This is a genomic window from Pseudomonas sp. TE3644, assembly GCF_056278815.1.
Genome location: NZ_JBWBQF010000001.1, coordinates 3,653,125 through 3,764,569, shown reverse-complemented (window position 1 = coordinate 3,764,569; position 111,445 = coordinate 3,653,125). Strand labels below are relative to the sequence as shown.

Here is a 111,445-nt window from a genome sequence, read left to right as displayed (position 1 = left end):
GAATCTCACACAGTGCGTACTTTGCAGGATGCTGGCTGACGCTAATTTCATCCTGCGTCAACTTGACGCAGGCCTGTCAAAATTGCGCTAATCACTTTTTTGACGTGAAAACAAAGCCTGCGGTGTCATGGCCATGCAGCCTTGCGGTGACACCCTGTGCGCAGCGCTTTAGCCTGATGACGGAAAAAACACCCATGAAAAATGCTCCGAACCAGACTCGCCCCCTCTACATCGCCTACGCCGGCCCTTCGCTGCTGGAGATGCCACTGCTCAACAAGGGCAGCGCCTTCACCCCGCAAGAGCGTATCGACTTCAACCTGATCGGCCTGTTGCCGCAGAACGTCGAAACCATCGAAGAACAGGTTGACCGCGTTTACCGCCAGTACGAGCAGTGCGCCAGCGATCTGGACAAGCATATCTACCTGCGCTCCATCCAGGACAACAACGAAACCCTGTTCTTCCGCCTGTTGGAGTCGCATCTGGACAAGATGCTGCCCATTATCTACACCCCTACCGTGGGCCAGGCCTGCCAGGAATTCTCCAAGATCTACCGCACCCATCGCGGCCTGTTCATCGCCTGGCCCGACCGCGACCGCATCGACGACATCCTGCGCAGCGCCACCAAGGACTCGGTGAAGATCATCGTGGTCACCGACAGCGAACGCATCCTCGGCCTGGGCGACCAGGGCATCGGCGGCATGGGCATCCCGATCGGCAAACTGTCGCTGTACACCGCCTGCGGCGGCATCAGCCCGGCCTACACCCTGCCGATCGTGCTGGACGTGGGCACCAACAACCAGGAGCTGCTGGACGACCCGATGTACATGGGCTGGCGCCACCCGCGCGTCACCGGCCAGGAATACGCCGAGTTCGTCGACCTGTTCATCCAGGCCGTCAAGCGCCGCTGGCCCAACGTGCTGCTGCAGTTCGAGGATTTCGCCCAGACCAACGCCATGCCGCTGCTGGAGAAGTACCGCGACGAACTGTGCTGCTTCAACGATGACATTCAGGGCACCGCCTCGGTGGCCGTGGGCACTTTGCTGGCGGCTTGCAAGGTCAAGAACCAGAAACTGGGCGAGCAAGTGGTGGCCTTCGTCGGCGCAGGTTCCGCCGGTTGTGGCATTGCCGAGCACATCGTCGCGGCCATGCAGCTCGAAGGGCTGTCGGAGAAAGAAGCACGTCAGCGCATCTTCATGGTCGACCGCTTCGGTCTGCTGACCGACGACATGAGCGGCCTGCACGACTTCCAGATGCGCCTGGCCCACGGTGCGGGTGCCGTAGAAGGCTGGCAGCGTGACGAGAACGGCATTGCCCTGCTGGAAGTGGTCAAGCAGGCCAAGCCGACCATTCTGATCGGCGTGTCGGGCCAGCGCGGGCTGTTCACCGAGGCGGTGGTGCGCGAGGTCTACGCCCACTGCAAACAGCCGCTGATCATGCCGTTGTCCAACCCCACGTCACGCGTCGAGGCCACCCCGGCCGAGGTGCTGGAATGGACTGACGGCAACGCGCTGGTCGCCACCGGCAGCCCGTTCGCGCCGGTGGAAATCAATGGCCGCAGCCTGCCGATCGCCCAGTGCAACAACGCCTACATCTTCCCGGGCATCGGCCTGGGCGCACTCGCCGCCAAGGCCACGCGCATCACCGACGCCATGCTGATGGCAGCCTCCAACGCCCTGGCCGAATGCTCGCCGGTGGTCACCGGCACGGGCGATGCAGTGCTGCCGCCGCTCAAGGACATCCAGGCCGTGAGCAAGAAAATCGCCCTGGCCGTAGCCAAGCAGGCCCAGGCCGACGGCGTGGCCCTGGAAACCCCGGAAGACACGCTGCTGCAGGCCATCGAGCGCAACTTCTGGTTCCCGCGCTACCGTTTCTACCGCCGCTCGGCGGTGTAAGCCACAGCAACGGGCCTGCCGCCAACGCGCCCGTAGCCGCTGCCGCCAGGCTGCGCTGGCCTGTGCGAACGCTGAAATCCTTCAGCGAGGCATAGGGCCAGCGCAGCCTGACGGCAGCGGCTACGGGGCGTATGTGGTGCTAGCTGCTACATTTGTTGCAGCGTGCCATGAGGTCAACCTGCGTGAACGAACGCCCCCGTACCCGCCTGTCGCTGTTCTGGCTGCTGCCCCTGGCTGCGGCCATTACGGCGTTGCTGGTAATGACCGGGCATTTCATCGGTCAGGGCCCGCGCATCACCGTCAGCTTCCGCACCGCCGAGGGGCTTGAGGCCAACCACACCCTGGTGATGTACAAGCACGTGCCGATCGGCAAAGTGGTGGGCATTGACATCGACAAGAACCGTGACCGGGTCGACGTGCGCATCGAACTGGAAGCCTCGGCCAAGGCCTTTGCCGACAAGGGCACGCGTTTCTGGGTGGTGCGCCCGCGCATCGGCTTCAACGAAATCTCCGGCATCAAGACCTTGCTCAGCGGCAGCTTCGTAGGCGCCGATGCGGGCGACAAAGGTGAGCAGGCCGAGCGCTTTCGTGGCCTTGAGCATCCGCCGGCCACCCACTTCGGCGAGGCGGGCACGCGCTTTGTGCTGCACGCCGATGACCTGGGTTCGCTGAACGTCGGCTCGCCGGTGTATTACCGCCGCGTGCAGGTGGGCCGGGTGATCGGTCGCGGCTTGAGCGGGGAGGGCGGCGGCGTGGACGTGACGGTATTCATCGGGGCGCCCAACGACCGTTTCGTTACCGAGAATACGCGCTTCTGGAACGCCAGTGGCGTGGACATCAGCGTAGGGGTGGATGGCCGCCAGGTGAACGTCGAGTCATTGGCGGCAGTGCTGAACGGCGCCGTAGCCTTCCAGGCGCCACCTTACCCGAACAACCCGCCAGTGGCCGCCGCCAATACGCGCTTTACCCTGTTCAACGAGCGTGGCGATGCCCTGGCCAGGCCGTTGGGCTATGCGCGCTACCTGGTGATGCACTTTGACGAGTCGGTGCGTGGCCTGGAGGCGGGCGCACCGGTGGAATTCTTCGGCGTCAACGTGGGCCGGGTGACGTCCGTGCGGCTCGATTACGATGCGGGGCGCGAGGTGCTGGTGACCCGCGTGCGGGCGGTGATCTACCCCAATCGCCTGGGGGCGGTGCACGAGAAATTGCACAAGGATTTGGGTCGTGACGACGAGGGCACCACCGCGATGCTGATGGGGCGCTTTATCGAGCACGGCATGCGTGCCCAGGTACGCACCGGCAACCTGCTCACCGACCAGAAGTACGTGTCGCTGGCCTTTGTGCCGGGGGCGCCGCCGGTGACGTTCGACTACGCGGCCCGGCCCATCGAGGTGCCCACCATGGCGGGCAGCCTGTCGGTGATGGAAGACCGCATCAAACAGATCACGGCCATGGTCGGGCGGCTGCCCACCCAGGCCCTGTCGCGCAACCTGGATCGCAGCCTGCAGCAGGTGCCGTTGATGATGCAGCAGGTCAACCAGCAACTGGTGCCACAATTGCGCGATACCTTGCTTGAGGCGAACCAAACCCTCAAGGGCGCGGTCGATAGTGTCGCCCAAGGGTCGGCGCAGCATGAGCAATTCGATGAAACTGCTGCGCAACTCAAGCAAGCCTCGCGCTCGGTGCAGGCCCTGGTGGACTTGTGGAATCGCCACCCGGAACTGTTCCTGCGCGGACGCGCGCCCGATGACCCTGCGGCGGCCACGGCGCTGCCGCGAAACTGACTGAACCTTTACCCAATGCAGACGTTACTTGTGTTTATTTGGCAGATACTCAAAGGCGTGTGATCGAGCCGGGCTCGACAGCCCATGGAGATTCAAATGAAGAAGATGATCGCGGCAGGATGCGCCTGCCTCATGTTGCTGACCCCGCTGGCCAGCTTCGCCCAGCCGGGGCCGGACAATGACAACCGTGGCCATGGCGGCCAGCAGCAAGGGCGGCCGGGCGGCCCTCAGGGTGGTCCGCAGCATGGTGGCGGTCAGAACCGCCCGCCACAGCATGGCGGCGGTGGCCCGCAGCAGCACGGCCCAGGCCCAGGTCGCGATCACGGCTTCCGTCCGCAGGCCGGCATGCCGCGACCGCACAGCGAATGGCACCGTGGCGGTTTTGCACCGCCGCAATACCGTAATGACCGCTACTGGGTCACCGACTGGCGCGCCCGCCACCTGCGCCAACCGCCACGTGACCACCGCTGGTTGTACGTGAACGGCGACTATGTGCTGGTGGGCATCGCCACGGGCGCGATCGTGCAGATTCTCAGCGGGTATTGATCTCACCCGCTTGTAGCCGCTGCCGCCAGGCTGCGCTGGCCTTTGCGTACACTGGAGATTTCCAGCGAGGCATAGGGCCAGCGCAGCCTGGCGGCAGCGGCTACTGGAGGTGAATCTCAGTGACCAGCCACCGCGCGGTCGAAGTCGCCTTCGCGGTCACGCTTGTTCAACGGCGGCAGCAGCGACCCAATCACCATCCCCAACGCACTGATCAGCAAGCCCGCCAATTGCGGCGGCCACAGATCACTGTCCTGATGGGTCAGTTCCAGCAACCCCCACGAGCCTAGGCCGAAGATGATCGCCGTGATCGCCCCCTGGTTGGTCGCGCGCTTCCAGAACAACCCCGCAAACAACGGCACCACCGCCGCTACCAGGGTCACCTTGTAGGCGTTGCCCACCATCTCGTAAATGCTCGAATCCGAATACAGCGCGAACACGCAGGTGAACCCGGCGAACACTGCAATGGTAATGCGCATGGCCAGCAGGAATTGGCGGTCGGTCATGTCGGGGCGCATGCGCTTGAGCACGTTCTCGGTGAAGGTCACCGACGGTGCCAGCAGGGTGCCGGAAGCGGTGGACATGATCGCCGACAGCAGCGCACCGAAGAACATGATCTGCGCAAACAGCGGCGTGCGCTCCATGATCAGGCGCGGCAGGATCATCTGCGCGTCACCGTCCAGCAGTTCGCTGACCATCTGCGGGTCGATCATCGACGCGGCGTAGGTCAGGAAAATCGGCAGCATGCAGAAGGTCAGGTAGCAGCAGGCACCGGCGATGGAGGCTCGCGCGGCGATTTTCTCGGTCTTGGCCGACATCACTCGGGCGTACACGTCCTGCTGGGGGATGGAACCGAACATCATGGTCACTGCAGCGCCGAGGAAGGCGAGGATGTCCTTGGCCGAGGTGCTGTGCACCATGGTGAACTTGCCGGCCGCGGCCGCGTGTTCGATCACGTGGGTGGGGCCGCCGGCCATGTTGCCCAGCAGCCAGGTGAGGTAGGCCAGGCCGCAGACGATGATCAGCATCTGCATGGAGTCGTTCATGGCCACCGACCACATGCCGCCGAACAGGGTGTACACCAGCACGATGCCGGTGCCGATCAGCATGCCTTCGGTGGTGGTGATGGCGCCGCCCGACAGCACGTTGAACACCACGCCCAGTGCGGTCAGTTGGGCGGCGATCCAGCCAAGGTACGAGCCGATGATCACCAGGCTGACAAACAGCTCCACCTTGGGGCCATAGCGTTTACGGAAGAAGTCGCCGATGGTCAGCATGTTCAGGCGATACAGCGGGCGGCAGAACACCAGGCCCACCAGCATCAGGCAACCGAACGAGCCGAACGGGTCTTCGATGATGCCGGAGAAACCGTTCTTCATGAACGCGGCGGGGATCCCCAGCACGGCCTCCGAGCCGAACCAGGTCGCGAACACCATCGCCGTGACCACGGGGAATGACATGCTGCGCCCGGCAGCGGCGAAGTCCTTGGAGTTTTTGACACGAGTGGAGGCGTAGAAACCGACACCTACGGTGATCAGCAGGTAAACCGCGACAAACCAGATCAGCATGTGTTCTTCCCGTTCGCACGCGCAGCTCGGCCAGGGGGAGGCACCTGGACGCGCACTGGCGCAACGCTAGACAAATTGTTTTTTTTGGATGCGTACGAGGTCTCAGGGGGAGGGTGGCTGGCCAGGGCTGGCCGTCATCGCTCACTGATGTCCGGTACAACGGGTCGGCAGTGTGCCAAACGCGTCAAATATGTCAAACGTTTACAGCGCTGGCGTGGTAAATAAGCGTCGTCGTTTTCAGGTGTTTATCTGTAAGTGACTGTTTATTAACGATTTATCGTGCTCAATTTTCTGCGCTCGTTGTCAATAATTATGGACCTGTGCAGCCCTTGACCCATCCGGGCGGCAGGCCAACAATGGCGCATTCACTACGCAAGGATTTCCCATGATCTACCGCATGGCCGCCGACGGATTGGTGCTGTTCCACGGGCTGTTCATTATTTTCGTGCTGTTGGGCGGGCTGTTGCTGCTCAAGTGGCGGGGGCTGGTGTGGCTGCACCTGCCAGCAGCGACCTGGGGCGTACTGGTGGAGGTGTTGCACCTGACGTGTCCACTGACGTACTGGGAGAACCTGCTGCGCCTCAAGGCGGGGCTGCAAGGTTATGAAGGCGGGTATGTGGAGCATTACCTGTTGCCAGTGATCTACCCGGCCGGTCTGACGGCGGGTATCCAGCTGGTGCTGGGCAGCGTGGTGCTGCTGATCAATGGCGCGGTGTACTGGCGGTTGTGCCGCCGGTGGGGCAAGTCGACGCGGGTTATTCCTTCACGTCCATGAACTCGCGGGCCCAGGCTACGTAGCTTTCGGGCAGGGTGTAGGTGTGGGTCAGTTCCGTGGCACTCAGGTTCTGGGTGCTGCGGGTCAGCTTGCGCTGCTCGCGCAGGGAGTCGTAAGTGGCCTTGATCGCGGCGAAGTAGGCGCCGTGGCCGTCCACGCTGATGCGCACGCCCAGCTTGGCCAGACGGTCGTCGTCCTGCAGGGCGGGGTTGCCGTAGGTCACCAGCATCAGTGGTACGCTGAGGTGCTGGGCAATCTCTTCCAGGTGATCGAAATCGCGTACACCGACCATGCAGATACCGTCGGCACCGGCTTCCTGATAGGCCTTGGTGCGGGCGATCACGTCTTCGGTGCTGAGCACGCCGGCGTGGGTGCGGGCGATGATGGTCAGCTCAGGGTCGATACGCGCTTCCAGGGCGGCCTTGATCTTGCCGATGCCTTCGGCCACCGAAATCAGGTCGGTGGATTTGCGGCCGAACTGGGCGGGCAGCAGGGTGTCTTCGATGGTCAGTGCGGCGACGCCGGCACGTTCCAGCTCGGCCACGGTGCGCATCACGTTCAGGGCGTTGCCATAGCCGTGGTCGGCGTCGGCAATGAACGGCAGCTGGGCGACGCGGCCGATGCGGGTGGCCTGCTCGACGAACTCGCTCAGGGTGATCAGGGCAAAGTCCGGGGCGCCCAATACTTGCAGCGAGGCCACCGAGCCGCCAAGGATGCCGACTTCAAAGCCCAGGTCAGCGGCGATGCGCGCCGACATGGGGTCGAAGACGGAGGCGGTGTGGAAACAGGCATTGGAGGCGAGCAGTTGCCGAAACGCGCGACGCAAACCTTGATGGGAAATTCTGGGCATGAGCGCTCCTCAATGTGGCATAAATCGGTAGTACCGTCCGGGCCGAGATGAAATGGTGGGAGACTAACACACGCGATGGGGCCATTGATGTCGTTTTCGCATCATTCGATGCATGGACGTTATCAGCAGCTTAAACGTTTCAGTGATGAATTATCCCCAACCATTGGTTGGCGATTATACAGCGTTGAATCAAGGACTTGTAGCCGCTGCCGCAGGCTGCGCTGGGTGGTGTGAACCCTTGAAATTTCCAGTGGGGCTCAGGGCCAGCGCAGCCTGGCGGCAGCGGCTACGGTCGGTTATTTGGGTTGCTTGGCCAGCCAGGCCTTCATCTGCGCGATCTCGGCGTCCTGGGCCTTGATGATGCCCTCGGCGAGTTTGCGGATTTCCGGGTCCTTGCCATATTTGAGTTCGGTCTTGGCCATGTCCACTGCGCCCTGGTGATGGGGCAGCATGCCCTGCACGAACAGCACGTCCGGGTTGTCGCTGGTGGCATTCATGTTCATATCGGCCGACATGCCGTGGGCGGCGTGCTGGTACTCGGCTTTCATCGCCTCGGTGCTGGTATCGGCAAAGGCCGCGCCGCACAGGCTGGCGGCAAGGATGAAGCTGGCGAGTCTGATCACGGTGTGCTCCTGCTGAAGGTGAAAAAGTGCAGGGTAGACCTTGCCACAGGGGGAAGGTCAAGGCCAGCGCAGCCTGCGGCAGCGGCTACGGTGTAGGCAATGGCTTACACGATGTGCCATCAATGTCCTCTGTTACGCACTTGGCCAAAGGCGCAATCTAGCCTCACAGGTGAAGCGCAAGGAGTGCTTCAGTCACGGAAGACAGGCCAGCACGGACGCGCTCTGACAGGATGTTGGAAGGCCACAAAAGAACCCGCTTCGGCGGGTTTTTTATTGCCCGTTCCCACAGGCTGAAGGCTGCACCCCTTCTTTGCCGTTATCTGTTGACGAACTTCAGGCACGCGAAGCCGGTCTTGATGCGCAGCGGCTGGATAGCGACCACGCTTTGCTCCGTGCCTACTTTGCGGACTACGCCAACCCCACAGTAGTCTTGTGTAGTGTTGAACATCGGCAGGATGCCAGCCTTGGCTTCGCTACGGAAACCGGGCACCAGGGCATAACTGGCACCTGCTTCGGGAATGAAGGAGAACGGCACCTGGCAGAAACTGCTGCCGACCGAGCGTCGATACGTCAACACCAGCGGTTTGCCCACCGCGACCGGCGCCTGCATGACGCCCCCGCTGCTGGGCACCGGCGTGAAACCTGCGTAACAGCCGTTGTCGCTGAACGTCATGATGTGCAGCTCGGTGTAGGGATCATCCTGCAACTGGACAGTGGCCGACGGCTCGTTCTGCTGGGGGAAGGCGTATTGTTTGCCGCGCATCAGCGAGGTGCAGCCCGGAAGCAGCGTGGCGCTGGCCAGCAGCGTGGCGAGCATCAGGCAGTAGTGTTTTCGCGGCATGTATCCATTCCTTGGCAGAGGGGGCTCGTGGCTGAGCATGATCGGTGTATCAGCCTATCACCACCAGTTTAAATGTTTTATCCAGTATGTTGACTAAAATATCTTTAATAATGGATATTGAAGGTGTTCCGGCCTACTGATTACCCTATGGACATCAATCTCCGCATCGCTACCAACGTCAGCAACCTGCGTAAATCACGGCGGCTTTCGCTCGAAGCCCTGGCAGAACACTGCGGCGTCAGCCGCTCGATGATTTCGCTGATTGAGCGTGGCCAAAGCAGCCCCACCGCGGTCGTTCTCGAAAAGCTGGCGACGGGTTTGGGCGTACCCCTGTCAACCTTGTTCGATGGCCCTGCCGACGAGGGCGGGTACCTGCTGCGCGCAGCCGATCAATTGCAGTGGCGTGACCCGCAGTCGGGTTACGTGCGGCGCAATGTATCGCCGGCCGCCGAGTCAGCGGCCGCCCAGGTCGTCGAGGTGCAGTTTCCCGCCGGTGCGTCGGTGGCCTTTGAAACGTCGACGCGGGACGTGCGGGTCGATCAGCAGGTGTGGATCTTGGCAGGCCGCATGGAGATCCAGGTGGGTAGCCAGCTTTACCAGCTGGAGGCGGGTGACTGCCTGGCTTTTGAGCTGGATAAGCCCACGCGTTTTCACAACCCGGGTGACGAGCCTGCTCGTTACGCCGTGATCATCGTCACTGACAACCACCGCTAAGGAAGGCCCCCATGCACATCAAACGCCTCGCCCACCTGGACGACGCCACCTGCGCCCAACTCGCCGAGATCCTGGTGGACTGCGTCGAAGGCGGCGCGTCGGTGAGCTTCATGCTGCCGCTGTCCCATGCCCGCGCCCAAGCCTTCTGGCGCGGTCTGCAGGGCAGCATCGCTGCCGGCGAGCGGGCTTTGCTGGTGGCGCAGAATGAGGAAGGGGTGTTGCTGGGCACGGTGCAGATCGTGCTGGCACAGCCTGAAAACCAGCCCCACCGCGCCGACATCGCCAAATTGCTGGTGCACCGTCGCGGCCGCCGCCAGGGCGTGGCCCAGGCCTTGATGCAGGCGGTGGAAGGTGTGGCGGTCGAGGAGGGCAAGAGCGTGCTGGTGCTGGACACCGCTACGGGCGGCGATGCCGAGCGGTTGTACCAGCGGCTAGGCTGGCAGGTGACCGGGCAGGTGCCGGGGTATGCGTTGTGGCCGGAGGGCGGGCTGTGCGCTACGACGATTTTCTACAAGCTGCTGGGTAGCCATGCGCGGGTCGCTCTGTAGCCGCTGCCGCCAGGCTGCGCTGGCCGGTGTGAACCCTGAAAATCCTCAGTGAGGCACCGGGCCAGCGCAGCCTGCGGCAGCGGCTACGGATGGTTGTTACAGGCGTGGGTTCAGCCGGCGAACGCGTACTCGCCACCCTGTTCCACCGCCTTGCGGTACGCCGGCCGCGCCTGGAAGCGCTGCACCCACGCCGCCAGGTTCGGGTAGGCCGGCAACTTGCCCTGGGCCTTGGCCACCTCGCCAATAAAGCTCATCTGGATATCGGCGCCACTGAGCTCATCACCCAGCAAGTACGGGGTAAGCCCCAACGCGTTGTCCAGGTACCCCAGGTAATTGGCTAGCTCCGACTCGATGCGTGGGTGCAGCGGCGCACCGGCCTCGCCCAGCCGGCCCACGTAGAGGTTGAGCATCAGCGGCAGCATGGCCGAGCCTTCGGCAAAATGCAGCCATTGCACGTATTCGTCATAGGTGGCGCTGGCCGGGTCGGGTTGCAGGCGGCCATCGCCGTGACGGCGGATCAGGTAGTCGACGATGGCGCCGGATTCGATCAACACGTGCGGGCCGTCCTGAATGACCGGTGACTTGCCCAGCGGGTTGATCGCTTTCAGCTCGGGCGGTGCCAGGTTGGTCTTCGGGTCGCGCTGGTAGCGCTTGATGTCATAGGGCAGGCCCAGCTCTTCGAGCAGCCAGAGGATGCGCTGGGAACGGGAGTTGTTGAGGTGGTGGACGGTGATCATGGGACGCTCCGCAGTGTGCCGATGGGGTGTTGAAGATGGACTGTGCCACGGCCGGTGAGTGCCCTGAATATTTGTAGCGCTGCCGCCAGGCTGCGCTGGCCATCGCGTACACCCGCAGGATAATGGTTGCAAAACGGGCCAGCGCAGCCTGGCGGCAGCGGCTACGGTTGTCACGCCACGGCGGCTTGCGCCTGGCGGCAGTTGATCAATGCCCGCAGCAGCGTCAGGAACAGATCATGGCTCATGACCCCGGTCGCCACTGTCGCCAGCACGGTCTTGCCGGCCTCATCGCGGATCACCACGTTCTCGCTCCAGCTGTTCAGGTCCAGGCTGCGCAGGCTGTCGATCGACACCCGGCGGCCTCGAACCTGTAGCGTATCCCGGCAGACGACGATGGTCTGGGTGCTGACCTTGAGGAAGTTGCCGCTGATGCGCTTGCGCCACACCTGCCCCGTGCCGACGTAGTTGAAGGTCAGTGCACCGCCGGCCTCCAGGGTGTCGAGGGCGACCGGCATGCGCGCCTCCAGGTAGCGTTCGCGCACCAATTGCTGGAAGGCCTCGAAGCCTGCGAGGTGCGCATTGACCCGAATAAAGGGTTCGCTGGCATCGCGGCGGTAGGCGAGGTTGGTGGCAAGGCCGGTCAGCACGGTCTGACCCGAGCTGAACAGGTAAAGGTCCTGGATCTCGGTGTAAGGCACGTACTCACGCTGTTGCCCGACGATCTGGGTAATACCCTTCTCGTACACCTCATAGCGGGCCGTGCGCAGGGTTTTCTGCCAGCGGCCCAGGCCGAACATGCCAACCCCCAGTAACACCAGCAGCGCGCAGGTGGCCTGGAACATCGCCGCCTGGCTTGAGAACGTCAGGTCCAGGCCGCGGCTGGTGTGTACGGTGACCGGGCCGGGGGTGTTGTTCGGGACAATGGTCTGCAGATAGGCCACAAAGGCAGCCAGCGCGAGCAAAAACACGCCAAACACGTTGAGACCAACCGGAAGGGCCCGGCCGTAGTGGAAGGTTTGCAGCAGCTGGCCTGATGGCGCAGTGGCGGTAGAGGGCATGGGCGGTGGCTTCCTTGTCGTCGTCGATGACTACGCCGCTTCCTGGCGGAGTATGCGCGGGCGCGCAGTGTTTTCCTGGCGCGTCAGTATAAGGCAACTATTACTGATTGACCCGCGACACTTTGTAGCGCAGGCCACCGCACCCCCGCAAATATTCCGGTATTTGAAGCAGGCTGTACAATCGGCGCCCGATCAGACCTCAAGGACCGACCCCCCCCATGATCACCTGCCACGTCAAATACATCATCGACCCCTACCAACTGCCTGCCTTCGAGCGCTATTCACGGCAATGGATCGCCTTGGTCACCCGCCTGGGCGGCCAGCATCACGGCTACTTCCTGCCGTGCGAAGGCGCCAACAACATCGCCTATTGCCTGTTCAGCTTCCCAAGCCTTGCCGACTACGAGCGCTATCGCCAGGACGCCGCGCAAGACCCAGAGTGCGTGCGGCTGGTGGAGGAGGCGACGCAGCTCAAGTTCATTCTGAGCTACGAGCGCAGTTTTGTTCGGCCGGTGCTGGGATAGAAATCGGATTCAGCCGAGCCTCCTGTAGCAGCTGCCGAAGGCGGCGTCCCAGGCGGCGCGGTGGGTCAGCCAGTGCGCAGCGCTTGTGACGCAGCCTTCGGCAGCTGCTACGGACGGCGTCGTCCGCATCGCGGCCAAAGCCGGCTCCTACCCCGGTCGGCGTAGGAGCCGACTTTAGTCGCGATGCAGGCGACGCGGTTTCAAGGCAGTTGCTGCTATAGGGGGCGAGGCCTACCCTGTGGGAGCACGCGATTCGCATGCTAACCTTGGCGCATCTTGCCTCCAGGCCTGCTGCCATGCCCTTCGCTGACAATCTCATCGCCTTCACCTTCGCCGCCATGCTGTTGACGCTGACCCCGGGCCTGGACACCGCTATGGTCTTGAGAACATCCACGGTCGAGGGGCGCCAGCAAGGTGTGCGTGCTGCCTTGGGCATCAACGCCGGTTGCCTGCTGTGGGGCGCAGCCGTCGCCTTTGGCCTGGGCGCGTTGATCGCGATGTCCGAGTTGGCGTACGACGCACTGAAATATTGCGGCGCTGCCTACCTGGCTTGGCTGGGCATTAACATGCTGATCCAACCGCGCCAGTCCCTCTCGCCTGCCGCCAAGGCCGGCCAATCGAACGCCAACTGGTTTTTGAAGGGCATGATGGGCAACCTGCTGAACCCGAAAATCGGCATCTTCTACGTATCGTTCCTGCCCCAGTTCATCCCCCAGGGGCAGCCGCTGGTGGCCTGGACCTTTGGCCTGGTGGGCATCCACGTGGTGATAGGCTTGTTGTGGTCGATGGTGCTGATTGGCGCGACGCAATCGCTGGCGGGCGTGCTGCGGCGTAAACAGGTCATCCAGTGGATGGATCGCGCAACGGGCATGGTCTTCGTCCTGTTTGCCGCGCGCCTGGCCTTGAGCCGGCGGTGAGGTGGCTACTCCCCAAGCACTCGATCAGGAATATTGATCAGAAACCGGACATTGTGCTGCTCGAATTCAGGCACCTTGCCCAGCAGGGCGCCGAGAAAGGACCTGATGGCCTCCTTGCCCTGAACGCGACTGATGATGCCCCGTGACTCGTCGTAGGAGATTTCCAGTATGCCCTCCTCAGTGCGTGGCGACACGTGGGCAGGGGCGGGGGATAGATTGAGTCGATACCCTCTGCGCGGCATCGTCTCCAGCATTTTCCTGTCCAGTTTCAGGTGCCGGCGCAGGGCATGAATCTGCACGGCCAGGTTGTTCTCCTCAACAAAGAGGTCTGGCCATACGGCGTCCAGCAGCTCCTGTTTCGTCACCAGGCGGTTGGGGCTGGCGATAAGTTTCTCGAGCACGTCAAAGGCCCGGGTGCCCAAGGGCACGGGCATCCCGCCTACAAATGCTTCGCGCCGCTCGATAGAGACGTTTGCTTCCCCTACACGGATCATGGCCTTCACCTTGAGGTTGGCAGACAAAGGCCTATTGTGCCCGCCCTCACGGGCATGCCATCGCCCGATTGGGCCGTGCATGCGCCCATTTGGGCCAACGGCTCAGCGGCTTCTGCGCAGCTCGCCGGGCGTCAGGCCCAGGTAGCGCTTGAACAGGCGCGCCAGGTAGGAGGGCGACTCCAGGCCCACCGCCAGGCTGACATCGAGCATCGACAGGCCTGTGCCGCCAATGAGCCGCGCGGCGGCTTCCACCCGGGCGTGGTTGATGAAATCCAGCAGCGTCCGCCCGGTCACGGCCTTGAACACGCGTGTGAGGTGGCGCCGCGACAAGTGGAACTCATGGCCGATGCCCTCCACCGTCAACTCGGTGCTCAGGTTTTCCCGGATGTAGCGCTCGATCTCGCGTACCAGCAGGGCGTGTTGCTGGTCTTTGCCCAGCTGCGGTTGTGCCTGTTGGTAGGCGATCAGGCGGGCGCATTCCTCGAACAGCAGATGATTGAGGTGAGGCAACTGGCGCTGGAACGCGTGAGGGGAGGTGCTGCGGTACAACTGGTCATGCAAGCGCAGAATGCTGTCCAGTGCCTGGCTGGCTTGCCAGATGCCGGCCCGGTCAACCCGCTGGGCAAAACCGTGATAGCCGTCAGCTTGCCCCTGATGCCTGACGTACGCCGGATCGACGTACAAGGTCATGTGGCTCTCCCGGCCGGGAGCGGCTTGGGTGGCGTGGGCGTGCTCGGCGGGCACGAATGAGAACGACTGGCTGGACACGTGCGCGGTCCTGCTGCTTTCAGTCGACAGCAGCAGCCCGCCTGTGCGCGGCAACAGCAACATGGCACCGTCATGGGCATGCCAGTCCACCGTGTAGCCGGTGGTGTCGCTGGTCTCCAGGTGGAACACCCCGGGCGACTGGCCGGTGAGCTTGGGGGAGAAGTACGCCATCACGCGTTTCCTGGTGGTTGCGCAATGGGGCGCAAGGGCAAGAGACATGGGCTCAAGACTTAGTAAAAATCATAGTAAATAGCCCATTCGCCAGTGGTGTTGTGCTTCCAGAACATCAAGCTTCCGCTGTCCACCACATTCAGGTTTATCTTCGAGTCCGAAGAAATCTGAAACACGAACTCGAAGCCTTCCCCTGGATCAACACCTGATTGGCAAAACGAGGGGTACCCGCCAATCTTGTGTTCATAGCGGTGCGTCACCAGATCGTAATAGCTTTCTATCGTGCCTGCCTGCTCTAGCTTGAGAATTTCGTCCTCAAGCGTAGACGGCACACCGCCCCCGTCCCACAACGGGAAGTCCTCTGGCACAGCACAAGCCTTCAAGGGAAAGGCCTTGAGGAATGAATCGGCCACCTTGAGATCCTTGCGAACCAGTACGTCCTCGGGGCCATATTCGCGAATCAACCAATTGTTGCCCATGGGCTCAAACGGTTCCGGAAAGCCTGCGCAAATGAACACCGTCACTACGCGAACTCCGGTCAGGGCAGGGCAATCGTGCGGCAGGCCAGGCAGGTAGAATTGCGCGTACGGGAACATCTCATCGCCTGCAGCGTTTTTGGGGATGCCTTCGTCGGGGCGATACAGAAAGACTTTTCCCAGCCAGCTCTCGTCGTCGAGGTGCGTCGGCCGGAAGCCGCCTGCGGTGAAAATCGTGGCGGGTCGGGCCAGGCGTCGTTGGATTTCTTGGGGGTCCATGCGGGGGAGGTTCCAGGTCCATGTTGGAGAATGCAGGTCATGTTGCCTTGGGGGGTGCCCGGCTGTCACGCTTGCATGCGCTCAAACATAGGGAGCGACAATCCAATGGAGATTTAATTTCATGGCGCCAACTCACGAATTTCCGCCACCATCAACAACGACTGCGGCCCGGCACTCTGCGGATGCTGCGGCTCCTGCAACCCCGCCAACCGAAACCCCGCCATGTCCAACGCATTGATCCAACTGCTCAGCGTACGCATGTACCACGGCATGGGCTGCCACTGACCTGGGACGCCTGCAAATGTCTCCTCGCGCCAGCCGTCCTGATAATCGCCTGCGGCCGCCACCCAGGGGTGCAGCGTCTGAATCACCAGGGCGCCGCCCGGGGCGAGCAGGGTGCCCATCGCGGCTAGCAGCGGGATGATGTCCTGGTGCAGCAGGGCGAAGTTGGCGCAGATCACGTTGTAGTGGCGGCCAATCTCCACCTGCGTCGCTACCAGTGCCTCGTAGCTCGCAACATGCACCGGCGCCGACCCTGCGGCCCGCGCCGCTGCTGCCAGCGTTGCATCGCCATCCACGCCCACCGCGTCGATGCCACGGTCGGTCAGTGCACGCAACAGCCAGCCTTCGCCGCAGCCCAGGTCGAGCACGCGCTGGGGCTGGCGGCTCATGATGGCCAGCAGGATGGCCTGGTCGGTGACCTGCACGCGGCTGGCCAGGGCGCCGCTGCGGATAGCTTCGATCCAGACGTCGGCGTTGTGGTGCCAGCTTTGCAGCAGGGTGGATTCGGGGGTGCTCATGGGGATATTCGCAGTGAGGCAGTGCATGCAAGGATAGGCCATCTGCGTGCCCGTAGCCGCTGCCGCCAGGCTGCGCTGGTCGGTGTGCGCCCTGAAGATTTTCAGCGAGGCTCAGGGCCAGCGCAGCCTGCCGGCAGCGGCTACTTGGCGTTTGTAGCAGTCACTGGCTTGGGACCGCGTCGTTTGCATCGCGGCCAAGGCCAGCTCCTACGCGATCCGTGGTAGGAGCCGGCCTTGGCCGCGATGCAGACGACGCAATCGACGGCCCGTAGCCACTGCCGCCAGGCTGCGCTGGTCGGTGTGAACCCTGGAGATTTCCAGCGAGGCTCAAGGCCAGCGCAGCCTGGCGGCAGCGGCTACATGGCGTTTGTAGCAGTCACTGGTTTGGGACCGCGTCGTTTACATCGCGGCCAAGGCCGGCTCCTACGCGATCCGTGGTAGGAGCCGGCCTTGGCCGCGATGCAGACGACGCAATCGACGGCCCGTAGCCACTGCCGCCAGGCTGCGCTGGTCGGTGTGAACCCTGAAGATTTCCAGCGAGGCTCAGGGCCAGCGCAGCCTGCCGGCAGCGGCTACATGGTGTTTGTAGAAGTCACTGGCTTGGGACCGCGTCGTTTGCATCGCGGCCAAGGCCAGCTCCTACGCGAGCCGTGGTAGGAGCCGGCCTTGGCCGCGATGCATACGACGCAATCGACGGCCCGTAGCCGCTGCCGCGAGGCTGCGCTGGTCGGTGTGAGCCCTGAAGATTTTCAGCGAGGCTCAGGGCCAGCGCAGCCTGCCGGCAGCGGCTACATGGTGTTTGTAGAAGTCACTGGCTTGGGACCGCGTCGTTTGCATCGCGGCCAAGGCCGGCTCCTACGCGATCCGTGGTAGGAGCCGGCCTTGGCCGCGATGCAGACGACGCAATCGACGGCCCGTAGCCGCTGCCGCCAGGCTGCGCTGGTCGGTGCTGGTGTAGGAATGTAGCGGCGATCTAGCGCGTCAGAATCAGCTTCAACCCCAACCCGATGAACACCGTGCCGGCCGCGCGATCCAGGATCAGGCCGGCATTGCGGCGGCGGCTGAGCCACTGGCCGATGGCGCCGGAAAAATACCCCAGCAGGCCGAACAGCAGCGCTGCCTGAAGCGTAAACGTCACGCCCAGGGCGGCGATCTGCGCGCCGACCTGGCCGTGGTCGGCAATCACGAACTGCGGCAGGAAGGACAGAAAAAACAACACCACCTTGGGGTTGATCGCGTTGGCCAGGCACCCTTTGAAGAACAGCCGGGTCAGCGAGCTTTCAACCGGCACATCGGCCTGGATGTTCACCACGCCGCTGCTGCGCCAGGCATTGAAGCCCATCCAGATCAGGTACAGCCCACCGACGATCTTCAGCGCCAGGAAGGCTGTAGCTGAGGCGGCGATCAGTGCGCTGATCCCCAGTACCGCCAGCAAGGTATGGCTCAGGCACCCCAGGGCGCAGCCCAGCCCGAAGACGATGCCTTGCCTGCGGCCTTTGGAAATGCCCATGCCCAGCACCATCAGGTTGTCCGGGCCGGGGCTGGCGGTGATCAGCAGGGCGGCGATGAGAAAACTCGAGAATTGTTCCAGCGTCAGCATGGTGGGCTCTTGGCAGATGGAAGGGTGCGCCAAGGGTAGCAACGAAGCCCGTTCTGCGTACACCGTAGCCGCTGCCGCCAGGCTGCGCTAGCCCTGCTGCTCACTGCAGATATCCAGGGTTCACCCCGGCCAGCGCAGCCTGGCGGCAGCGGCTACGCGAAACCCCAAGGCATCGTTGTCGTACAACCAAATGAGCTATGATGGCCCCTCTTTCGACAGCCGGGATGTTTGTTCCTGATGGATTACCCAGACGCCTCATCCAGTGTACGCGGCCGGCACCGAAGCCTGGCCGAAGACCTGGTCGCCGAGCTTTCCCGGCGTATTCACAGTGGCGAGATCAAGGCGGCCGCCAAGCTGCCCACCGAGTCGCAGGTGATGCAGGAGCACGGCGTCAGCCGCACGGTCGTGCGCGAGGCCATCTCGCGGTTGCAGGCGGCGGGCCTGGTGGAGACCCGTCACGGCATCGGCACCTTCGTGCTGGAAATCCCCAGCCCCAGCGGCTTCCTGATCGACCCGGCCACCATCGTCACCCTGCAGGACGTGCTGGCGGTCCTCGAGCTGCGCATCAGCCTGGAAGTGGAAGCCGCCGGCCTTGCCTGCGCCCGGCGCACCGAGCAGCAATTGCAGCTGATGCGCGACTCGCTCGACGCCCTCAACTCGCGGGTGATCAGCGTCGAGTACGCGGTAGCGGCGGACTTCCAGTTCCATCAGCAGATCGCCCTGGCCACCGGCAATCGCTACTTCACCGACATCATGCTGCACCTGGGTGTCAGCATCCTGCCGCGTGCGCGCCGGCACTCGACGCGAGTGGTCAACGACAAGACCGAGCCCTACCTCGAGCGTCTGAGCCGCGAGCATGAGGACATCTACCAGGCCATCGCCCGCCGTGACGGCGACGCTGCCCGCGCGGCGATGCGCCTGCACCTGTCCAACAGCCGCGAGCGCATGCGCCGCGCCTACGAGGCGGCCGACGCCGAGGCGCTGGGCAACTGAGGTTCAGTCAAACGGCCCGGCGGCCGTGAACGGTCCGCCTTGCAACTGGCTGCCGGGCTCGTCGGCAGCCGGCGCGGGCTGGCGTTCGATCTTGGCGCGGAACACCTCCGAACTGTCCTGGGGCGCATAGCCCAGGTGGGCGGCGTGGCGGTTGCTCCACCACAGATCACGGTTGGCGGACACCCCATACACCACGGTGTGCCCCACCTTGTCGGCCAGCAGCGCCCGCGCCACCAGGTGTTCCAGATCGCCATAGCTGAGCCAGGTGGAGAGCATGCGCCGGTTGCGCGGCTCCGGGAATGAAGAGCCAATACGCAGGCTCACGGTCTCGATGCCGTAGCGATGAAAGTAGAAGGTGGCCATGTCTTCGCCGTAGGCCTTGGACAGCCCGTAGTAGCCGTCCGGCCGGCGCAGGGCGTGCACATCCAGCTCCACGTCCTGGGGGTAGAAGCCGGTGACGTGGTTGGAGCTGGCAAACACGACGCGCTTGATGCCGTGCTGCCGCGCCGCTTCGTACACATGGAACGTGCCGCAGATATTGGCCTGCAGAATCTCCTCGAAAGGCCGCTCTACCGACACCCCGCCCAGGTGAACGATGGCATCCACGTCCTTGCACAGCGCCGCCACGCCGGCCTTGTCGGCCAGGTTGCACGGCATCACTTCGTCGTGTTCGCCACGGCTGGGTGTCATCGCGCCGATGTCCGAAGACCGCACAATGTGGGCGTGGGCCTGCAGCGCCTCGCGAAGGATCTGGCCCAGGCCGCCGGCGGCGCCGGTCAGCAGGATGCGATTAAAGGGTTTGCTCATGCTCAGGTCATTCCTTGATCGGTGAAAGGGGGCATTACATGAAGTTGTAAACCACGCCCAGGCGCCAGCGCACCTGGCGGTCGTCGGAGGTGGTGTCGACCTTGATGTCGCCGATCTCCATGAACGGCACCCATTGCTTGGTGAGCGCGTACTTGATGATCAGGTTCTGCTCGTAGTCGTTTTTCTTGTTGGCGAAGCGGATGTAGTCGGTCTTGAAGTAGATGAACTGGTACTCGTACGCCCACTGGCTGGCGGGCGTGTAGCCCAGCCAGCCCTCGAAGCGGTGGACGCGCTGATCATTCTTGGCGTTGTCAGGCATGTCTTCGTCAATCGAGTCGCGATTGAGCTTTTTGGTGTCCAGGCGGTAGCGCGTGGCCACGTAATAGCGGTCGTTGATCTTGTACTTGTACTTGAGCCCGAACTTGTAGGTGGTGGCGTCGCTGGAGCTGTCCATCTGGAACGCGGGGGTCAGCGTGGACTGCGGGCTGAGGGCGTAGTTGTAGCTGACGGTGAACTCCTCGCCGTTGTTGACCATGTTGTCGTAGGCCACGTCTTTGCGATCACCGCCGGTGCGGTATTTCATCTCGGCCTCAAAGCCCAGGCCGCTGCTGAGGCGGTAGTTGAGCTTGATGCGGTCGGCGTGGGCGCGGTCGCCGTCGGTGTACTGGTGGCGGTAGTCGATGCTGGCGGTATCGGCCAGGGCATGGACGGGCAGGCTGAGGGTGGCGAGTGCGGCGAGCGTACGTAGGGTGATGTTCATACGGTCTTCTTTTTTGTTTTTGTTAGGGTCGTTTGACGAGCACTACGGGGCAGCAGGGTATTGCGTGTTGATCTCATTTGAGTCTTAGAAATACGTTATCGTACGACAAGATGACTCGTCTACGTCGTCACGCTCATTTTTAACTATTTTTTTATCGATACACTTCTAAAACAGGGCTTTCAGAGGTATCTAAATCGGCGTAAGTCATTGCGGTTATTGGGATAACACCGCAGAATAGGGGCTGCTGATCACGGAAGAAGCGGTTTTTGGAGGGGTTTTCAACTGTTGTACGATGACCTATGATCGTCGCCAACAGACGAAGCTTTTCCACAAATCCAATAAGAAAAGGCTGAAGACGCCCATGAGAATCACAGCAGTCAACGTCCAGGTATTTGCCTATCCCACCCGCCGCGCCGTCGACAGCGCCGGCCACGCCCACCCCGGTGACGTCGCCCAGGCGCAGATGGCTTTACTGCGTATCCGTACCGAAGACGGCCATGAAGGCTATGCGTTGGGTGCGCCCGAACTGATCCGCCCCTATGTGCTGGATGGATTTGTGCGCAAGGTGCTGATCGGTCAGAACGCCTTCGACCGCGAAAAGATCTGGCACGACCTGGCCCACTGGCAGCGCGGCAGCGCCAGCCAGTTGACCGACCGCGCCCTGGCCCTGGTGGAACAGGCCCTGTGGGACTGGGCCGGGCGCACGTTGGGGGTGCCGGTGCACAAGCTGATCGGCGGTTTCCGCGACAAGGTACCGGCCTACGGCTCCACCATGTGCGGCGACGAATTGCCCGGCGGCCTGGCCACCCCCGAGGACTACGGGCGCTTTGCCGAAACCCTGGTCAAGCGCGGCTACAAGGCGATCAAGCTGCACACCTGGATGCCGCCGGTGTCGTTTGCACCCAGCCCGCGCATCGACGTCAAGGCCTGCGCCGCCGTGCGTGAAGCCGTCGGCCCGGACATCGCGCTGATGCTTGACGGTTACCACTGGTACAACCGCACCGACGCCCTGTACATCGGTCGCGAGCTGCAGAAACTCGACTTCGCCTGGTTCGAAGAACCGATGATGGAAGAGTCGGCCGAGTCCTATGCCTGGCTGTCGAGCCAGCTGGATATCCCGGTGCTGGGCCCCGAAACCCTGTCCGGCAAACACCTGAGCCGCGCCAGTTGGGTCAAGCATGAGGTGTGCGACATCCTGCGCGCCGGCGTGGCCGGGGTAGGGGGCATTGCACCGTGCCTGAAAGTGGCGCACCTGGCCGAGTCCTTCGGCATGGACTGCGAGATCCATGGCAATGGCGCGGCCAACCTGACCGTGGTCGGCGCCATCAAGAACTGCACCTGGTACGAGCGCGGCCTGCTGCACCCCTACCTGGACTACGACGAGGTGCCGGCCTATCTCAAACGCCTGGTCGACCCGATGGACAGCGACGGCTTTGTGCACTTGTCGTCGTTGCCGGGCCTGGGCGAGGACATCGATTTCGATTTCATCGAAACCAATACCCTCAACAGCTTCTGACGTGTACGCGGCAGCCCGGCACCGGCCGGGCTGACCGAGCGCCCTATAACTATAAAAAAGGCACACTCGCTATGAGCATTCTTCCTTCGCTGTGGGCGCGGCTGCTGGCGGCCGCGCTGATGGTGACTGCGGTACCGGCGGCCCACGCGAAAACGCCTGCCGACCAATTGATTGTCGGCATGAGCATGGCCAACCTTCTGTCCCTGGACCCAGCCGGGGCCACCGGCCTTGACGTGTCCGAGGTCAACGCCAACCTCTACGACATGCTACTGGTGCAGGACGTCGCCCAGCCCGATCGCCTGGTGCCGGCCCTGGCGCAGCACTGGCAGGTCAGCGACGACCGCAAGACCCTGACGTTCACCCTGCGCCCCGACGTGCACTTCCAGTCCGGCAACCGGCTGACCGCGCAAGACGTGGCCTGGTCGCTGCAACGGGTGCTCAAACTCAACCTGGCCCTGGCCTCCACCTGGAAGGCCTACGGCTTCACGGCCCAGAACGCAGAGCAGTACCTGCGCGCCCCGGACGCCAGCACCTTTGTGCTGGAACTGCCGCGCCCCACCGACCCGCAACTGCTGCTCAACACCCTGGCCACGTCGCCCAGCGCTTTCATTCTCGACCGCCAGACCGTCCTCGCGCATCAGAAAAACAAAGACCTGGGCGCGGCCTGGCTGGTGACCCACGCGGCCGGCAGCGGCGCCTTCGTGCTCAACGACTGGCGCGCCAACGACGTGATCCTGATGAGCCGTTTCGACGGCTACTGGGGCGGCCCGGCGAAACTCAAACGCGTGGTGATGCGCAACATGAGCGAATCGCAGACCCTGCGCCTGATGATCGAGCGCGGCGACCTGGACATCGCCAAGGGCGTGTCGGCGCCGGACATCGCCGCGTTGCAGCGCAACACGCAGGTGCGTACCGAGACCTTGCAGCGCGCCACCCTGTACTACGTGGCGCTGAGCATGAAGCAACCGATGTTCGCCGACGTGCGCGTGCGCCAGGCGGTGCGATCCCTGATCGACTACCAGGGCATCAACCAAACGGTGATGCCGTATTACGGCGTGCTCAATCAACGTCCGCTGCCATTGGGCATGGCCGCGCGCCTGCCGGATCCCGGTTACCGCCTGAACGTCGAGCAGGCCAAGGCCTTGCTGGCGCAGGCCGGCTACCCCAACGGTTTCACCACCACCATACGGGTACTGGCCGAACCGCCCTTCATCAACATTGCCTCCAGCCTGCAGGCCACCCTGGCCCTGGCCGGGATCCGGGCCAGCATCCTTACCGGCACCGGCAACCAGGTGTACGGCGCCATGCGCGAGCGCAACTTCGACATCATCGTCGGCCGCGGCGGCGGTGGGGCAGAGCGGCACCCGCATTCGAGCCTGCGCACCCTGGTGTACAACCCTGACAACCGCGACGAAGCGCGCCTGAGCAACTTCCAGGGTTGGCGCACCGCCTTCTACAGCCCCGACTTGAACCAGCAGATCGAGCAGGCCGAAGTCGAGCCCGATGCCGCCCGGCAACAGGCTGACTACCAGCACATCCAGGCCCGCCTGGACGAACAGGTGGGCGCCATCCTGCCGATCTCGCAGATGACCGACACGGTACTGGTGTACGCCGACGTCGCCGGCTACCAAGGGCATTCGGCCGCGACCACGCGCTACAAAGACGTCTACAAAATGCGCTGAGCACGGATATCAGGAGCTTATATGTTTGCCATGACTGCCTCTGCCCTGGGCGCGCGCGCGTCCTCCACCGCCCGGCGCGCCAGTACCGTGCTGGTGACCCTGCTGGGCCTGCTGGTGTTGACGTTCGTCATCGGCCGGGTGATGCCCCTGGACCCGGTGCTGGCCGTGGTCGGCCCCGACGCCGACAGCTCCACCTATGCCCAGGTGTACCAGGCCATGGGCCTGGATAAACCGATCTGGATGCAGTTCGGCCTTTACCTCAACGACCTGCTGCACGGCAATTTCGGCAACGCGCTGCTCACCGGCCACCCGGTGCTGGACGACATCCGCCGGGTATTCCCGGCCACGCTGGAACTGGCCACCCTGGCCATTGTGTTCGGCGTGTTGATCGGCCTGCCGCTGGGCGTGTGCGCGGCCAGCAACCAGGGGCGCCTGGGCGACCATGTGGCGCGGGTGATCACGCTGTTCGGGCATTCCACGCCGATTTTCTGGCTGGGCATGATGGGCCTGCTGGTGTTCTACGCCTGGCTGGACTGGGCCGGTGGGGCAGGGCGCATCGACCTGGCCTACGACGGCCTGGTGCCCGAGGTGACCGGCCTGCTGCTGATCGACACCAGCCTGGCCGGTGACTGGCAGGCGTTCGCCAGTGCCCTCAGCCACATCGTGCTGCCGGCGTTGATCCTGGGCCTCAACTCGGTGGCCTACATCAGCCGCATGACCCGCAGTTTCATGCTGGAGCAGCTGTCTCAGGAATACATCATCACCGCCCGGGTCAAGGGCCTGTCGCGCCGCCAGGTGGTGTGGGGCCACGCCTTCCGCAACATCCTCGTGCAGTTGCTCACGGTGGTGGCCCTGGCCTATGGCGCGCTGCTGGAAGGCGCGGTGCTGATCGAAACCGTGTTTGCCTGGCCGGGTTTTGGCCAGTACCTGACCAGCAGCCTGATGCTGGGTGACATGAACGCAGTGATGGGCTGCGTGCTGGTGATCGGCCTGATTTTCGTGGTGCTGAACCTGATCAGTGACGCCCTGTACAAGGTGTTCGACCCGCGCACGCGCTGAACGGAATAACCATAACAACAAGGAATCCGCACATGAAGATTGCACGCTTGCCTGTAGGCCTGCTGGCGGCCGCGCTGGCCCTGGCGCCGCTTGCCGCCACGGCCAAGACTCCGGTGGACCAGCTGATCGTTGGCATGAGCCTGGTCAGCCTGTTCTCCATCGACCCGGCCAACGCGCCGGGCCTGGACGCCTCGGGCGTCAACGCCAACCTGTACGACACGCTGATCAAGCGCGACCAGGGCAACCCGGAAAAACACCTGCCGCAACTGGCCGAACGCTGGGACATCAGCGAGGACGGCAAGCAGGTCACCTTCCACCTGCGCCAGGGCGTGAAGTTTCATTCCGGCAACCTGCTGACGGCCCAGGATGTAGCCTGGTCGCTGTACCGGGTGATGAAACTCAACTACGGCCTGTCCACCACCTGGAAGGCTTACGGCTACACCCTCGACAATATCCAGACGCTGATCCGCGCCACCGATACCCAGACCCTGGTGGTCGAACTGCCCCGCGCCATGGACCCCTTGCTGCTGATCGACTCGCTGGCCACCTCACCCAGCGCGGTGGTGATCGACCGCCAGACAGCCCTGGCCCATGAGAAAAACGGCGACCTGGGCGCCAGTTGGCTGGTGACCAACGAAGCCGGCAGCGGGCCGTTCGTGCTCAGCAAGTGGAACGCCAACGACGTGTTGCTGCTGACCCGTTTCGATGGTTACTGGGGTGGTGCGGCGCAGCTCAAGCGCGTGGTGGTGCGCAACATGACCGAATCCCAGTCCCTGCGCCTGATGCTGGAACGCGGCGACCTGGACCTGGCCTACGGCATGGCGGCCCCGGACATTCATGCGCTGGACGGTGAGCCCAAGGTAAAGGTGCAGTCGCTGCCGCGCGGCACCATGTACTACGTGGCCATGAGCATGAAACAACCGCAGTTCGCCAAGCCCCAGGTGCGTGAAGCGGTGCGTGACCTGATCGATTACCAGGGCCTGGACCAGCGCGTGATGCCCTATTACGGCACGCTCAACCAGCAACCCATGCAACTGGGCCTGGCCGCGCGCCTGCCCGACCCGGGCTATCGCCTGGACGTACCCAAGGCGAAAAAACTGTTGGCCGACGCCGGTTACCCCGACGGCTTCACCACCACCATCCGCACGCTGTCCGAGCCGCCTTACATCGACATTGCCGCGCGCCTGCAAGCTACCCTGGCCGAGGGCGGCATCAAGGCCGACATCGTCACCGGCACCGGCAACCAGGTGTACGGCGCCATGCGCGCGCGCAACTTCGACATCATCGTCGCCCGCGGCGCCGAGCGTTACCCGCATCCGTATTTCAGCCTGCGCACCTTCGCCTACAACCCCGACAACAGCGACAGCGCCGGCCTGGCCAACTTCCAGGGTTGGCGGGCGTCGTTCTTCAGCCCACCGCTCAACAGCCTGATCGACCAGGCCGGGGCCGAGCGTGACGCGGCCAAGCGGCTCGAGCTTTATCACCAGGCACAGGCGCTGTACGACCAGCAGGTGGGGCCGATCCTGATGATCTCGCAAATGACCGACACCGTGGTCAGCGCCGCCGACGTCAAGGGCTTCGCTGGCGACGACGCCGAGGCGACGCGTTACCTGGGCGTCTACAAGCAACGCTGAAGGCCGCCTAGTGCGCCGGATGATTCCGAACTCATGCCGAGAACCTGTCCATGATGAGTAACCTGTCTTCCACCGATGCCGCCACCGCGCCCCGGGCCCAGGCGCCCGGTTCCAGCTTTGACGCTGGCTGCAAGCGCGTGCTGAAACTACTGCGCCAACTGGTGCGCGACCCCATGACCCTGGCCGGCCTGGTGGTGGCCGCGATACTGGTGGTGGTCGCCGCCTTTGCGCCCTGGATCGCCACCCACGATCCTGCCGCCCAGAACCTGGCCGCCGCCTTGCAGGCGCCCGGTGCCGGGCATTGGTTCGGCACCGATGAATACGGCCGCGATGTGTTCAGCCGGCTGGTGTATGGCTCGCGCATCACCTTGTACATCATCACCCTGGTGACGGTGATCGTCGGGCCCATCGGCCTGTTGGTGGGCACGGTGTCCGGCTACTTCGGCGGGGTGGTGGACACGGTGTTCATGCGCCTGACCGATATCTTCATCTCGTTCCCCAGCCTGGTGCTGGCGCTGGCGTTCATCGCCGCTTTGGGCCCGGGCCTGGAGCATGCGGTGGTGGCGATTGCCCTGACCTCCTGGCCGCCGATTGCACGCCTGGCGCGGGCTGAAACCCTGGCGCTGCGCAAGGCCGATTTTGTCGTGGCGGTGCAGCTGCAAGGCGCCTCGGCGACGCGCATCATCGCCCGGCATATCGTGCCCATGTGCCTGTCCTCGGTGATCATCCGCCTGACCATGAACATGGCCAGCATCATCCTCACTGCCGCCGCGCTGGGCTTTCTCGGCCTGGGCGCCCAGGCACCGTCGCCGGAGTGGGGCGCGATGATCTCCACCGGGCGCCGCTACATGCTCGAGTGCTGGTGGCTGGTGGCCGTGCCGGGGGCTGCGATCATGCTGGTCAGCCTGGCGTTCAACCTGCTGGGCGATGGCCTGCGGGACATTCTCGATCCGCGCAGCGAGTAACCGGAGGTTTTTATGAGTGCAGTCAAATTGAAGGTCGAAGGGCTGGATGTGCGCTTCGTCAATGGCCAGAAAGAAACCCACGCGGTGCGCGATGTGTCCTTCACCCTGGGCCGCGAAAAGCTGGCCATCGTCGGTGAGTCGGGCTCGGGCAAGTCGACGGTGGGCCGCAGCCTGCTCAAGCTGCATCCGCCCAGCGCGCGTATCACCGCGCGGGCCATGCAGTTCGGTGAGGTCGACTTGCTGTCGGCCAGCGAGAAGGTCATGCAGGGCATCCGTGGTCAGCGCATCTCCATGGTCATGCAAGACCCCAAGTACTCGTTGAACCCGGTGGTGAAGGTGGGCGAGCAGATCGCCGAGGCCTACCTGGCCCATCACAAGTCCAGCCGTGCGGAGGCGCGCGAGCGGGTGATGGAGATGCTCGCCAAGGTGCATATCCGCGACCCGCAGCGGGTGTACCACCTCTATCCACACGAAGTGTCAGGTGGCATGGGCCAGCGCATCATGATTGCGATGATGGTCATCACCAACCCGCAGGTGATCATCGCCGACGAGCCGACTTCGGCCCTGGATGTGTCGGTGCGCCAGCAGGTGCTCAGCGTGTTGCAGGAGTTGGTGGAACAGCAGGAAATGGGCCTGATCTTCGTCAGCCACGACCTGCACCTGGTGCGCAACTACTGTGACCGCGTGCTAGTGATGTACGCCGGACGCGTGGTGGAGTCGCTGGCCGCCAGCGAGCTGCACCATGCCCAACACCCCTATACCCGTGGTTTGCTGGCGGCACTGCCGAGCATGGACCACCGCCGCGAGCGGCTGCCGGTGCTGCAGCGCGACCCCCAATGGCTGACCTGCTGAGGAAATCACCATGAGCATGATCCAGGCACACGCCTTGAACCTGAGCTTCGGCTCAGGCCCCGCCCTTAATCAGGTGCTGCACGATGTCAGCCTCAGCGTCGCCGATGGCCAGTCCTTTGGGCTGGTGGGGGAGTCCGGGTCGGGCAAGACCACCGTGCTGCGCTGCCTCGCCGGGCAGTATCGGCACTGGACCGGGGCGCTGAGCATTGCTGGCGCGCCGTTGCAGCACAAGCTGGCCAAGGCGCACTTTCGCCATGTGCAGATGGTGTTCCAGGACCCGTACGGCTCGCTGCATCCGCGCCATACCATCGACACGGCCTTGCGTGAGCCGCTGATCATTCACGGCATCAGCGACAAGGACGACCGCATCAATCAGATCCTGCTCAAGGTCGGGCTCAACGACGGTTTTCGCTACCGCTACCCCCATCAGTTGTCCGGCGGCCAGCGTCAGCGCGTGGCCATTGCCCGGGCGCTAATCCTCGAGCCGCGGGTGCTGTTGCTCGATGAGCCGACGTCGGCGCTGGACGTGTCGGTACAGGCCGAGATCCTCAACCTGTTGGCGGATCTGCGCCAGCGCGAGAAACTCACCTACCTGATGGTCACCCACGACCTGGGCGTGGTCACACACCTGTGTGACCGGGTGGCGGTGATGCAGCAGGGCCGGATCGTCGAGCAGTTGGACAGCCAGGCGTTGAGCCAGGACCTGGCTGTTCACGACTACACCCGGATGCTGGTGCAGGCCAGCCGTGATTTCAGTCAGCACGCAGAGCGCCTCGCTGGTTGACCCTTTAGTGCGATACCCAAGGAACATGACATGCGTTTACTTCCTCCCTGCCTGCTGGCGACCCTGGCCCTGACGTGCAGCCTGTCCTCGTGGGCCCTTGAGGCGCCGGCGAAATTGCAGGTGCCAACCCTGGCGTTCGATGACCAGAGCGTCATGCTGGTGTGGCAGAAACCCGCCGCGCACACCGACGTCGTCGATTATCGGGTCTATGCCAATGGCGTCCTGCTGGGCAGCGTCAATGCCAATCACGATGAGGTCTCCCCGGCCAAGCCTTACTTCGACCGCTTCTACGCCCAGGACAGCGCGCGTTTCCATCACCGCATCGGCCTGCACAGCTACACCGCATTGGGTCTCAAGCCCGACACCCAATATCGCTTCACCGTCCGCGCCGTGGGGGCCGACGGCAAGGAATCGGCCGACAGCCCCGTGCTGGTCCAGCGCACCACCCCGGTGGCCGCGTTGTTCGACGTGAAGCGCTTCGGTGCCAAGGGGGATGGCATTGCCCTGGACACCCAGGCGATCCAGCGCGCCATCGATGCCTGCACCCCAGGCTGCAAGGTGCTGCTGCCCAAGGGCACCTACAAAAGCGGTGCGCTGTACCTCAAGAGCAACATGACTCTGGAAATCGCCGAAGGCGCCACGCTGCTGGGCTCCGAGCGTGCCGAGGACTACCCGTTGGCCGGTTATCGTCAGTACCCGTACTCGACCACGATTCGGCCTGCGTCGCTGATCAACGCGCTGCCGCGCGACCCCAGCCAGCATCAGGCGTTCGAGAACATCCGTATCGTCGGCAAGGGCACCATCGACGGCAATGGCTGGAAGCAGCGCAGCGACGGCGTGGACGAGCGGGGCCAGCCGGTGTCGTTCTACGTGGCCAGCGACAACACCCGCTATGCGCAGGACGGCATCCTCGCCAAGGCCCAGGTGGAGCAGGCCGTGGCGCGGGGCATGAACGTCAAGGACGCGTACGGGCAGATGCGTTCGTCGCTGATTACCCTGCGCGATGTGAAGAACGTCTTCTACGGTGGCTTCACGGCGGTGAACCCGGCGTATCACGGCATCATGAACCTTGAGACCGAGAACGTGGTGCTGGCCAACACCACACAGAAAACCTACGACGCCAACAATGGCGACGGCATCGAGTTTGCCAACAGCAAGGGGGCGATGGTCTTCAACAACGTCTTCGACACCGGCGACGACTGCGTCAACTTCGCCGCAGGCACCGGCGCCGACGCCGCGCACCAGCCGCCGCAGCAAGACAGCTGGATCTTCAACAACTACTTCCGCCACGGCCACGGCATGGTGGTGATCGGCAGCCACACCGGTGCCTGGATCGAGCACATTTTGGCAGAGGACAACGTGGCCGACGGCACCGATGCCGGGCTGCGCATGAAAAGCACCACGTTCATGGGCGGCGGTGGGCGTGATGTGGTGTTCCGTGATTCGGCGCTGCGCAACATCGTCAAGCAGGCGTTCATCGTCACCCTCGACTACAACGACCCCAACGCCATCCTCGATTACCAGCGCTCAGCTACGTCGGGGCAGTTCAGGGATGTGCACGTCAGTGACGTCAGTGTCGAACACACGCGGGGTAGCGCCATTGAAGTGAAAGGTAATAGCGCGGGTGGCATCTTTCACCAAGGCCTGAGTTTTGATCGTGTTCGCTTCAGTGGCGCCGCTGGGGTTTCCATCGACGGGTTGAAGGACGCACGCTTCGACCGCGTCGAATTCACCGGCCAAGGCCCCGTCAACCCCTGGCACGTCACCAACAGCCAAGGGCTGCAATTCAACCAAGTCCACCCAGCCCCCTTGTAGCGGGGACACAGCCCCCGCACTGAACTGTGGGAGATGCGTAGCCGCGGCCGCCAGGCTGCGCTGGCCCCTGTTTACACTGGAGATCTCCAGTGGGGCTTGGGGCCAGCGCAGCCTGCGGCAGCGGCTACAGATGTCGTCTGCAATGGCCCGGTCCCACAGTGGGGGATGCGCTGCGTTGGCACCGTAGCCGCTGCCGCCAGGCTGCGCTGGCCTCTGTTTACACTGGAGATCTCCAGCGGAGCTTAGGGCCAGCGCAGCCTGCGGCAGCGGCTACAGATGTCGCCTGCAATGGCCCGGTCCCACAGTGGGGGGATGTATTGCGTTGGCGTTGTAGCCGCTGCCGCCAGGCTGCGCTGGCCTCTGTTTACACCGGAGATCTCCAGCGGGGCACAGGCCCAGCGCAGCCTCCGGCAGCGGCTACAGATGTTGCCTGCAATGGCCTGTGGGACCGGGCGAAGCTCGGGAAGGGAACGACGCAGGACTATTGGTGAACCCTTCCCGAGCTACGCCCGGTCCCACAGTGGGGGGATGTATTGCGTTGGCACCGTAGCCGCTGCCGCCAGGCTGCGCTGGCCTCTGTTTACGCTGGAGATCCTCAGCGGGGCACAGGCTCAGCGCAGCCTGCGGCAGCGGCTACAACATGGGCTACATTGGCTATTTGAATCAAGGAGCCGCCATGTTCAGTCACATCACCCTCGGCACCAACGACGTGCCCCGGGCATTGTCTTTTTATGAGCAGGTATTGAAGCCGCTGGGCATCACGCTGATAGCGCATCGGTTCAACCCCGAGCGCGTTCTGTTCGGCAAGGGCACCGCCCCCTCCGACACCGTGTTCTGCCTGTACAGCCCGCTCAACGGCGAGCCCGCCACAGTGGGCAACGGCACCACGGTGGCGTTCCAGGCGACCACCCGCGAGCAGGTCGATCTGTTCTATGCCGCGGCCATGGCGCTAGGGGCGGCCGATGAGGGCGCGCCGGATATCCGAGCTCATTATTCACCCGATTATTACGGCACCTACATCAGGGACCTGGACGGCAACAAGCTTTGTTGTGTGTGCCATCGACCTGAATGAAACAGCATTGGCTAGGCTCTGTACGAAATGCATCCCAGCTCGCCCATGCTGCGTTGAAAACAGGCTCGGAATGCTCATTTACAACCCGTAAACTCCGCTTCCTCGCCTGTTTTCGCCTTGCCTGGCCTTCGCTGGAATACATTTCATACAGACCCTAGAGAATATTTCTGGGCTCATCCCCCAAGCAGATGCTCAACTGATTCCCTTCCTTATCAAAGCTGCAGTAGGGGATCGGTTTGCTCAGCCACGCACGCATCGGCACGGCCGCGTAGACGAGGACCAGCGCCAGGGCCATCAGCGATTTGGGGCCGATCGCGGCACGATTGATCGCCTTGCGAGGCACGCGGGACCGCCATGCTGCCAACGCGATCATGCCCATGCCGAGCATCACCGCGTGCGTGATGTCGTCCTGCGTCGGCACGAAAATCCGGTTGTCAGCGGCCGGGTTGTCCGATGCCGGATAGGCTATCAGCCACCCAAGGCCGATACCCGTCTGCAGCACGCCCGCCGCGCCCCAGCCCACCCAGTGGCCGGGCAGGCGAATCAGGCTGCACACCAGCAGGCCACCCAGCAGGGCCGCCCAGGCCATCAAGTACATCATCTGGTTGTAACTGCCGCCAAACAGGGTGCCGCTGACGTCGGTCGGTCTCAGCCCCCAGAACAGAATGACGGCCAGGTCGGCGAGTATCACGCACAGGGTCAGGGCGCTGAGGGCCTGGTAGTAGCGTAGAGGGGTGGCAAGGCGTGGCATGACAAGCGTCCGTGTTATCAATGAGGCCGGGCATGATGCCTCAGCGCGCAGCGTCGTCCAGCACTTTTTGCCTGCGCCGCTGTTCTGCCTGCTCATGCGCCTGCCGAACGAGCCCCACCGCTTTCTCGGGCGATAATTGCGCAGTGTCCAGGGTCAGCGGGGGCGAGTCCCACGGTTCATATTCATGCACCAGCACCGACGCCCAGGTCGGAGCAACCAAACCTGGAATGTCGCTGCTCCGGGCCTCGACGCGCTGCCGATGCACCTGCGCGTCCGAACAGATCACCTCGACGTTCAGCAGATCGACCCCGCTGCGTGCAGCAACCTGCGCCCAGGCGTGGCGGCTTTCGGCCACGGGGTTGACGCAGTCGACCACCACCGTGCGCCCGCAGTCCAGGTTGTCTGCAGCCAGCTGGTTGGCGACGAAATAGCCGCTGGGGCCTATATCGGCACTGCCGCCGGTGGCGGTGCGCAAGGCCTGCTCGATGCTGTCGATGCGCAGGTAGGTGGCGGCCAGCTGGCTAGCCAGGGCTTTGGCCACGGTGGTTTTGCCGGTGCCGGGCAGGCCGCTGAAAACGATGAGCATCCGAGCTCCTTGATCCCGTCAGGGGAGGCAGTGGGGGGGAGGGTGCCGCAACTCAATCATGACAGATGTTACCGTAGCCGCTGCCGCAGGCTGCGCTGGCCCTGCGTCTCACTGGAGATCTGCAGGGTTGACACCGGCCAGCGCAGCCTGGCGGCAGCGGCTACACCCAATCGGGTCTAGACTTAATGTCCCCACGCCATCCCGACGTTGGCCTTCTCACAGGAGGGTGCGTAATGGACGAGGCAAAACTCAACGACTTCATGGGCAAGCTGGTGTCTGACATGGGCGCCGCCGCCATGCTCGCCAATGTGATACTGGGCGACGAGCTGGGCCTGTACAAGGCCATGGCCGACAGCCGTCCGGTCACCCCACAGACACTCGCCGCCCAGACCGGCTGCCACCCGCGGCTTATCCGCGAGTGGCTCAATGCCCACGTGGCGTCCGGCTACATGGAGCATCACAACGGCCACTTCGTGCTGCCCGAGGAGCAGGCGCTGGCGCTGGCCATCGAGGATTCACCGGTGTACGTGGCCGGCGGCATGATGGTGGTGGCGTCGATGTTCCACGACAAGGACAAGCTGGTGGCCGCCATGCGCGGCGACGGCGGCCTTGCGTGGGGCGATCACCACCCCTGCATGTTCAGCGGTACCGAGCGATTTTTCCGGCCCGGCTACAAAAGCTTTCTGGTGGCCCAATGGCTGCCGGCGCTTGAAGGGGTGGTGGACAAGCTAACCGCAGGTGCCCATGTTGCCGACATCGGCTGCGGCCACGGCGCCTCAACCGTGGTGATGGCCCAAGCCTTCCCGGCGTCGCGCTTCACGGGCTTCGACTATCACGCGCCATCCATCGCCACGGCAACGCAGCGTGCCCAGGAAGGTGGCGTCGATGATCGCGCTCATTTCGCCCAGGCGACGGCCAAGGATTTTCCCGGCACTGATTACGACCTGATCTGTTATTTCGATTGCCTGCACGACATGGGCGATCCGGTGGGCGCTGCGCAGCATGCCTATCAGGCGCTCAAGCCAGACGGCACCGTATTGTTGGTAGAGCCCTTTGCCAACGACACCCTCGACGAGAACATCAACCCGGTGGGACGGCTGTTCTATGCGGCTTCCACGTTCATCTGCACACCCAATTCGCTGTCCCAGGAAGTGGGGCTGGGGTTAGGAGCGCAGGCGGGGGAAGCGCGGTTGCGCGAGGTGTTCGAGGCGGCCGGGTTCCGCAGCTTCCGGCGCGCAACGCAAACGCCGTTCAACCTGATTCTGGAGGCGCGCAGATAATGTAGCCGCTGCCGCCAGGCTGCGCTGGCCCCGCGCGCCACTGAAGATCCTGAGGGTTTACACGGGCCAGCGCAGCCTGGCGGCAGCGGCTACAGTGTTCACCACCCACATTACGAGGAAACGGCAATGAACATCCTGATGGTTCTGACCTCACACGATCAATTGGGTAACACCGGCCGCAAGACCGGCTTCTGGCTGGAAGAGTTTGCCGCGCCGTATTACGCCTTCAAGGACGCCGGCGCCCGGATCGTGCTGGCCTCGCCAGCCGGTGGGCAGCCGCCATTGGACCCCAAAAGCGACGAGCCGGACTCTCAGACTTCGCTCACCCAGCGCTTCAAGGCCGACCCGGCTGCCCAGCAGGCGCTGGCCAATACGGTAAAACTGGACAGCGTCCACGCCGCAGACTTTGACGGTGTGTTTTACCCCGGCGGCCATGGCCCGCTGTGGGATCTGGCGGAATCGCCCGTGTCCATCGCCTTGATCGAAGCGTTCGAGCGCGCCGGCAAGCCGATCTCCTTTGTGTGCCATGCCCCCGGCGTGCTGCGTCACGTCAAGGCCGCCAATGGCCAGCCGCTGGTCAAGGGCCGTCGGGTCAGCGGCTTTACCAACTCGGAAGAGGAGGGCGTTGGCCTGACCGACGTGGTGCCGTTCCTGGTCGAGGATGAGTTCAAGGCCCTGGGGGCGTTGTATGAAAAAGGGCCGGACTGGCAGTCGTTCGTCATCGAGGATGGGCTGCTGATTACCGGCCAGAACCCGGGCAGTTCCGAAGGGGTGGCCCGGGCGCTGCTCAAGCGCTTGGGTTGATCGAAACTGCGGTGTCTGCATCGCGACCAAAGTCGGCTCTTACACGGTTGGGGTAGGAGCCGGCCTTGGCCGCGATGCAGGCGACGCGATCGACGGGTTGCGCAGCTGATCACGGCTGCGCATCATTGCCCTCTCAATCGTTGCGAGGAAGCTGACATGAGTGAAGCACAACGCCCACCGCTGCCCCCCTTCACCCTGGAAACCGCCATCCAGAAAGTCCGCGGCGCCGAGGACGGTTGGAACTCGCGCGACGCGGCCAAGGTGGCCCTGGCCTATACCGAGGACACCTATTGGCGCAATCGCAGCGAATTCATCGAGGGCCGCGCCCAGGCCCAGGCGTTTCTTGAGCGCAAATGGCGCAAGGAATTGGACTACCGCCTGATCAAGGAGCTATGGGCCTTCACCGACAACCGCATCGCCGTGCGCTATGCCTATGAATGGCATGACGACTCGGGCAACTGGTTTCGCTCCTACGGCAACGAAAACTGGGAGTTCGCTGCCAACGGGCTGATGCAACGGCGCTTCGCCTGCATCAACGACCTGCCGATCGCCGAGGCAGAGCGCAAATACCACTGGCCGCTGGGCCGCCGCCCGGACGATCACCCCGGCCTCAGCGACCTGGGCCTCTAACCCCCGCCCGTAGCCGCTGCCGCCAGGCTGCGCTGGCCAGTGTGAACCCTGGAAATCTTGGGCCAGACACAGGGCCAGCGCAGCCTGGCGGCAGTGGCTACATCATTTCAGCGTCGGCTGGGGTTCGCAGGTCGGCAACCGGCGCCGGCCTGTCGGGCGTATCACCGTCCAGCAACGAATAACGCGGCAGCAGCGCACGGATCTCGTCGACCGTGTTGAACATCATCACGTCGATAATGGAAAGGTTACCCACGAACGGCGTCCGGTACTGGCGATAGCCAACCTCATCCATCTTGAAGAATTTCAACCCCAGGCCATGCCGGGCAAAATATCCATGTTCATACAGCGCCGCGCCGCCAATGGGGTTGATGTAAAGCGATGCACCCAACTCCCGGGCGGTCTGTACCACGCGGTCTTGTTTGTCGAGGGCGATGATCTTCAGGTCCGAGGCACGGTATATCGGCGTCGTGATGTGCAGGTAGGCGCAGAGCTGGCGAATCGAATGTTCGATATACACGGCCAGGTTTCGTTCCGGGCAGCGAATCAAGGACTCGATCACCGGCATGGCCTGGCGAAAGCAGGGCGCCTTGGTGTAGCTCGACGCGATCAGATTGATCAGCCGCTGCGCCTCATCGGCGAAGTTGTCGCTCAACTGGCGCTGATTGATTGCCAGCTCGAACCGATCCTTTTTCATCGGGAAGGTCAGCAGTTTGGCTTCGTTGTTGAAGAGGATATTGTTGCGGTTAACCCAGCCCGACTTGATGTATTGCAAATCGTCGCCCAGCACGAAAATATCGGTGGCGGCAATCAACTGGAAATAGCCGAGGTAGGGGAACAAGTAAGGTTGCATCATCGCAATGGTTGACATTATCGCTCCTCCGTTTTTTATGGGTTGGTCTACTTCCAGGTCATGAGCAATCGTCATGACGACCATTGGGGTTCAGGTGGCAGTGGGTATCAAGCGTTTGAACAGGTTGACGCTGACATTGCGGGCCACCAGCATCAGCGCCTGCAACTTTTGCAACGGTGAAATGGCCGCCAGCGACAAGGCAAATACCTGCACCAGAAAATACTCGTACAGCGCCTGGTTACCCAGCCGGTGGTAATAGTTGGCCAGCGCCGAGCAGGTGTGCAGGCTCATGTGCAATTTGCGTTTTTTCGAGCGCATGGAAAAAATACCGCCGGGGTGCACGCGGTATTTTGCCGGTTTGATCTGCCCCAGGAATTTGCCCTTGCCATGGGCGCCCAGCAGCGACCACCAGCACATGTCGCCCAAGGGGGCGCCCACCAATTCCGGTGGCAGTTCGTGGAAGACATTGCGGAAGCACACGGTCAGGGTCGACAACTGCCGGCCTTTTTGCAGCTCCAGCGCGCTGGCATCGCGGCGTAGTTTGCCCTGCAACTGGATGCCTCGTTCGCCATGGATGTCGAAGGCCATGGCGTCGTGGTAGGTCATGACGTAATCGGGATGGCTTTCGAGGAAATCTACCTGAATCTGCAGTTTGTGCGGATCGGTCCAATAATCATCGCCCTCGCAGTAAGCGACATAGCGCCCACGCGCCTCCTTGAACAGGCCGGGCGTACATTCCTTGCCTTGCTGGTATTGATTCACCGAGTGGTAGAACGGCCGGATAATGCCGGGATAACGTTGTGCATACCGGGCCAGGATCTGCGCAGTGCCGTCGGTAGAGGCGTCATCATTGACCAGTACTTCGAACGGGAAGGTGGTGCGCTGCGCGATAAAACCGTCCAGCGCCTGGGCCAGAAAATCTTCGTGGTTGAAGGTGGGGCAAACGATGCTTAACAGCGGGGTATTGGGGCAAATGACAGGTGCGGCAGTGGTCGAGGTCATGGTTCAGCTACTCGGCATTCTGAAAAACAATAAGTGAAGTTGCACATGAGTCGACCTATCAATTTCCAAGGCCCTTTTGAATGAAGGGCATACGTACTGCAAAGACAGAGTCCTGGGTACTCTACTGACCGAGTGCGGATCAATTAAGTATTACTGTTTGAACTTAATCAATGAGCCACAGTCGTGCGGTGCCGTACATAGGTATCGTCTATACGATTCCCACTGTCAACTGCTTTGGTCAAGGGTTTGTCAGTTTTTCGATACGCGGTTGTAGGTTGTCTGTAGGTTATTGATTTTATTGGCAGTCAAAAAAACCACATCCCCGCCAACTGCGCGGTTGACGGGGGTGTGGGTTGCCGATAGTCAATATATATAAGAGGCACTTAATCCTTTCTGCAACTTGCAGTGGACTGCGTCAGGGCTGAGGGGTCAACTGTTGTGCCAGCACTTCGCGATCCAGTTCCTTTTCCCAGGCCGATACCACCAGGGTTGCAACGGCATTGCCGATCAGGTTGGTAATGGCAAGGCCGGTGCCCATGAAGCGGTGGATACCCAGAATCAGCACCATGCCCGCCACAGGTACCAGTGGCACCACCATCAGTGTGCTGGTCAGCATGACGAAGGCGGCACCCGACACACCGCTGGCGCCCTTGGAGGTCATCATGGCGACGACGATCAAGGTCAATTGCTGTGATAGGCTCAAATCGATGTTCAGCGCCTGGGCGATAAACAGCACCGCCATGGTCAGGTAGATGTTGGTGCCGTCCAGGTTGAACGAATAGCCGGTCGGAATCACCAGGCCCACCACCGGTTTGGAACAGCCCAGGCGCTGCAGTTTTTCCATCATTTGCGGCAGTACCACTTCCGATGAACTGGTGCCCAGCACCACCAGCAATTCCTCCTTGATGTAGGCCATCAGGCGCAGAATGCTGAAACCGCACACCCGAGCGACCGCCCCCAGCACCACAATGACAAACAGGGCGCACAGCAGGTAGAAACTGGCCACCAGCTTCATCAACGGCAGCAGCGAGCCCACGCCGTAGGTGCCCACGGTGAAGGCAATTGCCCCGAACGCGCCGAGTGCCGACAGCTTGGCAATGATGTGCACGATGCGAAAAAACACCCCCGACAGTCCCTCGATCAGGTCGAACACCGGCTTGCCCTTGTCGCCCATCGAAGACAGCGCGCAGCCGAACAGCACCGACACCAGCAGGATGCACAGCACATTGCCCTCGGCGAACGCCTGCACGAAGGTGCTGGGAATGATGCCCATCAAGAACTCGACCATGTGCAGGTGCTGGGCCTTTTCCGCGTAGCCGGTCACCGCCGAGGCGTCCAGGGTGTTGACGTCGATATTGAAGCCGCCGCCGGCGTTGAGCAGGTGGCCGCCCACCAGCCCGATCAGCAGGGACAGGCTGGAGATTACCTCGAAATACAGCAGCGCCTTGCCGCCCACCCGGCCCACCTTCTTCAAGTCGCGCATGCCGGCAATGCCGGTCACCACCGTGCAGAACACCACCGGGCCGATGATCATCTTGATCAATTTGATGAACGCGTCGCCCAACGGCTTCAGGTCGGCAGCAAAAGTGGGCCACAGGTGGCCGACGATGACGCCGGCCAGGATGCCGATCAGCACCTGCACATACATGGCTTTGTAGAACGGCTGCCTGACCTGGGTGGCGGGAGGCGTCGCATCGGCGTGGCGGGAGGCTTGCAGGGGATTCATGGCTGGACTCTTCGATTGTCTTATTGTTGGAGGCAGTGCGCGCGGCTGGCGGGTCAACGCCCGTAGAGTGTGAGCGGGTTGTCCACCAGCAGTTTTTGCCGCAAGTGGGGATCGGAACAGAACGCGCACATCAAGTCCACGAGCCCGCCGTCGTTGGGCATGTCCTGGCTGATGTTGGGGTGCGGCCAGTCAGTGCCCCACAGCACCCGATCCGGCGCGGCCTGAATCAGGCGTTCGGCGAAGGGGATGGCATCCTCGAAGGGTTTGCGCCCGGCCGATACGCGCTCCGGGCCACACACCTTGACCCAGGCCAGTGGGTTTTCCATCAGGCCCAGCAGGGCCTGGAACGCTGGTTGTGCCAGTCCGTCGCCGGCTTTCACACGGCCCATGTGGTCGATCACGAAAGGCACCGGGATACGCGCCAGGCGATCGGCGTACGTGACGATGTCCTGGGCGTCCAGGTGCAGCACCACATGCCAGCCCAGGTCGGCCAGGCGGTCGATGGTCTGGTCGAACACCTCAAGGTCCGGGGCGCCGCCCAAGTGGGCGACGAAGTTGAAACGCACCCCGCGCACGCCGCCGTCATCCAGGGCCTGCAACTGCTGGTCGGACTCGCTGCCGTCGACGATCGCCACGCCGCGGTAGCGCCCCTCGCCGCGCACAATGGCATCCAGCATGGCGCGGTTGTCGCTGCCGTGGCAGCTGGCCTGGACGATGACGCCACGGCTCAGGCCCAGGTAGTCATGCAGCGTGCGTAGCTGTTCGTACGGGGCATCGGGCGGGGTGTAGCTGCGATCAGCCGCATAAGGGAATTGTGCACCAGGCCCGAAGACGTGGCAGTGGGCATCCCAGGCGCCCTGGGGCAGCGACTGGCGGGGGCGGGTGGGTTGGGCGTCGGGGGGCAGACAGCTTTTCATCGCGTATCCTTTGCAGGTGTTGTTGTGAGGTGATGGTCGCGCCGTCACCTGCGGGCAACAACAGGGCTGCCTTTCTAGCTGCTATGCGGTTTTTGCATGGTTACCCGGTTGGGATGCAGATTTCGTTGACCAATAGCAGCGCCTGCTCGGCCAGCCGCGACAGCGGGCGCTGTTCGGCGGTGGCCACGTACAGGTGGGTCTGGATGGTTGGGTCGACTATTTGGGCGGCCTTCAGGCCCTCCAGTGAATCGTCACCCTGGGTCAGGGCGGACCTGAACAGCACACCATGGCCCATGCCCAGCCGCACCAGTTCCAGCAGGGACGGGATACTGTCGATCTCCAGGCACACATCCAGGGTCAAGCCATGGCGGCTGGCCTCGGATTCGATCAGGCGGCGGATGGAGTGCGGCTCGCTGGGCGTGATCAGGGAGTAGGTGGCCAGGTCCTGCATGCGCACCTGTTCGGGCAGCGCTGCTTGCGCGCTGCCGATCAGCATCAAGGGCTCTGCGTGCACATGCTTGTAGTGCAGTTGGCCGCTTTGCCCCGGGTTGAACAGCAGGGCGAAATCCATGCGCCCCAGCAACAGCCATTCACGCATGGAGTGGCTCAGGCCTTCCTTGATGCCCAGGGTGCAACCGGGAAACCGCTCGCGGAACGCCGACACCAAGGCCACGGTATGGCGGCGCGAGATACTGGGCGGCAGGCCGATCACCACTTTGCCGGCCAGGTTGCCACGCTGCTCGCGCAGCTCTTCGCGAGCCACCTGCACCTGGCGCAGAATGCCTTGCCCGTGATTCAGCAGGCGTTGGCCTGATGCGGTCAGTTGCACGCTGCGGCCATTACGCAGCAGCAGATGCTCTTCGAGCTCGACCTCCAGTTGCCGCACCTGGCGGCTCACGGCCGATTGCGAGAGGTTGAGCACCGCTGCCGCCCGGGTAAAACTGCCGAACTCGGCGACGCGCACAAAGCATTCCAGTTGTTTGAGATCCATAGCCCGCGCCAGATCAAAAAAGCCCATGGTAGCGCATCCTCCTGCGCAGGCACGTAGCCGCTGCCGCGAGGCTGCGCTGGCCCTGTGCTTCACTGAAAATCTTCGGGGCTCACACCGGCCAGCGCAGCCTGTGGGCAGCGGCTACACGCTTGGGGTTGAGTTTGCGTCCCTTGCCCGCCAGAATCGCGCCCCGATTCGTGTCATGCAGAGCCTGCCGTTGAACCAGCACACTTTATCCCGACGCCTGGCGCATGTCGCCGCGCAGGTACCCGCCGGGGCCCGCCTGGCCGACATTGGCTCGGACCACGCCTACCTGCCTGTGGCCTTGATGCGCCGCGGCGCCATTGCCGCCGCCGTGGCAGGGGAGGTGGCATTGACGCCGTTCCGCGCCGCCGAGCGCACGGTGCGCGACAATGAGCTGCAGCCCTGGATTACCGTGCGCCTGGCTGACGGCCTGGCCGCCATCGAGCCCAGTGACGACATTACTGCCGTTAGCCTGTGCGGCATGGGCGGCGAGACCATCCGCGACATCCTCGACAGCGGCCAGGCGCACCTGGCTGGCCATGAGCGGCTGATCCTGCAGCCCAATGGCGGCGAGCAACCCTTGCGCCAGTGGCTTGTGGATCACGGCTATCAGATCCTGTTTGAAGACGTGCTGCACGAAAATCGTTTCGACTACGAAATCATCGTCGCCGAGCGCAGCGGGGCGGTCGCCTACAGCGAGCAGGAACTGTATTTCGGCCCGCTGCTGATGCAGGCCCGCAGCCCCGCATTCATTGCCAAATGGCAGCGCATGCTGCGGCTCAGGCAACGGACGCTGGCCCAGGCCATCCCCGAACAGAAGCGCCGGCAGGTCAGCCAGCAGGTTGAGTGGATCACCCAACTGCTGGGTTAGGCCGTGCGGCGGCGAATCCCGTAGCCGCTGCCGCAGGCTGCGCTGGCCCTGTGCCCCGCTGAGAATCTAAAGGGTTCACGCCGGCCAGCGCAGCCTTCGGCAGCGGCTACAGGTCACGGCAGGATGGCGAACACCCGCGCCGGGAAGCCGGTGCCTTTTTCTATCTTGGGAAAGCTGATGACGGCCAGCGCGCCCGCTTCCGGCACCTGGTTGAGGTTGTTCAGCAGCTCGATCTGGTAATGGTTGGTGCCCAGCACGTAAGACTCCAGCGAGTAGTCATCCTTGCTGGTCGCCAACCCCGGGTCGGTGTCGGTGGTTTCGTGGCCCGAGGCGGTTATCTTGCGGGTTTCGTAGAGGTAGACCAGCACCTCCTTGCTCCAGCCGGGGTAGTGGGCCACGCCCTTGGCGTCCAGGTTCTGGATCTTGTCCTGGCTGGGCCAGCGTTTGGACCAGTCGGTCCTAAGTGCCACGAAGGCGCCGGCGGGTATGGCGCCGTGGCGTTTTTCCCAGGCTTTCACGTCGGCGAGGGTGATGGTGTAGTCCGGGTTTTTCAGCACTTGCTGGTGAATGTCCAGCACCACCAGAGGCAGCAGCAGCTCCTTCACGTCGATCTGGGCGATGGTGCGCAGCCCTTCATGGAAATGCACCGGCGGGTCGACGTGGGTGCCCCACTGGCCCACGTGGGTGTAGAGATCGACCTGGAAACCGTCCTTGGCGATGGTGTACAGGGTTTTGCGTTCGGCGGGCTGAAAGCCTTTCCAGTGGGGAATCTGCTCGTCGTAGCCGTGGGTGAGGTCGACCCAGGTGTGCTGCTTGAGCCCGTCGTAGACTTTCCACAGCGGCGGCTGATCGGCCTGCGCGGTGGTGGTCAGCAGGGGCAGCAGGGCGATCGCGGCGAACGCCAGCGTGCGTGGTGACATCGTGTCTTCTCCTTGGTAGCGTTGAATGCCGGCCTGGCAGGCGCACCTTAAAAGGTAGAAGAACATGACGTCCAAGCACTTCATCGAATATGAACATGCCAATCCGCGCGTGCGCGCCGTGTACGACGACATCATGCGCACGCGCCAGGTCGATCAGGTCAACAACTTCTGGAAATGCCTGGCGGCGCACCCCGACACTCTGGAGCGTACGTGGCAGAGCCTCAAGCAGGTGATGGCGCCGGGCGCGCTGGATGCGTTGACCAAAGAGCTGATCTACGTGGCGGTCAGCGTCACCAACAACTGCCCGTATTGCATCGCCTCGCACACGGCGGCGGCGCGCAAGGCGGGCATGACGGATGAGATGTTCGGCGAGTTGCAGGCGGTGGTGGGCATGGCCAGCGAGACCAACCGCCTGGCCACCGGCTACCGGGTGCCGCTGGATGATGCCCTGTAGCCGCTGCCGCAGGCTGCGCTGGCCCTGTGCCCTACTGGAAATCTTCAGGGTTCACACCGGCCAGCGCAGCCTGGCGGCAGCGGCTACGCAGGTCAGTTGATACGCGGATGCTGCTGCACCAGCAGCTCGCGCTTGGCCTGCAACTCGGCAATCTGCGTATCAATGTCCTCGATCTTCTGCTCGATGTTGTCGTGATGCTCCTGCAGCAGCTCCTTGGCCTCTTGAAGGTCGGAGGCCGCAGGCGCTGCGCCGCGTAGCGGTTTGTTGGCGGTTTCTTTCATCGACAGGCCCGTGGCCAGGCCAATGGCAGCCACCACCATCAAGTAATACGCCGGCATGTACAGGTTATCGGTGGTTTCCACCAGCCAGGCGGCCAGTGTCGGGGTCAGGCCGGCGACCAGCACGGAAATGTTGAAGGCACTGGCCAGCGCGCTGTAGCGAATGTGGGTGGGGAACATCGCCGGCAGGGTCGAGGCCATCACGCCGATGAAGAAGTTGAGCAGCACCGCCAGTATCAGCAAACCGGCGAAAATCAGCCCGGTGGAGCCGCTGGTGATCAGCATGAACGCCGGTATGGCCAGGCAGAACAGGCCAACGCTGCCGCAGATGATAAAGGGGCGGCGGCCGACCTTGTCACTGACAAAACCGATGATCGGCTGCACGAACAGCATCCCGACCATGATCGCGATAATGATCAGCACACCACGGTTTTCGCTGTAGTGCAGGTTGTGCGACAGGTAGCTGGGCATGTACGTGAGCAGCATGTAGTACGTAACGTTGGTCGCCACGACCACGCCCACGCAGGTGATCAGGCTGCGCCAGTGCTTGGTGGCCACTTCCTTGAACGATACCTTGGGCCCGCCGGCCAAGCCTTCGCGGTCACCTTGTTCCAGCTTTTCCACGTGTTGCTGGAAGGCCGGGGTTTCTTCCAGCGCATGGCGCAGGTACAGCCCCAGCATGCCCAGCGGCAGCGCCAGGAAAAACGGCAGGCGCCAGCCCCAGGCCTCGAAGCGGGCGTCGCCCAGGGTGTTGGAAATCAACACCACCAGGCCTGCGCCCAGTACAAAACCGGCAATGGAGCCAAAATCCAGCCAACTGCCCAGGAAGCCGCGCTTGCGGTCAGGGGCATACTCGGCGACGAAGATCGAGGCGCCGGTGTACTCACCGCCCACCGAAAAGCCTTGGGCCATCTTGGCCAGCAGCAACAGGATCGGCGCCCAGATGCCGATGGTGGCGTAGGAGGGGATCAGGCCGATGGCAAAGGTGCTCAGGGACATGATCACGATGGTCGCCGCCAGTACTTTCTGTCGACCGTAACGGTCACCCAGGGCGCCGAAGAACAGGCCCCCCAGTGGACGAATCAGGAAGGGCACCGAGAAGGTCGCCAACGCTGCGATCATCTGCACGCTGGGGTTGGCGTCCGGGAAAAACACCTTGCCCAGTACATAGGCCACGAAGCCGTATACACCGAAGTCGAACCATTCCATGGCATTGCCCAGGGCCGCAGCGGTGATGGCCTTGCGCATTTTGGCGTCGTCGACAATGGTGATGTCGTCCAGGCCAATGGGGTTGACCTTTTTCTTGCGTAATTTCATGTACGTTACTCTGTACCTGATGGGGGATCGCAGCGTGCTGTCGTGGTAGTGGCACCTGCTCTATGGCATCAGATACAAAGGGAAACGAAATAATTCACTGGCCGGCGCTTTTTCTACAGCGCGGCCTTTATCGGAAGGGCTATCTGATGCGATGATGGCTAAGTGCCATGGATGGATTTGTTGCGTGCTGACGAGGGCCAGCGCAGCCTGGCGGCAGCGGCTACGGGCTGATATCGCAGGGCTGGACGGGCAGCCGTCGGTTTACCGTCGCCAAGATTGCGCCAGATCTGCGAAAAAACTCACCAAGCGTTTACACTCCATTCTTTGACCGCCCTTCATGCAGGCCCTTCTTCACCATGTCGCTTGACCCCGTCACTCTGCTGACCTTATCCGTGGCGCTCGCCGCGGCCGCCTCGTTGTACTTCGCCATCGAATGGGCCAGCGTTCGCGAATCCTCGTTGCTGTGTTTCAGTGGCGGTTTCGCCATCATTACCGTGGGCTGCGTACTGGCCCTGTTGCGCGGCAGTGGCCTGCTGCTGGTGGGCATCTGGGTTGCCAATGGCTTGCTGATTTCGGCACACTGGCTGTTTTTGCTGGGGGTGGCGCGGTTCACCGAGACGCGGCTGTCCAAGGCCTGGTACCTGGTGATCGCCATATGGCTGGCCATGCTGGCACTGCCCACCGACCCGCTGTGGTCCAAAATCATGATGGCGGTGCAGTCGAGCATGATCGGCGTCATCACCCTGCGCGCTAGCTTTCTGCTGCGGCCCCACGGCAAGTCCTGGAGCGTGGGCGCGGTGCAGCTGCGCTATGTGCTGCTGGTGCACGGGCTGTTCTATTTTGCCAAGGTGGCGTCCACGCTGATGCCGGGCGCGCTGATCGATCTGGCGGCCTTTCGCGGTGAAATCATTCAGATCTCGCTGGTGGAAGGGGCCATGGCGATCATGCTGATCGCCCTGTCGATGACCGGCAGCGAGCGCTACCGCCGCGAGAAACGCATTGCTCGCCTGGCGGCGCGTGACCCGCTGACGGCGCTGTACAACCGGCGCGCCCTGGAAGTGCGGGCGCCGCGTCTGCTGGAGCATGTGTCGGCGAGCCGGCCCGGGGCCTTGCTGTTGATCGATATCGACAACTTCAAGCTGGTCAACGATTTGTACGGTCACACCGCAGGCGACCGCTTGCTGGTGACCCTCAGCGAGATGATCCGTACCGTCCTGCCCGAAGGGGCGCTGGCCGCGAGGCTGGGCGGTGACGAGTTTGTGATGCTGCTCAGCGGCACCTCCCGTGAGCAGATTGTCGCACTGGGTGATGAGCTGCGCGGGCAGTTCCATCAACTGGCCCAGCGCACCTTCGACACCCCGGCCGCCGTGACCCTGAGCATCGGCGCCACCCTGTTCGACCACCCGCCCAGCAGCCTGACGGCCCTGATCGAACAGGGCGACACCGCGCTGTACCAGTCCAAGCGCGGCGGGCGCGACAGCCTGCGCGTGGTGGACGGCGCCACAGCCCTGTAGCCGCTGACGTCAGGCTGCGCTGGCCGGTGTGAGCCCTGAGGATGTTCAGCGAGGCTCAGGGCCAGCGCAGCCTGCGGCAGCGGCTACGGGGGGGGCGCAGGCCGGTGAACGCCACACCCGCCGCCACCAGCAGCACTGCCACCGATACCCCCAGCGCTCGCTCCACCCCCAGCACGACCCCCTCGCGCAGCAGATACCCAAACACCGCCACCCCGACAATCCCGCCCACCTGCCGCGCCGAATTCAGCACCCCCGAAGCAACCCCAGCGTGGCTGGCGCCGACCGCAGTCAAGGTGGCGCTGGTAATGGTCGGCACGGTCAGGGCGATGCCGCTGCCCGCCAGCAACATCGGCAGCACCAGCGGCATCAGCGAGGGCGCCGACAGCCCCGGTATCATCAGCCCATAACCGGCGGCCGACACCAGCAACCCCGCAGTGACCAGGGCCCTGGCGCCCATGCGCCCCAGCGCTCGCCCAGCGATGATGTTCATGATCATCAGCACCCCCATCATCGGCAGGAACGCCAGCCCGGTTGCCTCGGCGCTCAGGTGGCGGACCGTTTGAAAGTACAGGCTCAAGGTAAACACCATGCCGTAGAACACCAGGTTGGCCAGCAGCCCGATGCAGGTGGCGCTGGCCACGGCGGCCGTGCGGAACAGTCCTGGCGGCAGCATGGCGGTGGGGCGGTTGCCTTGCAGCCACACAAACAGCCCGCCCAGCGCGACGAAGGCCAGTGCCGCCGCCAGGATCAGCGGGTGTTGCCAGCCCCACTGGCTGGCCTGGGTCAAGGCAAACGTCAGGGCCGCCAGCGCCAAGGCGCCACTGACTTGCCCCGGCACGTCCAGCGACCGCCGTGGCTGGGCAGGTGAGCGCGGGGCATGGCGCGCCGTCAGCCACAGGCCCAACACGCCCACGGGCAGGTTGATGAAAAACAGGCTACGCCAGCCCAGCGTTTCAATCAGCAGCCCGCCCACCAGCGGCCCGGCCGCCAACGCAATACCGCCCCCCGCACCCCACCAGCCCACTGCCCGCTGGCGCGCGCTGCTGTCCGTGAATGCCTGTTGCAGCAACGCCAGCGAAGTGGGCACCAGCAACGCCGCGCCCAGTCCTTGGGCCAGGCGCCAGGCGATCAATGCCTCAAGGCTGTCGGCGGTGCCACAGCCCAGAGACGCCAGGGTGAAGACGCCAAAGCCTGCCATGAACACCGGCTTGGCCCCCAGGCGATCGCCAAGGCTGCCGGCCAACAGCAACAACGACGAGAACATCAGGCCGTAGGCATTGATCACCCATTGCAGGTCGGTGACCTGGGCATCGAACGCCACGTGCAAGGCCTGCAGGGCCACGTTGACCACGCTGACATCCATCAGCACGACAAAAAAGCCCAGACAGGTGGCGAGTTGCACCCGCCGAGCGTTGGAAACGGTGGTGATGGGCATGTGCGGCCTCCAGTTAAGAGGGCCCAGCATACGAACGACTGAACTGTGCGAAAATGGGCGTATCTGCACAGCAGGCTGGAGAAAACGCACCGATGTTTGACTGGGAAAGCTTGCGCGTCTTCCTCGCCGTGGCCCAGGCGGGCAGCCTGTCCGCCGCCGCGCGGCGTTTGAAGGTGGACCACGCCACGGTCAGCCGCCGCCTGGGGGGGCTGGAGGCGCAGCTGCAAGTGCGACTGGTGGACCGGTTGCCCCGTGCGTGCCAGTTGACGGAAATGGGGCAGCGGGTGTTCGAGGTCGCCAGCCAGATGGAGGCCAGTGCCTTTGCGGTCGAGCGCATTACGCGTGCCGGGCAATCACCCATGGCCGGGCGTGTCACCGTCAGCGCGCCGCCGGTGCTGGCCAGCCATTTCCTCGCCGGGCAGTTGCAGCGCTTCCGGCAGGCCTATCCGCAGGTGCAACTGTCGATTGCAAGCCAGGCCCACAGCGTCTCCCTAGGCCGACGCGAAGCGGATATCGCCGTACGGCTGTTCAGGCCTACCGAGCCCGACAGCGTGACGCGCAAGGTTGGCAACATGCCGTTTGCCTTATATGCCAGCGCGCACTATGAGTACGTGGGGCAGCCCGAGCAGTGGGCGTTCATCGCCTATGAAAGCGGCCTGGCCGACATGCCCCATCAGCAGTGGCTGATGTCGGTGGCCCAGGGGCGGGCCGTGGCCTGCGAAGTCACCGACATCACCACCCAGCATCAGGCAGCACGCGCCGGGGCGGGCGTGGCTGGGCTGCCGGTGTTCATGGGCGATAACGATCCATCACTGCAGCGCTTGCCGTTCGACGGCGAGCCGTTTGCGCGCGATATCTGGCTGGTGGTGCATGCGGACCTGCGTCATTCGCCGCTGCTGCGCGGGGTGATGGACTTTCTGGTCGCGGCAATGGGGGAAGCGTTCGGGCAATAAAAAACCCGCCGAAGCGGGTTCTTTTGTGGCCTTCCAACGTCCTGTCAGAGCGCATCCGTGCTGGCCGGTCTTCCGTGACTGAAGCACTTCCTGCGCTTCACCTGTGTAGTTAGATTGCGCTTTTGCCCGGGCGAGCAACAGAGGAGATTGCTGGCACTGCGTGTAAGCCATTGCCTACATCGCATCGCATCGCATCGTAGCCGTTGCCGCAGGCTGCGCTGGCCCGCACGTACACTGGAAATCTCCAGCGAGGCCCAGGGCCAGCGCAGCCTGGCGGCAGTGGCTACAGAGGTTACATCTCGCAGAACCGCAGGCGGTTGCCGAAGGGGTCGTGCACCATCAACTCCTTGCCCCAGCCTTGCTGCACGATCTCCGGTCGCCCATAGCCATAGCGCTTGGCGGCCAGTTCATCGCGCAACGCTTCGATGTTGCTCACGGGGATGAACACCGCCGAACCGGGGCAGGCGTCACCATGGTGTTCGGTCAGATGCAGCACCAGGCCACCGCGGCTGATGCCCAGGTACAGCGGCAGGTCGGCTTCGAAGCGGTGCTCGAACTCCACCGCGAACCCCAGGAAGCCCAGGTAAAATTCCCGCGCCTTGGTTTCATCGAACATGCGCAGCACCGGAATGGGCTGCTCGAACCTTATCTCTTGCTCATCGCTTGAACTCATGCTGACTTTCCTTAGTGCACTGACGCGACGCCACAGGATGATGGCAATCTTGTATCTAATTGTTGCGCAATGGTATCCGCTTTGCTAGATTGCGCGCCTCGCAATTAACCATGGACGTGTTATGTTTTTTCTTGTGTGGCAGGGATGGGGCATTCTTTCTGTATTTATTCCAGTGCTGTGCACCGTATTGTTTGCCGGCCTTCCCAATGGCCTGGGCATTGGTGTTGGACTGTTGGTTGGCGCGGCGATCAACGCCTATATCGGCCATCGCCTGAACAATCAACCGGGTCAAGTACTGGTGGATAAAAACACCGGCGCCGAAGTTGTACTGCGCAAGAAACACACCCTGTTTTACGTGCCGATGCAGTACGTCTCGGTGTTGTGGGCAGTGCTGGGGCTGTTTGCCTTGATCAACGCACACTAAGCGACAATCCGCGCCGCCCGGCAGCCTCGCAGGCGCCGTGCATCGGCCTTGAGCCCCGAGCACACGGGGTTTGGGCCTGATCGCAGCATCGGAGCAAGACTTTCCCCGGAAAAAACCGGATAATGGTGGCCATTTTGTATTGCTCGCTATTATGGTAATTCCGCATGGAAATCAAGGTAAACTTTCTCGACAACCTTCGACTCGAAGCCAAGTTCGACGACTTCACGGTGGTGGCCGATCAGCCCATTCGCTATAAAGGCGATGGCTCGGCGCCCGGGCCGTTCGATTATTTCCTGGCTTCGTCGGCGTTGTGCGCGGCTTACTTTGTGAAGTTGTACTGCGAAACCCGTAATATCCCTACGGATAACATTCGGCTGTCGCAGAACAATATTGTCGATCCGGAAAACCGTTATAACCAGATCTTCAAGATCCAGGTGGAGTTGCCCGCCGATATATCCGCCAAGGACCGCCAGGGCATCTTGCGCTCCATCGACCGTTGCACTGTGAAGAAGGTGGTGCAGACCGGTCCCGAGTTCATTATCGAAGAAGTCGAGAACCTGGACGCCGACGCCCAGGCGCTGTTGATGCTGGACGCCGACAATCAGTCCAGCACCTACATCGCCGGCAAGGACCTGCCGCTGGAGCAGACCATCGCCAACATGTCCGGCATCCTCGCCGGCCTGGGCATGAAGATCGAAATCGCCTCGTGGCGCAACATCGTGCCCAACGTCTGGTCGCTGCACATCCGTGACGCCCAGTCGCCCATGTGCTTCACCAACGGCAAGGGCTCGACCAAGGAAGGCGCGCTGGCCTCGGCCCTGGGCGAGTTCATCGAGCGCCTCAACTGCAACTTCTTCTACAACGACCAGTTCTGGGGCCAGGACCTGGCCAACGCCGAGTTCGTGCATTACCCGGACGAGCGCTGGTTCAAGCCAGGCCGCAAGGACCAGCTGCCGGCCGAGATCCTCGACGAGTACTGCTTGGCGTTCTACAACGCCGACGGCGAGCTGCGCGGTTCGCACCTGTTCGACACCAACTCGGGCAACGAAGAACGCGGCATCTGCTCGCTGCCGTTCGTGCGCCAGTCGGACGGTGAAGTGGTGTACTTCCCCTCCAACCTGATCGAAAACCTGTACCTGAGCAACGGCATGAGCGCCGGCAACACCCTGGCCGAAGCCCAGGTGCAGTGCCTGTCGGAAATCTTCGAGCGCGCCGTCAAGCGCCAGATCCTGGAAGGTGAGCTGGCGTTGCCGGACGTGCCGCAAGAGGTATTGGCCAAGTACCCAGGCATCCTCGCCGGTATCCAGGGCCTGGAAGCCCAGGGCTTCCCGGTGCTGGTCAAGGACGCCTCCCTGGGCGGCGAATTCCCGGTGATGTGCGTGACCCTGATGAACCCGCGCACCGGCGGCGTGTTCGCCTCGTTCGGCGCCCACCCAAGCCTGGAAGTGGCCCTGGAGCGCAGCCTCACCGAACTGCTGCAAGGCCGCAGCTTCGAAGGCCTGAACGACTTGCCGCAACCGACCTTCGAAAGCCACGCGCTGACCGAGCCGAACAACTTCGTCGAGCACTTCATCGACTCCAGCGGCGTGGTGTCGTGGCGCTTCTTCAGCGCCAAGTCGGACTTCGAGTTCGTGGAATGGGACTTCTCCGGCCAGGGCGAAAACTCCAACGCCGAGGAAGCTGCCACCCTGTTCGGCATCCTCGAAGGCATGGGCAAGGAAGTCTACATGGCGGTCTACGAGCACATCGGTGCCACCGCTTGCCGCATCCTGGTGCCGGATTACTCGGAAATCTATCCGGTAGATGACCTGATCTGGGACAACACCAACAAGGCGCTGTTCTTCCGCGAAGACATCCTCAACCTGCACAGCCTGGACGAAGAGCAACTGGCTGCGCTGCTGGAGCGCCTGCACGAGAGCGAACTGGACGACTACACCGACATCAAGACCCTGATCGGCATCGAGTTTGACGAGAACACCGCCTGGGGCCAGCTGACCATCCTGGAACTCAAGCTGCTGATCCACGTGGCCTTGAAAGAGTTCGACGAAGCCAAGGAACTGGTGGAAACCTTCCTGCAGTTCAACGACAACACCGTGGAACGCGGGCTGTTCTACCAGGCGCTGAACGTGGTGCTGGAGCTGGAACTGGACGACGAGTTGCAGCTGGAAGACTACGAGGTCAATTTCCGCCGCATGTTCGGTGACGCGCGCATGGACGCGGTGCTGGGCAGCGTCGAGGGCAGCGTGCGTTTCTACGGCCTGACGCCGACCAGCATGAAGCTGGAAGGCCTTGATCGTCACCTGCGCCTGATCGAGAGCTACAAGAAGCTGCACGCCGCACGGGCCAAGGGCCTGGCTGCCGGCCGCTGACAGCACAATGCCCCGGTTTCGACCGGGGCATTGTTTTGGCGGTGTTACTCCACCGCTGCCTGGAACACCTGCCTTTCGGCGCGTTTCGAGCGCCAGCTGAACATCAGCACCATCACCAACCCCAGACCGCCCATGGCGGCACCTGCCAGGGCGATCGCCGGGTAGCCCAGCTGCGCGTTGATCACTGCCCCGCCCAGCGCCGCACCAATGGCGTTACCGAAGTTGAACGCCCCGATGTTGACGGCCGACGCCAGGTTGGGTGCGTCCTTGGCGGCTTCCATCACGCGCATTTGCAGTGGCGGCACCAGGGCAAAACTCGCTGCGCCCCAGATCAAAATCGCCACGGCGGCAGGCAGCGGCCATTGCATCAGCACGGTGAAGGCCAGCAGCACCACGATCAACGTCGCCAGCGACAGGATCAGCGTGCGGTCCACCGAACGGTCCGCCGCCTTGCCGCCCCAGACGTTGCCGATGGTCAGGCCGATGCCGAACAGCATCAGCATGCCAGTGATGAAGTTGGTGGAAGCGTGGGTGGCGTCGCGCAAAATCGGCGCGATGTAGGTGAACACGGTGAACATGGCACTGGAGCCGACCACCGTCAGCGCCAGCGCGGCCAGCACCGGCTTGCGCCCCAACACCTTGATCTCGGCCAGCAGGCCGCCGCCTTTCTGCGCCGGCAGGTTGGGCAGCGCCAGCCACAGCGACACCATGGTCACCACGCCCAGGGCGGCGATGCCCCAGAAGGCCGTGCGCCAACCGAAGGTTTCACCGAACCAGGTGGCCAGCGGTACGCCGCCAATCGTCGCCAGGGTCAGCCCCATGAACATCGCCGCCACGGCACCGGCGCGCTTGTCGGGCGCCACCACACTGGCGGCGACAATGGAACCGATGCCGAAGAAGGCGCCGTGGTTGAGCGAGGTCACCACGCGGGCGACCAGCAGGGTCTGGTAACTGGTGGCCAGGGCCGACAGCAGATTGCCCAGGGTGAAAATGGCCATCAGGCCGATCAGCAGATAGCGCCGTGGGATGCGCGCGGTGGCCAGGGTCATGATCGGCGCGCCGATCAGCACGCCCATGGCGTAGGCGCTGACCAGCAGGCCGGCGCTGGGGATCGACACGCCGAGGTCGGCGGCGATGCCGGGCAACATGCCCATGGGGGCGAACTCGGTGACACCGATGCCGAAGGCGCCGATGGCAAGGGCTACAAGGGGTGAATTGATACGCATGGGTGACTCCTCATCTGTGAGGCGAATGCTACAATCCGCTGTTTTCAGGCGGTAGTCCCTTACCGGTACCAACAGTTTTGCGTGGGGAGCACAAATGGACCTCAATGGTCACTCCGGTGAAATGGCGGTGTTCGTTCGCGTGGCGCAGGAAGGCAGCCTGTCTGCGGCCGCCCGCGCCCTGGGCCTGACGCCGTCGGCCATCAGCCGCATCATCGCCCGCACCGAAGCGCGCATCGGCACCCGCCTGCTGATCCGCACCACGCGCGCCATTACCCTGACCGCCGAGGGCGAAGCCTACCTGCGCGGCGCCCGGCGCATCCTTGCCGACATCGCCGAGGTGGAGGACGCCATCACCGACCAGGGCGTGCCCCGTGGCCGGTTGCGGGTCAGCGCCTCCCAGGCCCATGGCCGGTTGACCATCGTGCCGCTGGTGGCGGCCTTCAGTGCCCGCTACCCGGCCATCGTGGTCGACCTGATGCTCAGCGATGAAATCGTCGACATTCTTGGCGGCGAGGCCGACGTGGCGCTGCGCTTCGGCGAACTGGCCGACAGCCCGCTGACCGCGCGCAGGGTAGGGGAGACCGCCAGCGTCATCGTCGCCTCGCCCAGCTACCTGGCACGCCACGGCACCCCGCAGCAGCCCGAAGACCTGCTGGCCCACAACTGCCTGCGCTTCAACTTCCGCCGCGCCAACCTGGACTGGCCGTTCCGCCGCGATGGCCAGGACTTCGCCTTGAAGGTGTCCGGCAGCCTGGAAGGCAACAGCGGTGAAGTGCTGTCGCAACTGGCCCGGCTGGGCGCGGGCATCACCCGCATCGGCACCTTCAGCGTGCAGGCGGACCTGGACAGCGGCGCGCTGGTACCGTTGCTGGAAGACTACAACCCGGGGGATCGCGAGCCCATCCACGCCGTGTTCGTGGGCGGCGCCGCGATGCCGGCGCGGGTGCGTGCGTTCGTGGATTTTCTGGTGGAGCACCACGGCCACCCCACCCCAAACCTAATCCCGTAGCCGCTGCCGCCAGGCTGCGCTGGCCCTATCGTTCCCTGAACATCTCCGGGGTTCACACCGGCCAGCGCAGCCTGGCGGCAGCGGCTACAGGGCGATGACCGGCTTTTAAATAACAACGCCATGGCTGGCGACCCCAAAATGGAAATGGCTGAAGCGCTGGCCCGTGAGAAAAGCTGCGTGGGCATCTGGCTGGACACCTTCGACTTCCAGGCGCCGGATTTCTACAAGCGGCTGGGGTTCACCGAATTTGGTGGCATCGATGATTTTCCACCGGGGCACAAGCGCCTGGCCTGACCGCACGGCGGGCGTTGTCGGTTGACCGGGGCCACGCACTACACTGATCAAACCGCTCCCGCCCCCCGGAGAACAACCATGATCAGCAAAAACACTCTCTGCCTCTGGTACAACGGCACCGCGCTCGACGCCGCCACCTTCTACGCCAAGACCTTCCCCGACAGCAGCGTGGGCGCCGTGCACCGCGCCCCGGGCGACTACCCGGCGGGCAAGGAGGGCGATGTGCTGACCGTGGAGTTCACCGTCATGGGCATCCCGTGCCTGGGCTTGAACGGCGGGCCGGCGTTCACCCACAGCGAGGCGTTTTCGTTCCAGGTGGCCACCGATGATCAGGCTGAGACCGATCGGTTGTGGCATGCCATTGTCGACAACGGCGGCCAGGAAAGTGAATGCGGTTGGTGCAAGGACAAGTGGGGGCTGTCGTGGCAGATCACCCCGCGCGCACTGACGACAGCGTTCACCAGCCCTGACCGCGCCGCGGCGGCGCGGGCGTTCAAGGCGATGATGACGATGGGTAAGATCGACATCGCAGCGATCGAGGCCGCAGTCAGATCCCAAGGCTGACCCAGTCTGTAGCCGCTGCCGCCAGGCTGCGCTGGCCGATGGGAGCTCTGGAGAACTCCAGCGGGGCAGGGGGCCCGCGCAGCCTGGCGGCAGCGGCTACGTAGCGGTCAGTGGGAAACCCGCCTGCCGGGCCGACCAGGCCACGCCCAAGGTCACCACCAGCAGCCCCAGCATGGCCGGCGCCAGTGCCGCCGCGCCGAAGCCGTCCAGCAACAAGCCACCCATTACCCCACCCCCCGCAATCGCCAGGTTCCAGGCCGTCACCAGCATGGACTGGGCCACGTCCATGGCATCGCCTGCAGCATTGGCCAAGGCCGTCTGAAACAACGTGGCCGAGCCCCCGAATGCCAACCCCCAGCAGCCAATGGCGAGGTACACCAGCGCTGGCTGCTGCGCCGCAGTCGCCGCCAGCAGGGCGGCCAGGCCAAACAGCACGGTACTGCCCAGCGTCAGGCGCCGCAGATGCCGATCAATCAGCACCCCCGTGACCCAGATACCCGCCAGCGAGCTGGCGCCGAATACCAGTAGCACCAGGTCGGTACGCTGGGCCATGTGCGCCGTGGCCAGGTAAGGCGCGATGTAGGTGTACAGAATGTTATGCGCCAGCACGAACCCCAGCACCACCCACAGCACCGGCCGCACGCCCGGCAGGGTAAACACCTGCCCAGTACCAAGGCGCTTGTCGGCAGGCTGCCCGGCAAAGTCCGGCACGGCCAGGCGCACCCACAGCATCAGCGCCAAGGCCAGCACGCTGATCAGGCCGAAACACAGGCGCCAGCCCATCAGGGTGCCCAGCCAGGTGCCCGCCGGCACGCCCAACGACAGGGCCAACGGTGTGCCGACCATGGCAATGGCAATCGCCCGGCCTTTCTGCTGCTCAGGCACCATGCGCGCAGCATACCCGGCCACCAGCGCCCACAGCAGGCCTGCCGACACCCCGGCCAGCAAGCGCGCACACAGGATCAGCGGGTAGCTGCTCGACAGCGCCGTCACGGTGTTGGCAATCGCAAATCCGCCAATGGCAGTGAGCAACAACGGCCTGCGGCGCATGCCCTGCGTAGCCGCCGTCAGGGGCATGGCCGCCAGCAGCGAGCCCAGGGCATAGACACTGATGGTCTGGCCCACCCAGGCTGCGGGCACTTCCAGCCCCTGGGCCATCTGCGGCAACAAACCGGCCGGCAGCGCCTCGGTCAAAATGGTGATGAAGCCCGCCATCGCCAAGGCCAGCAGCGACAGCACCGGCAGACGTGGATCGAGGGGTGTGGTCATTGCAAACCTCCTGTCATGACTGTGGCCGCCAGCATAGAAACCCGGTGATTAAGGAAAAAGTAGGGTAGTGTTCCGTGCTCTACGGACTGACGGTTCCGTAATGGCCGCACAGGAGGGAGGGCGCAATGGACAGCCTCAACGGTTTCAACGTATTCGTGCAGGTGGCCGAAACCCGCAGCTTCGCAGCAGCGGGGCGGCTGCTGGGGATCTCCGCATCGGCGGTGGGCAAGAGCGTGGTGCGCCTGGAAGAAAAGTTGGGCGTGCGCCTGTTCCACCGCAGCACGCGCAGCATCACCCTGACCGCCGAGGGCGCGATGTTCCTGCAGCGCAGCCGGCGCATCTTGGCCGAAATCGAGGCCGCCCAGCTGGAACTGTCCCAGGCCAGCGCTACGCCGCGCGGCCGCCTGCGCGTGAGCCTGCCCATGGTCAGCCCGTTGATGCTGCCAGTGCTGGGGCAATTCATGGCGGACTTTCCCGACATCGAACTGGACCTGGATTTCAGCGACCGCCTGGTGGATGTGATCGAGGAAGGCTTCGACGCCGTGATCCGCACCGGCGAGCCCAGTGATTCGCGGTTATCGGCACGCCGGCTGGGTGCCTTCCGCCTGATGCTGGTGGCGTCGCCCGATTACCTGGCCCGGCACGGCGTGCCCCAGGTGCCCGCCGACCTGCGCGGGCACAAGTGCCTGCACTATCGCTTCCCCAGCAGCGGCAAACTGGAGGCCTGGGTGTTACAGGGCGCACCGGCGGGGGCCGAGGTGGCGCTGCCGGTGACGATGATCTGCAACAACATCGAGACCCGCGTGTGCTTTGCCGTGCGGGGGTTGGGGATTGCCTATCTGCCGGACTTTGCCATTCGTGAGCAGTTGGCTGATGGGAGCCTGGTGCCGGTGCTGAGTGGGCAGGTGGGGGATGGCAATGTCTTTCATGTGTTGTGGCCGGGTAGCAAGCATCCGTCGCCCAAGGTGCGGGCGTTGGTGGATTATTTGGGGGTGCATGTGTTTCCTGGGGCGGTGTAGGGGCGGGGTGCATGTCTCGGGTTTTTTTGCGGTCATGAGATCGAGCGCCGCCCGCGCGGCGCTTCGCGGCCACGGGCGGATGGCCGCCCCGCCGATCCTACCGTTTGTTTCGGGCCAGTTTTGTCTGTCGGATCTCCCGGGACCGCCTTGGTGGCACCAACACAAATTTGCAGCGAATAAACAAAGCGGTCCCAGGAGATGCCACTGGCAAAATTGGCCCGAAACAAATGGTAGGATCGGCGGGGCGGCCATCCGCCTGCGGCCGCGAAGCGCCGCGCGGGCGGCGCGCGATCTCGAGAGCGCCAAAAAACCAAAGACATGCCCCAAAAATGTAACCCCCCCCGTCACATCCCCCTGCTAGCGTACCGCCGCCCCCCACAATAAAAAAATCCTCCCATGCACCCCACCCGCAAGCAAATCGTCATCCGCTCCACCGACATGGCCGCCGAAGATTTCGGCGGGCTGTTCTCCCAGGTGTTCGGCAACCTTTACGCCGACGTCCCCAGCATCGGCACCCCCATCAGCATCGCCGGCGTCTACGGCCGCTACGAAGGCGTGAGTTTTCGCCACATGCACTACCGCGGTGATTTCACCGTGCAGATCCCCGACCTCAACGACGAGATCACCTTTGTCATCCCCACCGCCGGGCGGATCGTTTTCAACCTGGCGGACGAAACCGTCGGCCTGCCCCAGGTCGGGCTGGCCGTGGAGAAAACCCAGGTGCGTTCGGTGCGCTTTGTCGACGGGCACGGGCAATACGGCATGTCGATTCGTCGTGGGCTGTTCACCGCGCGACTGGCAACGTTGCTGGGAAGACCCATCGTGCAACAGATCCGTTTCGAGCCTCGGGTCGATCTGAGCCGCCCGGCCTTTGATGGCATCAAGGCGGTGATCGGCTTTGCCACCGGTGTCGAGCTGGATGCGCTGATGAACGCCAGCGCGCTGATGCCCACGCGGTTGCAGGAGATGCTGGTGGACGCGGTGCTGGAAAGCTGGCCGCACAACTACAGCCAGCAGTTGAGCAACCCAGGCCCGTCGATTGCGCCGCGCCACGTGCGGCTGGCCATGGATTACATCCAGTCCCACCCGCAGTGCCTGGTCAGCGGTACCGAGCTTGCCCAGTTGAGCAACGTCAGCCTGCGCGCCCTGCAGGAGGGCTTCCGCCGCTTTGTGGGTACCTCGATTGTTGAATACCAGCGTCAGGTGCGGTTGGAGCGCGCCTATCAGGTATTGAAAACCGGCGAGGCCGAGTCGGTGACGACGGTGGCTCAACGCCTGGGTTTTTCCAATGTCGGCCGCTTCTGCCAGTACTTCCAGAACGCCTATGGCGTGTCCCCGCAGGCTGTGAGGAACGGCCTGCGGGGGCGCCACTGAGTCAGAAGCGGTAGCTGGCCTTCAGGCTGCCGCTGAAGCCCTGGCTGTCGCCGCCGGTGGTGGCACCGGCCTCGGCGCCCAGGCTGACGGCGCCCAGGTTGGCGGTCAGGTTGAGCGCGCCGCTGAACTGGTCGCGGGTGGCGTAGGCGGCCCGCTGTTCAATGTCCAGGCCCAGGATCTGCGCGCTGCTGTCGACCTGCGGGTTGCCCAGTACCCGCTCGTAATCCAGGCTGGCGCCGGGCACCAGCTGCCAGCCACCGGCCACGGCGATCGGCGTCAGGCTGGCTTTCAGGTGGGTGAAGGCGCTGCGGCGGGTTTGCGACATGCCGTCCACGTCCAGGGCCAGCTCGCTGTCTTTCTCGTTGAAGCCGTCCAGGTTCAGGTGGCTGACGCGCACGCCCAGGCTGGGTTCCAGGGTCACCCCGGTGGTGGGCAGGCGGTAACCCAGGGCCAGGCTGGCGCTGCTCAGGTTGCCGTGGGTGTCGCCGCGGGCGCTGCCCAGGCCACCGCCCAGCTGGCGCTTGCTGTCGTAGTCCACCCAGCCGGCGCTGGCGTCGGCGGCTACGAACACGCCTCGCTCAAGGCCGTTGGGCGCAAAGCGTGCACCGGCGTTGAGGAAGGTCAGGTCGGTGTCCACCTCGCCACCGGCGCCGCCCACGGTGCCCTTGCTGTAGCCGAAGCCGACGTGAGCGCTGAGCTGGTCGCTGAAGCGCTGGGTCAGGCCGATCATGGTGCCCTGGGTGTGCTCGTTGCTGCTGGCCGCATGGGAGGAGCCGTCGGTGCCCAGGTAGCCGGCAAGGCCGGTGGTCCACAGGCTGCGCTGGCCCACCTTGAGGTCGATGCCGTTGGTGTAGGGTTCGGCGGCCTGGTCGATCAGCGCGCTTTGGCGCAGCAGGTAGCTGGCCGCGTCGGCGTGCACCTGGCCGCCCACGGTGGTGGGCACGATGCCCAGGGTGCCGGCGTCGATGGCCGATTGCAGGTAGTAGTTGTAGGCGGTGTAGGTGCCCGACAGGCTGGAGTTCTGCAATTGCTGCAACAGCAGGGCGCCTGCGGCGGCGTTGCCGAACAGGCTGGCCTGGCCGGGCAGGCTGTTGTAGTAAACCATCTTGGCGCGCAGCACGTAGATGGTGGCCTGGGACAGGCCCAGGCCTTCCTTCAGGTAGTTGTCCATGGTGCCGTACAGCGCCGTTACTTCATCCAGCGAGGCCTGCAGGTAGCTGGCGTCCACGGTCAGCAGCGGCTCGTAGATCGCCGCCATGCTCGCCGGCAACGCGGCCAGGGTCGCGGCGACGCGGGTTGCGGTGTAATCGTTGGTGGCCAGGTAGTCGGCCATGATGGTGGCGCTGTCGACGCCGGCGATGCTCAGCAGCACGGCGGCGGTCCAGCCGGTGCGGTCCTTGCCGGCGGTGCAATGGAACAGGGCGGCGCCGTCGACACTGGCCAGGTCGTTGAACAACACCGAGAACTGGCTGCGCACGTCAGCGTTATCGACAAACGATGCGTTGACCGCCTGCATGTAGGCCATGGCCTGGGCGGCGTTGGTGATCGAACTGGTGTCGAGGGCGGAATTGCCGATGATGTCGATGTTGGTGTAGGTGGCGCCGGTCAGCAGGGTGTCGGGGGTGGCGGCCACTTCGCTGGTGGTGCGCAGGTCGTACACGGCGGTGATGCCCAGGCTGTTGAGGGTGGCCAAGTCGGCTGCCGACGGGGTGATGGCGTTGGAGCGGTAGAACACGCCGGCGCGCATGGTGCCATCATTGGCAGTGGTGTAGGCGGTGGTGGTGCCGGCCACATCACGGAAATTGTCGATACTGCTCAGGATCGGCGTATCGAGGGTGTAGGTCTCGGTGGCCTGGGCCGCAGAGATGGACAGGGCCAGGACAGACAGCGAACAGACGATGCGATGCAACACGGGACAGCCTCCTTGGATAAGTCAGGCTGGCCACTATCTGTATCGATGTGTGAACGATTATGACAAGTTCGGGTACGCGGCGAATGGGCGCGCAAAGTGTCCTTGATGTGCGTGATTGGTACGTGTCCGGATACCTTTTGCTACCCCCTGCTGCAGCAATGCCAGGCGGGGGGCGCCCCGTTAACCGCTGGGTCGAGACGTCATGGACATCGCCCGGCCGAGGAGTAAGGTGAACAACGGGCGCCGCCCTGGCGGCGATTGAAAATATCCTGACGGCCCTGACCTGGCGGTCATCGCCGCGTGCAGAGGGAGTCATCATGGCCACTCGACGCAAGGTTCCCGGCATCAAAGACTACGATGGCCCGGCAGGCGGCTGGGGGGCATTGAAAGCCACCGCCACTGCGGTCCGCGAACAGATGGACACGCTCAAGGCGCCCATCACCCTGCTGCGCACCAACCAGCCCGACGGCTTCGATTGCCCCGGCTGTGCGTGGCCTGACAAAGAGCACAAATCCACCTTCCAGTTCTGTGAAAACGGCGCCAAGGCGGTGACCTGGGAAGCGACCAACAAGCGCGTCACGGCCGAGTTTTTCGCCAGCCACCCGGTGTCCTCCCTGCTGCGTCGCTCCGACTACGAGCTTGAAGACCTGGGCCGCCTGACCCAGCCCATGGTCTACAACCGCGCCACCGATACCTACCAGCCCATCGAATGGGACGCGGCCTTTTGCGCGCATCGGCGAGGTGCTGCGCGGCCTGCAACCCGATCAGGTCGAGTTCTACACCTCGGGGCGTGCCTCCAACGAAGCCGCGTACCTGTGGCAACTGTTTGCCCGCGAGTACGGCACCAACAACTTTCCCGACTGCTCCAACATGTGCCACGAGGCCACCAGCGTCGGGCTGCCGCGCTCCATCGGCATCGGCAAGGGCACGGTGTCGCTGGAAGATTTCGACGTCACCGAGCTGATTCTGTCGATCGGCCACAACCCCGGCACCAACCACCCGCGCATGATGGGTACGCTGCACGAGGCGTCCCGGCGCAAGGTGCCGATCATGGTGCTCAACCCCTTGCGCGAGCGTGCGCTGGAGCGCTTTGCCGACCCGCAAAGCATGGTCGAGATGGCCACCTACGGTTCCACCCGCATTGCTTCCACCTACCTGCAGGTCAAGGCCGGCGGCGATGCGGCCGCCATCAAGGGGGTGATGAAAGCGCTGCTGGAGCTGGAGGACAGTGTCGGCCAGGTGCTGGACCATGCGTTCATCAACGAGCACACCCGCGGCTTCGAGGCGCTGAAGGCTGACCTGCTGGCCACCCAGTGGCCAGACATCGAGCAGGCCAGCGGCCTGCCCCAGGCCGACATGCAAACCGTCGCGGCTGCCTACGCGAAATCCAATGCCACCATCGTCACCTACGGCATGGGCGTCACCCAGCACAACGAAGGCACGGCCAACGTGCGGCTGATCTGCGACCTGCTGATGCTGCGCGGCAACCTGGGCAAACCCGGTGCCGGCATTTGCCCGCTGCGCGGCCACTCGAACGTGCAGGGCAACCGCACGGTGGGCATTACCGAAAAACCGTCGGCCGCCTTCCTCGCCAACCTCGAGCGCGTGCTGGGCTTCAAACCACCCAGCGCCCATGGTCATGACGCCGTGCAGACCATGCAGGCGATGATCGCCGGTAGCGCCAAGGCCCTGCTGTGCCTGGGCGGCAACTTTGCCGTGGCACTGCCTGATCCGGCCCAGTGCTTCCCGGCCATGGGCAAGCTGGACCTGGCCGTGCACGTGGGCACCAAGCTCAACCGCAGCCACCTGCTGGTGTCGCGCGAAACCTTCCTGTTCCCCTGCCTGGGGCGTACCGAACTGGACGTGCAGGACGGTGCAGCGCAGGCGATCACCGTGGAAGACTCCATGTCCATGGTTCACGCCTCGGCCGGCAAGCTGGCGCCTGCGTCCGAGCACCTGCGCTCGGAACCGGCGATTGTCGCCGGCCTGGCGGCCGCGACGCTGCCGGCCAGCAAGGTGCCTTGGCACGCATTGGTGGCTGACTACGACAAGATCCGCGACCTGATCGAGCAGACGGTGCCGGGATTCGATGACTACAACCAGCGGATTCGCGTGCCGGGCGGTTTTCGCATGCCGCTGCCGGCCACCCAGCGCCAGTGGCTGACGCCGTCCGGCAAGGCCGAATTCTTCGTGTTCCCCGGTCTGCACGAAGACAGGGTCGTGGAGGGCGCAGACGTGCTGCGGCTGATCACACTGCGCAGCCACGACCAGTACAACACCACCATCTATGCCCTGGATGACCGGTACCGGGGCGTATTCGGGCGTCGCGACGTGGTGTTCATGAGCCAGGTCGACCTGAGTGCGAGGGGCTTGGCCCACGGTGACCTGGTGGACCTGGAGACGGTCACCGAAGGCCGGCGCATGCGCTACGAGAAAATCACCGCCATCGAGTACAAGATCGCGCCGGGCTCGGTGGGCGCCTATTACCCGGAAGCTAACCAGTTGGTGCCGCTGGACTACATTGACAAGGACAGTGGAACGCCCTCCTACAAGTCGGTGCCGGTAAGGGTGACGCGCTCGGAGTTCGCCTAGGGTGCACAGTGTGCGCCCCTCCTTTGTAGAAGCTGCCGAAGGCTGCGTCTGGCGTATGCTGTGTATCAGGTGGGCCGCAGCGCCTGTGACGCCGCCTGGCGGCAGCTGCTACATCGGTTGCAACGTCTCTTTTCCACTTCCCAGCGAGGCCCCATGAGTATCTCGGCAGACGATCGACAGCAACTGCAACGGGCGAAGCACCTGCTGGAAAACCCAGGCTTCATCGCCAAGGTCACCCACGTCATCGGCATGCCCATCGAAGGTGCCCTGGCTCGCCTGCCCAAACGCGTCACCGCGCGCATCGCCGGTATCACCCAAGCGGCGCTGGTCAAGGCGCTGGATGCCGCGGTGTTCACCATCAAGGACCTGCCCGGCGAGCAACCGTCCAATCGCTGGCACAAGGCGGGTATCGCCGTGAGCGGCGGGGTGGGCGGCTTTTTTGGCTTGGCGGGCCTGAGTGTCGAACTGCCGCTGTCGACCTCGATCATGCTGCGCTCCATCGCCGACATTGCCCGCAGTTTTGATGAGCGCATCGACAGCGAAGAGGCCAAGCAGGCCTGCCTGGCGGTGTTCGCCCTGGGTGGGCGTTCGCGCAAGGATGATGACACCGAGACCGGCTACTACGCCGTGCGTGCGGCGCTGGCCAAGTCATTGTCGGACGGTTCGATCCTCAAGCTGGTTGCCGCGGTGGCCGAGCGCTTCAGCCTGCATGTCAGCGAAAAGGCTGCGGCCCAGTCCATCCCGGCAATTGGCGCGGTGGGTGGGGCGGTGATCAACCTGGCGTTCATTGACCATTTCCAGGACATGGCCACCGGGCATTTTATTGTCAGGCAGCTGGAGCGACGCTACGGCGCCGACGCCGTGCAGCAGCTCTACCAGACCTTGCCCAAACGCGCGCTTTAGACATTTATACGGACCCTGTAGCAGCGGCCGCCAGGCCGCGTCACAGGCGCTGCGGAGTATCAGGCACACCGCGTTGGGCGTGACGCCGCCTTCGGCAGCTGCTATAGAACGGCGGCATCGGCCAAGGCCGGCTCCTACCACGGACAGTGTAGGAGACCCCACACCTGTGGGAGCGGGTTCTACCCGCGAAAAGAACACCGCGAAGTATCTGAACCACCACGGCGTCCTCTTCGCGGGCAGAGCCCGCTCCCACATGAAGACAGTTGCTGCTACGGGGGCGGTGTTATTTGCTCAAGACCTGTGGGACCGGGCGAAGCTCGGGAAGAGGCCACCCAGGCCCTCGAACCTGTAGCAGCGGCCGCCAGGCCGCGTCACAGGCGCTGCGGAGTATCAGGCACACCGCATTGGGCGTGACGCCGCCTTCGGCAGCTACACCACTCTCTGTGGGAGCGGGTTCTACCCGCGAAGAAGGTCGCGCGGGCTTCCTGACGCACCGCGGTGTGTTTTTCGTGGGCAGAGCCCACTCCCACAAAGACAGTTGCTGCTACAGGACGATTAGCGCAACGCCTCGTCGACGATCTCGATCCAGTGCCGCACCGGCGTGCGGCCCGCACCGTTCAGGTGGGTCTGGCAGCCGATGTTGGCGGTCACGATGACCTGCGGCTGGCCGCTTTCCAAAGCATTGAGGCGGTTGTCACGCAACTGCCGCGCCAGGGCGGGCTGGGTCAGTGAGTAGGTTCCCGCCGAGCCGCAGCACAGGTGGCCGTCGGGCACGGGCGCCAGGCTGAAGCCTAACTGCGTCAGCAACCCTTCCACTGCGCCGCCAAGCTTTTGCGCATGCTGCAGGGTACAGGGGCAATGAAAGGCCAGGCGCAGGTCGCTGTTGAGGCTCAGGCTGTCCAGCGCTTCAGCACCCAGCACTTGCACCAGGTCGCGGGCCAGTTCGCTGACGCGCTGGGCCTTGGCGGCATATCGAGGGTCGCCCTTTAGCAAATGCCCATATTCCTTGATGAATGCGCCGCAGCCGCTGGCAGTCTGCACGATGGCTTCGGCGCCGGCCTCGATGGCCGGCCACCAGGCATCGATGTTGTGACGGGCACGGTCCAGTCCTGCATGCTGGGCGTTCATGTGAAAGTCCACGGCGCCGCAGCAACCGGCCTGTGGCGCCGCGACAAGACTGATGCCGAGGCGGTCCAGCACGCGCGCGGTGGCGGCGTTGGTGTTGGGCGAGAAGCCCGGTTGCACGCAGCCTTCCAGAATCAGCATGTGCCGTGGGTGGCGCACAGGTGGGCGCACGCCGGCCGGGCGCGCCTGGCGCGGCAGTTTGGCTTGCAGGCTGTCGGGCAGCCAGGGCCGCAGCACTTGGCCGGCGCGGGTCAGGGCGCGGAACAGCGCCGGGTGCGGCACCACGGCCCGCAGGCCGCCGCGCAGCAGGCGATTGCCCAGAGGGCGCGGCACTTGCTGTTCGATGAAGTCGCGGCCGATGTCCAGCAGGGTGTGGTACTCGACGCCTGAGGGGCAGGTACTTTCGCAGTTGCGGCAGCTCAGGCAGCGGTCCAGGTGGGTCTGGGTGGCGGCGGTGATGGGCGCGCCTTCGAGCATTTCCTTCATCAGGTAGATGCGCCCGCGCGGGCCGTCCAGCTCGTCGCCCAGCAGTTGGTAGGTGGGGCAGGTGGCGTTGCAGAAACCGCAGTGCACGCAACTGCGCAGCACCTGTTCGGCTTCGGCGGCGCGGGGCAGTTGCCGCGCCTGTGGGCTGAGGTGGGTTTGCATGCTCAGAGCTCCGGGTACAGGCGGCCAGGGTTGAAAATGCCGTGGGGGTCCAGGCGGGCCTTGAGGTGTTGGTGGTAGCGCAGCAGCGCCGGGGCCAGGGGCGCGAAGGGCTGCTCGCAGGCGCTGAAGCAGGTGACATAGCCACCCACGGCGCTGGCGCGGGCGCGAATCTGAACGGCGTCGGCGTCACTCTTCAGCCAGCGCTGGGCGCCGGCCCAGTCCAGCCATTGCGCGCCGGGCAGGTCCAGCAGTGGCACATTGAAGGGCAACGACAGCCGCCACAGCGGACGCGGGTCACGGAAGAAGGCCAGGCGGTGTTCGCGCAGGTCGTGCCAGAATTGCCCGTCGCAAGCCGTGCACCCCAGCCGGTCGCGGGCAGCCGCCACCGAGCCTTCGCCGCCTTCCAGGCGCAGGTGCAGCACCTCGCCGTCGTGGCAGGCGCCACTGATCGGCAGCGATTGCTGGCCCCATTCGGTGAGGCGGCGCAGGGCTTCTTCGGGGCTTAGCTCCAACTTCAGGCTGGCGCAGCAGCGCGGTTTGGGCAGTACCTTGAGCGACACTTCGGTGATCAGCCCCAGGCTGCCGAAGCTGGCGGACAGCAGGCGCGACAGGTCGTAGCCGGCGACGTTTTTCATCACTTCACCGCCAAAGCGCAGGTGCTCCCCGTGGCCGTTGATGACGCGGGTGCCCAGCACGAAATCGCGCACCGCGCCGCTCCACGGCCGGCGCGGGCCGGACAGTCCGGCGGCGAGCATGCCGCCTACGGTGGCCTGGCCGTCGAAGTCCGGCGGCTCGCAGGGCAGCATCTGCCCGGCCTCATCCAGCGCTGCGCTGAGCTCCGTCAGCGGGGTGCCGGCGCGCACAGTCACCACCAATTCCGTGGGGTCGTAGCTGACGATGCCGCGATAGCCTCGCGTATCCAGCGCCACCCCCTGGGTCGCACGGCCAAGAAAGGCTTTGCTGTCGCCCCCGCGGATGCGCAGCGGCGTGCCCTGGGCGATGGCCTGGTGCACGCCGTCCAGCAGCGTGTCCAGGCTCATCAGAAACGCTCCAGGTCAGGGAAGGGCACCTGGCCGTGATGGATGTGCATGGCGCCGAATTCGGCGCAGCGGTGCAGGGTGGGGATGTTCTTGCCGGGGTTGAGCAGGCCGCTGGGGTCGAAGGCCGCCTTGATGGCGTGGAACACGTTGAGCTCGGCGGCGTTGAACTGGGCGCACATCTGGTTGATCTTCTCGCGGCCCACGCCGTGTTCGCCGGTGATACTGCCGCCCACCGCCACGCACATCTCCAGAATCCTGCCGCCCAGCGCCTCGGCGCGTTCCAGCTCGCCCGGCAGGTTGGCGTCGAACAGGATCAGCGGGTGCATGTTGCCGTCGCCAGCATGGAAAACGTTGGCGACGCGCAGGTCGTATTCGGCCGACAAAGCAGCGATGCCCTTGAGCACCCCGGGCAGTTCGCGGCGCGGGATGGTGCCGTCCATGCAGTAGTAGTCCGGAGAAATGCGGCCCACGGCGGGGAAGGCGTTTTTGCGCCCGGCCCAGAAACGCACGCGTTCGGCTTCGTCCAGCGCCTGTCGCACCTCGGTGGCCCCGGCGTGCTGCAACAGTTGCCGCACCCGTTCACAATCCACGTGCACGTCGGCTTCGACGCCGTCCAGCTCGCACAACAGGATGGCCTCGGCGTCCACCGGGTAGCCGGCATGGATGAAGTCCTCGGCAGCGCGGATGGCCAGGTTGTCCATCATCTCCAGGCCGCCGGGGATGATGCCGGCGGCGATGATGTCGGCCACCGCGCGGCCGGCCTTTTCCACCGAATCGAAGGCGGCCAGCAGCACCTTGGCCACCTGCGGTTTGGGCAGCAGGCGCACGGTGACCTCGGTGACCACGCCCAGCAGGCCTTCAGAGCCGGTGAACAGCGCCAGCAGGTCGAACCCGGGGCTGTCCAGGGCGTCGCTGCCCAGGGTCAGCGCTTCGCCCTCGACAGTCAGCACCTGCAGCTTCACCAGGTTGTGCACGGTCAGGCCGTACTTGAGGCAATGCACGCCACCGGCGTTCTCGGCAACGTTGCCGCCGATGGAACAGGCGATCTGCGAGGACGGATCAGGGGCGTAGTACAGCCCGTACGGTGCCGCCGCCTGGGAAATGGCCAGGTTGCGCACGCCCGGTTGCACACGGGCGGTGCGTGCCTGCGGATCGATGTGCAGGATCTGATTGAAACGCGCCAGCACCAGCAGCAGGCCCTGGGCCAGCGGCAGTGCACCGCCCGACAGCCCCGTGCCGGCGCCGCGGGGCACCACCGGCACCTGGCGCTGATGGCAGATGCGCAGAATCGTCTGCACCTCTTCAAGGTGGCGGGGTAGCGCCACCAACAGCGGCGTGGTGCGGTAGGCAGACAGGCCGTCGCATTCGTAGGGCTTGAGGTCCTCGGTGCGATACAACAGGTCCAGGTCCGGCAGGGCGCCGATCAGCGCATTGATCAGGCCTTGCTTGTCGACGGTGGGCAGGGCACCGTCCAGGCGCTCGTCGTGGAGGATGTTCATGGGCCGGCTTCTTGTTGTTGTGGGGGCATTGGGGGGCAGTGTAGACCGCAATCCACCGCCACCCCCCTGTAGCAGCGGCCGCCAGGCCGCGTCACAGGCACCGCTCAACCCCTGGCATACCGCGTTGGCCCCGACGCAGCCTTCGGCAGTTGCACCCCCGCGTCCTTTTCGCGGGTAGAACCCGCTCCCACAAAGACAGTTGCTGCTACAGGATTGAGGTTCGGCACCGCGCACCGTAGCCGCTGCCGCCAGGCTGCGCTGGTCGATATGTACACTCAAGATTTCCAGTGGGGCACAGGGCCAGCGCAGCCTGTCGGCAGCGGCTACGGTGCGCGATGCCATCGTTCGGTTGTCGCCACCCCCGCCTTGGGGCAGTATCATTCACCTGCCCACACCAACACCCCCGCCCGGAGTTGCGATGCCCACCCAGTCCCCGCCCCCCAGCAACGGCTCGCCGATGATCCCCGAGCAGCGCCGCGAGCAGATGCTGCGCCAGTTGCGCCGGCATCAGGTGCTCAGCGTGCATCAGTTGATGGAGATGTTCGAGTGCTCGCACATGACCGTGCGCCGCGACATCGCCTTGCTGGAGCAGGAAGGCCACGCCTATTCGGTAACCGGTGGGGTACGCATTGCCAGCCAGGTGCACATGGAGCCCAGCCACGACTCCAAGGCCGTGGTCGAGCTGCCGCAGAAGCAGGGCATGGCCAAGCTGGCCGCAGGTTTGCTGAAGGACGACATGACCCTGTACCTGGACGCCGGCACCAGCACCCTGGAGATTGTGCCGCACATCATTGCGCTGACCGGCATGACGGTGATCACCAATGACTTTGGCATCGTTCACGCCCTGGAGGACGCCGCCCATGTGGACGTGATCCACACCGGCGGGCTGCTCGATCATCCCAACCGTTCGTGTGTGGGCGGCCTGGCGGCGGCTACCTTGCGGCAGATCGTGACGGACATTGCCTTCATTTCGACCAGTTCCTGGGATCTGCAGCGTGGCATCACCACGCCGTCGCCGTTGAAAGTCGAAGTGAAACAGGCCGCCATGCAGTCGGCGTCGCGCTCGGTGCTGGTGGCCAGCAGTTCGAAATATGGCACCTTCGGCAAGTACAGGATCGCCGGGTTGCAGCAGTTCGACACGTTGATCAGCGACACCGCGCTGGCGCCTGCGGCGGTGGATAGTTTGCGGAAATTGGGTGTGGACTTGCTGTTAGCCTGACGCCGATCGACTGCCGAACAAACAAGGCGGACCAGGTGACCTCACAGGCATAACTGGCCCGAAACAAATGTAGGAGCTGCCGATAGGCGGCGATGCGCCGCGCGGGCGGCGCGCGGTCTCAAGACCGCAGCAACTCCCAAGCGAACACCTGCCAACCACACCCCGATATGACGTAGCCGCTGCCACCAGGCTGCGCTGGCCCCATGCCTCACTGAAGATCTCCAGGGTTCACACCGGCCAGCGCAGCCTGCGGCAGCGGCTACGGGGGTTGCGGTGGGGCCTGTAGGTGCATGTCTTGGGTTTTTGTGGCGTTCTTGAGATCGCGCGCCGCCCGCGCGGCGCTTCCCGAGCAAGCCCGGTCCCACATCTGTTTCGGGCCAGTTATGTCTGTGCCATCACCTCGTCCGCTTTGGTGGTTCGGCAGGATTGCGCGGTGGGTCCACCAATTTAACGTTTTTTAACATCCTGTCGGTCAATAACCGCGGGAGGTGTGCCTGCACCTATTGCTTTTCCAATGTTAAAAAATGTTAAATAAACAAATCGCTTCACAAGATCCGATCATGGGTCCATGATCAAGCACCTGCTGGATTCACCCGAGGAGTACTGCCATGAATAACAAAAACGTCGGTGTCATCGGCCTGGGCGCCATGGGCCTGGGTATTGCCCGCTCGCTGTTGCGCGCAGGCTTCAACGTGCATGCCTGCGATGTGCGCGCTGCCGTGACCGAACAATTTGCCAGCGAGGGCGGCGTTGCCTGCGCTACCCCTGCGGTCATGGCGGCTGCGTGTGAGGTGATCATCACCGTGGTGGTCAACGCCGAGCAGACTGAAACCGTACTCTTCGGCGAGAACGGCGCCATCGCGGCGCTGCGCCCCGGCAGCCTGGTGATCGGCTGCGCCACCGTGGCGCCAACCTTTGCCGTGGAGCTGGGCGCACGCCTGGCCGCGCAGAACCTGCTGTACCTGGATGCGCCGATCTCCGGCGGTGCCGCCAAGGCCGCCGCCGGGCAGATGACCATGATGACCTCCGGCCCCGCCGATGCGTACGCCGCCGCCGAAGCCGTGCTGGCCGGCATGGCTGGCAAGGTCTACCGCCTGGGCGACGTCCATGGCCTGGGCTCCAAGGTGAAAATCATCAACCAGCTGCTGGCCGGTGTGCACATCGCTGCCAGTGCCGAAGCCATGGCCCTGGGCCTGCGCGAGGGCGTGGACGCCGATGCGCTGTACGAGGTGATCACCAACAGCGCCGGCAATTCGTGGATGTTCGAGAACCGCGTGCCGCACATTCTCAAGGCTGATTACACGCCGCTGTCGGCCGTGGACATTTTCGTCAAGGACCTGGGCCTGGTGCTGGATACCGCCCGCGCCAGCAAATTCCCGCTGCCGCTGTCGGCCACCGCCCACCAGATGTTCATGCAGGCCAGCAGCGCCGGTTTCGGCCGCGAAGACGACTCGGCCGTGATCAAGATTTTCCCGGGCATCGAGCTGCCCGTGGCCAAGCCTGAGCAGGAGTGAGCCGCGTCATGACCCAGTCCCCACACCGCCCGCTGCTGGGCTGCATCGCCGATGACTTCACCGGCGCCACGGACCTGGCCAACATGCTGGTGCGCGGCGGCATGCGCACCGTGCAGAGCATTGGCATCCCGGACGAGTCGCTGGCCGCCGGCCTGGACGCCGACGCCATCGTTATCGCCCTGAAGTCGCGCACCACGCCCGTGGCCGACGCCGTGGACGAGTCCCTGGCTGCCCTGGAATGGCTGCGTGCCCGTGGCTGCGAGCAGATCTTCTTCAAATACTGCTCCACCTTCGACTCCACGGCCGCCGGCAACATCGGCCAGGTCAGCCAGGCCCTGCTGGAAAAGCTGGGCAGTGATTTCACCCTGGCGTGCCCGGCCTTCCCGGAGAACGGCCGGACGATTTTCCGTGGCCACCTGTTTGTGCAGGACCAGCTGCTGAACGAATCCGGCATGCAGCACCACCCGCTGACGCCGATGTGCGACGCCAACCTGGTGCGCGTGCTGCAAGCCCAGACCGACATGAAAGTCGGCCTGTTGCGCTACGACACCGTGGCCCAGGGCGTGGACACCGTGCGCGAGCGCATCGCTCAATTGCGCGCTGACGGCATCGGCATGGCCATCGCTGATGCGGTGTCGGACGCCGACCTGTACACCCTCGGTGCTGCCTGCGCCGACCTGCCGCTGCTGACCGGTGGCTCAGGCCTGGCCTTGGGCCTGCCGGAAAACTTCCGTCGCGCCGGCAAGCTGCGCGCGGTGGATGCTGCGCAACTGCCCGCTATTGATGGCGGTGAAGTGGTGCTGGCCGGCAGTGCTTCCCAGGCCACCAACGGTCAGGTTGCCGCCTGGCTGGAAGCCGGGCGCCCGGCGCTGCGCATCGACCCGCTGGCCCTGGCCGCTGGCAAACCGGTGGTCGAGCAGGCCCTGGCCTTTGCCCGCGACGCCGGCCAGACCGTGCTGATCTACGCCACCAGCTCCCCGGACGAGGTCAAGGCCGTGCAGGCCGAGCTGGGCGTCGAACGCGCCGGTGCCTTGGTCGAACAGGCCCTGGGCGAGATCGCCAAAGGCCTGCTGGCTGCTGGCGTACGCCGCTTTGTGGTGGCCGGTGGCGAAACCTCCGGCGCCGTGGTGCAAGCCCTGGGCGTGCGCCTGCTGCAGATCGGCGCGCAGATCGACCCCGGCGTGCCGGCCACGGTCAGCACCCAGGCGCAGCCGTTGGCGCTGACGCTCAAGTCCGGCAACTTCGGTGGCCGCGATTTCTTCAGCAAGGCCCTCAACCAATTGGCAGGAGTGTCGGCATGAGCCAGGAAAACGCGCTGCGCGAAGAAATCTGTGACATCGGCCGCCTGCTGTTCGGCCGTGGCTACACCGTGGGCAGCGCCGGCAACATCAGCGCGCGCCTGGACGATGGCTGGCTGATTACCCCCACCGACGCCTGCCTGGGCCGTCTGGACCCGGCCAGGATTGCCAAGGTCAACCTGGCGGGGGAGTGGGTGTCGGGGGACAAACCGTCCAAGACCCTGGCCCTGCACCGCCAAGTGTATGACCGCAACCCGGGCGTGGGCGGCGTGGTGCACACCCACTCCACGCACCTGGTGGCCCTGACCCTGGCCGGCGTGTGGCAGCAGGACTGCATCCTGCCGCCGATCACCCCCTATCAAGTGATGAAAGTGGGCCCGATCCCGCTGATCAACTACGAGCGCCCCGGCTCGCCATTGGTGGCCGACCAGGTCGCGCTGCTGGCCAACAGCGTGCGCGGCGTGATGCTGGAACGGCTGGGGCCGGTGATCTGGGAAAGCTCGGTGGCCAAGGCCGCCTACGCCCTGGAAGAATTGGAAGAGACCGCACGTTTGTGGCTGATGACCCAGCCGCGCCCTGACGCCCTCAGCGCCGAGGCCCTGGAAGCCTTGCGCAGTACCTTTGGTGCGCAGTGGTAAGCACCGCGCTTGCTTGATGGCACACAACAATAACAACAGGTGAAACGATAATGACTGAATCTGTTTGCATGTCCCGTCCGTACGCCCGCTGCGCGGGGTGCCTGGCATGAGCCCGCTGATGCTGATGCTTACCGCTGGCGCCGGCATTGCCGTGCTGCTGGTGCTGGTGCTCAAGTACAAGTTCCAGCCGTTCGTGGCGCTGATGCTGGTGAGCATCGTCGTTGCCCTGGTGGCTGGCGTGAAAGCCCAGGACCTGGTGGCCACCATTGAAGGCGGCATGGGCAAGACCCTGGGCCACATCGCGATCATCATCGCCCTGGGCGCCATGATCGGCCGCATCATCGAGCTGTCCGGCGGCGCCGAGGCGCTGGCCAAGACCCTGATCGCCCGCTTCGGCAACCGGCGCACGCCGCTGGCCCTGACCGTGGCGGGCTTCATGGTCGGCATTCCGGTGTTCTTCGAAGTGGGCGTGATCATCCTCATGCCTCTGGCCTATGGCGTGGCCCGGGCGGCGCGCAAGCCGCTGCTGATCTTCGCCTTGCCGATGTGCGCGGCGCTGCTCTCGGTGCACGCCTTCCTGCCGCCGCACCCGGGTGCCGTGGCGGCGGCCGGGCAACTGGGCGCGGACCTGGGCCGGGTGCTGATGTTCGGCCTGCCGATGGTGGGTGTGCTGTGCCTGATCGGTTACTTCATCGCCGGGCGCATGACCCGTCGGGTGTACCCGATGACCGACGACATCCGCGCCGAAGTCTACGGCCCGCACGTCACCAACCAGGACCTGGTGGCCTGGGCCAAGGGTGACTACACCCATACCAGCGAAGCCGCCCACGCCAAGACCCTGGGCCTGGAAGAAAGCGCCAGCAGCCTTAAAGCCCGTCTGCCGGTGGCACCACCGCCCGGTTTTGGCACGGTGATCGCGCTGATCCTGCTGCCGATTATCCTGATTCTGCTGGGCACCCTGGCAACGACTTTGCTGCCGGTCGATTCAGGCCTGCGCAGTGTCATGACCGTATTGGGCGCGCCGTTGGTAGCGCTGCTGCTGGACACCTTGCTGTGCGCCTGGCTGCTGGGCTCGCGCCGTGGCTGGAGCCGCAGCCAGGTGTCGGATGTGATCGGCTCGGCGCTGCCGGGTGTGGCCATGGTGATCCTGATCGCCGGTGCCGGCGGTGTGTTCGGCAAGGTGCTGGTGGACACCGGCATCGGTGCGGTAGTCTCCGAAGCCTTGCGCAACACCGGCCTGCCGGTGCTGGCCCTGGGCTTTATCCTGACCTTGCTGCTGCGTGCGGTGCAGGGCTCCACCACGGTGGCGCTGGTGACCACGGCCGGTATCCTCAGCCCGCTGATCGCCACCCTGAACCTGAGCGCCAACCACATGGCCCTGCTGTGCCTGGCCATGGGCGGTGGCGGGTTGGCCATGTCGCACATCAACGACGCCGGGTACTGGATGTTCACCAAGCTGGCCGGGTTGAACGTGGGTGACGGCCTGCGCACCTGGACCTTGCTGGTGACCATCCTGGGTACCCTGGGCTTCCTGATGACCCTGTTGCTGTGGCCCTTTGTCTGATTTGTCGAACACCGGAGTTAACATGCCTCGTTTCGCTGCCAACCTCAGCATGCTGTACCCGCAACACGACTTCCTGGACCGCTTCGCCGCGGCCCGGGCCGACGGTTTCGACGCGGTGGAATACCTGTTCCCCTACGACTACAGCGCCGCCGAACTCAAGCAGCGCCTGGACGACAACGGCCTGGTGCAGGCGCTGTTCAACGCACCGCCTGGCGACTGGGCCAAGGGCGAGCGCGGCACCTCGAGCTTGCCGGGCCGCGAAAGCGAATTCCGCGCCGGTTTCGACAAGGCGCTGGAATACGCCGCCGTGCTGGGCAACACCCGCGTCCACGTGATGGCCGGCTTGCTGCCGTCCGAAGCCGACCGCGCCCGCCACCACGCCGTGTACCTGGAAAACCTGGCCTACGCCGCCGCCCAGGCCGCCAAGGTCGGCGTGACCGTGTTGCTGGAACCGATCAACACCCGTGACATGCCGGGCTTCTTCCTCAACCGCCAGGACCAGGCCCAGGCGATTTGCCGGGAAGTGGGGGCGGCCAACATCAAGGTGCAGTTCGACTGCTACCACTGCCAGATCGTCGAGGGTGATTTGGCGGTGAAGCTGCGTCGTGACATGGCCGGCATTGGCCATATCCAGATTGCCGGCGTGCCGGATCGTCACGAACCGGACCTGGGGGAGTTGAACTATCCCTACCTGTTCAAGCTGATCGACGAGCTGGGGTATGACGGCTGGATCGGCTGCGAGTATCGCCCCAAGGGCGATACCAGCGAAGGCCTGGCGTGGCTGCGCGAGTGGCGCAACGCGAACGCCTGACTCTGTAGCCGCTGCCGCCAGGCTGCGCTGGCCCGTATGAACCCTGAAGATCTTGGGCGGGGCATAGGGCCAGCGCAGCCTTCGGCAGCGGCTACAGGGTCGTCAGAAGGCAATCGTGGTCTGCACGTACACCGTGCGCGGCTCACCCACGTATTTGCCCTTGTTGTTATCGTCATAAGACCGCGTGAAATACTCGTGGTTGAAGATGTTCTTCACCCCCACCGCCACGTTCAAATTCGACAGCTGCGGCCCGAAGTCATAGCTGGTACGTGTGTTGAACAGCACATACCCAGGGATCTTGCCGGTGCTGCCATCGGCGCTTTCGGCGCTGGTGTTGGCGTTGTCGGCGAACTGCCCGCTCTGGTAGCTGCTGTCGACATTGACCTTCCACGGCCCCTCGGTATACCCCACCCCCACGGTGCCTTTGTGGCGCGACGAGAACGGCACGCGGTTGCCCTGGTTGTCGCCGCTTTCGCGAATGGTGGCGTCCACATAGGCGTAGGTGGCGTACACATCAAAGCCGCTGAGCGCCGGGCTCAGGCCGTCCAACGCGTAATTGATGCTGGTCTCGATGCCTTGGTGCCGGGTCTTGCCGCGGGCGATCACCGTGTCGTTGGTCTGGTTGCTGTCGTACTGGTTGTTGAAGTTGATCAGGAACGCACCGATCTCCGCGCGCAGGTTGCCGTTGTCATAGCGCGTGCCCAGCTCCCAGGTGTGCGCCTTCTCGGGTTTGACCTCGCCATCAGCCACGCGGTTGGGCATCTGGCTGTACTGCACGCTGCCGAACGAGCCTTCGGTGTTGGCGTACAGGTTCCAGTTATCGGTCACGTGGTACATCACGTTCAACGCCGGCAGGGCGGTGTTGTAGTCACCCTTGTAGTTGACGTGGGTGAGGTTGTTGGCCTGCTCGGACTCGATCATTTCGTAGCGAATGCCGGGGGTGAAGGTCCACTGGCCGATGTCAATGCGGTCGTCGATGAAGAACGCATTGGCCGTGGTGCCGCCACGGGTGTCGCGGTCGTTGGTGCTGTCGGTGGTGGGCAACTGGTTGGCGGCGATCGGCGTGCGGTAGCGCAGTTCATGGCCGGCTTCGTTGATGTAGCGGTAGCCCACGCCGATTTCATGGGCGCTGTTGCCCAGGTCGAAGCCTTGGGAGAAGCGTGTTTCCAGCCCGCGCACCCAATACTGCCGTGGCGACAGCGACAGGAAGGTGCCCTGGTCCAGGTAGCCGCTGCGCAGGGTCTTGGTGAAGAAAGTATTGACCGTAAATTCGCGACGGTCCTGCTGGTAGCGATAGCCCAGGTTGACCATGGTGCGGCGGCCCCAGAACTTGTCGTTGGGGCGTGTGGACTGGTAAGGGTCGGCCTTGTAGGCCGCGGTGCTCAGGCCGCCGGGCATGTCGGCTTGGCCTTCGTAGTATTGGGCTTCGGCGTTCAGGCTGTTGGCCTCGTCGATCTGGTATTTGCCCTTCAGGATCAGGTCGTCGATCTGCGTGTCACTGTGCTCGCGCCAGTCGCCGCCACGGGTGCCCGAATACAGCAGCGCACCGCCCAGGCCGTTGTCGGCAGTGCCGCCAGCCAGCAGGTTGCCGGTGGTCTTGAAACCGTCGTGGCTGGACGAGGGGCTGGTCTCGGTCTGGAAGCCGCCTTTCACGGTCGGCGCGTCGGGGATGGCGCGGGTGACGAAGTTGACGATACCGCCGACGTTCTGCGGGCCGTAACGCACGGCACCACCGCCGCGCACCACGTCTACAGCATCCATGTTGCCCATGCTGATCGGGGCGAACGACAGTTGCGGCTGGCCGTAAGGCGCGAAGGGCACCGGGATGCCGTCCATCAGTACGGTGGAGCGCGTGGCCAGGCGCGGGTTGAGGCCGCGGATGCCGAAGTTGAGTGCCATGTCGTGGCTGCCGGTGCCGTTGTTGTCCGGGGCGTTGACGCCCGGGATGCGGTTCAGGACTTCGCGGGCGCTGGTGGCGCCGGTGCGCTCGAATTCTTCACGGCGCACCACGTCGCGGGCCCCTGCGTGTTCGAACACGTTGGTCTGCTCGGCCGAGCCCAGCCAGTCACCCACCACCGCCGAGGCCCCCAGTTCCAGCGGCGCTTTTTGCGGCGCCTGGCTGACCGGTTGCAGGCTGAAGGCGTTGTCGCCCTCGGCGCGCGCTTGCAGGCCGGTGCCTTCCAGCAGCTTGGCCAGGCCGGCTTCGGCGGTGTAGCTGCCGTCCAGGCCATGGCTCTGCGCGCCTTGGGTCAGTTGCGAGCCGAACGAGATCAGTACCCCGGCTTCGCGACCAAACTGGTTCAGCGCTGCTTCCAGGGTAGCGGCCGGGATATGGTAGGTGCGCGGCTTGGCATCGGCGGCCAGCACGTAGGGCACGGCGGTCAGGCCCAGGCTTGCGCCCAGTACCAGGTGGCGGATGGAGCGGGCTAGCGGGTTGAGCGAGCAAGACATGCAAAACGTCCTTCAGCGAGGCATTCAAGGGGAGTTACCCTCTCTGTCACGCGAGGTGTGGAAAACGGCTCACTGGCGTGAAAAAAATATCGCATGCCTTGGTGTCGAACACACAAGGCGGGCGATGCTGACCTCACAGGCCATGGCACGTTGCAACAAAATGTGGGAGCGGGTTCTACCCGCGAAGCGCCGCGCGGGCGGCGCGCGGTCTCCAGAACAACAAAAAAACCAGCACATGCACCTGCCAGCCACGACGCGATCCCACGACAGGCCTATCGGGTGTTCTTCGAAGCGGCCGGCTGGAGGTTGCGTCATGACCACCAGGTGCCAGTCGATGTTGTCGTGTCGCTCTTGAGACCGCGCGCCGCCCGCGCGGCGCTTCGCGGGTAGAACCCGCTCCCACATTTGTTGCACCGTGCCATGGCCTGATGGATCGGCGTCGCCAGCCTTGTTTGTTCGCTTTGGATCAGGGGGCTGCCCACAGCATTAGACCGCGGCGTCCACGCTCACCCAATACCGCGTGAAACGCCGCACTTTCACCGGCAGCGCCACGTGCAGCAAATCGAGAATGCGTTCGGTATCGCCCAAGGGGTAGCTGCCGGAAATCTGCAGGTCGGCGACGCTGGCGGCGCAGCGCAGTTCGCCGCGACGGTAACGGCCCAGCTCTTCCAGGAAGTCGGCCAGGCGCATGTGCGCGGCCACCAGCATGCCGTCTACCCAGGCACCGGCGCCGGGGTCCAGCGGGGCAGGGGTGCGCCAGGCGGCCAGGTCGAATTCCACCTGGCGACCGGCGTCGAGCATCAGTGGGTAGCCGTGCAAACCGGTCGGGCTCACTTGTACGTTGCCCTCGAACACCGCCACCCGCGTGCGCCCGGCCAGTTGCCGCACGTTGAAGCGTGCCGCCTGGGCGGCGAGGGTGCCTTGGGTAGTAATCACCTGCAGGGGGCGCGGGTCGGCGGCACTGCGCAGCAGCATCTCGCCTTCGAGCAGGTTCACTCGCCGTTGCCTTGCCGTGAAACTGACGTCCACGGCGCTGGCGGTGTTCAGGTGCAATTGGCTGCCATCGCTGAACGACTGGGTGCGTCGTTGCCCCAGCGGGCTGCGGTAGTCGGCCGTCAACGGTGGCATCAGGTCCTGTTGGCGCAGGGCCAGCCAGCCGGCGGCGCCCACGCCCAGCATCAGCGCCAGTTTCAGCGCGCGCCTGCGGCTGGCCAGTGACGGCGCCTCCACGGCGGCGTGCAGCAACGGCGAGGCCACGCCGCCCAGGCGCTGGTTCACATGCTGGATGTGCTGCCACGCACGACGGTGATCGGGGTCGGCCGCCAGCCATTGCTGCCAGGCCTGCTCCCGCGCTGCGGTGGGCGTGGCTTCCTGGCGTTCGATCAACCAGTGCACGGCCTGTTCGGCCACGCGGCCGGGAATGTTCAGGGGCGTGTTCACAGGGCGAAGTAACAGCGCAGCGCTGCCTTTTGAAGATGGCGTTTGACCGTCGCCAGGGAAATGCCCAGCTGGCGAGCGATCTCGTTGTAGGTCAAACCGTCCACCTGGGCCAGCAGAAAAGCGCGCTTGGCCAGCACGGGCAGGCCATCGAGCAGGCGGTCCAGCTCCAACAGGGTTTCCAGAATGATCGCCCGGTCTTCCTCGGACGGCACTTGCTGCCCGGGCATCTGCAACAGCGTCTGGTAGTAGGCGCGTTCGATGTCCTGGCGGCGGTAGTGGTTGAACAGCACGCGCTTGGCGAGGGTAGTCAGGAACGCGCGCGGCTCGTTCAGCGCGGGCATCTCGCGGTTGCTCAGCAGGCGTACGAAGGTGTCCTGGGCCAGGTCCGCCGCGCTGTGCGGGCAACCCAGACGGCGCTGCAGCCAACCGGTCAGCCAGAGCTGATGGTCGACATACAGATCAGTGACGATGGACGACGCGGGGGCGTTGGACCGGTGCACCGCAGGACTCCCGCGTTGAACATAAAAGAAAATGGGAACTGTTCGTATTGTAGGGTTTTGTAGGGCGCGTGTGCAATTGTTCGATACATAATCCAAGGGTGGCGAGGACCTTTGGAAGCGCCACCATGCAAGTCCAACGGGTTATTTTGGTCGGCTGGACAATCGAGGCGGAAGACCGAATTCAGCAGATGAAGAGACCACGAGCGAGTGACTTCAAACACCAAATGTTTCGTTCCACCGCCATGCGGCTCGCCAAGGAATTCCTCATGGCGAGTCAAGTGGTGCTGGCGAAGAGGAGGATTGATGCATGCTGCATCAGCTACGAACCAATCATTCATGAGGCCCTCGGTTTTCCATGAAAGCTTCTAAACGCACCCCCAAACCATTGCTTGCTGCCCAGTACCAAGCAGAGGCGCGTCGCTTGGCGGGTAGCGCTTCTACCCTCGAACGCCAGTTTCTGACTGTCAGCCTTGCCAAGGGCAAAGAGCTCGAGCCCACTGGTCGCGTAGCGGGTGTCGAGGCCTGAAGCCTGGCAGCACGAATAAACCGCCGAATCCGGCGGTTTTTTTTCGCCCCGATTTTTATGCTGGTCGCTAACTTTGGGGATGCTGGTTTTATATCCAGCCCGCGCTGAAAAGTTGTCCCCTGAAATCGTGAGTATCTCTGTGGATAAAACGCTCAACCCCCCAGAAACCGGGGCTGGAGTCGATGTGATGAAATAATGACCAAAATGGCCGTTCAAGCGCTGTTCCCCGGCCCTGTTAGACTGTTTGGATACATCACGGGGAGCCGCTCATGAGTGAACCCATTCGCCTCACCCAGTACAGCCACGGCGCCGGTTGTGGCTGCAAGATTTCACCCAAGGTATTGGAAGTGATCCTGGCCGGCAGCGGCGCGCAGAACCTGGACCCCAACCTGTGGGTGGGCAATGCCTCGCGCGATGACGCGGCGGTGTATGGCATCGACGGGGAACGCGGGGTGGTATCCACCACTGATTTCTTCATGCCCATTGTCGATGACCCGTTCGATTTCGGCCGCATCGCGGCCACCAATGCCATCAGTGATATCTACGCCATGGGCGGCGATCCGATCATGGCCATCGCCATCCTCGGCTGGCCAGTCAATGTGCTGCCCGCCGAGGTGGCTCGCGAGGTGATTCGTGGCGGGCGGGCGGTGTGCGATGCGGCGGGTATCGCGCTGGCGGGTGGGCATTCGATCGATACGCCGGAGCCTATTTTTGGGCTGGCGGTGACGGGGCTGGTGGAGAAGCGCTTCATGAAGCGCAACGACACGGCCACGCTGGGCAGCGTGCTGTACCTGACCAAGCCGCTGGGCATTGGCGTGCTGACCACGGCGGAGAAAAAGGGGCTGTTGCGCAAGGCCGATATCGGCGTGGCGCGGGATTTGATGTGCACGTTGAACAAGGCGGGTAGTCGGTTTGCGCGCCTGGCCGGGGTGACGGCGATGACCGATGTGACGGGTTTTGGCCTGCTCGGTCATTTGGTGGAAATGGCTGATGGCAGTGGTCTGACGGCCAGGCTGGACACGGCGGCGGTGCCGGTGCTGGCCAACATTGAGTATTACCTGGAAAAGGGCTGCGTGCCGGGCGGCACGCTGCGCAATTTCGACAGCTATGGCGAGCGTATCGGGCGGATCACGGCGCTGCACAAACTGCTGTTCTGCGACCCGCAGACCAGTGGCGGGTTGCTGGTGGCGGTGACGCCGCAGGGGCAGGCGGAGTTTTTGGCGGTGGCGCAGGTGTTGGGGCTGGCGCTCGAGCCGATTGGTACCTTGGCTGAGCAGCGGTCACTCGCGGTCGAACTCGTATAGCAGCAACTGTCTTGAAACCGCGTCGTCTGCATCGCGGCCAAGGCCGGCTCCTACGCCGTCCGTGGTAGGAGCCGGCCTTGGCCGCGATGCAGACGACGCCGTCCGTAGCGGCGGCGGTATGATTACAGCACCACAGCACCGATCAAACCGCTGATAATCCCCACCAGCATGGTCAGCAACGCCACCGTCGCCAGCACCCGGCGATCAAACGACTTACGCAGCATCAGCATCGACGGCAGGCTGATGGTAGGCAAGGTCATCAGCAGCGCCACCGCCGGCGCCGTGCCCAGGCCCAACGTCATCAGGGTTTGCACGATGGGGATTTCCGCTGCGGTGGGTATCACGAACAAGGTGCCCACCACCGCCAGCGGCACCAGCCACACCAGGTTATTGCCCATGGCGCCGTCCACGTGGGGGAACAGCCACACCCGGGCGGCGCCCAGCACCAGCACGGCCAGCACATAGATGGGGATGGTGGTCCAGAACAGGTGCCACAACGAGCGCATCCAGCGGCCGAACAGGTTGCCTTGTTCAACGCCTGTGACGGTGGCCACCGCTTCCACGGCCGGTTCCGGCAACACGTCGGGGCGGGCGATGCGCTGGGCGAACAATGAGACGCCCACCACCAGCACCACGCCTGCGATGATCCGCAGCACGGTGAAGCCCCAGCCCAGCACGAAGCCCATGAAGATCAGCGTCGCCGGGTTGAGCACCGGGTTGGCGATCCAGAACGCCAGCGCCGCCCCGACCGACACGCGCTGACGGCGCAGGCCGGCCACCACCGGCGCCGCGCAGCAGCTGCACATCATCCCGGGCAGCGCGAACAACCCCCCGCGCACGGTGGAGCCCAGGCCGGCGCGTCCGAAAGCGCGCAGCAGCCAGTCGCGGGGGATCAGTACCTGCACCAGTGAACCGAGCAGCACGCCCAGCACGGCGGCTTTCCAGATGGCCAGGAAGTACACCTGGGCATAGGCCAGGGCGGCGGCGACGGGGTCTTCAGCGTGGTCGTTGATGATCGAGCCGCCGATGCTGTGGCTGCTCGCGGCCACGAAGGACTTGAGGTAATAGGGCGACCACTTCACGTAGTACAGGCCGATGACGGCCACCAGCACGAACACCAGGGGTTTGAGCCAGAACAGCCGCGTGCGCGGCTGGGCGGTGGAGGTCAGTGTGCTCATGGCGGCGGTACCGACTGGGGGGAGGGTAAGGAGTGATTTTAGCCCAGCGCTGGCGGGGTGCCACCGCGCCTCACCCCAACCTCGTAGCCGCTGCCGCCAGGCTGCGCTGGCCCTGTACCTCGCAGAAGATCTACAGGGTTCACACGGGCCAGCGCAGCCTGGCGGCAGCGGCTACGGGAACTGTGGTGCGGCGTATGTTGGCGCGGCGGCGCGGTTGGCGTTTGTCCGCTACAGTGATCTCACCAATAAGGATAATGGCCCGATGGCCCCGCAGAACCGGGGGCAAACGGGTGCAAAGGCCGGATCTTTTCGTAGTGCATTCGGTGGGGCAAATCATGCGTGTGCTCAGTACGCTGTCAGGCAGTGCAATGCTGTTGTTCATGGGCCTTTGCTTGGCCGACGATCCACCCGCCAGTCCCGCCAAGGCTATCGAGAAAGCCGAGGTGCTGGAGCAGAAGGCCGCCGACAAGGACCCGCCACCCAAGGCCGAAATCATCACCAAGACCGAAGCCCAGGTCGTTGACCCGGCAGGCGCCAAGCCGGTGGATGAACCCTTGACCTGCCTGGCGCGCACCATCTACTGGGAAGCCAAGGGCGGCACCCCGGCCGACATGGACGCGGTGGCCCACGTGGTGCTCAATCGCGTCGGCCACGAGGGCTTCCCCGGCACGGTGTGCGAGGTGGTGAAGGAAGGCGCGGACAAGAAGGTCTGCCAGTTTTCCTGGTGGTGCGACGGGCGTTCCGATGACGTGCAGGAGGCTGACCGCTATAGCATCGCCAAGGAGATCGCGCGCAAGGCGCTCAACCAGCAGTCGCCCGACGCCACCCACGGCGCCATGTACTTTCACGATCGCAAGGTGAAACCTGACTGGGCCAGCAAATACCTGCGAACCGCCCAGACCTCCGAGTTCCTGTTCTACAAACCACGCGAGGGCAAGGCTAAATAAGGTCCACCCGCTGCGCGCTGGCCTGGCCGGCGTCGATGTGCAGCAGCGCCAGGCAGATCGGCAGCTTGAACCGCCGCGGCCCGGCGCTGCCCGGATTGACGTGCAGCACACCGTCGCGCTGCACGATCAATGGCTTGTGCGAATGGCCGGTCACCACCACCTGCACACCGGCCGGCACGGGCACGTCGCAGGCTTCGTGGGTCACCAGCAGGCTGACGCCACCCAACTCGACAACCACTGTCTTGGGTAGCTCACGCGCCCAGTCCTTGTCGATGTCGACATTGCCAAACACCACCGTCAGCGGCGCGATGGCTTGCAGCGCCGTGATCACCTCCGGCTTGCCGACATCCCCGGCGTGCACGATGTGATCGCAGCCGTGCAGCGCGGCCACGGCCTCGGGGCGCAGCAGGCCGTGGGTGTCGGCGATCAGGCCTATTTTCATTGCAGGGCTCCGGTATCAGTCGGCGCTCAGGCACTGGCGCACCAGGCGCACCAGTTGTACCGGATCGGTCAGGTAGGCGGCATGCCCCTGGCGGCGAATGGGGTACAGCGTCAGGCCGCGCAGGCGGTCGACCAATGCGGCCGGGCAGAGGATGCACGGGTCGTGGTCGCTGCTTTCGCCGATCAGCATGAACGGCCGCGCCTTGAGCGTGCGGCAATCTTCCAGCGACGGGGCGATGGTGTCCAGCGCTGCGGCTTCGTTGACGAACGCCGGTGCGGTGCTGACCATGGCCGGCCACAGCGGGATGTGCTTCATCTGCTCTACCTGCGCCGGGTTCATGCGCACGATGTGGGTCAGTGCGTGCACAGTGGCGGCTTCCAGATTGCCTTCGGCGACCAGCGCTTGCAGTCGCGGCAGGTGGCCGTCGCTGGCTTTGCGCGGCAGGGAGTTCATCGGCTCATACAACACCAGCGTGCCCTTGAAGCGCTCGCGCAGGGCATACATCAGCGCGCAACCGCCGCCGAAGCTGTGGCCCAGCACGGCCGCGCCTTTGCCGGCCAATTCGACCATGGCGGCCAGATCATCCAGCTCGGCATCCAGGGAATGCGGCGCCTCGCCATACGGGCTGCTGCCGCGCCCGCGCCGGTCGTACAGGTAGACTCTGTGGGTGTCGCCCAGCAGGCGGGCGAACGCCGTCCAGTCCCGGGCCAGGCTGAAGGCACCATGACACACCACCAGCGCCGGGCCTTCGCCCCAGCACTGGTAGCCGATGGAGGTGCCGTCGCGGGAGATTACGGATCCTTCGATGCATTTCATGGAACAGCGGGCCCTCTGGAAAAGGCGCTTACGCTAGCACACCCAGCGCCTGCTGAATGCATACACCGTCAGCCCGTAGCCGCTGCCGCCAGGCTGCGCTGGCCCTCATATGCGCTGCAGATCTCCAGAGCACACCAGGGCCCGCGCAGCCTTCGGCAGCGGCTACAGCGGCCCGGTCAGAAGTCCAGGCTCAGCCCGGTGTACAGCGCGCGCCCGTCACCCGGCGAATGCAACGCCGCCTGGGCGCCGTCCGGGTCGTACCACACGTACTCGTAGTAGCGGTTGGCGAGGTTCTTGAGCTGCACGTCGACACTCAGGTGCTCGGTGATCTTCCAAGTGGCGCCCAGGTTGAACAGCACGTAGGCGCCATAGCGGCCTTGGGTGTTGTTCTTCTCCAGGTAGTAATCGCTTTGCCCGTTCATCCAGCCGCTGACCTGCACAGACGGCGTCAGCTGATAGCTGGCCCCGGCGTTGTAGACGTGGTGCGGCACGTGGTCGATCTCGTTGCCCGCGCTGTCCGGGTAGGTGGCGCCGGCCTTGAGGATTTTCGAGTACTGCCAGGAGTAGGCCAGCCAGGCCTCGGTGCGCTCGCCCGGGTGCAGGTTGAGCTGCAGGTCGTAGCCCCAGCGTCGCGTGCGGCCGACGTTGTCGGAGGCGCCGGTGGGGTCGTTGAGGCGGCGGCTGACTTCGCCCGAGGCGGTCTGTTGCCAGTAGGCCAGGCGGCCGTCGAGCCAGCGGGTCGGGGTGAACTTGACACCGGTTTCCCAGCCGTCGTTGATCGAAGGCGCCAGGTCGTCGGTCTGCGGCGGCACCTTGTAGCTAGACGAACCGGTGCCCACCTGGAAGGTGCGGCCCCAGTTGGCGTAGAGGCTGGCCACGGTCCAGGGGGAATACACCACGCTGAGCTTGGGCTGCTTGATCAGGCCGTAGTCGTTCATGTTGTAGCTCAGCCCGGTCAGCTCATCGGTGTAGTCGCCGCTGAGCTTGTCGACGCGGTAGGCGGGAATGATCTTCAGCGTGTCGGTGGGTTCGATCACGGCCTGCACGTAGCCGCCCACGGTGTTGAAGTCGAAATGCTGGTCGCGGGTCTGGGCGGTGCGCACCCGTTCCACGGTGCTGTAGCGCTCGCTGACGTTCTGCTGGCGCTGGGTGTCCAAGCCGCTTTCCAGGGCCAGGGCGTGCAGCCAGTCCACCTGCGGGCGCCAGGTCAGGGAGGTGATGGCGCCGTACTGGGTTTCGTAGGCGTCGCGTTCCTGCTGGGTGCTGGTGCTCCAGTAGCGGGTCCAGCGGCGGTCGTCGAAGGTGTTGAGGTAGGCCTTGGCTGATAGGGACACATTCGGTGCCACGTCCGTGTCCAAGTGCAGGCTGGCGCTGTTCATGCGCCGGGTGCCCTGGTCGGTGTCGTTGTAAGGGTTGGTCATGGTCGGGTGGCTGTGGGCGTTGCTGCCGGTCAGGTAACCCGGCTCATCGGCCTGGCCTTCGTAGTGGCGCAGGATCAGGCCTATGCGGTAGGCCTCGTCGTCCGGGGTGTAGAACCACTTGCCGGCCACCGACACGCGGTCCTGGTCGGCGTGGTCGCGGTAGCCGTCGGACTTCTGGTAGGCCAGAAAGTAGTTCTGCGTCCAGTTGGCGGTTTCGATGCCTTTGGCCAGTTGCGTTTCGCGGGTGCCGTAGCTGCCGTAGCGCACCCGAGCCTTGGTGTAGTCGCCGCCGATGCGGGTGTTGATGTTGACGTTGCCGGCGATGTTGTTGAGGCCGTAGCGCGGGTCGCTGGTGCCGCGGACCACTTCGATGTTGTCGATGTCGAGCGGGAACACCATGTCCATGAACGGCATGTTGCCGTCGTTGCTGTTGCTGGGGATGCCGTCGATCAACAGCTTCACGGCGTTGACTTCGCCTTCGCCGTTGAAGCCGCGAAACGAAATCTTGCCGGAGGTGGTGCCCTGGTTGAACTCGGTCAGTTCGACGCCGGGGACGCGGCTGAACAGTTCCCAGCTGTAGGTGACGGGCATTTTCTCGATCACATCGCCGCCCAGAATATCCACTGAGCTGAGCACGCTGGTGGTGGACAGCGGCCCGCTCTGGGCGCTGTTGACGGTGACGGTGCCCAGGGTCAGGGCCGAGTCCTGGGCAGTGCCGGCGAAGGCGTGGGCGGCGCTGAGGGCGCCGGTGATGAACAGGCAGGTTTGACGGGCGCGCGAAGGCCGCGCCGTTTTATTGCGGCGTTGAAAAGCCATGGTTCACGGTTCCTGGTGAGCCAAGTGAAGAGTCGTGCACGCGCGCGCAGGCCCCGGGGGGGCTGGCGGTGTGCTGATCAGGGGGCGGGGGAGCGCTCAGGACTGCGGGGAGGCGCGGGGGTTGAGGCTGGTCCAGCGAAAGCGTGGCGCCAGGCTGGGTACTGAAGCATGGGTGAGTGGGGCTTGGGCGACGTAGCGCGGTGCCGGCGCCTGCCACTGGTTCGATGTGGGCCCGGCCATGCCGCCGGCACCGCAACAACAGCAGTCGCCGTGCTGCATTTTGTGCGGGTGGGGGTCGAGCACGTCGATCAGGCGGCGGGTATCGTCATGGCTGGCGTGCATGCCAGGCATGCCGCAGTCGTCGGCCATCGGTTCCATCTGCGCCATTTGCCGGGCATGCAACGGCATGGCCAACAGGTTGACCAGCACGGCGAAACAGGCAAGCCAGTGGCTGATACGGCGGGTAGGGGTCATGCGACCGTCCGGCAAGGGGGGGCGTATCTTAGGCTGATCCGCCCGCCCACGCCAAGCCTGTAGCCGCTGCCGCAGGCTGCGCTGGCCAGCGCAGCCTGGCGGCAGCGGCTACAGGACGGCGTCGCCTGCATCGCGGCCAAGGCCGGCTCCTGCCACGGACACCACGGACGGCGTAGGAGCCGACCTTGGTCGCGATGCAGACGACGCCGTTTACGGGTTCAGTGCTGGCCAGGCTTGCACGGAGGGGCGCTGCCATTGGCGTTCGGCATACGCCACCAGCGGCGCGGGCACGGCGTCACCGTTGAGAATCAGGCGATTGAGCATCAGCGCAAGGTCAACGTCGGCAATCGACCATTGCCCGCACACGTACTCACGGCCATCACTCAACAGGGCCTGGGCGGCCGCAAACAGCTTGTCTCTTGCTGCCTGCGCCTGTTCCGAGAGGGTTGCCCCCTTGTGCCCGTAGAACACCACCAGCGTCGAGCGCTCCTGGCGGATGGCCTGCAGGTCGCTGCGCAGCCATGCCTGCACCTGGCGGGCGCGGGCGCGTTGTTCGACGGCCGCAGGGTAGACCGGTTGGTCGGGAAACACGGCGTCCAGGTATTCGGTGATGGCCGACGATTCCGATAGCGCGAAGTCACCATGAACCAAGGTTGGAACGCGCTGGGTCAGGGACAGGGCGGTGTAGTCGGTTGCCTGGTTTTGGTGGGTCTCAAGATCTACGGGCAGCAGTTCGAACGCCAGGTTCTTTTCCTTCAGGGCCACGAACGCCGATAACGCGTAAGGGCTGCTGAACTGGGCGTCGACGTACAGGCGAAGCGGGGGCTGACTCATGGCGCGGTTCCTTGTGCGGGTGGGTGAGGGGACAGGCTACGAGAGGCGTGGGGGAAAGGGAAATGCGGGGTTTTCATGGGGGTATTCCAATGCGGAATCGGTTGGGGCGACACCGATTCATCGCCGGGCACACAAGGCTAAAACCTCGGTATGTCAGGCCATGGTACGTTGCAACAAATGTGGGACCGGGCTCTGCCCGGGAAGCGCCGCGCGGGCGGCGCTCGATCTCAAGAGCGCCATAAAAACCTCGACTAGCCCCAGGAGGCCATGACGCGATCCCGTAGCCGCTGCCGCCAGGCTGCGCTGGCCGGTGTGAACCCTGGAGATGTGCAGCGAGGCACAAGGCCAGCGCAGCCTGGCGGCAGCGGCTACGCAGATCGTGTTGGATGTTCGAGGTGCATGTCTTGGGGTGTTGTAGCGTTCTTGAGATCGAGCGCCGCCCGCGCGGCGCTTCCCGGGCAGAGCCCGGTCCCACATTTGTTGCAACGTACCATGGCCTGATGGACCGAGGTTTTAGCCTTGTTGGCCAGGCATCAGATGTGTGGTGCCCTCAAGGGGGGGCAGGCAATCAAGACGCCGCCAACCGCCCCCGCACCCGCCACACCCCACCCACCGCCGAACACACGAACACCCCCGCCGCCACCGACAACGCCAGCGGCAACCCCGCGCTGCTGGCCTGCATCAACCCACCACTGACCACCGGCCCCAGCACGCTGCCCAGCCCGAACAGCAAGCCGGCACCGGCATTGGCGGTCACCAGGTCCTGGCCGCGAAAGCGTTCGCCTATCAGCACGATGGCCAGGGTATAGGTACCGCCCGCCGCCGCGCCCAGCAGGAACAGCGTGGGCCACAGCAAGGCGCTGCCGCCGATCAGCCACGCCAGGCTGGCGCCGATCACCAGTACGCACATCCCGCACGCCAGGTGCAGGGCGGCGCGCGGCACGCGGTCGGCCAGCCAGCCCAGGGGCAGTTGCAGGCACATGTCGCCCAGCAGGATCACGCTGACCATCAGCGCCGCCTCGGCCGGGCCGAAGCCGTTGGCGGTGGCGTACACCGGAAACAGCGCCAATATCACGCTGTCGAAGAACGAGAAAAACAGCACGCCCATGCACAGCGTCGGCGCCAGGCGCACAAAACCCAGCAGCGAGAAGCTGCGCGCACTGTGCTCGTCGGGCACCGCCGCGTCATTGCGGTCCAGGCCCAGCAGCGCCAGCCAGGCCAGCACCAGCGCCGCGCTGACGGCAATGATCACGTGCGGCCCGTCGGTGCCCAGCAGCGAAATCAACAACGGCCCCAGCATCTGGCTACCGGTGTAGGCGGTGGTGTACACCGCGATCGACTGGCCCCGGCGCTGGTCGCTGCTCAGCTCGTTGATCCAGGCTTCGCTGAGGATGATCACCAGGCCCATGCCCAGCCCCATGCCCAAGCGCAGTCCGGCCAGCCCATAGAGCGAGCCGCGCGCAGGCTCCAGCAGGGCGACGCTGGCCAGGCACAACGCCAGGCAGGCCTGGAACAGCGCGCGGCGGTGGAAGTGCCGCGACAGTCGCGCGCACAGGGCGGCGGCCAGCATCATGCCGATGGCCGGCAGCGCCGAGATGATGCCGATCTGCGCAGCGCTGGCGCCACCTTCCAAAAGGCGCAAGGCGGTCAGCGGCGCGGTGGCGCCCAGGCAGATGCCGGTCACGGCGGCGACGAACAACAGTACAGGCAGGGTCAAGCGGTTCATGATCAGTCCACGCAAACAATCGACGCAGCGCGCAGGCAAGGACGTGCGCGCACAGGGGCAAGCCGCGCGGGTTCAGAGGGGCGAGGCTGGCCGGGGTGTCAGGCGTGGTGCAGGGGCGGGGAGAAAGTGAACGCGAACAGCACGCTGCGGCGACGGCTCAGGCCGGCGTCGGTCATGCAGGGGGGCAGTGCCTGGAAAGGGTGGTGGGCACGGGGCATGTGCAGCAAATCCGCGAAAACAGGCGGCCATTCTGGGGCAGCGGCGGGTGGGGAGTCAATTCGCAACGGCGTTGTCGAAGGGGTAATCTTGCCGTCTCTCTTCAGGTTCTATCGTCTCCATGCTGACAAATCTCTGGTATGTGGTGCTGCCTTCCTCGCAATTGCAGGATGGCCTGGCGCCGGTGCAACTGCTGGGCCAGCCGTTCGTGGCCTTTCGTGATCAGGACGGCCGGGCGCGGCTGCTGTCCGACATCTGCGTGCACCGTGGTGGTTCGCTGTCGGCCGGTGCCAAGGTCGGCCACAGCGTGCAATGCCCCTATCACGGTTGGCGTTTCGACCAGCATGGCGTGTGCACGCATATCCCCGCCCAGCCCGACGCGCGGGTGCCGGTGAAAGCGCGTGTGGACGCCTACCCGACGGTCGAACGTCACGGCTGGATCTGGGCCTTCCTGGGTGACCTGCCCGAGGCCGAGCGGCCGCCGTTGCCCGACCTGGCCTGGGTCGATGACCCCGCCGTGCGGGTGGTGTCCGGCCATTTCGACTGGGACGCCAGCTGGGACCGGGTGATGGAAAACGGCCTGGATTTCGCCCATGCGCCCTTCGTCCATGGCTCTACGTTCGGCGACCCCGACCACCCGCAGATCGACGCCTTCGAGGTACAGCGTCAAGACTGGAGCGGCCAGGCCCACATGACCATGCGCCGCCCGGTGCGCAAGGGCTGGCTGCGGCGCACGCCCACCGGCGAACACGTGCAGGTCACCACGGTGCCCGGTTATCACTTCTCCGGCCCTTGCGCCACGCTGGAGCTGACGCCGCGCGAGGGCTGGAAGATTCACATCGTCTCCGCCCACGTGCCGGTGTCGGCCAACCGCACGCGCACCTGGTGGATGATGGGCCGCACCTTCCTGCGCTCGCCGCTGTTCGACCGCCGCACCATCGCCAGCAACCTGCGCATCTTCGAGCAGGATCACGAAGTGCTGCGCAAGGTGCGCCCCGAGCGCGTGCCGGATACCTGGCAACAGGAGGTCTCGGTCAAGTCCGACGGCCTGCAGATTGCCTTCCGCCAGCGCCTGCGCGAGCTGGAGCAACGCGGCTGGCGCATCGACGAAGCGCGCCTGGCCCGCGAGTTCACCGGGCGCACCGCCTGCGTGGTGCCGGGCCCGGAACGCAGGGCAGGGGGCGCCTGGGCCATCCCGACCATTCCGCTGCTGGACGTCACGCCCTGATGTTGATGATTGTTGTTGGGCGCCACCTGCAGTAAGGTCGCGGCCGAATCGTTAGAAGCGGGTGACATGATGGAGTGGGCGATGTACCTGGCGCTGGGCGCCGCCATGGGGACCGTGGGTGGCATCTTCGGCATCGGCGGCGGGCTGATCGCCATCCCGGTGCTGGCGCTGTTCTTCCACATGGACCAGCAACTGGCCCAGGGCACCGCGCTGGTGATGGTGGTGCCCAATATCCTCTTGGCCATGTGGCGCTACCACCAGCGCACGCCGATCAACTTTCACCAGGCGCTGCCGCTGGCGGCGGGTGGCGTGGTGTTCGCAGGGCTTGCCTCGTTGATCGCCGTGGGCCTGGACCCCACTGCCATGCGCATCGGCTTTGCCGTGTTCATGCTGGTGCTGGCCGCCTACAACTACGCGCAAATGTTCCTGCCCAAGCCCCAGGGCAACGGGCAGGTGCGCGCCAGCTGGAAGGCGCTGTTGGCGCTGGGCGGTGGGTCCGGGGTGCTGGGCGGGTTCTTCGGCGTGGGCGGTTCGGTGCTGGCGACGCCCGTGCTCACCAGCGTATTCGGCGCCAGCCAGGTGACGGCCCAGGCCTTGTCCCTGGCGCTGGCGGCGCCCAGTACCGGCATCACCTTGGTCACCTACGCCGTGCATCATCACGTGAACTGGCTGATGGGCGTGCCCATGGCACTCGGCGGGCTGGTCAGTGTCAGCTGGGGCGTGAAAGTGGCGTATCGCCTGCCCGAGCGAACGCTGCGCACACTGTTCTGCCTGTTCCTGGTGCTGTGCGCGGCGTTGCTGGGCTTGAAGGGCTGATCAAGCCGTCTGGCGGCGCATGGTCAGGATGGCCGAGCCGAAGAAGATGAACGTGGCGCCGACCGTGCGGCTCACCCAGCGCGCAAAGCGCGGGCGAGTCAGCACGCCTTTGGCGCGTGAAGCCAGCAGCGCATAGAGGCTGAGCGAGGTCACCGACAGCGCCATGAAGGTCAAGGTCAGGACCATGAACTGCGGCAGCAGCGGCCCGCTTTGATCGATGAACTGCGGGAACAGTGCGGTAAAGAACATCGTCGCCTTGGGGTTGCTGACCGCAGTCAGGAACGCCGACTTGAACAACTTCAGACGCGGCGGCGCCAGGCGCGGGCCGTCATGCTCGGCGGCGACTGCCAGCGACGGGCCCTTGCCGAACAACTGCTTGGCCCCCAGGAAGAACAGGTAGCAGGCACCGCCGACTTTGACAATGTTGAAGACCACTTCGCTGCTGGCGATCAACACGCCCAGGCCCAGCATGGCCGCCGCCGACAGGCAGAACAGCCCGCTGGCATTGCCCAGCGACGACCATAACGTGGCCTTGGGACCGTAGGTGATGCTGTTGTGCAGCGCCATCACCGTGGCCGGCCCGGGGCTGGCGATGGCGATGCTGGCGACCAGCAGGTAGGTGAGCAGCGAATGGGCGTCCATGGTGTGCGTCTTGTGGCGGAAACGGGCTAGCGAGTTTACAGGGAACGGGCCGCCAGGCCGCGCAAATGTGCAGAAAAAGCGGAGCTTTCACCGACAGCCTTGTCAGACCGGTGTCCGGCAAGGCTAAATCGACGGCCGCGCCTTTACCCACTTTCGAGGGACTGTCTGTTGTCTTCGCCGACCACCACCGATACACCGACCATCGCCGCCGCCACCTCGCCAGGCTTCTGGCTGCTGGCCTCGCTGCTGGTGGCCATGATCCTCGCCGCCCTGGACCAGAGCATCGTCGCCACCGCCTTGCCGGTGATCGCCAGCGAAATGAAAGGCATCGAAGGCATGAGCTGGGTGGTGACCCTGTTCATGCTGACGTCCACCATCGGCGCGCCGCTGTACGGCAAGCTATCGGACCTGTACGGGCAGCGGCCGCTGTTTCTGATCAGCATCGGTGTGTTTGTCGGCGCCTCGCTGCTGTGCGGGCTGGCGACCAGCATGGGGCAGCTCATTGCTTTTCGCGGCCTGCAAGGGCTGGGCGCAGGCGGGTTGATGACGCTGTCACAGGTCGTCATCGGCAGCGTGGTCAAGCCCAGCGAGCGTGGCCGCTACCAGGGGCTGTTCTCCGCCGCCTTCGCCGTCAGCGCTGCAGCCGGCCCGCTGCTGGGCGGTTTCATCACCACCCAGTGGAGCTGGCGTTGGGTGTTCCTGATCAACATTCCGCTGGGCGCGCTGGCCATCGTCGGGCTGATGATCAACCTGCCGGCCATCAAGCGCCAGGCCAGCGTCAAGGTCGACTACCGCGGTGCGGCGGTGCTGTGCGTGGCCACCTCGGCGCTGTTGCTGCTCACCCATTCGTTCTCGGTGGCCGGGCAGGTCGATACCTGGAGCACCTGGGTGCTGGGGCTGGTGGCGGTGTGCGGTTTTGCCCTGCTGTACCGGGTGGAGCACAAGGCACCTGAGCCGATCATCGACCCACGCCTGTTCGCCAACCGTCGCTACTCCATCGCCGTCGCCGCCATGGCGGCCATGGCCTTTGCCATGATGGGCTCGCTGGTGTTCATGCCCCTGTACTACCAGGCGGTGCTGCACCAGACGCCGACCGAGTCCGGCATCATGACCTTGCCGCAGGTGGTGATGATGGTCATCAGCTCGTTTGCCGGCGGCGCCATTTCCACCCGCAAGCAGAACCAGGCGACGTTGCTGTTGCTGGGGGTGGGGCTTGAAGCCATCGGCCTGTTCCTGCTGCTGGTCTTTGCCCAGCACAAGCTGGGGGCCGGCTACTTCCTGTTCGCCATGGGCGTGCTGGGCTCGGGCATGGGCATCGGCATGCCCAACGCCACGGTGATCGTGCAGAACGCCGTGCCGCTCAAGGTCATGGGGGCGGCCACGGCGGGGCTGTCGTTCTGCCGTTCGCTGGGGGCGGCGCTGGGTGTGGCGGTGGCGGGGGGCATCATGAGCTTCACCCTGCGCCGTGAGCTGGCCGAGCTGCCGGCGGCGCTGCAAGGCATGTCGCTGACCCTGCCCCAGGGGCTTGGGGCGACGGCGGGGGCGGATGTGGCGCAACTGACCGAGCTGTATCGCACCGCAATCAGCGCGAGCTTGCTGGCGGGCGGGGCGGTGATGTCGGTGGCGTGGTTGCTGGTATTGAGCCTGGTGCTGGGCAAGAAAACCCAACCGGCGTAACCCCGTAGCCGCTGCCGCAGGCTGGGCTGGCCCCTGAGTACACTGGGAATCTGCCGTGAGGATCAGGGCCAGCGCAGCCTGGCGGCAGCGGCTACAGGGGCGCGACTTTTGCCTTGATGTGGGTTAATCTTTAAGCTGAATTAGGGTGTAACAATCCTCGCTGGCTGCTTATCGCCCGTCGGATATGCCTGTGCTATAACCTGCAGTCGTTTCGAGCTGATCATTTGTCGACGGAGCTGCCTATGTCCCGTAAAACCAAACCTTTACCCAGCGAAAGCCAGATAGCTGTCCAGGAATCGCGCATTCCCGATATCGCGGTCAAAGCCTTCAGCAACGCTTTCAAGGCTGCCATGGCTCAAGGCGCCAGTGTTCTGGTAGCCAAGGACGGCGAGTTGTTCGAGGTTTCCGAGCACGCTCGCACGCCGGTCCGTTTGCTGGGCGAGTATGGCCATCTGAAAAGTGGTACCCGTTTGCAAATTCGCAAGCGTGAGGATCGGCCCCACTCTTGAGTACTCCGCGGATAAGGATATTTGCGGGTCCCAACGGTTCTGGCAAAAGTACGTTCAATCGCTTGATCCCTGCGCATTTGTTGGGGCGTTACATAAACCCTGACGATATTGAACGCACGATCGGCAGCACTGGCTATTTTGATTTTTCGACTTACGGTATCGAAAAGCAGAAAGCTGATGTGTTTGATTTCCTCATCGCCCACCCTGTCCTGAATCTTTCGGCGACTTCGCTGGATAAATTGCAACGGCTGTCCCTGGAAGGCGACCGGCTGAACTTTGCCCAGACCTCAATTGATTCGTATGTTGCGTCAGCCTTGTCCGATTTTATCCGGCATGCGCTTATTCGTGAACGTATAAGCTTCACTTTCGAGACGGTCATGTCCTCGCCAGATAAGGTTGAGTTGCTCAAAAAGGCTCGTGAGGCCGGGTATCGCGTATACGTTTATTACGTCGCCACTGCAGATCCCGATATCAATGTTCGACGTGTGGCCTACCGAGTATCTCAAGGCGGGCATCATGTTGCAGCTGACAAAATACGGCAGCGTTACTGCCGCTCACTTGATTTATTGTCTGACGCCATTCTGGTGTCTAACAGGGCGTACATTTTTGATAATTCAGACGAGGGGGGAGGGTTTGCTCAACTGGCTGAAATCACCGAAGGCGAATCCATCGAAATTAAGTCAGATATCCAGCCACCGTGGTTTGATAGGTACGTATTGAACAAGCTTGTCTGAGTGTGACCTGACATGCCGTAGCCGCAGCCTGGCGGCGGCTACGGTAGACCGTTGCGCCCGCAACCCTAGGTATTTATTCACTTTTTTTGAAAATAAGCTTGACGTGCCGCGTTGAAACACGTCTAATGCGCCCCGTTGCCCAGATAGCTCAGTCGGTAGAGCAGGGGATTGAAAATCCCCGTGTCGGCGGTTCGATTCCGTCTCTGGGCACCAAATACCGAAAACCCCTGATTCCGAAAGGTCTCGGGGGTTTTTACTATCTGGAGAGCTGTAACCCGTCAGAGAACCCTGTGATCGCGTCAAGCATCACTAAATCACTGAGCAAGGCTGGCTCTAAGCAGACCCGCACCGCTGCGCGCAAAGGCTATACAGAAGCAGAGCTTATCCAGGTGTTCTCCAGTCCGGTCTTCAGAGGCGAATGGAATCCCCCTCGGGCGTCCCTTGGCGCTGCTTGGACATGGCTCCCGCTCCTTCTCTGCTAACGCCGAGAGGAGATTGCCCAGATGAAAGCCAACGAGGTCCGCAAGTCGGAAGACGGCATCTGGCATCTGGACCTGCTTGGAACTGTTGACGAAGACGCAGATGACTCACGCACACTGAAGACCAGCGGCAGTCATCGCCTTGTGGCTCTCCATCAGGACCTCATCGATCTTGGATTTATTGACTGCGTAAGCAGTCTGCCAGCCAACGGCCAACTCTTCCCGGCCCTGAAGACGAATCCGGATGGCTACTATGGCCACAACTTCGGCAAGCAATGGGGAGGTTGCGTACGCAAGGTCGCCAGACTCGACAGCCCCGCAAGCCCTTCTCATGGCTTTCGGCATGCATTCATCACGATGTGCCGAGCAGCAGGGATGCCCGAAGAGATTCGCGACTGCACTACTGGCCACGACGATGGGTTCATCAGCCGCCGGTACGGTGAACGCAGCTTCATCAAGGTTCAGATGGAACATCTCCGATCACTTCCAAGGATCGCGCATTTGTCAGGTTTACTACCGTGAAAGCGAAATTGACACCAAAGATACTTCGAGACAACACGGCGATTGTCTCGGCGTCCGTCTCTCGTGCTACTGAGACGTCCACCTTTCTTGGCCGAAGAACCCTACACACTCCTCGGAAAGCCCTCCAATATCTTTAAGCATAGGCAGCAACCTTGAGGCCTTGTTGGCGTAGTAAAAAATGATTGGGCTGTATTCGCCCATCTCCTGGCTCGGGTGATGGCCTACGAGATGAGACATCAAGACAACGAAGCTCCGAAGCTCACTGACCGGAGCCTCCACAGTAGTCCCAGCCAGCCGGGCCTCCATCACGAACTTGGCATAGCTATCCGATTTACTGAGCACTCCACCGCATCGGGTCGCCTCTGACACCATGTGTGCGATGGTTAGCTCTACCTTCTCACCGATAGCAGAGAATGAAAACCCGATAGAAATCTTAAGCCGCTCACTGATCTGGGCATCGAGGTCTTTGATTGCCGCAAGCACCTCCTCTCCCTTGCGATCAACCACGAGCTGGCTGAGTTGCTGACGCTGTAAATGGAGCGAGTGGAGGACGCCTAAGAAGCCGAAGACAGCCACTAACGGATTGAGCACACCTCCAAAATAGTCTCCGAATGTCCCCCAGTCGTCGTGCTCAGTAGAGAAATGGTATCCAAACTGTATCACGTACATAAAAACTACTGCCAATACCAACGCTGAAACACACAGGCCAATTACCTTTATCCTCAGATCGTTCACTTCTCACCCTCACAGCAATGCCAGAGATTTGCTATATGCTACCTATCGTATCTTTACGAAAGTCCCCAAAGAGCCGTGACCGCTCCGCCCATCAATGCAAAGCCCTGCGATCAAAATCTTTTAGAGCTGCGCAGCCCACAGCAAAATGCTAACCGGCTTCCTCTAATCAAAAATTTACAACTGCGGGAGCAAATAACCTTCATCTCCAAGTTCGACATTCCAATTCTCCTTCTCCTCTACCAATCTGGTATTTATCCAATCCACAGGCACCATCTCAATTCCCGCCTCTATAAAAGTCGCATCGCCTGGAAACTTAGAAATGTACTCGGAGCGAAACTTCGTTAGCAACATAATGCGCCTATCGTACTCCGGGTGATTCTGCCCCTGCCCGCCGCGACCAAAACCCCACATCGAACTTGGAAAGCCAGGCCTCTCAGTGGGTCCTGAGGCTCTTCGCCCGCCCCGACCATCACCAGTGGGACAACTCCCCCCATCACCACCGATAATAAGGCCATCGTCACCCTTGATGAAACCACTACCCCCTTTTCCACCTACCCCCGCAATTCCGCCACTTCCTCCTCGCCCACCAATTATGACTCCGCGACGTCCCACAATGGTGCCACCACCCCCTTCACCACCCACCCCTTGAGGACCACGATTCAAATTCGCAGCCACCCAGCACTCGTGGTCAGTCTTCCATTCCCTGAGAAGCTCGATAGAGTAGTCAGCGCCTCCGTTCTTATCTACAGCATCTGCACAGGTACTGCATAAGAAAATTGCGTTATTAATCCCGCTTCGCTCTTCAGGGCTCATCGAAATATCGTAGCGAGCACCGCCCGCCGAAGCGGCTGTGATATGAGCAGCTTTGCCTGTGTATACATACTTGTCATCCGAAGAGGCTGCTGGCGCAATAGTCTGTTTCCTACATCCAGGATTAGAGCAAATAAAAGCAGCTCGAAGCCTAAGCGAATTCCGAACTCCAGATTTAAAATCATTCCTTGCCATCACTGCCCCTTATAAACCCCAGCTACAGCATTTATGCCGCTTGCTCTGACGACGATGAGTGCAAGCGCTCTTACAGATAGAAGCTCATTAATAGCTTAATCTCCTATGATGTCCAAGCGCCTTCTCTACGCATTGATTGCCGCAAGGCGTCAGGGGTTTTTCGTTTGTGCCCCCATCGACCCCAATAACCACTCCCTGAACACCTGCGCGCACACCGACCGTTTGCGGTGCTTGAGCGACACCAGATACTCCCCGTTCCCCGTCCTGCACTCAAAGCCCGTCACCCGCTGCAACTCCCCCTTGGCGAGGGCCTCATCGGCCATGAAACTCCACGCCAAGCCGATGCCCATCCCTTGCTGAACCGCCCGGAACGCCAACGTCAGTTGGTTGAACACCGGCGCCTTGGCGCGTGCGATGTAATCAATGCCCAGGTGGCCGAACCACTGGTGCCAGTCCATGCACTGCCAGGCGCAGGTGTCGATTTGCACCAGGTTGGCCTGGGCCAGTTGCGCCAACGTCTGGATGTGGGTGACTGGCAGGCTGGGGTGGGCCACGGCGTAGACGATTTCCGGCAACAGGAAATCACTGGTCAGCGACGCCCACTCACCGGCGCCGTACAGGATACCGACGTCGAAGTCGTTGAGGCTGGCTTCGTCGAACTCGTTCATGGCGTGCACATGCACGGCGATGTCCGGGTAGGCCTTGTTGAACTCGATCAGCTTGGGGAACAGCCAGAACTGCGCCAGCGCGTGGGTGGCCACCACCGACACGGCGTTGGACTGATGCACGTTGCGGATGCGCGTGACGCTCTGGTGCAAGGTGTTGAGCAGCACATTGACGGTCATCAGCAACTCGTCGCCCGCACCGGTCAAGGCCACGCCGCGCGGTTTGCGCTCGAACAGCGGCACGCCCAGGGCGTCTTCGAGCTGGCGCATCTGTTTGCTCACCGCGCTCTGGGTGATGAACAGTTCGCTGGCGGCGCCGGTGAAACTGGCGTGGCGGCTGACGGCTTCGAAGGTGACCAGGGTTTCCAGCGGGGGCAGGGTGCGCAGGTAGCGGTTGATCATCGGTGGCCTCGCGACATTCCGCTGGGGAATGGATCGCTGAATTTTTATCGCAGGTGGCGCCTATTTACCACGGATAGAATGCTGCTCATAGAGCCTGCCCGAGTGAGCGATGATGAACCGTGGGATTGTGTTTGCGCTGTTGGCCGGGGCTATCTGGGGTGGGGTGATCATCGCCCCCTCGCTGCTGCCCGAGTTCAACGCCGTGCTGATCAGCAGCGTGCGGTTTGCCCTGTACGGGCTGTTTTCGCTGCTGGTGGCATTGCCCTTGGCGTCACGCCTGCTGGCGCGCCTGACGCGCAACGACCTGCTGATGCTGCTGCGCTTGTCGCTGACCGGCAACGTGCTGAACTACGCCTTGCTGGGGGCATCGGTGCAGTTGGGTGGCGTGACCATGGCCGCGCTGATCAACGGCATGCTGCCGGTGGCCATCACCTTCCTGGCGCGTGGCGATGCCGGCTCGCTACCGCTGGGCAAACTCAAGCTGCCGCTGGCGATGATATTCCTGGGCATCGTATCGGTGAGTGTGCTGCATGGCGGCGGGCAGGCCGCGACAGGTGTCTGGACAAGCCAGTTGCTGGGCCTGGCCTGCGGGTTGAGCGGGGTTGTGTGCTGGTCGTGGTACGCCACCCATAACGCGCGGTACCTCAAGCACAGCGCGTTCAACAGCAGCGAATGGTCGACCCTGGTGGGCATCGTCACGGGCGTGGTTGCGGTGGCGGTGGGGGCGGTGGCACTGTTGCTGTTCCCCAACCTGATCCCGACGCAGGTAGCGCCGGAGCGCTGGATGGCATTTTTCTGGGTGTGCCTGTTCCTGGCGCTGTGTGGGTCGTGGTTGGCCAATGGCCTGTGGAATGCCTGTTCGCGGCGCATGCCGGCTTCGTTGAGCGGGCAGATGATTGTGTTTGAGACGCTGTTTGCCTGTGTGTATGGGTTTGTGTTTCACCAGCGGGTGCCGGGGGCGATGGAGGTGGTGTCCATTGCGTTGCTGGTGGGCGGCGTGGTGTGGGCCGCGCGTCGGCATCGGGTGGTACCGATTCTGTAGCGGCAAAACCGCGGCGTCTGCATCGCGACTAAAGTCGGTTCCTACACCGTCCGTGGTAGGAGCCGGCCTTGGCCGCGATGCAGACGCCCCGTAGCTACCGAAAAAAGCCGGTGGTCGGAAGAGGGACGTTTGCAGCCCCGCCGGGCAAAACTTTCGACGCTGTGCTCCAGTCACTGCTAAGTCACCCGCGCATGCATGGCGCCGGGCCTTATTCCCTGGAGAACAGTCATGAGCTTTTTCAGCACCATTCTCGAAAAGCTTGGCATCGGCAAGCACGCGGCGCCCGAAGCGCCACCAGCGCCTGACGCGGCCGCCCCCGTTGACCCTACCGCCGGGGCGGCACCCGCACCGACGGCCATCAGCGAAGTCGACGTCGCCGCAAAGCTTGAAGCCCTGGCCAGCCAGCATGCGGAGAAGCTTAATTGGCGCACCTCGATTGTCGATTTGCTGAAGTTGCTGGACATCGACAGCAGCCTCACCGCGCGCAAGGCGCTGGCCGCCGAGCTGCATTACACCGGCTCCACGGACGATTCTGCCGCCATGAATACCTGGCTGCATGGCGCGGTGATGAAGAAGCTGGCCGAGAACGGCGGCAAGGTGCCAGCTGATCTGCTCGATTGATCGCTAAGCCCGTAGCCGCTGCCGCTAGGCTGCGCTGGCCGGTGTGACCACTGGATATTTTCAGTGAGGCGCAGGGCCAGCGCAGCCTGGCGGCAGCGGCTACAGGTTTGGCGGGGCCGGGTAGAAGCGATCCAGTCGATAGGGCGTGAGCAGGGGCAAGGTTTTGTCTTGGGCAGATGCCGCCAGTTCGCCAATCATCTCGGCCGTCACCCCCGCCTGGGTCAGCCCCAAATGTTGGTGACCAAAGGCAAGCAGTACCTTGCCGCCAGCCACCCGGTCGATCACCGGCAAAGAGTCCGGTAAAGACGGCCGGCATCCCATCCACTCAGTGGCGCCCTCGGCGTTCAAATCGCGACTGAACAGTCCCTTGCTGAGCTGATACAGCTGGCGCGCCCGGGCCATCGACGGTGGTGCTTTCAGGCCTGCAAATTCCACCGTGCCGGCCAGCCGCATGCCGCCCTGCAGGGGCGTCATGATGAACTTGCGCTCCAGCGAGGTGACCGCAAACGGCAGCCGCTGCTGCTCGGCCGGCAGCATCAGGTGGTAGCCGCGCTCGGTGTCCAGCGGCACTCGCTTGCCTGTCAGTCGAGCGGTCAGTGGTGCTGAATGCGCGCCGCAGGCCAGCAGCACCCGGCGGGCGGCGAGCGGTCCCTGATCGGTGTCGAGCACCACCCCGTTATCCTGAACGCGACCGTCGACCACGCTGCGTTGCAGGAATTGCACACCCTCAGCCTTGGCGGCCTCCACCAGCTCAGTCACTACCCGATAGGGGTCGACAAAGTGCCCCGTGGCAGGGAAGAACAACCCGCCTTGCAAGTGCTCGCTCAGGTGCGGCGCCGCCTGGCGAATGGCTGCGTTGTCCCAGGCTTGCACCGGTACCTGTTGCTGGCGCATGCGTGCTTGCAGTGCATCGAGCGCGGCCCTTGATTCCGGCCGCTCGAACACCAGCAGCGAGCCGTCTTCCTTAAGAAGATGGGCGCGATCAATGGACTGCAACAGACGCTGCCATGCCCCCAGGCTGCCCTCGTTCAGCGCGCGGATACCGGCCACCGAGCGTTGGTAGGGCTCCGGTCGCAGGTTAAGCAGCAGGCGGGTGAACCAAGGCAGCGCCCGGGGCAGGTACCTCCAATCCAGCCGCAGCGGGCCCAAGGGGTCCATCAGCATGGCCGGCAGGCGCTTGATGATCGACAGGTCGGCAATGGGGAACACCTGCTCGGTCGCCAGGTGCCCGGCGTTGCCGTAGGAGGCGCCCAGGCCAGGCGCCTGGCGGTCGAGCACCTGCACCTTGAAGCCTTTGCGTGCCAGGGCCAGGGCGCAGGCGACGCCGATGATGCCAGCGCCCACCACGGCGATGTCGGGCACCTCAGGCTTCACGCGGGTGCTCCGCCGACCAGTTCGCGTACCACTGGCCAAACAGTGCGTACTGCTGCTCGGCGTAGCGGCGCTGGGCGTCGCTTAGTACGTCGGTTTCATTGAAGTGCAGGGTGTATTCAGTGTCGCCGTTGAGCACCATCAGGTGCTTGTAGAACAGCACCAGGTCGCAGCCCTCGTCGAAAGATGACAGCACCGCCAAGGCTGCTTCCAGCTCGCGGGCCAGGCGCCGAGCGCGCGCATCGCCCTTGGTGGCCTGTTTGCTCAGGGCCACCAGGTGCAGCACCTCGCGGGGCAGGGCGTTGCCGATGCCGGTGATGGCGCCGCTGGCGTTGCAGTTGACGAAGCCGTGCACCACTTGGGTGTCGACGCCTACCATCAGGCTGACCTGGTCATCCTGGGAGGTGATGTTTTCGGCGGCGTAGCGCAGGTCGGCGGCGCCGCCGAACTCCTTGAAGCCGATCAGGTTGGGGTGCTGGCGGCGCAGTTCGAAGAACAGCTCGGCGCGGGTGGCGAAGCCGTAGTAGGGGCTGTTGTAGATCACCGCCGGCAGCCTGGGCGCGGCGTCGAGGATGGCAGCGAAATGCGCTTTCTGCGCGGCCGGCGAAGCACCCCGAGACAGTACGCGGGGGATCACCATCAAGCCGTGGGCGCCCACCTTGGCAGCGTGTGCGGCATGGGCCACGGCTTCACGGGTGTTGACGGCGCCGGTGCCGACGATGGTCGGCACGCCGGCCGCCACCAACCGCGCCACACCTTCCTGGCGCTGGGCTTCGGTCAGCAGCGGCCAGTCCCCCATGGAGCCGCAGTACACCACGGCGCTCATGCCGATATCGATCAGCTCGCGGCCCTTGGCAACCAGCGCGTCGAAGTCGGGCTGGCGGTCGGCGGTGCAGGGTGTCATCAGCGCGGGCATGCAGCCGGTGAAGATGTTGTCGCTCATCAAGGTCTCTCCAGTACGGGGCTCAGATGCCCCAGGCGAACGGGTCCTGTTCGTCGATCAGCAGGGTGCTGTCGGCGGTCATGTAGGCGCGGCCGGTGATGAACGGGCGAATGCGCTCACCCTGCCACTCGAAGCGGCCCTCGAACTGGCTGCCGGTGATGCTGGCTTGCACCCAGGTTTCACCCTCGGCCAGTTTGCCGTCGGCGGCCAGGCAGGCCAGCTTGGCGCTGGTGCCGGTGCCGCAGGGGGAACGGTCATAGGCCTTGCCCGGGCACATCACGAAGTTGCGGCTGTGGGCGTGGTCGTCTGCGCCGAACAGTTCCACGTGGTCGATCAGTGCGCCGTCCTCGCCATGAATGCGCTGGGCTTCAAGCGCCTTGAGCAGTGCCCAGGTGAACTCGGTCAAGGCGTCGACGTTGCTCATTTGCAGAGGCAGCTGATGCCCGGCCACCAGGAAAAACCAGTTGCCGCCCCAGGCGATGTCACCGTGCACATGGCCGTGGCCGGGCACCTCCACGGGCACGTTGTGGCGGTAGCGGTAGGCAGGCACGTTGCCCACGGTTACTGCGCCGTCAGGGTGCAGGGTGGCGCTGACCTGGCCCACCGGTGTGTCGATGAGGTGCCGGCCCGGGGTGATCAGCCCCAGGTAATGCAGCGACGCCACCAGGCCGATGGTGCCGTGGCCGCACATGCCCAGGTAGCCGGTGTTGTTGAAGAAAATCACCCCGCAGGTGGCGTCGGCCGACACCGGCGGGCAGTACAGCGCGCCCACCAGCACATCATTGCCGCGCGGCTCCAGCAGGCAGGCACGGCGCCAGTGATCGTGCTGCTGGCGCAGTTCGTCGCGTTGCTGGGCCAGGGTGGCGCCGGTCAGGGTGGGGAAGCCTGTGATCACCAGGCGGGTGGGTTCGCCGCCGGTGTGGGAGTCGATGACATGCAGCTGTTTCATGCGCTTGTCCGGTCCAGGTAGGGAAAATGCCTGGCGTTACAGTGGACCTTGCGCGGCAGGTTTACTTGATGGATTTCTTCAGCGACGATGACGAAATCGGCACAATGACCAGGCGGGCACCCATGACGCATCAGACGCTGGCACTGCTGGCCCGAGCCAATGCCCTGCAACCACCCCGGGATCTGGATGAAATGCTGTCCGGCATCGCCCCGTTGCTGCCCATGCTGGACGTGATTCCCAATGCGGTGATCTTCGTCAAGGACGTGCAGGCGCGCTACTGCCTGGCCAACCGCACGCTGGTGCAGCGTTGCGGCTTCAAGCGGCTGCAACCGCTATTGGGCAAAACCAGCGCCCAGGTCTTTCCGGCACAATTGGGCCCCGGCTACACCGAGCAGGATCGCCGCGTGCTGGAGCAGGGTCTGGTGCTGCAAGACCAGCTGGAACTGCACCTGTACGGCAGCCGCGAGCCCGGCTGGTGCCTGACCCACAAACAGCCCATCCACGATCGCGAGCAGCGCATCATTGGCCTGGTGGGCATCTCGGTCGACCTGCAGACCGCCAGCCACAGCCACCCGGCCTACCAGCGCCTGGCGGCGGTCGACGAGTACATCCGCAGCCACTTCGCCGGCCCCATCAGCATGGACGAACTGACCCGCATCGCCGGCATTTCCGTGGCGCAACTGGAGCGCTACTGCAAGCGGGTGTTCCACCTCACGCCGCGGCAGATGATTCACAAGGCGCGGCTGGAGCACGCGCATCGGCTGTTGTTGACTGAACTGCCGATCACCGAAGTGGCGATGCAGTGCGGCTACACCGACCACAGCGCCTTCAGTCGGCAGTTCAAGACGTTGACGGGGTTTACTCCCCGCCAGTATCGCCAGGCGACGCGCACCCCGTAGCCGCTGCCGCAGGCTGCGCTGGCCCTCATCCCCACTGGAGATTTCCTGGGTCCACACCGGCCAGCGCAGCCTGGCGGCAGCGGCTATGTATGGACTCGCCCCTCCTGTCTACCCGCTTTTGAAAAACTGCCGCCCGTTGCATCTATGTATTAGGCCTATTCAAGGAAGCCGCTTTGGGCCTCTGGCCGACATTGGAAGAGCTCGTGGTATGCCGATTACAGTCAGGCCTCGAAGGCCGCTAGCCGCTTAGGCATCAATCCACGCCGATCCTATCTGGGGTCAATGTTTTTCAGCACAGGGTTGGACAGTCGTTACCTCGGTGGCAGAACTCGGTGGATCAGTGGCTCATCATCGCTGGCTGGCCGCTGCCATGCTGTCGACGATAAGTCTGGTCATTCTGTAGAAGCCTCCAGACGATACGCAGGTTGCGATTGGCCAACCGGACCGCAGCCTGCTTGCGGCCCAGGCGGTTCATCCAACGCAGTAATCGGCGGTCATCGGGTTGCTCGGAGTCAGGTCGCAGTTGCTGCAGCACTGCGTGTGCGCCCTGGATCATCAAGCTGCGCAGATATGAATCGCCTCGCTTGCTCATGCCGCCCAGGCGAACTTTATTCCCGCTGCTGTGTTGGTCGGGAACCAGGCCAAAGTAGGCCGCGAACTTGCGTGCATTGGGGAACCGTTCGGGCTGGGTTTCCTTGGCTACCAACGCCGTGGCGGTCACCGGACCGATACCGCGCACGCTCATCAGCCGCTTGGCCGTGCTGTCGGCATTTGCCGCTGCTTCCAGACGGCCCGTCAACACCGCAATGCGCTCGCCCAAAAAGCGCCATTCCGCCAGCAGTTCATCGATCAACTCGCGCAACATGGCTGGCACTGGTTGAGTGGCATCCTCCAATACTCGTGGAATTCTCTGGCTGATGGCGACATCACCTTGAGCCAGGACCACGCCGTGCTCAAGCAGCAGGCCGCGCATCTGATTACTCAATGCCGTGCGGCGGCGCACATAGCCCTGGCGAGCACGATGCAATGCCTGCATGGCAAGCGCCGCAACGCTCTTGATCGGTACTGCGCAGATTTTCTCATCACGACCGGCCCGCAAAATCGCCAACGCATCGTTACGATCGTTTTTAGGCCCTGTGCGGTGTGTCGTCACCAACTTGGCCGGCAAAATCCGAGCCTCGACGCCCTGTTCCTGCAGCTGGCGCGCCCAGGCTTGCGCACCTGGCCCCGTCTCCATCAAGACTATGACGTGGGGTGCCAGTTGTTGAAGGAACTCGTAGAACGCTTCGCGCGACTTGAAGCGCTGTTCATAGTGCACGTGGCCTAGAGCGTCTTCGCCGGCAACCTGGAAGACATGTTTGGCCAGATCGACCGCCACGGTCGTGCAGACCGACAAATTGGCGGAAGACAGGGATTGATCAATCGAAGTATGCTTTTTCATGGACTCGCCCTCGCTGTCGTTGGCTGTTTAGACTGCCACCGTGGCGCATTGACGCCTCGGCTTGGGCGAGTCCATCTAATTACGGGCGGGGTGGGGTACCATGGCGGCTTGCGGATAACCCACACAGGACACCCCGATGCTGTTCGTGGTCATGCTGGGGGGCAAGCACCCCCGCGCCAAAATCGAAGTTCATGACGTCGCCTTCGTCGTTGCCGACAGCCTGGAGGCGGCCTACCCAGCGTTGCGCGAAAGCTGGTTCGGCAGCGCTGCCGGGCTGCACATCGATGCCTGGATGCGGGTGGATGGCGTGGACGGCTGGAAGGTCGAACTCAGCCCCCTGGCCCCGCGCGCCGGGTCACCGCGCCTGTATTTCATCAACCTGGGTGGTTATGAAACGCAGGCGTTTGGCGAGGCGCATCAGTACGTGCTGGTGGTGGCCACCAGCAAGGCTGAAGCCAAGGCCAAGGGTAAGCAGCAGATGCTGACGCACTGGAGCAAGGGCCACACCGATGCGCTGATGGATGTGGATGATTGCCTGCCGATTGACCTGGTGGGCGGGCGCTATGTGCACCTGGTCGAAGGCCCGCATCAGGGCGTGGTGCAGCGTAACGATTACATCGTGCTGTCCTGACCCGCCGCCGCACGTAGCCGCTGCCGCCAGGCTGCGCTGGCCCTCAACCTCACTGGAAACCTTCAGGGTTCACACAGGCCAGCGCAGCCTGGCGGCAGCGGCTACGGGACTTGCGCCAGCAGTGCGTCGCGGCCCAGGTGGTAGCGTTGCAGGTCCGCCGCCAGAATCAGCTGGCCGCTGTAGCGCTCCGCCGCCTCCTGGCGCACATCATCGATGCTGGGGCTGCGCTGCGGATTGTTCTGGTACCGCGCACTGAAATGCGTGAGCACCAGATTGGGTACCCCGGCGGCCTCGGCGAATTGCGCCACGGCGGCGGCGGTGCTGTGCCCGTAGTTCGTCCGGCTGCCTTCCAGCACCGGCAGGGTGAAGGTGGCTTCGTGCACCAGCACGTCCGCACCCTTGGCCACCTCGGCCAGCAGCTCGGGGTTGTCGTTGTCGCCGCAGACGATGATGCGTCGGCCGGGGCGAGAGGGGCGCAGGTAGTCCCGGGCATTGATCAGCCGACCCTCAACAGTCACGTCCCGGCTCTGGGCCAGGTCGCCCCAGATCGGGCCGCGGGGAATGCCATCGGCCTGCAGGCGCTCCAGGTCCAGGCGGGGATCGGGATTGATCTCGGCGAATACGTAGCCATAGCTGGGCACCCGATGCGAGAGTTCGACCGTGCTGACGTGGACATGGGCGCTGCTCCAGCCTTCAAGCGTTTCCAGCCCATGCAGGCGCAGTTCGAAGGGTAGGAAGGTCTGGCTCACGGCCAGGCTCTGGCGCACCCAGTCGTGCAGTTCCAGCGGCAGGATCAGCTCCAGCGGCTCGCTGCGCCCGGACATGCCGGCGCTGGCCAGCAGGCCCGGCAGGCCGAAGCAGTGGTCGCCGTGCACGTGGGTGATGAAGATGGCGCGCAGGTCGCGCATCGACAGCGGGGTGTGCAGCAACTGGTGCTGCGTGCCTTCGCCGCAGTCGACCAGGTACCAGGCCTTGCCGGACGCCTCGATGACGGCGGTGGCGCTGACGTTGCGGCCCTTGGTGGGCACCCCGGAAGAGGTGCCCAGAAACAGCAGGTCCATGCGTGGGGTTCTCCTTGGAAAACCCCATTGTACCGCGTACAGCGCACCGTAGCCGCTGCCGCCAGGCTACGCGGGTTGTAGTGGGGCGTGGGGCGGGTTATTCCCCGCCTTTCATTCGCCGTGCCAGCAGGTACAGGCCCAGGCCGGCCAGCGCCGTGGCGGCGCCGATAAAGCCGGTGCTGGTCCAGCCCAGCCCGGCGGTAATCGCCATGCCGCCCAGCCACGGGCCCAGGGCGTTGGCCAGGTTGAACGCGGCATGGTTGGACGCCGCCGCCAGGCTCGGCGCCTCATGGGCGATGTCCATCAGGCGGATCTGCAACGGCGAAGCCAGCGCCACCATGGTGCCCACCAGGCCAATGCCCAGCATCACCCCAGGCAGGTTGCCCGCAGCCATCGGGAACAGCAGCAACACCGCCATCGACCACACCAGCAACAGCCCCACCGCGCGGAACTGCAAACGGTCGAACAGCTTGCCACCGGCGATGTTGCCGATGATGCCGCCTACGCCGAACGCGGCCAGGCCGAAAGGAATCCACTCAGGCGTGACGCGGGTCACCTCGAGCATGGTCGGTGCCAGGTAGCTGAACACGCAGAACATCCCGGCAAAACCGATGGCGCCAATCGACAGCGCCATCCAGATCTGCGGCTGGGTGAAGGCGCGCATTTCCTTGCGCGGGTCGCTGCGCGGTTCGTCATGGCGGTCCGGCACGTAACGCCACACCAGGCCGATGGTCAGCAGGGCCAGGGCGCCCACCAGGGCAAAGGCCGAGCGCCAGCCGAACAGCTGACCCAGGAAGGTGGCGATCGGGTTGCCCAGCAGCATCGCCAAGGTCAGCCCCATCATGACCCGCGCCACCGCACCGGCGCGTTTGTTGGAGGGCACCATGCTGGCCGCCACCACCGCCGCGATGCCGAAATAGGCACCGTGGGGCAGGCCGCTGATGAAACGGAAAGCGATCAGCGAACCGAAGGTGGGGGTAAACGCCGTGGCCAGGTTGCCCAGCGCGTAGAGCGCCATCAGCATCATCAGCAGGTGCTTGCGCAACAGCTTGGCACCCAGGATGGCCAGCAGCGGCGCACCCACCACCACACCCAGGGCGTAGGCGCTGATGGCATGGCCTACCTGCGGTTCACTCAGGTGCAGGTTGTTGGCGATGTCGGGCATCAACCCCATGATGGCGAATTCGCCCGTACCGATGGCGAAGCTGCCCACGGCCATGGCCGCTTCCATTTTCGCGGCGGCGCGGGCGGGCAGCACGGGCCCGGGTGTTTGCTGGATAGACATGCGTGTGTGGGTTCTCAGGTTGGCGCAAAAGGGCAAACCGCCAATGATAGCGAAGCACTGGCGCAGGCGTCTAGGATGGGCATCGGCGGCAGGAGTTGCGTCGGCCGACAACGTCGTTGAAACTCTTGGTCCTCTTACCGGACAAGGACGTTGATCATGCACCGCGTACGTGAACTGAGGTTGACCGATGCCGCCGCGCTACTGGCGTTCGAGGCCGGAAATCGTAAATGGTTCGAATCCCATATTGAGCCGCGCAATGAGGCGTTTTACTCGCTGCGGGGTGTGACGGTGCACATCCACGAATACCTGCAGGGGTTGGCAGGCGGCACGTGGCACCCCTTCGTCATCGAGGACGCCAACGGCGCGATCGTGGGGCGGGCCAATTTGAAGGATATCGACCGTGAGGGGCGTGTTGCGCAGGTGGGCTACCGGGTGGCGCAGGCTGCGTGCGGGCAGGGGCTGGCGACGCTGGGGTTGAAGCATTTGATCCGCGAGGCGCAGGTGCGTTG

100 protein-coding genes, 1 tRNA gene and 3 pseudogenes (1 of these 104 cut by a window edge) are annotated in these 111,445 nt (G+C 64.0%); 55 read left to right on the top strand and 49 right to left on the bottom strand.

The genetic code is table 11. From position 1 onward, the window contains the following. Window positions 1–194 precede the first annotated feature (194 nt). From ACZ9GA_RS16480 to ACZ9GA_RS16470, 3 genes are all read left to right on the top strand, one after another. The gene (locus ACZ9GA_RS16480) at window positions 195–1,892 is read left to right on the top strand and encodes an NAD-dependent malic enzyme (protein WP_457361674.1); all 1,698 of its coding nucleotides are present in this window, start codon (window positions 195–197) and stop codon (window positions 1,890–1,892) included. A 182-nt stretch (window positions 1,893–2,074) separates the two neighbouring features. Further along, window positions 2,075–3,676 carry a PqiB family protein gene (locus ACZ9GA_RS16475; protein WP_457361675.1) on the top strand — a complete coding sequence of 534 codons (1,602 nt, stop codon included), beginning with the start codon at window positions 2,075–2,077 and terminating at the stop codon, window positions 3,674–3,676. A gap of 96 nt (window positions 3,677–3,772) precedes the next feature. Further along, window positions 3,773–4,222 (top strand): RcnB family protein, encoded by a 450-nt coding sequence (locus ACZ9GA_RS16470; protein ID WP_457361676.1) that lies wholly within the window; start codon window positions 3,773–3,775, stop codon window positions 4,220–4,222. A gap of 116 nt (window positions 4,223–4,338) precedes the next feature. Here ACZ9GA_RS16470 and ACZ9GA_RS16465 read toward each other — a convergent pair whose 3' ends face one another. After that, entirely contained in the window at window positions 4,339–5,787 is a 1,449-nt protein-coding gene (locus ACZ9GA_RS16465; RefSeq protein ID WP_457361677.1) for a high affinity choline transporter 1, read from the bottom strand. Window positions 5,788–6,172: 385 nt separating this feature from the next. Between ACZ9GA_RS16465 and ACZ9GA_RS16460 the strand changes: the two genes are divergently transcribed. Beyond that, window positions 6,173–6,562 carry a DUF2784 domain-containing protein gene (locus ACZ9GA_RS16460; RefSeq protein WP_457361678.1) on the top strand — a complete coding sequence of 130 codons (390 nt, stop codon included), beginning with the start codon at window positions 6,173–6,175 and terminating at the stop codon, window positions 6,560–6,562. Here ACZ9GA_RS16460 and ACZ9GA_RS16455 read toward each other — a convergent pair. The 3 genes from ACZ9GA_RS16455 to ACZ9GA_RS16445 all read right to left on the bottom strand — a co-directional run bounded on the left by ACZ9GA_RS16455 (window position 6,543) and on the right by ACZ9GA_RS16445 (window position 8,876). Beyond that, entirely contained in the window at window positions 6,543–7,412 is an 870-nt protein-coding gene (locus ACZ9GA_RS16455) for an isocitrate lyase/PEP mutase family protein (protein WP_027980448.1), read from the bottom strand. The two genes, ACZ9GA_RS16460 and ACZ9GA_RS16455, sit on opposite strands and share 20 nt — an antisense overlap. A 296-nt stretch (window positions 7,413–7,708) precedes the next feature. Beyond that, window positions 7,709–8,035 carry a CopM family metallochaperone gene (copM, locus tag ACZ9GA_RS16450; protein WP_457361679.1) on the bottom strand — a complete coding sequence of 109 codons (327 nt, stop codon included), beginning with the start codon at window positions 8,033–8,035 and terminating at the stop codon, window positions 7,709–7,711. 316 nt (window positions 8,036–8,351) lie between these two features. After that, window positions 8,352–8,876 (bottom strand): hypothetical protein, encoded by a 525-nt coding sequence (locus ACZ9GA_RS16445; protein ID WP_457361680.1) that lies wholly within the window; start codon window positions 8,874–8,876, stop codon window positions 8,352–8,354. A gap of 147 nt (window positions 8,877–9,023) precedes the next feature. Between ACZ9GA_RS16445 and ACZ9GA_RS16440 the strand changes: the two genes are divergently transcribed. Together ACZ9GA_RS16440 and ACZ9GA_RS16435 are read left to right on the top strand one after the other, a co-directional pair. Then, entirely contained in the window at window positions 9,024–9,590 is a 567-nt protein-coding gene (locus tag ACZ9GA_RS16440; protein WP_457361681.1) for a helix-turn-helix domain-containing protein, read from the top strand. Between the two features lie 11 nt (window positions 9,591–9,601). Beyond that, window positions 9,602–10,138 carry a GNAT family N-acetyltransferase gene (locus tag ACZ9GA_RS16435; RefSeq protein ID WP_457361682.1) on the top strand — a complete coding sequence of 179 codons (537 nt, stop codon included), beginning with the start codon at window positions 9,602–9,604 and terminating at the stop codon, window positions 10,136–10,138. Window positions 10,139–10,248: 110 nt separating this feature from the next. Here the strand turns inward: ACZ9GA_RS16435 and ACZ9GA_RS16430 are convergent, their stop codons facing one another. Beyond that, window positions 10,249–10,875, bottom strand: a complete 627-nt coding sequence (locus tag ACZ9GA_RS16430) for a glutathione S-transferase family protein (protein WP_455924115.1) — start codon at window positions 10,873–10,875, stop codon at window positions 10,249–10,251. Window positions 10,876–11,045: 170 nt separating this feature from the next. After that, the gene (locus ACZ9GA_RS16425; protein ID WP_457361683.1) at window positions 11,046–11,933 is read right to left on the bottom strand and encodes a hypothetical protein; all 888 of its coding nucleotides are present in this window, start codon (window positions 11,931–11,933) and stop codon (window positions 11,046–11,048) included. A gap of 218 nt (window positions 11,934–12,151) precedes the next feature. On the opposite strand from ACZ9GA_RS16425, the gene ACZ9GA_RS16420 reads away from it, so the two are divergent. Continuing rightward, window positions 12,152–12,457, top strand: a complete 306-nt coding sequence (locus ACZ9GA_RS16420) for an NIPSNAP family protein (protein WP_457361684.1) — start codon at window positions 12,152–12,154, stop codon at window positions 12,455–12,457. Between the two features lie 296 nt (window positions 12,458–12,753). Continuing rightward, complete coding sequence (locus tag ACZ9GA_RS16415; RefSeq protein WP_476226470.1) at window positions 12,754–13,374, top strand: LysE family translocator; 621 nt, start codon at window positions 12,754–12,756, stop codon at window positions 13,372–13,374. A gap of 5 nt (window positions 13,375–13,379) precedes the next feature. Here ACZ9GA_RS16415 and ACZ9GA_RS16410 read toward each other — a convergent pair whose 3' ends face one another. From ACZ9GA_RS16410 to ACZ9GA_RS16390, 5 genes are all read right to left on the bottom strand, one after another. Then, window positions 13,380–13,868, bottom strand: a complete 489-nt coding sequence (locus tag ACZ9GA_RS16410; RefSeq protein ID WP_457361685.1) for a winged helix-turn-helix domain-containing protein — start codon at window positions 13,866–13,868, stop codon at window positions 13,380–13,382. Between the two features lie 102 nt (window positions 13,869–13,970). Further along, window positions 13,971–14,807, bottom strand: a complete 837-nt coding sequence (locus ACZ9GA_RS16405; RefSeq protein ID WP_457361686.1) for an AraC family transcriptional regulator — start codon at window positions 14,805–14,807, stop codon at window positions 13,971–13,973. A 59-nt stretch (window positions 14,808–14,866) separates the two neighbouring features. After that, on the bottom strand, window positions 14,867–15,562 hold the full coding sequence (locus ACZ9GA_RS16400; protein ID WP_457361687.1) for a DUF1963 domain-containing protein: 696 nt from the start codon (window positions 15,560–15,562) through the stop codon (window positions 14,867–14,869). Between the two features lie 119 nt (window positions 15,563–15,681). After that, window positions 15,682–16,362: a class I SAM-dependent methyltransferase gene (locus ACZ9GA_RS16395; RefSeq protein ID WP_457361688.1), complete on the bottom strand. Its 681-nt coding sequence runs from the start codon at window positions 16,360–16,362 to the stop codon at window positions 15,682–15,684. Between the two features lie 973 nt (window positions 16,363–17,335). Next, a complete protein-coding gene (locus tag ACZ9GA_RS16390) occupies window positions 17,336–17,962 on the bottom strand; it encodes a LysE family translocator (RefSeq protein WP_457361689.1) in 627 nt (208 codons plus the stop codon). A gap of 237 nt (window positions 17,963–18,199) precedes the next feature. Between ACZ9GA_RS16390 and ACZ9GA_RS16385 the strand changes: the two genes are divergently transcribed. After that, window positions 18,200–18,955 carry a FadR/GntR family transcriptional regulator gene (locus ACZ9GA_RS16385; RefSeq protein ID WP_455924844.1) on the top strand — a complete coding sequence of 252 codons (756 nt, stop codon included), beginning with the start codon at window positions 18,200–18,202 and terminating at the stop codon, window positions 18,953–18,955. Between the two features lie 3 nt (window positions 18,956–18,958). Here ACZ9GA_RS16385 and ACZ9GA_RS16380 read toward each other — a convergent pair whose 3' ends face one another. Both ACZ9GA_RS16380 and ACZ9GA_RS16375 read right to left on the bottom strand, forming a co-directional pair. Beyond that, a complete protein-coding gene (locus ACZ9GA_RS16380) occupies window positions 18,959–19,762 on the bottom strand; it encodes an NAD-dependent epimerase/dehydratase family protein (protein WP_457361690.1) in 804 nt (267 codons plus the stop codon). A 34-nt stretch (window positions 19,763–19,796) separates the two neighbouring features. Continuing rightward, window positions 19,797–20,522, bottom strand: a complete 726-nt coding sequence (locus ACZ9GA_RS16375; RefSeq protein WP_457361691.1) for an oligogalacturonate-specific porin KdgM family protein — start codon at window positions 20,520–20,522, stop codon at window positions 19,797–19,799. Between the two features lie 361 nt (window positions 20,523–20,883). Here ACZ9GA_RS16375 and ACZ9GA_RS16370 point away from each other — a divergent pair, with 361 nt between their 5' ends. The 9 genes from ACZ9GA_RS16370 to ACZ9GA_RS16330 all read left to right on the top strand — a co-directional run bounded on the left by ACZ9GA_RS16370 (window position 20,884) and on the right by ACZ9GA_RS16330 (window position 31,901). Then, window positions 20,884–22,038, top strand: a complete 1,155-nt coding sequence (locus tag ACZ9GA_RS16370) for a mandelate racemase family protein (protein ID WP_457361692.1) — start codon at window positions 20,884–20,886, stop codon at window positions 22,036–22,038. A 71-nt stretch (window positions 22,039–22,109) separates the two neighbouring features. Further along, window positions 22,110–23,720 carry an ABC transporter substrate-binding protein gene (locus ACZ9GA_RS16365; RefSeq protein ID WP_457361693.1) on the top strand — a complete coding sequence of 537 codons (1,611 nt, stop codon included), beginning with the start codon at window positions 22,110–22,112 and terminating at the stop codon, window positions 23,718–23,720. A gap of 30 nt (window positions 23,721–23,750) precedes the next feature. Then, complete coding sequence (locus ACZ9GA_RS16360; protein ID WP_455924898.1) at window positions 23,751–24,779, top strand: ABC transporter permease; 1,029 nt, start codon at window positions 23,751–23,753, stop codon at window positions 24,777–24,779. A gap of 32 nt (window positions 24,780–24,811) precedes the next feature. After that, window positions 24,812–26,413 (top strand): ABC transporter substrate-binding protein, encoded by a 1,602-nt coding sequence (locus ACZ9GA_RS16355; protein WP_457361694.1) that lies wholly within the window; start codon window positions 24,812–24,814, stop codon window positions 26,411–26,413. Window positions 26,414–26,463: 50 nt separating this feature from the next. Further along, entirely contained in the window at window positions 26,464–27,378 is a 915-nt protein-coding gene (locus tag ACZ9GA_RS16350; protein ID WP_457361695.1) for an ABC transporter permease, read from the top strand. Window positions 27,379–27,390: 12 nt separating this feature from the next. Beyond that, window positions 27,391–28,230 (top strand): ABC transporter ATP-binding protein, encoded by an 840-nt coding sequence (locus tag ACZ9GA_RS16345; protein WP_457361696.1) that lies wholly within the window; start codon window positions 27,391–27,393, stop codon window positions 28,228–28,230. A gap of 10 nt (window positions 28,231–28,240) precedes the next feature. After that, window positions 28,241–29,014 carry an ABC transporter ATP-binding protein gene (locus ACZ9GA_RS16340; protein WP_457361697.1) on the top strand — a complete coding sequence of 258 codons (774 nt, stop codon included), beginning with the start codon at window positions 28,241–28,243 and terminating at the stop codon, window positions 29,012–29,014. Between the two features lie 30 nt (window positions 29,015–29,044). Then, entirely contained in the window at window positions 29,045–30,829 is a 1,785-nt protein-coding gene (locus ACZ9GA_RS16335) for a glycoside hydrolase family 28 protein (protein WP_457361698.1), read from the top strand. Window positions 30,830–31,505: 676 nt separating this feature from the next. After that, window positions 31,506–31,901 carry a VOC family protein gene (locus tag ACZ9GA_RS16330; RefSeq protein ID WP_457361699.1) on the top strand — a complete coding sequence of 132 codons (396 nt, stop codon included), beginning with the start codon at window positions 31,506–31,508 and terminating at the stop codon, window positions 31,899–31,901. Window positions 31,902–32,055: 154 nt separating this feature from the next. On the opposite strand, the gene ACZ9GA_RS16325 is transcribed toward ACZ9GA_RS16330, so the two are convergent. Both ACZ9GA_RS16325 and ACZ9GA_RS16320 read right to left on the bottom strand, forming a co-directional pair. Further along, entirely contained in the window at window positions 32,056–32,652 is a 597-nt protein-coding gene (locus ACZ9GA_RS16325; protein WP_457361700.1) for a hypothetical protein, read from the bottom strand. A 40-nt stretch (window positions 32,653–32,692) separates the two neighbouring features. Next, the gene (locus tag ACZ9GA_RS16320; RefSeq protein WP_457361701.1) at window positions 32,693–33,238 is read right to left on the bottom strand and encodes a P-loop nucleotide/nucleoside kinase family protein; all 546 of its coding nucleotides are present in this window, start codon (window positions 33,236–33,238) and stop codon (window positions 32,693–32,695) included. Between the two features lie 233 nt (window positions 33,239–33,471). Between ACZ9GA_RS16320 and ACZ9GA_RS16315 the strand changes: the two genes are divergently transcribed. The 3 genes from ACZ9GA_RS16315 (at window position 33,472) to ACZ9GA_RS16305 (ending at window position 35,952) form a co-directional block, all read left to right on the top strand. After that, entirely contained in the window at window positions 33,472–34,518 is a 1,047-nt protein-coding gene (locus ACZ9GA_RS16315; RefSeq protein WP_457361702.1) for a class I SAM-dependent methyltransferase, read from the top strand. A gap of 126 nt (window positions 34,519–34,644) precedes the next feature. Further along, window positions 34,645–35,322 (top strand): type 1 glutamine amidotransferase domain-containing protein, encoded by a 678-nt coding sequence (locus tag ACZ9GA_RS16310; RefSeq protein ID WP_457361703.1) that lies wholly within the window; start codon window positions 34,645–34,647, stop codon window positions 35,320–35,322. Window positions 35,323–35,478: 156 nt separating this feature from the next. Beyond that, window positions 35,479–35,952, top strand: a complete 474-nt coding sequence (locus tag ACZ9GA_RS16305; RefSeq protein ID WP_455924860.1) for a nuclear transport factor 2 family protein — start codon at window positions 35,479–35,481, stop codon at window positions 35,950–35,952. A 97-nt stretch (window positions 35,953–36,049) separates the two neighbouring features. Here ACZ9GA_RS16305 and ACZ9GA_RS16300 read toward each other — a convergent pair whose 3' ends face one another. The 5 genes from ACZ9GA_RS16300 to ACZ9GA_RS16280 form a co-directional block, all read right to left on the bottom strand. Further along, window positions 36,050–36,820 (bottom strand): WbqC family protein, encoded by a 771-nt coding sequence (locus ACZ9GA_RS16300; RefSeq protein ID WP_457361704.1) that lies wholly within the window; start codon window positions 36,818–36,820, stop codon window positions 36,050–36,052. Window positions 36,821–36,892: 72 nt separating this feature from the next. Continuing rightward, a complete protein-coding gene (locus ACZ9GA_RS16295) occupies window positions 36,893–37,804 on the bottom strand; it encodes a glycosyltransferase family 2 protein (RefSeq protein ID WP_457361705.1) in 912 nt (303 codons plus the stop codon). A 415-nt stretch (window positions 37,805–38,219) separates the two neighbouring features. Continuing rightward, window positions 38,220–39,530 carry a dicarboxylate/amino acid:cation symporter gene (locus ACZ9GA_RS16290; protein WP_457361706.1) on the bottom strand — a complete coding sequence of 437 codons (1,311 nt, stop codon included), beginning with the start codon at window positions 39,528–39,530 and terminating at the stop codon, window positions 38,220–38,222. Between the two features lie 53 nt (window positions 39,531–39,583). Further along, complete coding sequence (locus tag ACZ9GA_RS16285) at window positions 39,584–40,447, bottom strand: amidohydrolase family protein (protein ID WP_457361707.1); 864 nt, start codon at window positions 40,445–40,447, stop codon at window positions 39,584–39,586. A 100-nt stretch (window positions 40,448–40,547) separates the two neighbouring features. Then, the gene (locus ACZ9GA_RS16280) at window positions 40,548–41,438 is read right to left on the bottom strand and encodes a LysR substrate-binding domain-containing protein (RefSeq protein WP_457361708.1); all 891 of its coding nucleotides are present in this window, start codon (window positions 41,436–41,438) and stop codon (window positions 40,548–40,550) included. A gap of 217 nt (window positions 41,439–41,655) precedes the next feature. On the opposite strand from ACZ9GA_RS16280, the gene ACZ9GA_RS16275 reads away from it, so the two are divergent. Continuing rightward, entirely contained in the window at window positions 41,656–42,333 is a 678-nt protein-coding gene (locus ACZ9GA_RS16275) for a tRNA (adenine(22)-N(1))-methyltransferase (protein ID WP_457363706.1), read from the top strand. 113 nt (window positions 42,334–42,446) lie between these two features. Here the strand turns inward: ACZ9GA_RS16275 and ACZ9GA_RS16270 are convergent, their stop codons facing one another. Further along, window positions 42,447–43,253, bottom strand: coding sequence for a cyclase family protein (locus ACZ9GA_RS16270; RefSeq protein WP_457361709.1), 807 nt, complete (start codon window positions 43,251–43,253; stop codon window positions 42,447–42,449). Between the two features lie 64 nt (window positions 43,254–43,317). On the opposite strand from ACZ9GA_RS16270, the gene ACZ9GA_RS16265 reads away from it, so the two are divergent. Continuing rightward, entirely contained in the window at window positions 43,318–43,707 is a 390-nt protein-coding gene (locus ACZ9GA_RS16265; protein ID WP_457361710.1) for a carboxymuconolactone decarboxylase family protein, read from the top strand. Window positions 43,708–43,799: 92 nt separating this feature from the next. Here the strand turns inward: ACZ9GA_RS16265 and proP are convergent, their stop codons facing one another. Further along, complete coding sequence (proP, locus tag ACZ9GA_RS16260; RefSeq protein ID WP_457361711.1) at window positions 43,800–45,302, bottom strand: glycine betaine/L-proline transporter ProP; 1,503 nt, start codon at window positions 45,300–45,302, stop codon at window positions 43,800–43,802. Window positions 45,303–45,658: 356 nt separating this feature from the next. Here proP and ACZ9GA_RS16255 point away from each other — a divergent pair, with 356 nt between their 5' ends. Next, window positions 45,659–46,816 (top strand): GGDEF domain-containing protein, encoded by a 1,158-nt coding sequence (locus ACZ9GA_RS16255; protein ID WP_457361712.1) that lies wholly within the window; start codon window positions 45,659–45,661, stop codon window positions 46,814–46,816. A 55-nt stretch (window positions 46,817–46,871) separates the two neighbouring features. Here the strand turns inward: ACZ9GA_RS16255 and ACZ9GA_RS16250 are convergent, their stop codons facing one another. Beyond that, window positions 46,872–48,251 carry an MFS transporter gene (locus ACZ9GA_RS16250; protein WP_457361713.1) on the bottom strand — a complete coding sequence of 460 codons (1,380 nt, stop codon included), beginning with the start codon at window positions 48,249–48,251 and terminating at the stop codon, window positions 46,872–46,874. 92 nt (window positions 48,252–48,343) lie between these two features. Between ACZ9GA_RS16250 and ACZ9GA_RS16245 the strand changes: the two genes are divergently transcribed. Then, complete coding sequence (locus ACZ9GA_RS16245) at window positions 48,344–49,204, top strand: LysR family transcriptional regulator (protein WP_457361714.1); 861 nt, start codon at window positions 48,344–48,346, stop codon at window positions 49,202–49,204. 292 nt (window positions 49,205–49,496) lie between these two features. Here the strand turns inward: ACZ9GA_RS16245 and ACZ9GA_RS16240 are convergent. After that, window positions 49,497–49,847, bottom strand: a pseudogene (locus ACZ9GA_RS16240) (glyoxalase superfamily protein); the annotation flags it as partial. Window positions 49,848–49,998: 151 nt separating this feature from the next. Here ACZ9GA_RS16240 and ACZ9GA_RS16235 point away from each other — a divergent pair. Then, window positions 49,999–50,301, top strand: a complete 303-nt coding sequence (locus ACZ9GA_RS16235; RefSeq protein ID WP_457361715.1) for a hypothetical protein — start codon at window positions 49,999–50,001, stop codon at window positions 50,299–50,301. Between the two features lie 164 nt (window positions 50,302–50,465). Beyond that, on the top strand, window positions 50,466–52,670 hold the full coding sequence (locus tag ACZ9GA_RS16230) for an OsmC domain/YcaO domain-containing protein (protein WP_457361716.1): 2,205 nt from the start codon (window positions 50,466–50,468) through the stop codon (window positions 52,668–52,670). 44 nt (window positions 52,671–52,714) lie between these two features. On the opposite strand, the gene ACZ9GA_RS16225 is transcribed toward ACZ9GA_RS16230, so the two are convergent. Further along, window positions 52,715–53,896 carry an MFS transporter gene (locus ACZ9GA_RS16225; protein ID WP_457361717.1) on the bottom strand — a complete coding sequence of 394 codons (1,182 nt, stop codon included), beginning with the start codon at window positions 53,894–53,896 and terminating at the stop codon, window positions 52,715–52,717. A 94-nt stretch (window positions 53,897–53,990) separates the two neighbouring features. On the opposite strand from ACZ9GA_RS16225, the gene ACZ9GA_RS16220 reads away from it, so the two are divergent. The 3 genes and pseudogenes from ACZ9GA_RS16220 (at window position 53,991) to ACZ9GA_RS16210 (ending at window position 55,763) form a co-directional block, all read left to right on the top strand. After that, window positions 53,991–54,905 carry a LysR family transcriptional regulator gene (locus ACZ9GA_RS16220; RefSeq protein ID WP_457361718.1) on the top strand — a complete coding sequence of 305 codons (915 nt, stop codon included), beginning with the start codon at window positions 53,991–53,993 and terminating at the stop codon, window positions 54,903–54,905. A gap of 126 nt (window positions 54,906–55,031) precedes the next feature. Beyond that, window positions 55,032–55,199: pseudogene (locus tag ACZ9GA_RS16215) on the top strand (GNAT family N-acetyltransferase); the annotation flags it as partial. A gap of 78 nt (window positions 55,200–55,277) precedes the next feature. Continuing rightward, a complete protein-coding gene (locus ACZ9GA_RS16210; RefSeq protein WP_457361719.1) occupies window positions 55,278–55,763 on the top strand; it encodes a VOC family protein in 486 nt (161 codons plus the stop codon). Between the two features lie 96 nt (window positions 55,764–55,859). Here the strand turns inward: ACZ9GA_RS16210 and ACZ9GA_RS16205 are convergent, their stop codons facing one another. Next, window positions 55,860–57,032 (bottom strand): MFS transporter, encoded by a 1,173-nt coding sequence (locus ACZ9GA_RS16205; protein WP_457361720.1) that lies wholly within the window; start codon window positions 57,030–57,032, stop codon window positions 55,860–55,862. A gap of 125 nt (window positions 57,033–57,157) precedes the next feature. Here ACZ9GA_RS16205 and ACZ9GA_RS16200 point away from each other — a divergent pair, with 125 nt between their 5' ends. Further along, window positions 57,158–58,051 carry a LysR family transcriptional regulator gene (locus tag ACZ9GA_RS16200; protein WP_457361721.1) on the top strand — a complete coding sequence of 298 codons (894 nt, stop codon included), beginning with the start codon at window positions 57,158–57,160 and terminating at the stop codon, window positions 58,049–58,051. 396 nt (window positions 58,052–58,447) lie between these two features. Beyond that, complete coding sequence (locus ACZ9GA_RS16195; RefSeq protein ID WP_457361722.1) at window positions 58,448–59,425, top strand: AraC family transcriptional regulator; 978 nt, start codon at window positions 58,448–58,450, stop codon at window positions 59,423–59,425. Window position 59,426: 1 nt separating this feature from the next. On the opposite strand, the gene ACZ9GA_RS16190 is transcribed toward ACZ9GA_RS16195, so the two are convergent. Then, the gene (locus ACZ9GA_RS16190; protein ID WP_457361723.1) at window positions 59,427–61,337 is read right to left on the bottom strand and encodes a tyrosine-protein phosphatase; all 1,911 of its coding nucleotides are present in this window, start codon (window positions 61,335–61,337) and stop codon (window positions 59,427–59,429) included. A 317-nt stretch (window positions 61,338–61,654) separates the two neighbouring features. On the opposite strand from ACZ9GA_RS16190, the pseudogene ACZ9GA_RS16185 reads away from it, so the two are divergent. Both ACZ9GA_RS16185 and ACZ9GA_RS16180 read left to right on the top strand, forming a co-directional pair. Further along, a pseudogene (locus ACZ9GA_RS16185) lies at window positions 61,655–63,929 on the top strand (FdhF/YdeP family oxidoreductase). A 153-nt stretch (window positions 63,930–64,082) separates the two neighbouring features. Next, a complete protein-coding gene (locus ACZ9GA_RS16180) occupies window positions 64,083–64,832 on the top strand; it encodes an EcsC family protein (RefSeq protein WP_457361725.1) in 750 nt (249 codons plus the stop codon). A 555-nt stretch (window positions 64,833–65,387) separates the two neighbouring features. Here the strand turns inward: ACZ9GA_RS16180 and glcF are convergent. Genes glcF through glcD form a run of 3 tightly spaced genes read right to left on the bottom strand, consistent with a single transcriptional unit; the run spans window position 65,388 to window position 69,144 of the window. Further along, window positions 65,388–66,605 carry a glycolate oxidase subunit GlcF gene (glcF, locus tag ACZ9GA_RS16175; protein WP_457361726.1) on the bottom strand — a complete coding sequence of 406 codons (1,218 nt, stop codon included), beginning with the start codon at window positions 66,603–66,605 and terminating at the stop codon, window positions 65,388–65,390. 2 nt (window positions 66,606–66,607) lie between these two features. After that, a complete protein-coding gene (gene glcE, locus ACZ9GA_RS16170; RefSeq protein WP_457361727.1) occupies window positions 66,608–67,645 on the bottom strand; it encodes a glycolate oxidase subunit GlcE in 1,038 nt (345 codons plus the stop codon). Beyond that, window positions 67,645–69,144: a glycolate oxidase subunit GlcD gene (gene glcD, locus ACZ9GA_RS16165; RefSeq protein ID WP_457361728.1), complete on the bottom strand. Its 1,500-nt coding sequence runs from the start codon at window positions 69,142–69,144 to the stop codon at window positions 67,645–67,647. Before glcD ends, glcE begins: the two co-directional genes overlap by 1 nt. Before the next feature lie 418 nt (window positions 69,145–69,562). Between glcD and ACZ9GA_RS16160 the strand changes: the two genes are divergently transcribed. The 6 genes from ACZ9GA_RS16160 to otnI all read left to right on the top strand — a co-directional run bounded on the left by ACZ9GA_RS16160 (window position 69,563) and on the right by otnI (window position 76,188). Continuing rightward, the gene (locus ACZ9GA_RS16160; protein WP_457361729.1) at window positions 69,563–70,363 is read left to right on the top strand and encodes a DeoR/GlpR family DNA-binding transcription regulator; all 801 of its coding nucleotides are present in this window, start codon (window positions 69,563–69,565) and stop codon (window positions 70,361–70,363) included. 587 nt (window positions 70,364–70,950) lie between these two features. Next, window positions 70,951–71,877: an L-threonate dehydrogenase gene (ltnD, locus tag ACZ9GA_RS16155; protein WP_457363707.1), complete on the top strand. Its 927-nt coding sequence runs from the start codon at window positions 70,951–70,953 to the stop codon at window positions 71,875–71,877. An 8-nt stretch (window positions 71,878–71,885) separates the two neighbouring features. Beyond that, window positions 71,886–73,178, top strand: coding sequence for a 3-oxo-tetronate kinase (gene otnK / locus ACZ9GA_RS16150; RefSeq protein WP_457361730.1), 1,293 nt, complete (start codon window positions 71,886–71,888; stop codon window positions 73,176–73,178). Next, complete coding sequence (gene otnC, locus ACZ9GA_RS16145; protein ID WP_455923700.1) at window positions 73,175–73,813, top strand: 3-oxo-tetronate 4-phosphate decarboxylase; 639 nt, start codon at window positions 73,175–73,177, stop codon at window positions 73,811–73,813. Before otnK ends, otnC begins: the two co-directional genes overlap by 4 nt. A gap of 106 nt (window positions 73,814–73,919) precedes the next feature. Next, entirely contained in the window at window positions 73,920–75,377 is a 1,458-nt protein-coding gene (locus ACZ9GA_RS16140; RefSeq protein WP_457361731.1) for a GntT/GntP/DsdX family permease, read from the top strand. A 22-nt stretch (window positions 75,378–75,399) separates the two neighbouring features. After that, a complete protein-coding gene (gene otnI / locus ACZ9GA_RS16135; RefSeq protein WP_457361732.1) occupies window positions 75,400–76,188 on the top strand; it encodes a 2-oxo-tetronate isomerase in 789 nt (262 codons plus the stop codon). Window positions 76,189–76,290: 102 nt separating this feature from the next. On the opposite strand, the gene fecA is transcribed toward otnI, so the two are convergent. The 3 genes from fecA to ACZ9GA_RS16120 form a co-directional block, all read right to left on the bottom strand. Next, window positions 76,291–78,639 carry a TonB-dependent Fe(3+) dicitrate receptor FecA gene (fecA, locus tag ACZ9GA_RS16130; protein WP_457361733.1) on the bottom strand — a complete coding sequence of 783 codons (2,349 nt, stop codon included), beginning with the start codon at window positions 78,637–78,639 and terminating at the stop codon, window positions 76,291–76,293. Between the two features lie 486 nt (window positions 78,640–79,125). After that, window positions 79,126–80,067, bottom strand: coding sequence for a FecR domain-containing protein (locus ACZ9GA_RS16125; protein ID WP_457363708.1), 942 nt, complete (start codon window positions 80,065–80,067; stop codon window positions 79,126–79,128). An 8-nt stretch (window positions 80,068–80,075) separates the two neighbouring features. Then, window positions 80,076–80,579: a sigma-70 family RNA polymerase sigma factor gene (locus ACZ9GA_RS16120; protein WP_457361734.1), complete on the bottom strand. Its 504-nt coding sequence runs from the start codon at window positions 80,577–80,579 to the stop codon at window positions 80,076–80,078. A gap of 125 nt (window positions 80,580–80,704) precedes the next feature. Here ACZ9GA_RS16120 and ACZ9GA_RS16115 point away from each other — a divergent pair, with 125 nt between their 5' ends. Together ACZ9GA_RS16115 and selD are read left to right on the top strand one after the other, a co-directional pair. Beyond that, window positions 80,705–80,938: a hypothetical protein gene (locus tag ACZ9GA_RS16115; RefSeq protein WP_457361735.1), complete on the top strand. Its 234-nt coding sequence runs from the start codon at window positions 80,705–80,707 to the stop codon at window positions 80,936–80,938. A 436-nt stretch (window positions 80,939–81,374) separates the two neighbouring features. Then, window positions 81,375–82,409 (top strand): selenide, water dikinase SelD, encoded by a 1,035-nt coding sequence (selD, locus tag ACZ9GA_RS16110; RefSeq protein WP_457361736.1) that lies wholly within the window; start codon window positions 81,375–81,377, stop codon window positions 82,407–82,409. Between the two features lie 122 nt (window positions 82,410–82,531). Here the strand turns inward: selD and ACZ9GA_RS16105 are convergent, their stop codons facing one another. Beyond that, a complete protein-coding gene (locus ACZ9GA_RS16105) occupies window positions 82,532–83,587 on the bottom strand; it encodes a permease (protein ID WP_457361737.1) in 1,056 nt (351 codons plus the stop codon). A gap of 368 nt (window positions 83,588–83,955) precedes the next feature. Here ACZ9GA_RS16105 and ACZ9GA_RS16100 point away from each other — a divergent pair, with 368 nt between their 5' ends. Further along, entirely contained in the window at window positions 83,956–84,534 is a 579-nt protein-coding gene (locus ACZ9GA_RS16100) for a cell wall hydrolase (protein ID WP_457363709.1), read from the top strand. Here ACZ9GA_RS16100 and ACZ9GA_RS16095 read toward each other — a convergent pair. The 6 genes from ACZ9GA_RS16095 to ACZ9GA_RS16070 form a co-directional block, all read right to left on the bottom strand. Next, complete coding sequence (locus ACZ9GA_RS16095; protein ID WP_457361738.1) at window positions 84,527–84,976, bottom strand: metallophosphoesterase family protein; 450 nt, start codon at window positions 84,974–84,976, stop codon at window positions 84,527–84,529. The two genes, ACZ9GA_RS16100 and ACZ9GA_RS16095, sit on opposite strands and share 8 nt — an antisense overlap. A 15-nt stretch (window positions 84,977–84,991) precedes the next feature. Beyond that, a complete protein-coding gene (locus tag ACZ9GA_RS16090) occupies window positions 84,992–85,792 on the bottom strand; it encodes an alpha/beta fold hydrolase (protein ID WP_457361739.1) in 801 nt (266 codons plus the stop codon). A 176-nt stretch (window positions 85,793–85,968) separates the two neighbouring features. After that, window positions 85,969–88,029 carry a TonB-dependent receptor gene (locus ACZ9GA_RS16085; protein WP_457361740.1) on the bottom strand — a complete coding sequence of 687 codons (2,061 nt, stop codon included), beginning with the start codon at window positions 88,027–88,029 and terminating at the stop codon, window positions 85,969–85,971. A 96-nt stretch (window positions 88,030–88,125) separates the two neighbouring features. After that, complete coding sequence (locus ACZ9GA_RS16080) at window positions 88,126–88,503, bottom strand: DUF2946 family protein (RefSeq protein ID WP_457361741.1); 378 nt, start codon at window positions 88,501–88,503, stop codon at window positions 88,126–88,128. A gap of 210 nt (window positions 88,504–88,713) precedes the next feature. Then, entirely contained in the window at window positions 88,714–89,337 is a 624-nt protein-coding gene (gene yfcF / locus ACZ9GA_RS16075) for a glutathione transferase (protein WP_457361742.1), read from the bottom strand. Window positions 89,338–89,905: 568 nt separating this feature from the next. Beyond that, a complete protein-coding gene (locus ACZ9GA_RS16070; RefSeq protein WP_457361743.1) occupies window positions 89,906–91,063 on the bottom strand; it encodes an MFS transporter in 1,158 nt (385 codons plus the stop codon). A 337-nt stretch (window positions 91,064–91,400) separates the two neighbouring features. On the opposite strand from ACZ9GA_RS16070, the gene ACZ9GA_RS16065 reads away from it, so the two are divergent. Together ACZ9GA_RS16065 and ACZ9GA_RS16060 are read left to right on the top strand one after the other, a co-directional pair. Continuing rightward, window positions 91,401–92,507 carry an aromatic ring-hydroxylating dioxygenase subunit alpha gene (locus ACZ9GA_RS16065; protein WP_457361744.1) on the top strand — a complete coding sequence of 369 codons (1,107 nt, stop codon included), beginning with the start codon at window positions 91,401–91,403 and terminating at the stop codon, window positions 92,505–92,507. A 66-nt stretch (window positions 92,508–92,573) separates the two neighbouring features. Next, window positions 92,574–93,323 (top strand): sulfite exporter TauE/SafE family protein, encoded by a 750-nt coding sequence (locus ACZ9GA_RS16060; RefSeq protein WP_457361745.1) that lies wholly within the window; start codon window positions 92,574–92,576, stop codon window positions 93,321–93,323. Here the strand turns inward: ACZ9GA_RS16060 and ACZ9GA_RS16055 are convergent, their stop codons facing one another. Next, window positions 93,324–93,965, bottom strand: coding sequence for a LysE family translocator (locus ACZ9GA_RS16055; protein WP_457361746.1), 642 nt, complete (start codon window positions 93,963–93,965; stop codon window positions 93,324–93,326). Between the two features lie 168 nt (window positions 93,966–94,133). Here ACZ9GA_RS16055 and ACZ9GA_RS16050 point away from each other — a divergent pair, with 168 nt between their 5' ends. The 5 genes from ACZ9GA_RS16050 to ACZ9GA_RS16030 all read left to right on the top strand — a co-directional run bounded on the left by ACZ9GA_RS16050 (window position 94,134) and on the right by ACZ9GA_RS16030 (window position 97,886). Continuing rightward, window positions 94,134–95,642: a DHA2 family efflux MFS transporter permease subunit gene (locus tag ACZ9GA_RS16050; RefSeq protein ID WP_457361747.1), complete on the top strand. Its 1,509-nt coding sequence runs from the start codon at window positions 94,134–94,136 to the stop codon at window positions 95,640–95,642. A gap of 242 nt (window positions 95,643–95,884) precedes the next feature. Then, on the top strand, window positions 95,885–96,151 hold the full coding sequence (locus ACZ9GA_RS16045; RefSeq protein ID WP_457361748.1) for a hypothetical protein: 267 nt from the start codon (window positions 95,885–95,887) through the stop codon (window positions 96,149–96,151). Then, complete coding sequence (locus ACZ9GA_RS16040) at window positions 96,148–96,885, top strand: ATPase (RefSeq protein WP_457361749.1); 738 nt, start codon at window positions 96,148–96,150, stop codon at window positions 96,883–96,885. The genes ACZ9GA_RS16045 and ACZ9GA_RS16040 overlap by 4 nt, the downstream gene beginning before the upstream one ends. Before the next feature lie 137 nt (window positions 96,886–97,022). Then, window positions 97,023–97,098, top strand: a tRNA-Phe gene (locus tag ACZ9GA_RS16035). A gap of 290 nt (window positions 97,099–97,388) precedes the next feature. Continuing rightward, window positions 97,389–97,886, top strand: a complete 498-nt coding sequence (locus ACZ9GA_RS16030; protein WP_457361750.1) for a site-specific integrase — start codon at window positions 97,389–97,391, stop codon at window positions 97,884–97,886. 66 nt (window positions 97,887–97,952) lie between these two features. Here ACZ9GA_RS16030 and ACZ9GA_RS16025 read toward each other — a convergent pair whose 3' ends face one another. Together ACZ9GA_RS16025 and ACZ9GA_RS16020 are read right to left on the bottom strand one after the other, a co-directional pair. After that, window positions 97,953–98,621: a hypothetical protein gene (locus ACZ9GA_RS16025; RefSeq protein WP_457361751.1), complete on the bottom strand. Its 669-nt coding sequence runs from the start codon at window positions 98,619–98,621 to the stop codon at window positions 97,953–97,955. Window positions 98,622–99,775: 1,154 nt separating this feature from the next. After that, window positions 99,776–100,693, bottom strand: coding sequence for a LysR substrate-binding domain-containing protein (locus tag ACZ9GA_RS16020; RefSeq protein WP_457361752.1), 918 nt, complete (start codon window positions 100,691–100,693; stop codon window positions 99,776–99,778). Window positions 100,694–100,802: 109 nt separating this feature from the next. On the opposite strand from ACZ9GA_RS16020, the gene ACZ9GA_RS16015 reads away from it, so the two are divergent. After that, a complete protein-coding gene (locus ACZ9GA_RS16015; protein ID WP_457361753.1) occupies window positions 100,803–101,735 on the top strand; it encodes a DMT family transporter in 933 nt (310 codons plus the stop codon). A 228-nt stretch (window positions 101,736–101,963) separates the two neighbouring features. Beyond that, the gene (locus tag ACZ9GA_RS16010; RefSeq protein WP_457361754.1) at window positions 101,964–102,356 is read left to right on the top strand and encodes a DUF3597 domain-containing protein; all 393 of its coding nucleotides are present in this window, start codon (window positions 101,964–101,966) and stop codon (window positions 102,354–102,356) included. 99 nt (window positions 102,357–102,455) lie between these two features. Here the strand turns inward: ACZ9GA_RS16010 and ACZ9GA_RS16005 are convergent, their stop codons facing one another. The 3 genes from ACZ9GA_RS16005 to ACZ9GA_RS15995 are packed head-to-tail and all read right to left on the bottom strand — an operon-like array spanning window position 102,456 to window position 105,619. Next, window positions 102,456–103,730, bottom strand: coding sequence for an NAD(P)/FAD-dependent oxidoreductase (locus ACZ9GA_RS16005; protein WP_457361755.1), 1,275 nt, complete (start codon window positions 103,728–103,730; stop codon window positions 102,456–102,458). Then, complete coding sequence (locus tag ACZ9GA_RS16000; protein ID WP_457361756.1) at window positions 103,720–104,670, bottom strand: dihydrodipicolinate synthase family protein; 951 nt, start codon at window positions 104,668–104,670, stop codon at window positions 103,720–103,722. The genes ACZ9GA_RS16005 and ACZ9GA_RS16000 overlap by 11 nt, the downstream gene beginning before the upstream one ends. Before the next feature lie 22 nt (window positions 104,671–104,692). Then, the gene (locus tag ACZ9GA_RS15995) at window positions 104,693–105,619 is read right to left on the bottom strand and encodes a 4-hydroxyproline epimerase (RefSeq protein WP_457361757.1); all 927 of its coding nucleotides are present in this window, start codon (window positions 105,617–105,619) and stop codon (window positions 104,693–104,695) included. A 122-nt stretch (window positions 105,620–105,741) separates the two neighbouring features. Between ACZ9GA_RS15995 and ACZ9GA_RS15990 the strand changes: the two genes are divergently transcribed. Next, on the top strand, window positions 105,742–106,518 hold the full coding sequence (locus ACZ9GA_RS15990) for an AraC family transcriptional regulator (protein WP_457361758.1): 777 nt from the start codon (window positions 105,742–105,744) through the stop codon (window positions 106,516–106,518). A gap of 337 nt (window positions 106,519–106,855) precedes the next feature. On the opposite strand, the gene ACZ9GA_RS15985 is transcribed toward ACZ9GA_RS15990, so the two are convergent. Continuing rightward, window positions 106,856–107,914, bottom strand: coding sequence for an IS110 family RNA-guided transposase (locus ACZ9GA_RS15985; RefSeq protein ID WP_457363710.1), 1,059 nt, complete (start codon window positions 107,912–107,914; stop codon window positions 106,856–106,858). A 181-nt stretch (window positions 107,915–108,095) separates the two neighbouring features. On the opposite strand from ACZ9GA_RS15985, the gene ACZ9GA_RS15980 reads away from it, so the two are divergent. Further along, window positions 108,096–108,590 carry a DUF1543 domain-containing protein gene (locus ACZ9GA_RS15980; RefSeq protein WP_457361759.1) on the top strand — a complete coding sequence of 165 codons (495 nt, stop codon included), beginning with the start codon at window positions 108,096–108,098 and terminating at the stop codon, window positions 108,588–108,590. 101 nt (window positions 108,591–108,691) lie between these two features. On the opposite strand, the gene ACZ9GA_RS15975 is transcribed toward ACZ9GA_RS15980, so the two are convergent. Further along, window positions 108,692–109,651 carry a ribonuclease Z gene (locus ACZ9GA_RS15975; RefSeq protein ID WP_457361760.1) on the bottom strand — a complete coding sequence of 320 codons (960 nt, stop codon included), beginning with the start codon at window positions 109,649–109,651 and terminating at the stop codon, window positions 108,692–108,694. Window positions 109,652–109,748: 97 nt separating this feature from the next. Continuing rightward, a complete protein-coding gene (locus ACZ9GA_RS15970; RefSeq protein ID WP_457361761.1) occupies window positions 109,749–110,936 on the bottom strand; it encodes an MFS transporter in 1,188 nt (395 codons plus the stop codon). Between the two features lie 150 nt (window positions 110,937–111,086). On the opposite strand from ACZ9GA_RS15970, the gene ACZ9GA_RS15965 reads away from it, so the two are divergent. Continuing rightward, on the top strand, window positions 111,087–111,445 hold the 5' portion of the coding sequence (locus ACZ9GA_RS15965) for a GNAT family N-acetyltransferase (RefSeq protein WP_457361762.1). 136 nt of this gene lie beyond the right edge of the window; 359 of the gene's 495 nt are visible here — the first part of the coding sequence; its start codon is at window positions 111,087–111,089; the stop codon falls past the right edge of the window.

Excerpts from the sequence above, each read along its gene's own strand:
- ACZ9GA_RS16480 (WP_457361674.1), top strand. The coding sequence starts at position 195 with ATGAAAAATGCTCCGAACCAGACTCGCCCCCTCTACATCGCCTACGCC.
- ACZ9GA_RS16470 (WP_457361676.1), top strand. The coding sequence starts at position 3,773 with ATGAAGAAGATGATCGCGGCAGGATGCGCCTGCCTCATGTTGCTGACC.
- ACZ9GA_RS16465 (WP_457361677.1), bottom strand. The coding sequence starts at position 5,787 with ATGCTGATCTGGTTTGTCGCGGTTTACCTGCTGATCACCGTAGGTGTC.
- ACZ9GA_RS16460 (WP_457361678.1), top strand. The coding sequence starts at position 6,173 with ATGATCTACCGCATGGCCGCCGACGGATTGGTGCTGTTCCACGGGCTG.
- ACZ9GA_RS16455 (WP_027980448.1), bottom strand. The coding sequence starts at position 7,412 with ATGCCCAGAATTTCCCATCAAGGTTTGCGTCGCGCGTTTCGGCAACTG.
- ACZ9GA_RS16445 (WP_457361680.1), bottom strand. The coding sequence starts at position 8,876 with ATGCCGCGAAAACACTACTGCCTGATGCTCGCCACGCTGCTGGCCAGC.
- ACZ9GA_RS16440 (WP_457361681.1), top strand. The coding sequence starts at position 9,024 with ATGGACATCAATCTCCGCATCGCTACCAACGTCAGCAACCTGCGTAAA.
- ACZ9GA_RS16435 (WP_457361682.1), top strand. The coding sequence starts at position 9,602 with ATGCACATCAAACGCCTCGCCCACCTGGACGACGCCACCTGCGCCCAA.
- ACZ9GA_RS16430 (WP_455924115.1), bottom strand. The coding sequence starts at position 10,875 with ATGATCACCGTCCACCACCTCAACAACTCCCGTTCCCAGCGCATCCTC.
- ACZ9GA_RS16425 (WP_457361683.1), bottom strand. The coding sequence starts at position 11,933 with ATGCCCTCTACCGCCACTGCGCCATCAGGCCAGCTGCTGCAAACCTTC.
- ACZ9GA_RS16420 (WP_457361684.1), top strand. The coding sequence starts at position 12,152 with ATGATCACCTGCCACGTCAAATACATCATCGACCCCTACCAACTGCCT.
- ACZ9GA_RS16415 (WP_476226470.1), top strand. The coding sequence starts at position 12,754 with ATGCCCTTCGCTGACAATCTCATCGCCTTCACCTTCGCCGCCATGCTG.
- ACZ9GA_RS16410 (WP_457361685.1), bottom strand. The coding sequence starts at position 13,868 with ATGATCCGTGTAGGGGAAGCAAACGTCTCTATCGAGCGGCGCGAAGCA.
- ACZ9GA_RS16405 (WP_457361686.1), bottom strand. The coding sequence starts at position 14,807 with ATGGCGTACTTCTCCCCCAAGCTCACCGGCCAGTCGCCCGGGGTGTTC.
- ACZ9GA_RS16400 (WP_457361687.1), bottom strand. The coding sequence starts at position 15,562 with ATGGACCCCCAAGAAATCCAACGACGCCTGGCCCGACCCGCCACGATT.
- ACZ9GA_RS16395 (WP_457361688.1), bottom strand. The coding sequence starts at position 16,362 with ATGAGCACCCCCGAATCCACCCTGCTGCAAAGCTGGCACCACAACGCC.
- ACZ9GA_RS16390 (WP_457361689.1), bottom strand. The coding sequence starts at position 17,962 with ATGCTGACGCTGGAACAATTCTCGAGTTTTCTCATCGCCGCCCTGCTG.
- ACZ9GA_RS16385 (WP_455924844.1), top strand. The coding sequence starts at position 18,200 with ATGGATTACCCAGACGCCTCATCCAGTGTACGCGGCCGGCACCGAAGC.
- ACZ9GA_RS16380 (WP_457361690.1), bottom strand. The coding sequence starts at position 19,762 with ATGAGCAAACCCTTTAATCGCATCCTGCTGACCGGCGCCGCCGGCGGC.
- ACZ9GA_RS16375 (WP_457361691.1), bottom strand. The coding sequence starts at position 20,522 with ATGAACATCACCCTACGTACGCTCGCCGCACTCGCCACCCTCAGCCTG.
- ACZ9GA_RS16370 (WP_457361692.1), top strand. The coding sequence starts at position 20,884 with ATGAGAATCACAGCAGTCAACGTCCAGGTATTTGCCTATCCCACCCGC.
- ACZ9GA_RS16365 (WP_457361693.1), top strand. The coding sequence starts at position 22,110 with ATGAGCATTCTTCCTTCGCTGTGGGCGCGGCTGCTGGCGGCCGCGCTG.
- ACZ9GA_RS16360 (WP_455924898.1), top strand. The coding sequence starts at position 23,751 with ATGACTGCCTCTGCCCTGGGCGCGCGCGCGTCCTCCACCGCCCGGCGC.
- ACZ9GA_RS16355 (WP_457361694.1), top strand. The coding sequence starts at position 24,812 with ATGAAGATTGCACGCTTGCCTGTAGGCCTGCTGGCGGCCGCGCTGGCC.
- ACZ9GA_RS16350 (WP_457361695.1), top strand. The coding sequence starts at position 26,464 with ATGATGAGTAACCTGTCTTCCACCGATGCCGCCACCGCGCCCCGGGCC.
- ACZ9GA_RS16345 (WP_457361696.1), top strand. The coding sequence starts at position 27,391 with ATGAGTGCAGTCAAATTGAAGGTCGAAGGGCTGGATGTGCGCTTCGTC.
- ACZ9GA_RS16340 (WP_457361697.1), top strand. The coding sequence starts at position 28,241 with ATGAGCATGATCCAGGCACACGCCTTGAACCTGAGCTTCGGCTCAGGC.
- ACZ9GA_RS16335 (WP_457361698.1), top strand. The coding sequence starts at position 29,045 with ATGCGTTTACTTCCTCCCTGCCTGCTGGCGACCCTGGCCCTGACGTGC.
- ACZ9GA_RS16330 (WP_457361699.1), top strand. The coding sequence starts at position 31,506 with ATGTTCAGTCACATCACCCTCGGCACCAACGACGTGCCCCGGGCATTG.
- ACZ9GA_RS16325 (WP_457361700.1), bottom strand. The coding sequence starts at position 32,652 with ATGCCACGCCTTGCCACCCCTCTACGCTACTACCAGGCCCTCAGCGCC.
- ACZ9GA_RS16320 (WP_457361701.1), bottom strand. The coding sequence starts at position 33,238 with ATGCTCATCGTTTTCAGCGGCCTGCCCGGCACCGGCAAAACCACCGTG.
- ACZ9GA_RS16315 (WP_457361702.1), top strand. The coding sequence starts at position 33,472 with ATGGACGAGGCAAAACTCAACGACTTCATGGGCAAGCTGGTGTCTGAC.
- ACZ9GA_RS16310 (WP_457361703.1), top strand. The coding sequence starts at position 34,645 with ATGAACATCCTGATGGTTCTGACCTCACACGATCAATTGGGTAACACC.
- ACZ9GA_RS16305 (WP_455924860.1), top strand. The coding sequence starts at position 35,479 with ATGAGTGAAGCACAACGCCCACCGCTGCCCCCCTTCACCCTGGAAACC.
- ACZ9GA_RS16300 (WP_457361704.1), bottom strand. The coding sequence starts at position 36,820 with ATGTCAACCATTGCGATGATGCAACCTTACTTGTTCCCCTACCTCGGC.
- ACZ9GA_RS16295 (WP_457361705.1), bottom strand. The coding sequence starts at position 37,804 with ATGACCTCGACCACTGCCGCACCTGTCATTTGCCCCAATACCCCGCTG.
- ACZ9GA_RS16290 (WP_457361706.1), bottom strand. The coding sequence starts at position 39,530 with ATGAATCCCCTGCAAGCCTCCCGCCACGCCGATGCGACGCCTCCCGCC.
- ACZ9GA_RS16285 (WP_457361707.1), bottom strand. The coding sequence starts at position 40,447 with ATGAAAAGCTGTCTGCCCCCCGACGCCCAACCCACCCGCCCCCGCCAG.
- ACZ9GA_RS16280 (WP_457361708.1), bottom strand. The coding sequence starts at position 41,438 with ATGGATCTCAAACAACTGGAATGCTTTGTGCGCGTCGCCGAGTTCGGC.
- ACZ9GA_RS16270 (WP_457361709.1), bottom strand. The coding sequence starts at position 43,253 with ATGTCACCACGCACGCTGGCGTTCGCCGCGATCGCCCTGCTGCCCCTG.
- ACZ9GA_RS16265 (WP_457361710.1), top strand. The coding sequence starts at position 43,318 with ATGACGTCCAAGCACTTCATCGAATATGAACATGCCAATCCGCGCGTG.
- proP (WP_457361711.1), bottom strand. The coding sequence starts at position 45,302 with ATGAAATTACGCAAGAAAAAGGTCAACCCCATTGGCCTGGACGACATC.
- ACZ9GA_RS16255 (WP_457361712.1), top strand. The coding sequence starts at position 45,659 with ATGTCGCTTGACCCCGTCACTCTGCTGACCTTATCCGTGGCGCTCGCC.
- ACZ9GA_RS16250 (WP_457361713.1), bottom strand. The coding sequence starts at position 48,251 with ATGCCCATCACCACCGTTTCCAACGCTCGGCGGGTGCAACTCGCCACC.
- ACZ9GA_RS16245 (WP_457361714.1), top strand. The coding sequence starts at position 48,344 with ATGTTTGACTGGGAAAGCTTGCGCGTCTTCCTCGCCGTGGCCCAGGCG.
- ACZ9GA_RS16235 (WP_457361715.1), top strand. The coding sequence starts at position 49,999 with ATGTTTTTTCTTGTGTGGCAGGGATGGGGCATTCTTTCTGTATTTATT.
- ACZ9GA_RS16230 (WP_457361716.1), top strand. The coding sequence starts at position 50,466 with ATGGAAATCAAGGTAAACTTTCTCGACAACCTTCGACTCGAAGCCAAG.
- ACZ9GA_RS16225 (WP_457361717.1), bottom strand. The coding sequence starts at position 53,896 with ATGCGTATCAATTCACCCCTTGTAGCCCTTGCCATCGGCGCCTTCGGC.
- ACZ9GA_RS16220 (WP_457361718.1), top strand. The coding sequence starts at position 53,991 with ATGGACCTCAATGGTCACTCCGGTGAAATGGCGGTGTTCGTTCGCGTG.
- ACZ9GA_RS16210 (WP_457361719.1), top strand. The coding sequence starts at position 55,278 with ATGATCAGCAAAAACACTCTCTGCCTCTGGTACAACGGCACCGCGCTC.
- ACZ9GA_RS16205 (WP_457361720.1), bottom strand. The coding sequence starts at position 57,032 with ATGACCACACCCCTCGATCCACGTCTGCCGGTGCTGTCGCTGCTGGCC.
- ACZ9GA_RS16200 (WP_457361721.1), top strand. The coding sequence starts at position 57,158 with ATGGACAGCCTCAACGGTTTCAACGTATTCGTGCAGGTGGCCGAAACC.
- ACZ9GA_RS16195 (WP_457361722.1), top strand. The coding sequence starts at position 58,448 with ATGCACCCCACCCGCAAGCAAATCGTCATCCGCTCCACCGACATGGCC.
- ACZ9GA_RS16180 (WP_457361725.1), top strand. The coding sequence starts at position 64,083 with ATGAGTATCTCGGCAGACGATCGACAGCAACTGCAACGGGCGAAGCAC.
- glcF (WP_457361726.1), bottom strand. The coding sequence starts at position 66,605 with ATGCAAACCCACCTCAGCCCACAGGCGCGGCAACTGCCCCGCGCCGCC.
- glcE (WP_457361727.1), bottom strand. The coding sequence starts at position 67,645 with ATGAGCCTGGACACGCTGCTGGACGGCGTGCACCAGGCCATCGCCCAG.
- glcD (WP_457361728.1), bottom strand. The coding sequence starts at position 69,144 with ATGAACATCCTCCACGACGAGCGCCTGGACGGTGCCCTGCCCACCGTC.
- ACZ9GA_RS16160 (WP_457361729.1), top strand. The coding sequence starts at position 69,563 with ATGCCCACCCAGTCCCCGCCCCCCAGCAACGGCTCGCCGATGATCCCC.
- otnK (WP_457361730.1), top strand. The coding sequence starts at position 71,886 with ATGACCCAGTCCCCACACCGCCCGCTGCTGGGCTGCATCGCCGATGAC.
- otnC (WP_455923700.1), top strand. The coding sequence starts at position 73,175 with ATGAGCCAGGAAAACGCGCTGCGCGAAGAAATCTGTGACATCGGCCGC.
- ACZ9GA_RS16140 (WP_457361731.1), top strand. The coding sequence starts at position 73,920 with ATGAGCCCGCTGATGCTGATGCTTACCGCTGGCGCCGGCATTGCCGTG.
- otnI (WP_457361732.1), top strand. The coding sequence starts at position 75,400 with ATGCCTCGTTTCGCTGCCAACCTCAGCATGCTGTACCCGCAACACGAC.
- fecA (WP_457361733.1), bottom strand. The coding sequence starts at position 78,639 with ATGTCTTGCTCGCTCAACCCGCTAGCCCGCTCCATCCGCCACCTGGTA.
- ACZ9GA_RS16115 (WP_457361735.1), top strand. The coding sequence starts at position 80,705 with ATGCAAGTCCAACGGGTTATTTTGGTCGGCTGGACAATCGAGGCGGAA.
- selD (WP_457361736.1), top strand. The coding sequence starts at position 81,375 with ATGAGTGAACCCATTCGCCTCACCCAGTACAGCCACGGCGCCGGTTGT.
- ACZ9GA_RS16105 (WP_457361737.1), bottom strand. The coding sequence starts at position 83,587 with ATGAGCACACTGACCTCCACCGCCCAGCCGCGCACGCGGCTGTTCTGG.
- ACZ9GA_RS16100 (WP_457363709.1), top strand. The coding sequence starts at position 83,956 with ATGCTGTTGTTCATGGGCCTTTGCTTGGCCGACGATCCACCCGCCAGT.
- ACZ9GA_RS16095 (WP_457361738.1), bottom strand. The coding sequence starts at position 84,976 with ATGAAAATAGGCCTGATCGCCGACACCCACGGCCTGCTGCGCCCCGAG.
- ACZ9GA_RS16090 (WP_457361739.1), bottom strand. The coding sequence starts at position 85,792 with ATGAAATGCATCGAAGGATCCGTAATCTCCCGCGACGGCACCTCCATC.
- ACZ9GA_RS16085 (WP_457361740.1), bottom strand. The coding sequence starts at position 88,029 with ATGGCTTTTCAACGCCGCAATAAAACGGCGCGGCCTTCGCGCGCCCGT.
- ACZ9GA_RS16080 (WP_457361741.1), bottom strand. The coding sequence starts at position 88,503 with ATGACCCCTACCCGCCGTATCAGCCACTGGCTTGCCTGTTTCGCCGTG.
- yfcF (WP_457361742.1), bottom strand. The coding sequence starts at position 89,337 with ATGAGTCAGCCCCCGCTTCGCCTGTACGTCGACGCCCAGTTCAGCAGC.
- ACZ9GA_RS16070 (WP_457361743.1), bottom strand. The coding sequence starts at position 91,063 with ATGAACCGCTTGACCCTGCCTGTACTGTTGTTCGTCGCCGCCGTGACC.
- ACZ9GA_RS16065 (WP_457361744.1), top strand. The coding sequence starts at position 91,401 with ATGCTGACAAATCTCTGGTATGTGGTGCTGCCTTCCTCGCAATTGCAG.
- ACZ9GA_RS16060 (WP_457361745.1), top strand. The coding sequence starts at position 92,574 with ATGATGGAGTGGGCGATGTACCTGGCGCTGGGCGCCGCCATGGGGACC.
- ACZ9GA_RS16055 (WP_457361746.1), bottom strand. The coding sequence starts at position 93,965 with ATGGACGCCCATTCGCTGCTCACCTACCTGCTGGTCGCCAGCATCGCC.
- ACZ9GA_RS16045 (WP_457361748.1), top strand. The coding sequence starts at position 95,885 with ATGTCCCGTAAAACCAAACCTTTACCCAGCGAAAGCCAGATAGCTGTC.
- ACZ9GA_RS16030 (WP_457361750.1), top strand. The coding sequence starts at position 97,389 with ATGAAAGCCAACGAGGTCCGCAAGTCGGAAGACGGCATCTGGCATCTG.
- ACZ9GA_RS16020 (WP_457361752.1), bottom strand. The coding sequence starts at position 100,693 with ATGATCAACCGCTACCTGCGCACCCTGCCCCCGCTGGAAACCCTGGTC.
- ACZ9GA_RS16015 (WP_457361753.1), top strand. The coding sequence starts at position 100,803 with ATGATGAACCGTGGGATTGTGTTTGCGCTGTTGGCCGGGGCTATCTGG.
- ACZ9GA_RS16010 (WP_457361754.1), top strand. The coding sequence starts at position 101,964 with ATGAGCTTTTTCAGCACCATTCTCGAAAAGCTTGGCATCGGCAAGCAC.
- ACZ9GA_RS16000 (WP_457361756.1), bottom strand. The coding sequence starts at position 104,670 with ATGAGCGACAACATCTTCACCGGCTGCATGCCCGCGCTGATGACACCC.
- ACZ9GA_RS15995 (WP_457361757.1), bottom strand. The coding sequence starts at position 105,619 with ATGAAACAGCTGCATGTCATCGACTCCCACACCGGCGGCGAACCCACC.
- ACZ9GA_RS15990 (WP_457361758.1), top strand. The coding sequence starts at position 105,742 with ATGACGCATCAGACGCTGGCACTGCTGGCCCGAGCCAATGCCCTGCAA.
- ACZ9GA_RS15980 (WP_457361759.1), top strand. The coding sequence starts at position 108,096 with ATGCTGTTCGTGGTCATGCTGGGGGGCAAGCACCCCCGCGCCAAAATC.
- ACZ9GA_RS15975 (WP_457361760.1), bottom strand. The coding sequence starts at position 109,651 with ATGGACCTGCTGTTTCTGGGCACCTCTTCCGGGGTGCCCACCAAGGGC.
- ACZ9GA_RS15970 (WP_457361761.1), bottom strand. The coding sequence starts at position 110,936 with ATGTCTATCCAGCAAACACCCGGGCCCGTGCTGCCCGCCCGCGCCGCC.